This is a genomic window from Achromobacter sp. ACM02 (assembly GCF_014851605.1).
In the GTDB taxonomy this organism is placed as follows: domain Bacteria; phylum Pseudomonadota; class Gammaproteobacteria; order Burkholderiales; family Burkholderiaceae_B; genus Achromobacter; species Achromobacter aegrifaciens.
This window is the reverse complement of the sequence record NZ_JACUZY010000005.1, coordinates 1-113,032: the sequence shown is the minus strand read 5'-3', so window position 1 is coordinate 113,032 and position 113,032 is coordinate 1. Positions and strand designations below refer to the sequence as shown.

Annotated in this window: 105 protein-coding genes and 1 riboswitch (1 of these 106 cut by a window edge); of the genes, 50 read left to right on the top strand and 55 right to left on the bottom strand. The window is 64.7% G+C overall.

The window, feature by feature from the left end:
- On the bottom strand, positions 1-428 hold the 5' portion of the coding sequence (locus IB258_RS16455) for a M20 aminoacylase family protein (RefSeq protein WP_192352911.1). 748 nt of this gene lie to the left of the window's left edge; only the first 428 of its 1,176 coding nucleotides appear in the window; the start codon lies at positions 426-428; the stop codon falls past the left edge of the window.
- Between the two features lie 246 nt (positions 429-674).
- Here IB258_RS16455 and IB258_RS16450 point away from each other — a divergent pair, with 246 nt between their 5' ends.
- From IB258_RS16450 to IB258_RS16420, 7 genes are all read left to right on the top strand, one after another.
- Positions 675-1,853, top strand: a complete 1,179-nt coding sequence (locus IB258_RS16450) for an isovaleryl-CoA dehydrogenase (protein ID WP_192352910.1) — start codon at positions 675-677, stop codon at positions 1,851-1,853.
- An 11-nt stretch (positions 1,854-1,864) separates the two neighbouring features.
- Positions 1,865-3,721 (top strand): bifunctional isocitrate dehydrogenase kinase/phosphatase, encoded by a 1,857-nt coding sequence (gene aceK, locus IB258_RS16445; RefSeq protein WP_119449834.1) that lies wholly within the window; start codon positions 1,865-1,867, stop codon positions 3,719-3,721.
- Positions 3,722-3,756: 35 nt separating this feature from the next.
- Positions 3,757-4,938 carry an acetyl-CoA C-acetyltransferase gene (locus IB258_RS16440; RefSeq protein WP_192352909.1) on the top strand — a complete coding sequence of 394 codons (1,182 nt, stop codon included), beginning with the start codon at positions 3,757-3,759 and terminating at the stop codon, positions 4,936-4,938.
- 225 nt (positions 4,939-5,163) lie between these two features.
- Positions 5,164-6,771 (top strand): carboxyl transferase domain-containing protein, encoded by a 1,608-nt coding sequence (locus IB258_RS16435; RefSeq protein ID WP_054455628.1) that lies wholly within the window; start codon positions 5,164-5,166, stop codon positions 6,769-6,771.
- Positions 6,772-6,827: 56 nt separating this feature from the next.
- Positions 6,828-8,852, top strand: coding sequence for an acetyl/propionyl/methylcrotonyl-CoA carboxylase subunit alpha (locus tag IB258_RS16430; protein ID WP_192330659.1), 2,025 nt, complete (start codon positions 6,828-6,830; stop codon positions 8,850-8,852).
- 84 nt (positions 8,853-8,936) lie between these two features.
- A complete protein-coding gene (locus IB258_RS16425) occupies positions 8,937-9,356 on the top strand; it encodes a VOC family protein (protein ID WP_225589257.1) in 420 nt (139 codons plus the stop codon).
- Positions 9,357-9,463: 107 nt separating this feature from the next.
- Positions 9,464-10,684 carry an MFS transporter gene (locus IB258_RS16420; RefSeq protein WP_192352908.1) on the top strand — a complete coding sequence of 407 codons (1,221 nt, stop codon included), beginning with the start codon at positions 9,464-9,466 and terminating at the stop codon, positions 10,682-10,684.
- 31 nt (positions 10,685-10,715) lie between these two features.
- Here IB258_RS16420 and IB258_RS16415 read toward each other — a convergent pair whose 3' ends face one another.
- The 7 genes from IB258_RS16415 to IB258_RS30385 all read right to left on the bottom strand — a co-directional run bounded on the left by IB258_RS16415 (position 10,716) and on the right by IB258_RS30385 (position 16,745).
- On the bottom strand, positions 10,716-12,032 hold the full coding sequence (locus tag IB258_RS16415; protein ID WP_192352907.1) for an FAD-binding oxidoreductase: 1,317 nt from the start codon (positions 12,030-12,032) through the stop codon (positions 10,716-10,718).
- Between the two features lie 27 nt (positions 12,033-12,059).
- On the bottom strand, positions 12,060-12,830 hold the full coding sequence (locus IB258_RS16410) for an ABC transporter ATP-binding protein (protein WP_370539838.1): 771 nt from the start codon (positions 12,828-12,830) through the stop codon (positions 12,060-12,062).
- A 20-nt stretch (positions 12,831-12,850) separates the two neighbouring features.
- Positions 12,851-13,621 carry an ABC transporter permease gene (locus IB258_RS16405; protein ID WP_059376592.1) on the bottom strand — a complete coding sequence of 257 codons (771 nt, stop codon included), beginning with the start codon at positions 13,619-13,621 and terminating at the stop codon, positions 12,851-12,853.
- A gap of 72 nt (positions 13,622-13,693) precedes the next feature.
- Positions 13,694-14,695 carry an ABC transporter substrate-binding protein gene (locus IB258_RS16400; protein ID WP_192352906.1) on the bottom strand — a complete coding sequence of 334 codons (1,002 nt, stop codon included), beginning with the start codon at positions 14,693-14,695 and terminating at the stop codon, positions 13,694-13,696.
- 101 nt (positions 14,696-14,796) lie between these two features.
- Positions 14,797-15,768 carry a LysR family transcriptional regulator gene (locus IB258_RS16395; RefSeq protein ID WP_059376590.1) on the bottom strand — a complete coding sequence of 324 codons (972 nt, stop codon included), beginning with the start codon at positions 15,766-15,768 and terminating at the stop codon, positions 14,797-14,799.
- A 325-nt stretch (positions 15,769-16,093) separates the two neighbouring features.
- Complete coding sequence (locus tag IB258_RS16390) at positions 16,094-16,408, bottom strand: DNA-binding transcriptional regulator (protein ID WP_192352905.1); 315 nt, start codon at positions 16,406-16,408, stop codon at positions 16,094-16,096.
- A gap of 133 nt (positions 16,409-16,541) precedes the next feature.
- Positions 16,542-16,745: an addiction module toxin RelE gene (locus IB258_RS30385; protein ID WP_225589258.1), complete on the bottom strand. Its 204-nt coding sequence runs from the start codon at positions 16,743-16,745 to the stop codon at positions 16,542-16,544.
- A gap of 312 nt (positions 16,746-17,057) precedes the next feature.
- Between IB258_RS30385 and IB258_RS16380 the strand changes: the two genes are divergently transcribed.
- The 4 genes from IB258_RS16380 to IB258_RS16365 all read left to right on the top strand — a co-directional run bounded on the left by IB258_RS16380 (position 17,058) and on the right by IB258_RS16365 (position 22,332).
- Positions 17,058-17,603, top strand: a complete 546-nt coding sequence (locus tag IB258_RS16380) for an RNA polymerase sigma factor (RefSeq protein ID WP_054455634.1) — start codon at positions 17,058-17,060, stop codon at positions 17,601-17,603.
- Complete coding sequence (locus tag IB258_RS16375; RefSeq protein WP_192352904.1) at positions 17,600-18,616, top strand: FecR domain-containing protein; 1,017 nt, start codon at positions 17,600-17,602, stop codon at positions 18,614-18,616. Before IB258_RS16380 ends, IB258_RS16375 begins: the two co-directional genes overlap by 4 nt.
- A 100-nt stretch (positions 18,617-18,716) precedes the next feature.
- Positions 18,717-21,143: a TonB-dependent siderophore receptor gene (locus tag IB258_RS16370; RefSeq protein ID WP_054455637.1), complete on the top strand. Its 2,427-nt coding sequence runs from the start codon at positions 18,717-18,719 to the stop codon at positions 21,141-21,143.
- A 295-nt stretch (positions 21,144-21,438) separates the two neighbouring features.
- The gene (locus tag IB258_RS16365; RefSeq protein ID WP_192352903.1) at positions 21,439-22,332 is read left to right on the top strand and encodes a hypothetical protein; all 894 of its coding nucleotides are present in this window, start codon (positions 21,439-21,441) and stop codon (positions 22,330-22,332) included.
- A 72-nt stretch (positions 22,333-22,404) separates the two neighbouring features.
- On the opposite strand, the gene IB258_RS16360 is transcribed toward IB258_RS16365, so the two are convergent.
- Together IB258_RS16360 and IB258_RS16355 are read right to left on the bottom strand one after the other, a co-directional pair.
- Positions 22,405-23,157 (bottom strand): SDR family NAD(P)-dependent oxidoreductase, encoded by a 753-nt coding sequence (locus IB258_RS16360; protein ID WP_192352902.1) that lies wholly within the window; start codon positions 23,155-23,157, stop codon positions 22,405-22,407.
- Between the two features lie 90 nt (positions 23,158-23,247).
- Positions 23,248-24,126, bottom strand: a complete 879-nt coding sequence (locus IB258_RS16355) for a LysR substrate-binding domain-containing protein (protein ID WP_192330665.1) — start codon at positions 24,124-24,126, stop codon at positions 23,248-23,250.
- Between the two features lie 148 nt (positions 24,127-24,274).
- Between IB258_RS16355 and IB258_RS16350 the strand changes: the two genes are divergently transcribed.
- The 3 genes from IB258_RS16350 (at position 24,275) to IB258_RS16340 (ending at position 26,723) form a co-directional block, all read left to right on the top strand.
- Positions 24,275-25,399, top strand: coding sequence for an agmatine deiminase family protein (locus IB258_RS16350; RefSeq protein WP_192352901.1), 1,125 nt, complete (start codon positions 24,275-24,277; stop codon positions 25,397-25,399).
- A gap of 202 nt (positions 25,400-25,601) precedes the next feature.
- On the top strand, positions 25,602-26,177 hold the full coding sequence (locus IB258_RS16345) for an isochorismatase family cysteine hydrolase (protein WP_192330669.1): 576 nt from the start codon (positions 25,602-25,604) through the stop codon (positions 26,175-26,177).
- A 60-nt stretch (positions 26,178-26,237) separates the two neighbouring features.
- Positions 26,238-26,723 carry a hypothetical protein gene (locus IB258_RS16340; protein WP_225590424.1) on the top strand — a complete coding sequence of 162 codons (486 nt, stop codon included), beginning with the start codon at positions 26,238-26,240 and terminating at the stop codon, positions 26,721-26,723.
- 388 nt (positions 26,724-27,111) lie between these two features.
- On the opposite strand, the gene IB258_RS16335 is transcribed toward IB258_RS16340, so the two are convergent.
- A complete protein-coding gene (locus IB258_RS16335) occupies positions 27,112-27,657 on the bottom strand; it encodes a DUF2846 domain-containing protein (RefSeq protein ID WP_225590423.1) in 546 nt (181 codons plus the stop codon).
- Positions 27,658-27,783: 126 nt separating this feature from the next.
- On the opposite strand from IB258_RS16335, the gene IB258_RS16330 reads away from it, so the two are divergent.
- Positions 27,784-28,494 (top strand): hypothetical protein, encoded by a 711-nt coding sequence (locus IB258_RS16330; protein WP_192352900.1) that lies wholly within the window; start codon positions 27,784-27,786, stop codon positions 28,492-28,494.
- A gap of 29 nt (positions 28,495-28,523) precedes the next feature.
- Here the strand turns inward: IB258_RS16330 and IB258_RS16325 are convergent, their stop codons facing one another.
- The 3 genes from IB258_RS16325 to IB258_RS16315 all read right to left on the bottom strand — a co-directional run bounded on the left by IB258_RS16325 (position 28,524) and on the right by IB258_RS16315 (position 30,166).
- Entirely contained in the window at positions 28,524-28,919 is a 396-nt protein-coding gene (locus tag IB258_RS16325; RefSeq protein ID WP_192330673.1) for a YkvA family protein, read from the bottom strand.
- 80 nt (positions 28,920-28,999) lie between these two features.
- Positions 29,000-29,497, bottom strand: a complete 498-nt coding sequence (locus IB258_RS16320) for a hypothetical protein (RefSeq protein WP_125471036.1) — start codon at positions 29,495-29,497, stop codon at positions 29,000-29,002.
- A 6-nt stretch (positions 29,498-29,503) separates the two neighbouring features.
- Complete coding sequence (locus IB258_RS16315; RefSeq protein ID WP_175163057.1) at positions 29,504-30,166, bottom strand: hypothetical protein; 663 nt, start codon at positions 30,164-30,166, stop codon at positions 29,504-29,506.
- A 222-nt stretch (positions 30,167-30,388) separates the two neighbouring features.
- Between IB258_RS16315 and IB258_RS16310 the strand changes: the two genes are divergently transcribed.
- The 6 genes from IB258_RS16310 to IB258_RS16285 all read left to right on the top strand — a co-directional run bounded on the left by IB258_RS16310 (position 30,389) and on the right by IB258_RS16285 (position 35,920).
- The gene (locus IB258_RS16310) at positions 30,389-30,889 is read left to right on the top strand and encodes a sigma-70 family RNA polymerase sigma factor (protein WP_054455669.1); all 501 of its coding nucleotides are present in this window, start codon (positions 30,389-30,391) and stop codon (positions 30,887-30,889) included.
- Positions 30,886-31,830, top strand: a complete 945-nt coding sequence (locus tag IB258_RS16305; RefSeq protein ID WP_192352899.1) for a DUF4880 domain-containing protein — start codon at positions 30,886-30,888, stop codon at positions 31,828-31,830. Before IB258_RS16310 ends, IB258_RS16305 begins: the two co-directional genes overlap by 4 nt.
- An 83-nt stretch (positions 31,831-31,913) precedes the next feature.
- Positions 31,914-34,277, top strand: coding sequence for a TonB-dependent receptor (locus IB258_RS16300; protein WP_192352898.1), 2,364 nt, complete (start codon positions 31,914-31,916; stop codon positions 34,275-34,277).
- 157 nt (positions 34,278-34,434) lie between these two features.
- Positions 34,435-34,971 carry a DUF4189 domain-containing protein gene (locus IB258_RS16295; protein WP_119449818.1) on the top strand — a complete coding sequence of 179 codons (537 nt, stop codon included), beginning with the start codon at positions 34,435-34,437 and terminating at the stop codon, positions 34,969-34,971.
- 136 nt (positions 34,972-35,107) lie between these two features.
- The gene (locus IB258_RS16290) at positions 35,108-35,482 is read left to right on the top strand and encodes a glutaredoxin (RefSeq protein WP_013390852.1); all 375 of its coding nucleotides are present in this window, start codon (positions 35,108-35,110) and stop codon (positions 35,480-35,482) included.
- Between the two features lie 15 nt (positions 35,483-35,497).
- Complete coding sequence (locus tag IB258_RS16285) at positions 35,498-35,920, top strand: hypothetical protein (protein WP_119449926.1); 423 nt, start codon at positions 35,498-35,500, stop codon at positions 35,918-35,920.
- Between the two features lie 11 nt (positions 35,921-35,931).
- On the opposite strand, the gene IB258_RS16280 is transcribed toward IB258_RS16285, so the two are convergent.
- Positions 35,932-36,804 carry an alpha/beta fold hydrolase gene (locus IB258_RS16280; RefSeq protein WP_192352897.1) on the bottom strand — a complete coding sequence of 291 codons (873 nt, stop codon included), beginning with the start codon at positions 36,802-36,804 and terminating at the stop codon, positions 35,932-35,934.
- Between the two features lie 270 nt (positions 36,805-37,074).
- Between IB258_RS16280 and IB258_RS16275 the strand changes: the two genes are divergently transcribed.
- The gene (locus IB258_RS16275) at positions 37,075-37,632 is read left to right on the top strand and encodes a sugar O-acetyltransferase (RefSeq protein WP_059376551.1); all 558 of its coding nucleotides are present in this window, start codon (positions 37,075-37,077) and stop codon (positions 37,630-37,632) included.
- Positions 37,633-37,673: 41 nt separating this feature from the next.
- Here IB258_RS16275 and IB258_RS16270 read toward each other — a convergent pair whose 3' ends face one another.
- The 3 genes from IB258_RS16270 to dsr1 all read right to left on the bottom strand — a co-directional run bounded on the left by IB258_RS16270 (position 37,674) and on the right by dsr1 (position 43,030).
- Entirely contained in the window at positions 37,674-38,006 is a 333-nt protein-coding gene (locus IB258_RS16270) for a hypothetical protein (RefSeq protein WP_192352896.1), read from the bottom strand.
- 354 nt (positions 38,007-38,360) lie between these two features.
- Positions 38,361-38,981 carry a hypothetical protein gene (locus tag IB258_RS16265; protein ID WP_192352895.1) on the bottom strand — a complete coding sequence of 207 codons (621 nt, stop codon included), beginning with the start codon at positions 38,979-38,981 and terminating at the stop codon, positions 38,361-38,363.
- 227 nt (positions 38,982-39,208) lie between these two features.
- Positions 39,209-43,030: an anti-phage defense-associated sirtuin Dsr1 gene (gene dsr1 / locus IB258_RS16260; protein ID WP_192352894.1), complete on the bottom strand. Its 3,822-nt coding sequence runs from the start codon at positions 43,028-43,030 to the stop codon at positions 39,209-39,211.
- Positions 43,031-43,366: 336 nt separating this feature from the next.
- Here dsr1 and IB258_RS16255 point away from each other — a divergent pair, with 336 nt between their 5' ends.
- Positions 43,367-43,696 carry a hypothetical protein gene (locus tag IB258_RS16255; protein ID WP_192352893.1) on the top strand — a complete coding sequence of 110 codons (330 nt, stop codon included), beginning with the start codon at positions 43,367-43,369 and terminating at the stop codon, positions 43,694-43,696.
- 235 nt (positions 43,697-43,931) lie between these two features.
- Here IB258_RS16255 and IB258_RS16250 read toward each other — a convergent pair whose 3' ends face one another.
- A complete protein-coding gene (locus IB258_RS16250; RefSeq protein ID WP_192352892.1) occupies positions 43,932-44,810 on the bottom strand; it encodes a restriction endonuclease in 879 nt (292 codons plus the stop codon).
- A gap of 317 nt (positions 44,811-45,127) precedes the next feature.
- Between IB258_RS16250 and IB258_RS16245 the strand changes: the two genes are divergently transcribed.
- Positions 45,128-46,498 (top strand): Fic family protein, encoded by a 1,371-nt coding sequence (locus IB258_RS16245; protein WP_192352891.1) that lies wholly within the window; start codon positions 45,128-45,130, stop codon positions 46,496-46,498.
- Positions 46,499-46,572: 74 nt separating this feature from the next.
- Here the strand turns inward: IB258_RS16245 and IB258_RS16240 are convergent, their stop codons facing one another.
- On the bottom strand, positions 46,573-47,766 hold the full coding sequence (locus tag IB258_RS16240; RefSeq protein WP_192352890.1) for an acetylornithine transaminase: 1,194 nt from the start codon (positions 47,764-47,766) through the stop codon (positions 46,573-46,575).
- Between the two features lie 210 nt (positions 47,767-47,976).
- On the opposite strand from IB258_RS16240, the gene IB258_RS16235 reads away from it, so the two are divergent.
- On the top strand, positions 47,977-48,942 hold the full coding sequence (locus IB258_RS16235; RefSeq protein WP_192352889.1) for a tripartite tricarboxylate transporter substrate binding protein: 966 nt from the start codon (positions 47,977-47,979) through the stop codon (positions 48,940-48,942).
- Positions 48,943-49,029: 87 nt separating this feature from the next.
- Here IB258_RS16235 and IB258_RS16230 read toward each other — a convergent pair whose 3' ends face one another.
- Complete coding sequence (locus tag IB258_RS16230; RefSeq protein WP_054455691.1) at positions 49,030-49,281, bottom strand: hypothetical protein; 252 nt, start codon at positions 49,279-49,281, stop codon at positions 49,030-49,032.
- Positions 49,282-49,435: 154 nt separating this feature from the next.
- On the opposite strand from IB258_RS16230, the gene IB258_RS16225 reads away from it, so the two are divergent.
- From IB258_RS16225 to IB258_RS16215, 3 genes are all read left to right on the top strand, one after another.
- Entirely contained in the window at positions 49,436-50,977 is a 1,542-nt protein-coding gene (locus IB258_RS16225; RefSeq protein ID WP_192352888.1) for a helix-turn-helix transcriptional regulator, read from the top strand.
- 140 nt (positions 50,978-51,117) lie between these two features.
- Positions 51,118-51,303 carry a CsbD family protein gene (locus IB258_RS16220; RefSeq protein ID WP_013390838.1) on the top strand — a complete coding sequence of 62 codons (186 nt, stop codon included), beginning with the start codon at positions 51,118-51,120 and terminating at the stop codon, positions 51,301-51,303.
- A 56-nt stretch (positions 51,304-51,359) separates the two neighbouring features.
- Positions 51,360-51,488, top strand: a complete 129-nt coding sequence (locus tag IB258_RS16215) for an entericidin A/B family lipoprotein (RefSeq protein ID WP_013390837.1) — start codon at positions 51,360-51,362, stop codon at positions 51,486-51,488.
- Positions 51,489-51,564: 76 nt separating this feature from the next.
- Here the strand turns inward: IB258_RS16215 and IB258_RS16210 are convergent, their stop codons facing one another.
- Both IB258_RS16210 and IB258_RS16205 read right to left on the bottom strand, forming a co-directional pair.
- Positions 51,565-52,944, bottom strand: coding sequence for a hypothetical protein (locus tag IB258_RS16210; RefSeq protein ID WP_225590422.1), 1,380 nt, complete (start codon positions 52,942-52,944; stop codon positions 51,565-51,567).
- Positions 52,945-52,950: 6 nt separating this feature from the next.
- Entirely contained in the window at positions 52,951-54,090 is a 1,140-nt protein-coding gene (locus tag IB258_RS16205; RefSeq protein WP_192352886.1) for a DSD1 family PLP-dependent enzyme, read from the bottom strand.
- A 252-nt stretch (positions 54,091-54,342) separates the two neighbouring features.
- Here IB258_RS16205 and IB258_RS16200 point away from each other — a divergent pair, with 252 nt between their 5' ends.
- The 4 genes from IB258_RS16200 (at position 54,343) to gluQRS (ending at position 59,213) form a co-directional block, all read left to right on the top strand.
- The gene (locus IB258_RS16200; RefSeq protein WP_054455699.1) at positions 54,343-55,305 is read left to right on the top strand and encodes a TAXI family TRAP transporter solute-binding subunit; all 963 of its coding nucleotides are present in this window, start codon (positions 54,343-54,345) and stop codon (positions 55,303-55,305) included.
- Positions 55,306-55,527: 222 nt separating this feature from the next.
- Entirely contained in the window at positions 55,528-57,552 is a 2,025-nt protein-coding gene (locus IB258_RS16195; RefSeq protein WP_054455701.1) for a TRAP transporter permease, read from the top strand.
- Positions 57,553-57,791: 239 nt separating this feature from the next.
- Complete coding sequence (locus tag IB258_RS16190) at positions 57,792-58,250, top strand: DUF494 family protein (RefSeq protein ID WP_042795808.1); 459 nt, start codon at positions 57,792-57,794, stop codon at positions 58,248-58,250.
- A 66-nt stretch (positions 58,251-58,316) separates the two neighbouring features.
- Positions 58,317-59,213, top strand: a complete 897-nt coding sequence (gene gluQRS / locus IB258_RS16185) for a tRNA glutamyl-Q(34) synthetase GluQRS (RefSeq protein WP_119449799.1) — start codon at positions 58,317-58,319, stop codon at positions 59,211-59,213.
- On the opposite strand, the gene IB258_RS16180 is transcribed toward gluQRS, so the two are convergent.
- Positions 59,200-61,830 (bottom strand): GDYXXLXY domain-containing protein, encoded by a 2,631-nt coding sequence (locus IB258_RS16180; RefSeq protein ID WP_119449798.1) that lies wholly within the window; start codon positions 61,828-61,830, stop codon positions 59,200-59,202. The two genes, gluQRS and IB258_RS16180, sit on opposite strands and share 14 nt — an antisense overlap.
- A gap of 62 nt (positions 61,831-61,892) precedes the next feature.
- Here IB258_RS16180 and IB258_RS16175 point away from each other — a divergent pair, with 62 nt between their 5' ends.
- From IB258_RS16175 to IB258_RS16155, 5 genes are all read left to right on the top strand, one after another.
- Positions 61,893-64,517, top strand: a complete 2,625-nt coding sequence (locus tag IB258_RS16175) for a DNA topoisomerase III (RefSeq protein ID WP_119449797.1) — start codon at positions 61,893-61,895, stop codon at positions 64,515-64,517.
- Positions 64,518-64,659: 142 nt separating this feature from the next.
- Positions 64,660-65,718, top strand: coding sequence for an ABC transporter substrate-binding protein (locus IB258_RS16170; RefSeq protein WP_119449796.1), 1,059 nt, complete (start codon positions 64,660-64,662; stop codon positions 65,716-65,718).
- Positions 65,718-66,488, top strand: a complete 771-nt coding sequence (locus tag IB258_RS16165; RefSeq protein WP_192352885.1) for an ABC transporter ATP-binding protein — start codon at positions 65,718-65,720, stop codon at positions 66,486-66,488. The genes IB258_RS16170 and IB258_RS16165 overlap by 1 nt, the downstream gene beginning before the upstream one ends.
- 13 nt (positions 66,489-66,501) lie before the next feature.
- Positions 66,502-67,356, top strand: a complete 855-nt coding sequence (locus IB258_RS16160) for an ABC transporter permease (RefSeq protein ID WP_175160137.1) — start codon at positions 66,502-66,504, stop codon at positions 67,354-67,356.
- A gap of 110 nt (positions 67,357-67,466) precedes the next feature.
- Positions 67,467-68,246: an SDR family oxidoreductase gene (locus IB258_RS16155; protein WP_175160135.1), complete on the top strand. Its 780-nt coding sequence runs from the start codon at positions 67,467-67,469 to the stop codon at positions 68,244-68,246.
- 37 nt (positions 68,247-68,283) lie between these two features.
- On the opposite strand, the gene ilvB is transcribed toward IB258_RS16155, so the two are convergent.
- Positions 68,284-70,104 carry a biosynthetic-type acetolactate synthase large subunit gene (ilvB, locus tag IB258_RS16150; protein ID WP_125473681.1) on the bottom strand — a complete coding sequence of 607 codons (1,821 nt, stop codon included), beginning with the start codon at positions 70,102-70,104 and terminating at the stop codon, positions 68,284-68,286.
- A gap of 93 nt (positions 70,105-70,197) precedes the next feature.
- Here ilvB and IB258_RS16145 point away from each other — a divergent pair, with 93 nt between their 5' ends.
- Positions 70,198-70,668: an Lrp/AsnC family transcriptional regulator gene (locus IB258_RS16145; protein WP_013390823.1), complete on the top strand. Its 471-nt coding sequence runs from the start codon at positions 70,198-70,200 to the stop codon at positions 70,666-70,668.
- Between the two features lie 8 nt (positions 70,669-70,676).
- On the opposite strand, the gene IB258_RS16140 is transcribed toward IB258_RS16145, so the two are convergent.
- Complete coding sequence (locus IB258_RS16140) at positions 70,677-71,597, bottom strand: bestrophin family protein (protein WP_054455719.1); 921 nt, start codon at positions 71,595-71,597, stop codon at positions 70,677-70,679.
- Positions 71,598-71,701: 104 nt separating this feature from the next.
- Here IB258_RS16140 and IB258_RS16135 point away from each other — a divergent pair, with 104 nt between their 5' ends.
- Both IB258_RS16135 and ribB read left to right on the top strand, forming a co-directional pair.
- Positions 71,702-72,223 (top strand): SET domain-containing protein, encoded by a 522-nt coding sequence (locus tag IB258_RS16135; RefSeq protein WP_054455721.1) that lies wholly within the window; start codon positions 71,702-71,704, stop codon positions 72,221-72,223.
- Between the two features lie 111 nt (positions 72,224-72,334).
- Positions 72,335-72,489: riboswitch (FMN riboswitch) on the top strand.
- 111 nt (positions 72,490-72,600) lie between these two features.
- Complete coding sequence (ribB, locus tag IB258_RS16130) at positions 72,601-73,320, top strand: 3,4-dihydroxy-2-butanone-4-phosphate synthase (protein WP_013390820.1); 720 nt, start codon at positions 72,601-72,603, stop codon at positions 73,318-73,320.
- 38 nt (positions 73,321-73,358) lie between these two features.
- On the opposite strand, the gene IB258_RS16125 is transcribed toward ribB, so the two are convergent.
- The gene (locus IB258_RS16125; RefSeq protein WP_175181618.1) at positions 73,359-74,558 is read right to left on the bottom strand and encodes an arabinose transporter; all 1,200 of its coding nucleotides are present in this window, start codon (positions 74,556-74,558) and stop codon (positions 73,359-73,361) included.
- A gap of 149 nt (positions 74,559-74,707) precedes the next feature.
- Here IB258_RS16125 and IB258_RS16120 point away from each other — a divergent pair, with 149 nt between their 5' ends.
- A complete protein-coding gene (locus tag IB258_RS16120) occupies positions 74,708-75,385 on the top strand; it encodes a TetR/AcrR family transcriptional regulator (protein ID WP_125473684.1) in 678 nt (225 codons plus the stop codon).
- 21 nt (positions 75,386-75,406) lie between these two features.
- Here IB258_RS16120 and IB258_RS16115 read toward each other — a convergent pair whose 3' ends face one another.
- The 7 genes from IB258_RS16115 to IB258_RS16085 all read right to left on the bottom strand — a co-directional run bounded on the left by IB258_RS16115 (position 75,407) and on the right by IB258_RS16085 (position 80,653).
- Positions 75,407-75,916 carry a nucleoside 2-deoxyribosyltransferase gene (locus tag IB258_RS16115; RefSeq protein ID WP_192353049.1) on the bottom strand — a complete coding sequence of 170 codons (510 nt, stop codon included), beginning with the start codon at positions 75,914-75,916 and terminating at the stop codon, positions 75,407-75,409.
- Positions 75,917-75,921: 5 nt separating this feature from the next.
- On the bottom strand, positions 75,922-76,491 hold the full coding sequence (locus tag IB258_RS16110; protein WP_054455727.1) for a flavin reductase family protein: 570 nt from the start codon (positions 76,489-76,491) through the stop codon (positions 75,922-75,924).
- 10 nt (positions 76,492-76,501) lie between these two features.
- Positions 76,502-76,960: a nuclear transport factor 2 family protein gene (locus IB258_RS16105; protein WP_082401097.1), complete on the bottom strand. Its 459-nt coding sequence runs from the start codon at positions 76,958-76,960 to the stop codon at positions 76,502-76,504.
- A gap of 135 nt (positions 76,961-77,095) precedes the next feature.
- On the bottom strand, positions 77,096-77,707 hold the full coding sequence (locus tag IB258_RS16100) for an NAD(P)-dependent oxidoreductase (protein WP_054455731.1): 612 nt from the start codon (positions 77,705-77,707) through the stop codon (positions 77,096-77,098).
- Positions 77,708-77,969: 262 nt separating this feature from the next.
- On the bottom strand, positions 77,970-78,896 hold the full coding sequence (panE, locus tag IB258_RS16095) for a 2-dehydropantoate 2-reductase (protein WP_054455733.1): 927 nt from the start codon (positions 78,894-78,896) through the stop codon (positions 77,970-77,972).
- A gap of 51 nt (positions 78,897-78,947) precedes the next feature.
- Positions 78,948-79,877, bottom strand: coding sequence for a DedA family protein/thiosulfate sulfurtransferase GlpE (locus IB258_RS16090; protein ID WP_192352884.1), 930 nt, complete (start codon positions 79,875-79,877; stop codon positions 78,948-78,950).
- A gap of 134 nt (positions 79,878-80,011) precedes the next feature.
- A complete protein-coding gene (locus tag IB258_RS16085; protein WP_192352883.1) occupies positions 80,012-80,653 on the bottom strand; it encodes a hypothetical protein in 642 nt (213 codons plus the stop codon).
- A gap of 724 nt (positions 80,654-81,377) precedes the next feature.
- On the opposite strand from IB258_RS16085, the gene IB258_RS16080 reads away from it, so the two are divergent.
- From IB258_RS16080 to IB258_RS16060, 5 genes are all read left to right on the top strand, one after another.
- Entirely contained in the window at positions 81,378-82,409 is a 1,032-nt protein-coding gene (locus IB258_RS16080) for a BMP family protein (RefSeq protein ID WP_082401099.1), read from the top strand.
- Positions 82,406-83,935, top strand: a complete 1,530-nt coding sequence (locus tag IB258_RS16075; RefSeq protein WP_192352882.1) for an ABC transporter ATP-binding protein — start codon at positions 82,406-82,408, stop codon at positions 83,933-83,935. Before IB258_RS16080 ends, IB258_RS16075 begins: the two co-directional genes overlap by 4 nt.
- 49 nt (positions 83,936-83,984) lie before the next feature.
- The gene (locus tag IB258_RS16070; RefSeq protein ID WP_192352881.1) at positions 83,985-85,058 is read left to right on the top strand and encodes an ABC transporter permease; all 1,074 of its coding nucleotides are present in this window, start codon (positions 83,985-83,987) and stop codon (positions 85,056-85,058) included.
- Between the two features lie 10 nt (positions 85,059-85,068).
- Complete coding sequence (locus tag IB258_RS16065; protein WP_054455740.1) at positions 85,069-86,019, top strand: ABC transporter permease; 951 nt, start codon at positions 85,069-85,071, stop codon at positions 86,017-86,019.
- A gap of 150 nt (positions 86,020-86,169) precedes the next feature.
- Positions 86,170-87,450, top strand: a complete 1,281-nt coding sequence (locus IB258_RS16060; protein WP_192352880.1) for an amidohydrolase family protein — start codon at positions 86,170-86,172, stop codon at positions 87,448-87,450.
- A 33-nt stretch (positions 87,451-87,483) separates the two neighbouring features.
- On the opposite strand, the gene IB258_RS16055 is transcribed toward IB258_RS16060, so the two are convergent.
- The 4 genes from IB258_RS16055 to IB258_RS16040 all read right to left on the bottom strand — a co-directional run bounded on the left by IB258_RS16055 (position 87,484) and on the right by IB258_RS16040 (position 91,841).
- Positions 87,484-88,317 (bottom strand): GyrI-like domain-containing protein, encoded by an 834-nt coding sequence (locus tag IB258_RS16055; protein WP_119449788.1) that lies wholly within the window; start codon positions 88,315-88,317, stop codon positions 87,484-87,486.
- A 79-nt stretch (positions 88,318-88,396) separates the two neighbouring features.
- A complete protein-coding gene (locus IB258_RS16050) occupies positions 88,397-89,470 on the bottom strand; it encodes an extracellular solute-binding protein (protein WP_119449787.1) in 1,074 nt (357 codons plus the stop codon).
- Between the two features lie 105 nt (positions 89,471-89,575).
- Positions 89,576-90,739, bottom strand: coding sequence for an alpha-hydroxy acid oxidase (locus IB258_RS16045; RefSeq protein ID WP_054455749.1), 1,164 nt, complete (start codon positions 90,737-90,739; stop codon positions 89,576-89,578).
- Positions 90,740-90,944: 205 nt separating this feature from the next.
- A complete protein-coding gene (locus IB258_RS16040) occupies positions 90,945-91,841 on the bottom strand; it encodes a phytanoyl-CoA dioxygenase family protein (RefSeq protein WP_054455751.1) in 897 nt (298 codons plus the stop codon).
- Between the two features lie 160 nt (positions 91,842-92,001).
- On the opposite strand from IB258_RS16040, the gene IB258_RS16035 reads away from it, so the two are divergent.
- A complete protein-coding gene (locus tag IB258_RS16035; protein ID WP_054455753.1) occupies positions 92,002-92,298 on the top strand; it encodes an acylphosphatase in 297 nt (98 codons plus the stop codon).
- An 83-nt stretch (positions 92,299-92,381) separates the two neighbouring features.
- On the opposite strand, the gene IB258_RS16030 is transcribed toward IB258_RS16035, so the two are convergent.
- The 6 genes from IB258_RS16030 to IB258_RS16005 all read right to left on the bottom strand — a co-directional run bounded on the left by IB258_RS16030 (position 92,382) and on the right by IB258_RS16005 (position 97,633).
- Positions 92,382-93,287 carry an EamA family transporter gene (locus IB258_RS16030; RefSeq protein ID WP_054455755.1) on the bottom strand — a complete coding sequence of 302 codons (906 nt, stop codon included), beginning with the start codon at positions 93,285-93,287 and terminating at the stop codon, positions 92,382-92,384.
- A 42-nt stretch (positions 93,288-93,329) separates the two neighbouring features.
- Positions 93,330-94,385: a low specificity L-threonine aldolase gene (locus tag IB258_RS16025; protein WP_054455757.1), complete on the bottom strand. Its 1,056-nt coding sequence runs from the start codon at positions 94,383-94,385 to the stop codon at positions 93,330-93,332.
- 5 nt (positions 94,386-94,390) lie between these two features.
- On the bottom strand, positions 94,391-95,125 hold the full coding sequence (locus IB258_RS16020; protein WP_041652034.1) for an amino acid ABC transporter ATP-binding protein: 735 nt from the start codon (positions 95,123-95,125) through the stop codon (positions 94,391-94,393).
- A 57-nt stretch (positions 95,126-95,182) separates the two neighbouring features.
- A complete protein-coding gene (locus IB258_RS16015) occupies positions 95,183-95,872 on the bottom strand; it encodes an amino acid ABC transporter permease (RefSeq protein ID WP_192352879.1) in 690 nt (229 codons plus the stop codon).
- A gap of 9 nt (positions 95,873-95,881) precedes the next feature.
- On the bottom strand, positions 95,882-96,628 hold the full coding sequence (locus tag IB258_RS16010; RefSeq protein ID WP_054455762.1) for an amino acid ABC transporter permease: 747 nt from the start codon (positions 96,626-96,628) through the stop codon (positions 95,882-95,884).
- Positions 96,629-96,721: 93 nt separating this feature from the next.
- On the bottom strand, positions 96,722-97,633 hold the full coding sequence (locus tag IB258_RS16005) for an amino acid ABC transporter substrate-binding protein (protein ID WP_192352878.1): 912 nt from the start codon (positions 97,631-97,633) through the stop codon (positions 96,722-96,724).
- A 171-nt stretch (positions 97,634-97,804) separates the two neighbouring features.
- Here IB258_RS16005 and IB258_RS16000 point away from each other — a divergent pair, with 171 nt between their 5' ends.
- On the top strand, positions 97,805-98,737 hold the full coding sequence (locus IB258_RS16000; protein WP_082401101.1) for a LysR substrate-binding domain-containing protein: 933 nt from the start codon (positions 97,805-97,807) through the stop codon (positions 98,735-98,737).
- Between the two features lie 18 nt (positions 98,738-98,755).
- On the opposite strand, the gene IB258_RS15995 is transcribed toward IB258_RS16000, so the two are convergent.
- Both IB258_RS15995 and IB258_RS15990 read right to left on the bottom strand, forming a co-directional pair.
- Complete coding sequence (locus IB258_RS15995) at positions 98,756-99,430, bottom strand: flavin reductase family protein (protein ID WP_192352877.1); 675 nt, start codon at positions 99,428-99,430, stop codon at positions 98,756-98,758.
- 17 nt (positions 99,431-99,447) lie between these two features.
- Positions 99,448-99,930: a VOC family protein gene (locus tag IB258_RS15990; protein ID WP_054455770.1), complete on the bottom strand. Its 483-nt coding sequence runs from the start codon at positions 99,928-99,930 to the stop codon at positions 99,448-99,450.
- 165 nt (positions 99,931-100,095) lie between these two features.
- Between IB258_RS15990 and IB258_RS15985 the strand changes: the two genes are divergently transcribed.
- On the top strand, positions 100,096-101,019 hold the full coding sequence (locus IB258_RS15985) for a LysR family transcriptional regulator (protein WP_054455772.1): 924 nt from the start codon (positions 100,096-100,098) through the stop codon (positions 101,017-101,019).
- Here IB258_RS15985 and IB258_RS15980 read toward each other — a convergent pair.
- From IB258_RS15980 to IB258_RS15955, 6 genes are all read right to left on the bottom strand, one after another.
- The gene (locus IB258_RS15980) at positions 101,016-101,483 is read right to left on the bottom strand and encodes a DoxX family protein (protein ID WP_054455774.1); all 468 of its coding nucleotides are present in this window, start codon (positions 101,481-101,483) and stop codon (positions 101,016-101,018) included. The genes IB258_RS15985 and IB258_RS15980 overlap by 4 nt on opposite strands.
- An 11-nt stretch (positions 101,484-101,494) precedes the next feature.
- Positions 101,495-103,381: an amidohydrolase gene (locus IB258_RS15975; RefSeq protein WP_054455776.1), complete on the bottom strand. Its 1,887-nt coding sequence runs from the start codon at positions 103,379-103,381 to the stop codon at positions 101,495-101,497.
- Between the two features lie 127 nt (positions 103,382-103,508).
- Positions 103,509-103,772: a XapX domain-containing protein gene (locus IB258_RS15970; RefSeq protein ID WP_054455778.1), complete on the bottom strand. Its 264-nt coding sequence runs from the start codon at positions 103,770-103,772 to the stop codon at positions 103,509-103,511.
- Between the two features lie 39 nt (positions 103,773-103,811).
- Positions 103,812-104,516: a pirin family protein gene (locus tag IB258_RS15965; protein ID WP_119449783.1), complete on the bottom strand. Its 705-nt coding sequence runs from the start codon at positions 104,514-104,516 to the stop codon at positions 103,812-103,814.
- A gap of 81 nt (positions 104,517-104,597) precedes the next feature.
- The gene (locus tag IB258_RS15960; RefSeq protein WP_192352876.1) at positions 104,598-106,190 is read right to left on the bottom strand and encodes an MFS transporter; all 1,593 of its coding nucleotides are present in this window, start codon (positions 106,188-106,190) and stop codon (positions 104,598-104,600) included.
- A gap of 130 nt (positions 106,191-106,320) precedes the next feature.
- Positions 106,321-107,007: a hydrolase gene (locus tag IB258_RS15955; protein WP_054455784.1), complete on the bottom strand. Its 687-nt coding sequence runs from the start codon at positions 107,005-107,007 to the stop codon at positions 106,321-106,323.
- A 316-nt stretch (positions 107,008-107,323) separates the two neighbouring features.
- Here IB258_RS15955 and IB258_RS15950 point away from each other — a divergent pair, with 316 nt between their 5' ends.
- On the top strand, positions 107,324-108,247 hold the full coding sequence (locus tag IB258_RS15950) for a LysR family transcriptional regulator (RefSeq protein ID WP_119449782.1): 924 nt from the start codon (positions 107,324-107,326) through the stop codon (positions 108,245-108,247).
- Positions 108,248-108,667: 420 nt separating this feature from the next.
- Here IB258_RS15950 and IB258_RS15945 read toward each other — a convergent pair whose 3' ends face one another.
- The 3 genes from IB258_RS15945 to IB258_RS15935 form a co-directional block, all read right to left on the bottom strand.
- Positions 108,668-109,618 (bottom strand): toll/interleukin-1 receptor domain-containing protein, encoded by a 951-nt coding sequence (locus tag IB258_RS15945; RefSeq protein WP_192352875.1) that lies wholly within the window; start codon positions 109,616-109,618, stop codon positions 108,668-108,670.
- Between the two features lie 94 nt (positions 109,619-109,712).
- On the bottom strand, positions 109,713-110,417 hold the full coding sequence (locus IB258_RS30380) for a Wadjet anti-phage system protein JetD domain-containing protein (RefSeq protein WP_225590421.1): 705 nt from the start codon (positions 110,415-110,417) through the stop codon (positions 109,713-109,715).
- 437 nt (positions 110,418-110,854) lie between these two features.
- Entirely contained in the window at positions 110,855-112,870 is a 2,016-nt protein-coding gene (locus IB258_RS15935; RefSeq protein WP_370539837.1) for an SbcC/MukB-like Walker B domain-containing protein, read from the bottom strand.
- Positions 112,871-113,032: the final 162 nt, after the last annotated feature.

Below are 113,032 nucleotides of genomic sequence, written 5' to 3'. Positions count from 1 at the left end.
TCCTGGATCATGGCCCGGCCGCCCGCGCCGCCTTCCTCGGCCGGCTGGAAACACAGGTACACGGTGCCGTCGAAGCCGCCTTCGGCCTGCAGATGGCGCGCGGCGGCCAGCAGCATGGCGGTGTGGCCGTCGTGGCCGCAGCCGTGCATCTTGCCGTCGTGGCGCGAGCGGTGTTCGAACTGGTTCTCTTCCTGCATGGGCAGCGCGTCCATGTCGGCGCGCAGCATGATGGCGCGATCCGACGTGCCGCGCTTGATCACGCCGACCACGCCGGTCTTGGCGATGCCGGTGTGGGTCTCGATGCCCCAGCCGCGCAGCGTGTCCGCCACCACCTTAGCCGTGCGGTGCTCTTCGTAGCAAAGCTCCGGATGCATGTGGATGTCGCGCCGCAGCGCCACAATTTCGTCCAGGTTGGTTAGTTCGAGCACGGCAGACTCCATCGCAATGATTCAGGATTCAAGGATCGGCTGGCATCTTACTCAGCGCAACTCCCTGGGCAGGGCTGAATTACCTAGGGATAACCCGACTCCAATTTACGTTTACGTAAACGTAATATTTGCAGTGCATCATTGCGCGGCGATGGCCGATCGGCGCATCATGAGCCACGCGCGGCAAGCTGGCGCCGGACACGGGCGCCCACAAAATAGTAAGTACCTACTATCACGGAGACAGCGATGAACCTTCCCGGCCTGAACTTCGACCTGGGCGAAGATCTGGACATGCTGCGCGACGCGGTGCGTAATTTCGCACTGGCCGAGATCGCGCCGCGCGCCGCAGAAGTCGACCGCAGCGACCAGTTCCCCATGGACCTCTGGCGCAAATTCGGCGAACTCGGCGTGCTGGGCATGACGGCCGACGAGGAATATGGCGGCGCCAACATGGGCTATCTGGCCCATATGGTCGTGATGGAGGAAATCTCCCGCGCCAGCGCCTCCATCGGCCTGTCCTACGGCGCGCACTCCAATCTGTGCGTGAACCAGATCAACCGCAACGGCACCGCCGCCCAGAAAGCCAGGTACCTGCCCAAGCTGATTTCTGGCGAACACGTGGGCGCCCTGGCCATGAGCGAGCCGGGCGCCGGTTCCGACGTGGTCAGCATGAAGCTGCGCGCCGACAAGAAGGGCGACCGCTACGTGCTGAACGGCACCAAGATGTGGATCACCAACGGCCCCGACGCCGACACCCTGGTGGTCTACGCCAAGACCGATCCCGAAGCGCACCAGCGCGGCATCACCGCCTTCCTGGTGGAAAAGGGCTTCAAGGGCTTTTCCGTGGCGCAAAAGCTGGACAAGCTGGGCATGCGCGGCAGCCATACCGGCGAACTGGTGTTCCAGGACTGCGAAATCCCGGAAGAGAACGTGCTGGGCCAGATCAACGGCGGCGTCAAGGTGCTGATGAGCGGCCTGGACTACGAACGCGCGGTGCTGTCCGGTGGCCCGGTGGGCATCATGCAGGCCGTGATGGACGTGGTCGTCCCCTATATCCATGACCGCAAGCAGTTTGGCCAGGCCATCGGCGAATTCCAGCTGATCCAGGGCAAGGTCGCGGACCTGTACACCACGCTGCAGGCCAGCCGCGCCTTCTGCTACCAGGTCGGCAAGAACCTGGACCGCCTGGGCGCCGAGCACGTGCGCCAGGTGCGCAAGGACTGCGCCGCGCTGATCCTGTACACCGCCGAAAAAGCCACCTGGATGGCGGGCGAGGGCGTGCAGATCCTGGGCGGCAACGGCTACATCAACGAATACCCGGTGGGCCGCCTGTGGCGCGACGCCAAGCTGTACGAAATCGGCGCCGGCACCAGCGAAATCCGCCGCATGCTGATCGGCCGCGAACTGTTCAACGAAACCGCCTGAGCGACGCCGCCATGATCCGCATGTCCGACGTCCAGCACATCGAGCAGGCGCCCGCTCCGGGCCCCTCGCCGCTGGACGTCGCACGGCTGATCCTGGCGGGCTTCGACCGCCATTACGCGCTGTTCCGCTACAGCGCCCAGCGCGCCAAGGCGCTGTTCGAATCCGGCGACTGGCACGGCATCCAGCGCCTGTCGCGCGAGCGCATCGAGTACTACGACATGCGGGTGCGCGAATGCGCCACCCAACTGGAAGGCGTGCTGCGCGGCCGCCCCGAAGGCGCGGTGGGCGCCAACGGTAGCGCTGCACCCAACCTGAGCGACGAGCAGACCGCGTTCTGGCAGCAGATCAAGCAGGAATTCGTGGGCCTGCTGGGCGACCACCGCCAGCCCGAATGCGCCGAGACGTTTTTCAACTCGGTGTCCTGCCGCATCCTGCACCGCGATTATTTCCACAACGCCTTCCTGTTCGTCCGCCCGGCCATCGCCACCGACTACCTGGACAGCAGCATCCCCTCGTACCGGGTGTATTACCCCACCACCGACGGGCTGGAAAAAAGCCTGATCCGCATGGTGGCGGACTTCGGGCTGGCGCTGCCCTTCGAAGACCTGCCCCGCGACACCCGGCTGCTGGCGCGCGCCGCGGTCAAGCAGTTGCGCGCGATACTGCCGCGCCACGTCGGCCGCCGCATCGCCAGCGACTGCCAGATCCACGCGCTGGGCTCGCTGTTCTTCCGCAACAAGGGCGCCTACATCGTCGGCCGCCTGATCAACCAGGGCACGGTGTATCCCTTTGCGGTGGCGCTGATGCGCAACCCGGCGGGCCAGGTCGTGCTGGACGCGCTGCTGCTGGGAGCCGACGACCTGAGCACGCTGTTCAGCTTCACTCGCGCCTATTTCCTGGTGGACATGGAAACGCCGGCCGCGGTGGTGAATTTCCTGTCCAGCCTGCTGCCACGCAAGCCCAAGGCCGAGCTCTACACCATGATCGGCCTGCAGAAGCAGGGCAAGACGCTGTTCTACCGCGACTTCCTGCACCACCTGGCCCATTCGCGCGACGCCTTCGACATCGCCCCCGGCATCAAGGGCATGGTGATGTGCGTGTTCACGCTGCCGTCCTATCCCTACGTGTTCAAGCTCATCAAGGACCGCATCGACAAGGACGGCATGGACCATGCCACCGTGCGCCGCAAGTACCAGATGGTGAAGCTGCACGATCGCGTCGGCCGCATGGCCGACACCTGGGAATACTCACAGGTGGCGCTGCCGCGCGCACGCTTTGCACCCGCGCTGCTGGAAGAATTGCGCCGGCTGGTGCCCAGCCTGATAGAGGAAACCGGCGACACGGTGGTCATCCGCCATGTCTACATCGAACGGCGCATGACCCCGCTGAACATCTACCTGCGCCAGGCGTCGGATGCGCTGCTGGACCCGGCCGTGCGCGAATACGGGGACGCCATCCGCCAACTGGCGGCGGCCAATATTTTCCCCGGGGACATGCTTTACAAGAACTTCGGCGTCACGCGCCTGGGCCGGGTCGTTTTCTACGATTACGACGAAATCCAGCGCATGACAGAAATGAATTTCCGGCGCATTCCGCCCGCCCCCAACGAAGAGGCGGAGCTGGCGTCCGAACCCTGGTATGCCATCGGTCCGAATGATGTCTTTCCCGAAGAATTCGGACGCTTTCTGCTAGGCGACCCGCGCGTGCGCGGCGCCTTCATGCGTCACCATTCCGACCTGCTGGAACCGGAGTGGTGGCAGGCCTGCCGCGCCCATGTGGCGCAGGGCCGGATTGAAGAATTTTTCCCTTACGATACGGACAGACGCCTGCGTCCGGAACGCCCTACGGGCGAACCCGCGGCCTCGTAACCCCAGAGCTGTCCCGACCCTCACAGGAGCTAGCCATGTCAGATCCCATCGTCATCGTTTCCGTCGCCCGCACGCCCATGGGCGGCATGCTGGGCGCCTTGTCCGGCCTGGCCGCGCACGAGCTGGGCTCGATCGCCATCAAGGCCGCCGTCGAACGCGCCGGCATCAAGCCCGAGCAAGTCGAAGAAGTCATCATGGGCAACGTGCTGCAGGCCGGCCAGGGCCAGGCCCCGGCGCGCCAGGCAGCGCTGGGCGCCGGCCTGCCGCTGGGCGTGGCTTGCACCACCATCCACAAGGTCTGCGGTTCGGGCCTGAAGGCCGCCATGTTCGGCCATGATCTGCTGGCCGCGGGCAGCGCCAACATCGTCGTCGCCGGCGGCCAGGAAAGCATGAGCAACGCGCCCTACCTGCTGCTCAAGGGCCGCCAGGGCTACCGCTACGGCCACAACACCGTGTATGACCACATGGCGCTGGACGGCCTGGAAGACGCCTACGACAAGGGCAAGGCCATGGGCGTGTTCGCCGAGGACTGCGCCGCCAAGTATTCCTTCACCCGCGAACAGCAGGACGCGTTCTCGCTGGAATCGCTGCGCCGCGCCCGCGCCGCGTCGGAAGACGGCAGCTTCAAGTGGGAAATCGCCCCCGTGACCGTGGTCGGCCGCAAGGGCGACACCGTGATCGACACCGACGAAGCCCCCACCAAGGCCATGCCGGAAAAGATCCCCACGCTCAAGCCCGCCTTCAAGAAGGACGGCACCGTCACCGCCGCCAACTCCTCGTCGATCTCCGACGGCGCCGCCGCCATGGTGCTGATGCGTGCCTCCACCGCGGAAAAGCTGGGCGTCAAGCCCCTGGCCCGCATCGTCGCCCACAGCCAGCACTCGCAAGAGCCGAACTGGTTCACCACCGCCCCCGTGGGCGCGCTGAAGAACCTGTTCGCCAAGACCGGCTGGAAGGCCGAGGACGTGGACCTCTACGAAATCAACGAAGCCTTCGCGGTGGTCACCATGGCTGCCATGGCCGACTTCAAGCTGCCGCATGACAAGGTCAACGTCCACGGCGGCGCCACCGCCCTGGGCCACCCGATCGGCGCGTCCGGCGCCCGCCTGATGGCCACCCTGGTCGGCGCGCTGCGCAAGACCGGCGGCAAGCGCGGCGTAGCCACGCTGTGCATCGGCGGCGGCGAAGCCGTCGCCATGGCGATCGAGATGGTCTGACGCAACGCCGGGAGGCTTCGGCCTCCCGGCTTTCGATGGATTCCGCTGCGCCTTTCTTGCATGGCGTCGTAGCGCGACGGGTCGGTCGCGCGCCGTACAGGAAAGGCGCAACGAAATCCCTCTTCGGTGCCCCTAACCGACAAGAATGCCCGGCCCACCGGGCAGCGAGACAAACCGCTCCACGAGCGCCTTCAAATTTCCAACAAGCAGGACGGGTGGAACCCCATGCCCATCATCGAATCCCGCATCAATCCGCGGTCGCAGGACTACACCGACAATGCGCAGGCCATGCAGGCGCAGCTGGACGATCTGAATCAGCAACTGGCCCATACCGCGCTGGGCGGCAGCGAAGCCGCTCGCGCCAAGCACGTGGCGCGCGGCAAGCTGCTGCCGCGCGACCGCGTCGAGCATCTGATCGATCCGGGCACGCCGTTCCTGGAACTGTCGCCGATGGCGGCTCACGGCATGTACGGTGGTGAAGCCCCCGGCGCCGGCGTCATCACCGGCATCGGCCGCGTGGCCGGCACGGAATGCGTGATCGTTTGCAACGACGCCACGGTCAAGGGCGGAACCTACTACCCGATGACGGTCAAGAAGCATCTGCGCGCGCAGGAAATCGCCGCGCAGAACCATCTGCCCTGCGTCTACCTGGTGGATTCGGGCGGCGCCAACCTGCCGCAGCAGGACGAGGTCTTCCCCGACCGCGAACACTTCGGCCGCATCTTCTACAACCAGGCGCAGATGTCCGCGCAGGGCATTTCGCAGATCGCCGTGGTGATGGGCTCCTGCACCGCCGGCGGCGCCTACGTGCCCGCCATGAGCGACGAGTCCATCATCGTCAAGAACCAGGGCACCATCTTCCTGGGCGGCCCGCCGCTGGTGAAGGCCGCCACGGGCGAAGAAGTCAGCGCCGAGGACCTGGGCGGCGGCGACGTGCACACGCGCCTGTCCGGCGTGGTCGACCACCTGGCCGCCAACGACATGCATGCGTTGCAACTGGCGCGCAACGCCGTCGCGCGCCTGAACCGCAAGAAGCCGCAGCCGCTGGCGACCATCCCCGTGCGCGAGCCGCGCTACGACCCCAGCGAACTGAACGGCATCATTCCCGCCGACACGCGCAAGCCCTATGACGTGCGCGAAGTCATCGCGCGCATCGTGGACGGCTCCGAGTTCGACGAGTTCAAGGCGCGCTTCGGCCCCACGCTGGTCACCGGCTTTGCGCACATCCACGGCATGCCTGTCGGCATCGTGGCCAACAACGGCATCCTGTTCTCGGAGTCCGCGCAGAAGGGCGCGCACTTCATCGAACTGTGCGCGCAGCGCAAGATCCCGCTGGTGTTCCTGCAGAACATCACCGGCTTCATGGTCGGCCGCAAGTACGAAAACGAAGGCATCGCCCGCCACGGCGCCAAGATGGTGACGGCGGTGGCCACCGCCAACGTCCCCAAGTTCACCGTGCTGATCGGCGGTTCGTTCGGCGCCGGCAACTACGGCATGTGCGGCCGCGCCTATTCGCCGCGCATGCTGTTCATGTGGCCCAACGCCCGCATCTCGGTCATGGGCGGCGAACAGGCCGCGAGCGTCTTGGCCACGGTCAAGCGCGACGGCATCGAGGCCCGCGGCGGTCAGTGGTCGGCAGATGAGGAAACCGCCTTCAAGGCGCCGATCCGCGAACAGTACGAACGCGAAGGCCATCCCTACTACGCCACCGCGCGGCTGTGGGACGACGGCATCATCGCCCCGGCCGACACGCGCCGCGTGCTGGGCCTGGCCTTGTCGGCGGCCTTGAACGCGCCCATCGAGGACACCAAGTTCGGCGTGTTCCGCATGTAGGACGGCATGGCCGCCCCCATTGCAGCCCAAGAATAATTTCAGCCTGGATGACATCCATGTTCGACACTTTGCTGATTGCCAACCGCGGTGAAATCGCCTGCCGCGTGGCCGCCACCGCCCGCCGCATGGGCATCCGCACCGTCGCGGTGTATTCCGACGCCGACGCCAACGCCCGCCACGTCGCCGCCTGCGACCAGGCCGTGTACATCGGCGGCTCCGAGCCGCGCGCCAGCTACCTGCGCGCCGACGCCATCCTGCAAGCCGCGCGCGATACCGGCGCGGGCGCCATCCACCCCGGCTACGGCTTCCTCTCCGAGAACGAAGCCTTTGCCGAAGCCGCCGAAAAAGCCGGCATCGCCTTTGTCGGCCCGCCGGCCTCCGCCATCGCCGCCATGGGCAGCAAATCCGCCGCCAAGTCGTTGATGGAAAAGGCCGGCGTGCCGCTGGTGCCTGGCTACCACGGCGACAACCAGGACCCGCAATTCCTCAAGACCCAGGCCGACGCCATCGGTTACCCCGTGCTGATCAAGGCCAGCGCCGGCGGCGGCGGCAAGGGCATGCGCGTGGTCGAATCGTCGGGCGCGTTCCTCGACGCCCTGGCCTCCTGCCAGCGCGAGGCCGCCTCCAGCTTCGGCGACGACCGCGTGCTGATCGAACGCTATCTGCAGAAGCCGCGCCACATCGAAATCCAGGTGTTCGCCGACACGCATGGCAACTGCGTCTACCTGTTCGAGCGCGATTGCTCGGTTCAGCGCCGCCACCAGAAGGTGATCGAGGAAGCGCCCGCGCCCGGCATGACCGAAGAGCGCCGCCGCGCCATGGGCGAAGCCGCCGTGGCCGCCGCGCGCGCCGTGGGCTACGTGGGTGCGGGCACGGTGGAGTTCATCGCCGAACCCGACGGCCGGTTCTACTTCATGGAAATGAACACGCGCCTGCAGGTCGAGCACCCGGTCACCGAAATGATCACGGGCCACGACCTGGTCGAATGGCAACTGCGCGTGGCCGCCGGCCAGCCGCTGCCCGCGCGCCAGGAAGACCTGCGCATCCAGGGCCACGCCATCGAGGCCCGCATCTACGCCGAGAATCCGGAAAAGGGCTTCCTGCCATCCATCGGCACGCTGGCCTACCTGGGGCTGCCGGCGCACACCGCGTTCGCCAACGGCGACATCCGGGTCGACGGCGGCGTGCGCATGGGCGACACCATCACGCCGTTCTACGACCCCATGATCGCCAAGCTGATCGTGCACGGCGCCGACCGCGACCAGGCCCGCGCCCGCATGCTGCAGGCCCTGGCCCAGACGCAGGCCGTGGGCGTGCAGACCAACGTGGCCTTCCTGTCGCGCCTGATGCAGGACAGCGCCTTCGCCGCCGCGGACCTGGACACCGGCCTGATCGAACGCCAGCGCGCCACGCTGCTGCCCGAACCCCAAGCCGCCAGTCCCGCCACGCTGGCGCTGGCCTGCGCCGCCGTGCTGGTGCGCCAGGGCCTGGCGCAGCCGGGCGCCGCCGGCGGCAAGCAGCCTGCTGATCCCTGGGACGCGCGCGACGGCTGGCGCCTGGGCGGCCGCTACCAGCGCCAGCTGCAATGGGTGGACAACGGCGAGACCCGCCACGTCACCGTCGCCCGCCAGGGTGGCGCCTGGACCCTGGACAGCGGCTCGGGCCCGCAAGCCTTCCTGTGGCGCGCCCACGCCAGCGCCAACCCCAATCTGGCCTATGGCCTGCGCATCACGCTGGACGGCCATGAAAGCGCCGGCACCGTCGTGCTGCACGCCGAAAAAGCCCACGTCTTCGGCGAAGGCGGCGTGCACGTGCTGGACCTCTACGATCCCCTGGCGCATTCGCAGGACACCCAGGGCGAACACGGCGGCGGCCTTACGGCTCCCATGCCCGGCAAGATCATCTCGATCTCGGTCAAGGCTGGCGACACCGTGGAAAAGGGCCAGCCGCTGCTGGTGATGGAAGCCATGAAGATGGAGCACACCATTTCCGCGCCCGCCGACGGCAAGGTCTCGGAAGTGTTCTACGGCGTGGGCGATCAGGTGGCGGAAGGAGCCGAGCTGGTCGCCATCGGCGAGTAGCCAGGCGCGCAGTAACAAAATCGTCATCCTCCGCGCCGCCCGCGGGTGCATCATGGGCGCTCCTGCTTATCCACGGGAGTACCCATGATGAGTGCCAAGTCACCCGAATCGGCGGCGCCCCGCCTGTTTCCGACCCTGCGCTGCCGCGACGCAGATGCGATGATCCGCTGGCTGACCGGCGTGCTGGGGTTCACCGAGCACGCCGTCTACCGCGACGACGGCGCCGTGCAACATGCGGAATTGGCCTATGGCAGTTCCATGCTGATGCTGGGCCCGGACCGCGACGACGCCCACGGCAAGCTGGTGGGCGACCTGCAAGGACGCCGCACCGACGCGCTGTATCTGGCCGTGGACGATCCCGACGCCCTGCACACGCAAGTCCAGGCCAGCGGCGCCACCATCGAAACCCCGCCCTACGACACCGCCTACGGCAGCCGCGAGTTCGCTTGCCGCGATCCGGAAGGCAATTTGTGGAGCTTTGGGACGTATTGGCCCAAGGCGTGACGGCGGGCCCCGCCGGGGACACATGAGCCGCTCTTAGTTTCCCGTCAGCGACTTGTCCCTAGAATGCGAGGTCCGGCGCCCGTCGCGCGCCCATCGCGCCATCCTCCATGCCTGCCCCCGACTCTCCCAGTCCGCTTCAACGCCCCGCCTTCCTGCATTACCTGTTCGCGCGCATCGGCGCGTCGCTGGCCTTTCAGATCGTTTCGGTCGCGGTGGGTTGGCAGATCTATGCGCTGAGCGGCAGCGCGCTGGACCTGGGGCTGATCGGCCTGGCGCAGTTCCTGCCCATGGCGGTCCTGACCCTGGTGGTGGGCCATGTGGCCGACCGCTATGACCGCCGCAAGATCGTGGCGGTGTGCATGGCGCTGGAAGCGCTGGCCACGCTGGTGCTGGCGATCGCGGCCCTGCATGGCGTGGGCGGCAAGACGCTGATCTACGCCACCATCATCATCATGAGTTCGGCCCGCGCCTTTGAGGCACCGACCCTGGCCACGCTGATCCCGGCGGTGGTGCCGCGCGAGTGGTTGCCGCGCGCGACCGCGCTAGCGTCCTCCGGCGGCCAGATCGCGCAGATCGCGGGTCCTTCGCTGGGCGGCGTCGGCTACGGGCTGGGGGCAGGGTGGATCTATTGCGTGGCAGCGGCCCTGTACCTGTCGGCCTTCGCGTCCATCGCCACGCTCGTCATCGAACGTGCGCCGCCGCGCAAGGAACCGACCACCTGGCGCACGCTGTTCGCCGGCATCACCTTCATCTTCCAGCGTCGCCTGCTGCTGGGCACCTTGTCGCTGGACCTGTTCGCCGTGCTGCTGGGCGGGGCCACGGCCTTGCTACCCATCTTCGCCAAGGACATCCTCAACGCCGGTCCCTGGGCGCTGGGCGCGCTGCGCGCCGCCCCCGCCTGCGGCGCCGCGCTGATGTCATTGACGCTGGCGCGCCTGAGCCTGGGCGAGCACGTGGGCCGGCTGCTGTTCGGCGCGTTGATCCTGTTCGGACTGGCTACCACGGTATTCGGCCTGTCGACCTCGATCCCGCTGTCCATCGGCGCGCTGGTGGTGCTGGGCGCGGCGGACGCGGTCAGCGTGGTGGTGCGTTCGTCCCTGGTGCAGCTGAATACGCCCGACCATATGCTGGGCCGCGTGAGCGCGGTGAACACGCTATTCATCGGCGCCTCGAACCAGCTGGGCGAATTCGAATCCGGCGTCATGGCCGCGGCGTTCGGCGCGGTGCCGGCGGTGGTGATCGGCGGGGTAGGCACCATGGCGGTGGCAGGATTGTGGATGCGGTGGTTCCCCGAACTGCGCAAGTTGAAAACCATCCACGCGTCCTGACGCGGCGCGTCCGCGCCGTGCATCGGCCAGCTCAGCGCTCCAGCCCTGCCTTCTTCGCCTGGCTGGCGATCGCGATCATCACGCCGATCCGCCGCAGCGGATCGGGCGGCAGCCAGTTCGGCCGTTCGAACGCTTCCAGGTCGTCGAGCATCGGGCTGCGCCTGCCCGCGATCTGCTCGGCCAGCAGTTTGCCGTAGATGGTGCCCTTGATCACGCCCGCGCCGTTGCAACCGACCGAGGCGTACAGGCCCGGCCGCACCTGCCCCACAAAGGACGCGCCATTGCCCGTCAGCGCCGTGGATCCGCTCCAGACGTACTCGAAGTCATGCGATGCCAGTTCGGGATAGCGGCGCTGGAACGAATCGCGCAGCAACTGCTCCATGCGATCCAGGGGCTGCTCGGCTTCATAGGAATAGGCGCTGCGCACCATGAAGCGGCCGCCGCGGATGCGACGCAGCGTGGTGCCCAGGCGATTGGCCGGGATGACGCCCCACTGGTCGCGCTGGCCCAGCAGCGCCTGCTGCGTCGGACTCAGCACGGGCGTGACGCCAGCGTAGGTAAAGATGGTGACGAGGCGGCTGCGCAGGAAACCCAGCTTGCGCGCGAAGGCATTGTTGGCCAGGACCACGTTGTCGGCAATGAACTCGCCGCCGCGCGTGCGCACCGTGTAGGGGCCTGCGCCGCCGACCGCCAGCACAGGATTGTTCTCCATGAGCCAGACGTTTTCAGGGAGCGTGTCGGCCAGACCTCGTATCAGCGCGGCTGGCTGCACGAAGACGTTGTTCATCGAGTGGTATCCGAACTCGTAATAGCTGGTGCCCAGTTGTTCTCGCAAGGCGTCCCGATCCAATTCGGTGTACGCGACGCCCCAATCGCGGTACTGCGCCAGCGACGCGTTCAGCGTGCTGCGGCCAAGCTGCGTGGCCGCAGCGTGGTACTTGCCCGCGACATCCCAGCCGCAGTCGAATCCGCCCCGTTCCGCCAATTCCGCCAGCCAGTCCAGTCCGGACTGGTACATCGCGATCTGCTTGCGCGCGACCTGCAGCGGACTGTGGTGGCCGCTCATGCGGGTGTTGTGCGGCAGGTTGATCAGAAAGCCGGAATTGCGCCCTGCGGAGCCTTCGCCGGCTGCGGTGGCGTCCAGCACCAGGATGCGCTCCTGGGGCTGCAATTCGGCCAGCCGGCGCGCAGCCGCCAGGCCGGTGTAGCCGGCGCCGATGATCACGTGCTTGAAGCGCGCATGCGGCGGCGCAGCGGCGCGTGGCGCGCGCTTGGGCAGCATGGCGTTCCAGCCCGAGCCGCTCTGGTATTGAGGATAAGTCTGCGGTTGCCCTGATGGGTGAGACATGATGGGTTCAGTGTTGCGGTTGGCGGATCATTGGTCTGCGCGCGCCTGCAGGCTGCGCATGACTTCGTTCTGCACGATGCCCCAGATCTGCGACTTGAGCTCGATGTAGCGCGGCGAAAGCTGCGCGTCGGCATTGCGCGGATAGGGGAGATCGTTGGGGATGTCGCAGGCGACGCGGCCCGGCCGCGCGCTCATGATGACCATGCGGTTGGACAGCAGCAGAGCCTCGTCGATGGAGTGGGTGATGAAGATGATGGTCTTGCCGCTGCGTTCGTAAATGCGGGTCAACTCTTCCTGCAGCACCTGGCGGGTCATGGCGTCCAGCGCGGCAAAGGGTTCGTCCAGCAAGATGACGTCGGGATCGTTGGCCAGCACCCGGGCGATGGACACGCGCTGGCGCATGCCGCCGGACAGGGCCTTGGGATAGGCGTCCTCGAAGCCCTTCAGCCCCACCATCTCGATGAACTTCTGCGCCGTCGCGCGACGTTCCGAAGCGGGAACGCCCTTGAGCTTCAGGCCAAAGGCCACGTTCTCGGCCACGGTCAGCCATGGGAACAAGGCGTACTGCTGGAACACCATGCCGCAGTGCGGATCCACGTCGCGCACTTCGCGGCCATTGACCACGATGCGTCCGGCGCTGGGTTTTTCGAATCCGGTGATCAGGTTGAGCAGCGTGGACTTGCCGCAACCCGACGCGCCCAACACCACCAGGAACTCGCCGCGCTTGACCTGCAGGTCCACGCCCTGCAAGGCGTGAAAGGAACCGAACGACTTGGAAATGCCTTCGATCGATATCATCGTATTGTTTGCTTCGTGGTTTATCGCGACCATGCCAACACCCTGTTTTCAATGACTCGGAAGACCACGTCGGTCACCAGCACGGTGACGCTGATGAGCGCCATGCCCAGCACCACGGTGTCGGTCTGGAAGAACTCCTTGCCGTTCATGATGAGAAAGCCCAGGCCTTCCTTCGCGGCAACCAGTTCGGCGGAAATGACGCAGGTCCACGACAGGCCCAGGATCACCTTGAAGCCGCTGAAGATCTGCGGCAGGCTGGCCGGCAGGATCACCATGCGCATCACTTGCGGACCGCTGGCGCCCAGGTTGCGAGCGGCGCGGATCAGCAGTGGGTCGATGTTGCGCGTGGCTTCGATCACGTACAACAGCGCCGGCGCGAAGGTGCCCATGAACACGATGCTGTACTTCTGCGTTTCGGTAATACCGAACCACAGCAGCGACAGCGGAATCCAGCTCATCGAGGGCAGCGGCCGCAGGAAGGACAGGATGGGGTCGAAGGCGGCACGGGCGCGCAGCGAGGTGCCCAGGAAAATTCCCAGCGGAATCGCCAGCGCCGTGGCGGCGGCAAAGCCCACCATGACCCGGCGCGCGGACGCCAGGATGTGGCCCATTAGCGCGCCTTGCTCCCACATGCCGGCCAGGCGGGCGAAGACGGACGAGGGCGGCGGCAGGAATAGCGGATCCACCCATTGCAGGCGGCAGACGCCTTCCCAGAACAGCAGCAGCACGATCACGGACACGCTGCTGATCAGCAGCAGGTCCGGACGACGCTGACGGTTTGATGCATTCATCGTTCAATTCCTGACAGAAAGAAGGGCGGGCGGCATGCGCCCGCAGGCGTATCGGTGTGGACGCCTTCGCAGTTACAGGTAGGCGGGATCAACCCAATCGCGTACAGCTGGTGCCTTGTCGATCTGTCCGTAGCGCACCATCATTTCCGCCAGCTTCTGCAAGCCATCGATGTACTTGCTGCCCGGCGCCAGCAACGGCCCTTGTTCCGACGCGGCATACCAATCGGCGCCCTTGACCATTTCCAGCTGATCGGCAGCGGTAAGTTTGGTCAGTTCCGTCAAGGCGGCCACCGTGCTGTCCGGCTGCGCGCGCAACTGCTCGTTGGCGCGGAAATACGCCTTGAGGAAGCGCTTGACGGCTTCGGGGTGCTTGTCCAGGAATGCGCGGCGCGCAACCAGCACGTCCGGCCCCGGCGTGACGCCGTATTCCTTGTAGAGCGAGAACTGCGTATCGTCGGCCAGCATGCGCGCGCCCGGCATGGCGCGAATGGCGTTGAACTGCGGCGTCCATGCCGCTGCCGCGTCGATCTGGCCTGCCTTGAAGGCCGCCGGCATTTCCGGCGCGGGCACATTCAGCACGGTGACGTCCTTGTCCGCCTTCAGGCCCGCCTGGTCCAGCAGATTGAGCACCAGCAGGTGCGCGCTGGAGGCGAACGTGACGCCGACCTTCTTGCCCTTCAGGTCTTGCATGCTTTGCACGCCGTCGCGCACGATCAACCCTTCGACCCGGCCGAAGTTCTCAGGCACGCCGATGATGGCGAAATGGCGCGAACCCCGCGCCATCACCGCCAGCGCAGCGGGTGCGGCGGTGACCGCCATGTCGATATTGCCCGACAGCAGGGCGCTGACGCGTGCCGAGGTCGTGCCGAAAGACTCCCAGCCTACGTCCAGCCCTTCATTCTTGAAGTAGCCGGCCTGGATGGCCAGCCAGGCTGGGTAGTGGCCCAGCCACGCCGAGCCGCCATAGCGTACGGCCTGCGCTTGCGCGGCCCAGGCCCGTCCTGCCATCGGCAGCGCCAAGACTGCGGCGCTCAGGGCGGCGCCTTGGATGAATCTGCGTCTAGTCTCCTGCATGTCCTTCTCCTTTTTGTCGTCGGGCTATCCTGCGGCGAAAAACCGGCTGCGCGCGGCGCCTCGCGAAAGCGTGGCGTCTTGCCCAGGCGTTTCCCGCCGGGTCAACAAAGCCGCATCTGCCGCCCGAGCCAGGGCAAATGCGCGCTTACCTGCGGGAAGATTTCCGTCTCCAGCGCCTTGCGGCTGATCTGCCAGAACATGTCGGCCATCTCCTCGAATTCGTCCTGCCGCGACACCTGGTGCAGCGTGCGCGCCAGGCCCGGTCCCGGCAGCGGCAACACCGCCACCTGATCCAGCCACGAACGTCCCTGCAACAAGCACAGCGGCGTCATCAGCGCCCAGCCCAGATTGGCCGCGATCATCGCCATGACCACGTCGCTGGTGTCGATCTCCAGGAACGGCGGCGCGGTCACGCTGCAGCGGCGCAGATGACGTTCGATCATGGCGCCGAAGTGCGAGCGGCCGCTGAAGCGTATGAAGGGCGCGGCCTGGGCCACTTGGCGCAGGTCCATGCGCGCAAACTCGTCGGCGCGCGCCGCCGGCACCACCAGCGCAAAGGGCTCGGTCAGGATGGCGCGCCGCGCCAACCCGTCCACGTCGTCCAAGGCGTCGGTGGTGACGATGATGTCGACCTGCCGGTTCAGCAGCGCCTGCGCGTGGCCGTAGGCCAGCCCGGACCACACCAGCACCTGGCTGGCGCTCTGCGTCAGCCGCTTGACGATGGCTGGACCGGTGGTCGCGGCGAAGGAATCAATCATGCCGATCCGGATGGCCGGCCGGTTCATCAGGTCCGCCTCGCGCACCTGCGAAATCAGCCGATCCACGTCATCCACGATCTGCCGCGACTGGCGGTGCAAGGTCACCCCCGCCGGCGTCAGCCGGTATGGCCTGCGCGACCGATCCAGCACGCGCATGCCCAGCGTGCTCTCGATCTGAGAGATCGTCTGCGACACGGCCGACTGCGTGATGTTCAAGGCTTGCGCCGCCGCCGACAAACTATCGGCCGCCGCCACCGCCGCGAAGATGCGCAGCATGCGGATGTCCAGGCTGGAATCGTTTTTTAGTGCGCCCATGGTGTCTCCTATCAGTGATGCTAAGAATGCCGGATTGACGGGTCAAAAAATACGGGCAACTTAAGCAAATCTAATAGTCGACATTAGGAAGCGTGAAACAACGGTGGTTGTGGAAACGCGGACGCCCATCGGGAAGACGGGTGCACGGCCGACGCAGATGGCACGGCGACGCTGCACCCGGAGACAGGGCGCTTTCAATGCGAGGGAAGATCCCGGGGCCGCAGGCCGCCGGGTGCGGACGGACGTGTCCTTAAACCGCCACGCGCGGATTGCTACATCAGAGAGCCGGCAGATCCGCTTTCATGCAGGGCAAGACAAAGGACGCTCACACAGCCGCAAGCCGCTCCACGGTGTCTGGATACTTCTCGACCAGGCGAATCAATAGCGCGGCCTGCGCGTTCGGCTTGGCTCGGCCTTGCTCCCAGTTTTCGAGCGTTCGGGGATTGGTCCGCAAGTAACGAGCGAACACCTGGCGAGACAAATGCAGGCGCTCGCGCAGCGCCAGCAGCTCTTCGGCGGTCACATCCGGTGCAGGCTTGAACTCTACTTCGTGGGTGCGCAAGGTGTGCTTGCCCGCGCGCGCATTCGACATCGCATCGAAACCCTCGGCGATCTCTCCGTATAGATTGCGCTTCTTCATCGTCTCGCCTCCAGTTCCGCTTTCAGCATGGCCCTGAGTGCCAGCTTTTCCTTGGCGCTCAAATCAACTGCCTCGTTCTTGTCGTACAAAGTAAACAGCCAGAACTGCAGGCCCCCATCCCACCAGTAGTAGATCACCCGCAGGCCGCCGCGCTTGCCTTTTCCTCTGCGCGGATCGCCGTAGCGCAGCTTGCCTGCAGACCGCCCGCGCCTTCGAGCACGTCTCCAGCGTCCGGGTTCTGCATCATGGTTTCCTGCAAGCCGCGAAATCCGTCGTCGTCCAGATAGTCGGACCGGTAGCGAAGAAACGCCGGCAACTCAATGAATAGGGCCTTCATGGCATGCGCACCAAATTATACGCAATTAACGTATAGAAGCAACGCAGGTTACTGGACTATCCGGCCCGAAGTTCAACGTTCGCCGTGGGCCGCTCGCCTAAGGCAAATCGCTCTATTCTGGAGGTGTCCCCCCGCCCCGTCATGCTTGCAACTTTTCCTGAATTACCCGAGCTATCTCTTGCAGGAGGTGTCCATGGCACCTCGGCACACCGTCCGATATTGTTGATACAATAAGAATCATTATCATTTAATTGAAGCCATGCCTAAGCGCCAGCTTCACAGAGCGCGCAGCGGACATAGCCTAGGGGCATCATGGGGGAGCGGTTCTTCGGCGTGATCGCCGAGGCGTACAAGGCGTGGAACGCGGAGCTGGTCGGTTTCCTGAACCGCCAGCTCAAGCGTTCGCCCGAGGCCGCCCAGGACCTGGCGCAGGAGACCTTCGCCAAATGGCTGGCGGCGCATGACGGCGCCACGCCGCCGGAGAAGCCGCGCGCCTATCTGTACGAGATCGCCCGCAACCTGCTGCGCGACCATTGGCGCCGCGAGAGCGTGCGCGATGAACATGTGGTGGCCAGCCTGGACGACCAGGGTTTCGAGCCCACGGCAGTCGGCCTGGCCGCCCCCGCCGGCCTGCAGCCCGAGGCGCGCGCCGACGCCAGCCAGCGCCTGCGCCTGCTGCAGGCCGCCATCGACGAGATGCCGCCGCGCCAGCGCGAGGCCTTCCTGCTTTATCGGTATGATGAGCTCCGTTGCGAGGACATCGCCGACCACATGGGCATCAGCGTGCGAGCGGTCGAGAAGCACCTGCAACTGGCGCTGGCGCACTGCAAGCGCCGTGTCCACGGCGAAACGCCATGACCCGATCCCTACCTTTGTCCGCTGTCGAAGAGGCCGCGAGCGCATGGTTCATGCGCCGCCGGGAGCGCGCGTCCGACGCCGGCGCCGAACAAGCTTTCCAGTCCTGGCTGCAAGCTTCGGCCGAGCATCGGCGAGAGTACGAGCGGCTCGAGCTGGTGTGGGAGGACATGGCGGCGCTGCCGCGCCCGGACTCCGCGCGGGTGCACTCGCAGCCGGCCAGCCACACGCAGAACCCGTCGCGCAGCCGGCCGCAGTCCCCGCCCCGCGCGTGGTCAGCGCCGACGCGGCGCCCCGCCTTCCTGCGCTGGGGCGGTGCGCTGGCCGCGATGCTGCTGATCGCGGCCGCCGCCTACCAGTACGTGCCCATCAGCTACGAATCCGTGGTCAACGCGTCCACCCAGACCCGCAACCTGGACCTGCCCGACGGCACCCGGCTGCATGCCAACGTCGGCACCCGCGTGACCGTGCGCTACACGATGGCCGAACGCCATATCCGCGTCGAGGGCGGCGAGGTCTACATCGATGCCGCCCCCGACCGCCGGCCGCTGATCGTGGCCGCGGGCGACGCGGAACTGCGCGACATCGGCACCGAGTTCAACGTGCTGCTGCTGCCCGACGTGCTGCAGGTCGGCGTGCGCAGCGGCGAAGTCAGACTGAACGCCCAAGGCGCCAACGCGCCCGCCGCGCAGACGCTTCAGGCCGGCGACACGGTGCTGCTGTCGCGCGCCGACGCGCGGCTGTTGCGCCGCCAGCAGGTGCCCGCCAGCGAGATCGGCGCCTGGCAGGGCGGCGTGGCGGTGATGCACGACGCCACCTTGCAGCAGCTGGCCGGCTATCTGGCCCTGTACCGCGACACGCCGCTGCGCTTCGCCGACGAGCGCGCCCGGGGCTTGCGCCTGTCCGGCACGCTGGATCTGCGCCAGCCGGACGCCGTCCTGGACATGCTGCCCGGCCTGTTGCCGGTGACGGTAAACCGGCGGCCGGACGGCGCCGCGGTGATCGGCAGCCGCTGAAGACAAGAATTAAGAATTATTTTTAATTAGACAGGTTCGGGTTTTGGCGGCTGGCGCGTCTTCCCCAGTTGAAGATCCACTTCCAGACTGGGGAAAGTCCATGGCGCAACGCCATTTTCATCGTCGGCTGAGCGCCGGCCGTTACGCGCTGCTGTGCGCGCTGTCCATGAGCGCCGCGCTGGCGGTCCAGGCGCTGGCGCCATCCGCGGCCCATGCGCAAAGCGCCGTCGCGCAAAGCTTCGACCTGCCCGCCGGCAGCCTGGCCGACGCGCTGGTGGCGTTGGGCCGGCAGGCGCAGCTGCAGGTGCTGTTCAGCCCCGACGTGGTGGCCGGCCTGAACGCCCCCGCCGTATCCGGCTCCATGACCCCGCAGGTCGCGTTGAACCGCCTGCTGGCGCGCAGCGGCCTGGTGGCCGTGCAGAGCGGCTCGGGCTTCGTGGTGCGGCGGCCGGCCGACGCATCCACCGGCGATGCCACCACCCTGGCGCCCGTGACGGTCACCGGCCGCGACCTCACCGTCACCGAAGGCACGGGGTCCTACACCGCCCCCGCCGTCACCATCGGCAAGAACGCGCAAAGCCTGCGCGAGATCCCGCAATCGGTCTCGGTGGTGACGCGCCAGCTGCTGGACGACCAGAACCTGACCACGCTGGACGACGCCATGCGCACCGTCACCGGCATCACGGTGGAAGCGGGCAGCATCGGCGGCAACCATGGCAACTTCTACTCACGCGGCTATGCGCTGGACACGATCCAGGTCGACGGCGTGAACACGCCGGCCAGCACCGGCAACGACCTGTCCTCGGGCTTCGGACTGGCCATCTACGACCACATCGAAGTGCTGCGCGGACCTTCGGGTCTGTACCAGGGCGCGGGCGATCCCGGCGGTACCGTGAACCTGGTGCGCAAGCGCGCGCAGAAGGAATTCGCCTTCAGCGGCCAGGTCATGACGGGCTCCTGGGACCGCTATTACACCGAGGCCGACATCACCGGCCCTTTGGACAGCGACGGGCGCCTGCGCGGCCGCCTGGTGGCGTCCTATGACGACCGCAAATCCTTCGTCGACGGCGTGTACACCGAGAAGCCGCTGTTCTACGGCACCCTGAGCTTCGACCTGACGCCCGACACCGTCCTGACCGCCGGCGCCACCTACCAGCAATACAAGGGCCGCCCCTTCTTCGGCCTGCCCGGCTACACCGACGGCCGCTTGCTGGACGTGCGCCGTTCCACCAACCTGGACCCCAGCTGGAACCACATCACCGAGGAAGTCACCGAGTACTTCGCCGACGTGGACCACCGCCTGGCCAATGGCGGACGCATCAAGGTCAGCGGCATCTACCGCGAACAGGACGAGCCCAGCCGCGAGTTCGGCTGGTCCGACTGCGCAGTGGACCCGATCACCGGCGACACCTGCCTCGTCAGCTGGAAGTACCGCAGCAACTGGAAGACCTATGGCCTGGACGCCTTCGTCGCCACGCCCTTTGAAGCCTTCGGCCGCCAGCACGAGCTCACCGTGGGCGCCGACTACCGCAACGTCCACAAGAACTTCCGCTACGGCGGCGGCGACAACGCCGACACCAACCTTTACCACCCCAACAACAACATCCCCAAGCCGGACTACCAGTTCACCAACGGCAACGACAGCAAGACCGATCAGTACGGCCTGTATGCGCGCACCAATCTGCGCGTGACCGACGCGGCCACCATCATCGCTGGCGGCCGCTTCACCTGGTGGGAAAACCGCACGCAGAACCGCAACGCCTACTTCAACCAGTTCACCAACACCAGCGACAAGATCAACGGCAAGTTCACGCCCTATCTGGGCCTGGTGGTGGACCTGAACGAGCAGTTGTCGGCCTACGCCAGCTACACCAGCATCTTCACGCCGCAGACCGTCACCGACGTCAACGGCCAGCTGCTGGACCCGCGCACCGGCAAGCAGTTCGAGATCGGCCTGAAGGGCGAATTCCTGGACAAGCGCCTGAACGGCCACGCCGCGCTGTTCCGCATGGAAGACGAGAACCGCTCGATGACGGACCCGAATAATCCGCTGTTCTCCATGGCTGCGGGCAAGATGCGCAGCCAGGGCTTCGAGGCAGAAATCAGCGGCAGCCCGGCGCCCGGCTGGGACATCACCGCCGGCTATGCCTACACCACCACCAAGACCCTGAAGGGCACGGAAGAACAGAAGTCGCAGCAGTACGCCTTCATCACGCCGCGCCACACCTTCAACCTGTGGACCAAGTACACCTTCGCCACCGGCACGCTCGAAGGCCTGTCGCTGGGAGCTGGCGTGCGCAGCGTCAGCAGCATGTACCGCCTGAACGGTCCGGTGAAGTTCGAGCAGCGCCCGTACACCACCGTGTCCGCGCAAGCCGGCTACCGCTTCAACAAGCACCTGGAAGGCACGCTGACGGTGAACAACCTGTTCGACAAGGTCTATTACCAGCGCGTGTGGGCCGCCTACGGTTCGAACTACTACGGCGAGCCGCGCAGCGTGATGCTGAACCTGCGGGCGACGTACTGAGGGAAAACGCCGCGCGAAACCCATCCCCATCCCGTAACGGGCGATGGGTTTCACGCATTGCAGGACAGTTCTGTCCGCCACGTCTTTCTTGCGCCACACCCATCCTACGATCCCCGAGCAAAACGCCGATTCCGTGGCAGACTAGCCAGGGGCGCTCCATGCATTGCAGTCCGACACAATTGGCAAATTGTTGTCCGACGCGGATTGCAACGGGCGATTAGGATGGCGCCGCACAGACAGAGACAGGCGATCACAAGGCTTTCCCGCCTGAGGCCGACAAGAAGATGTCCGACACATGAAAACCATTCAGAAAACCCGCCCCCCTGGCCGTTTGCTCCGCACCGCCATGGCCGGCCTGCTGGCGTCCACCCTGGCCGCGCTGTTCAGCCCCGCCGCAACCGCCGCTGAATCCGCCGGCGCCGCGGCGCTGCCGCCCACCGCCCAGGCCGCCGCCATTGCACCGCCCGATGTGCCCACGGTGATGTATTCCATCTACCAGATCGACGGCAAGGGCGCCGATTCCTACGAAGTCGCCAACGGCAGCATCGCCACCTTCTGGTTCGGCCATGCCTTCGAACTGGGCGGCACGCGCTACTACACCGGCTTCACCTGGGACACGCGCGAACGCTACGGCAAGCCGGGCGAAGACGAGGTCGGGCCCGGCACTCAGGTCAACTTGGCCGAAGCCACGTACACGCTGACCGGCGCCACGCCCGAACGTCCCTGGAAGTTCCGCGGCATGAAGCACTCGGTCGGCGAGTTCGGCGCCTACGAAAAACCGGAAGACGTGGACACCCGCCGCAAGTCGGTGGAATACCGCACTCCCGCTGGCAAGCTGCTGCTGGCCGTGCCCACCGAAGGCTTCGACAACGGCATCAGCTTCAGCGGCTACGCGCTGCTGGTCTTCAATCCGGCGGGTCCGGACGAAGGCGCGGGCTGGGCCTATGTAGGCAGCATCAATACCGGCGAAGACAATAGCGCGGCCTGCGCCGAAGGCGACGTCATGCCTTGCGTGGCCAGCTCGGGCGAACTGGTCTTCTCCGCGCATGGCGGCAGCGACATGCCGCGCGTGACCGTCAAACGCAGCGGCACGGAAATCTCCGGGCCGGACAAGACCCGCCAGCTGGGCGCGGGCGATGCCGTCGTCTACGCCTACGACACAGCCAGCAAGAAGTACGCGGAGAAGTAAGGCCGGCATCGATGCCGGCAGGGCGCGCAAGCCGGCTTCCCAACGGCTGCGATGCCCGCGCGGCTTGTGCTGCTACGTGAGATTCAAGCCACCATCGGACAGCAGGATCTCGCCGGTCAGATAGTCCGACGCGGCCAGCATGGCGACCGCCTGCGCGATATCCTCCGGACTGGCCGCCCGGCGCATCGGCGCCTTGTCGCGCCACAGCGCCTGGGCCTGCGTCCAATCAGCCGTCATCGGCGTGTCCACCAGGCCCGGCGCAACCGCATTCACGCGGATATGCGGCGCCAGCGAAAGTGCGAGCAAGCGCGTCACATGGTTGAGCGCCGCCTTGGTCGCCGCATAGGGAATGGAAGCGCCTTTGGGCCGGATACCCGCGTGCGAACTCACGTTGATCACGCAAGCCGGCCGGCCATGCGCCGCCGCCGCTTGCAACGCGGCCTGCGCTTCGGCCACCAGGCGAAACGGCGCCACCACGTTGACCTCATGCAATGCATGCCAGATGTCCGGCGTGGCCGCGGCCAGGTCCGCATGGGGAATGACTTGGCTGATTCCAGCGTTGTTGACCAGCAAGTCCAACCGCCCCCATGCCCCGACGGCTTCCCGGACCAGCCGGACCCGGTCGGCATCGTTCGCCAGATCCGCCTGCACGTAGACAGCATCGCCCAGCTCGCGCGCCAAGGCATGGCCGGCTTCAGCCGAACGGCGTGAATGCACGACCACCGCATAACCGTCCCTCGACAGGCGGCGGGCAATGGCCTCGCCTATGCCGGAGGTAGAGCCCGTGACCAGCGCGACGGGACGCGTAGATTGCAAATGGAACATCGAGGAATCTCTTGCTCAGGAATGCGCCGCATGTGGCGATGGGTCTACAACTTAACACCGTGATGAAAATCGCAACCTGAGAGACAAGGCCTAGGCTGCCGCGCCGCCGTCCTCGCGCGACGCGTCCAGTTCTTCGGACACCCACTCGCAGAACGCGCGCGTCAGCGGATCGTCCTCGCTGTCCCGATGCACCAGCAACGCCCATTTCGGACCGCGCACGGTCTGCTCCGTCAACGCCGCCAGCGAGCCATCGCGGCGCGAGCGGTCGGCCAGCAAGCTGCTGACCAGCGCCATGCCCAGGCCCTCGCGCGCCGCATCCAGCAACAGGCCAGGGTCGGAAAAATTCATGCCCTGGCCGCGCTGGCCCACGTCGGCGCCGCCTTGCGTTTCCCAATGGCTCCAATCCATCTCGCGTTCGCCATGCAGCGTGGCGCGCGTCTCGGCCGCCAACAGGCGAGGGTGGCAGGCTGGATACATGCGGTCCTCGACCAGCACGCGGAACGCGCAATCGGCCTGTGGGCCCAGGTCGTCGCGCAGCGCGATGTCTATGGTCTGTTTGGCCATGTCCGGCGCGGCATCGCTGGTGTACAGCCACAGGTCCGCCTCGGGATGCAGGGTGCGGAAGGCTTCCAGCCTGGGCAGCAGCCAGTGCCGCGAAAACGCCGGACTGGTGTTCACGATCAGCTGGTTCGGCTTGCGGTACTGGTCCAGCCTGCGGATGCCGGCTGCCAACTGCTGCAGCATGGCCTGCGTCGTGCCCAGCAGATCCCAGCCCGCATCCGTCAACGACACCGCGCGCCCCTGGCGGAAAAACAGCGGCTGGCCCAGATAGTCCTCCAGGCTGCGCACCTGCTGGCTGATCGCCGACTGCGTCAGGTGCAGCTCGTCGGCCGCCTTATGGAAACTGCCCAGGCGGGCGGCCGCCTCGAAGCCGCGCAGCACGTTCAGGGGAGGCCATTGCTTGAGCATATCAATAAGCCCTGCTAATCAGAATTCCACTAAATATATCGCTAGTCCGCGCGGCCAGGCGGGAAATACACTGCAATTCAAGAGGTGCGCACCTTTGACTCAAACATAACCATTTTTTATCGATCTTCCAGAATCCCAGGAGCCCGACGTGCCCACCCGCCGCCAACTCATCCAACACACCGCCACGCTCATGGGCGTCCAGGCCGCCGCCTCGCTGGGCCTGGGTCTGCTCGCCCCCGGCGCACGGGCGGCGCCAGCGCCCCGGTGGCACATGCCCGACGAAGGCGCGCCCCAGGCCCGCGCCTTCATCGCCTTCGGCGCCCAGGACGCCATCTGGGAAGACTTCACCGCCGACGTCCAGGCCGCGCTCGGCCGCATCGCCCGCGCCATCGCCGCCCACCAGCCCCTCACCGTGTTCTGCCGCGCCCGCGAACGCAGCCTGGCCGAACGCCATTGCGGCGCCGACAACGTCAGCTTCGTCGAAACCCGCCTGGATGACATCTGGATGCGCGACATCGGCGCCAACTTCGTGCTCGACGGGCGGGGCGCGGCCACCGGCGTGGACTTCAACTTCAACGGCTGGGGCAACAAGCAGCGCCACACCGCCGACGCCAAGATCGCCGCTGAAACCACCGAGGTCACCGACACCGAATACCTGCAAAGCGAACTGGTCGGCGAAGGCGGCGGCATCGAAGTCGACGGCCGCGGCACCGGCATCATGACCGAAAGCAGCTGGATCAATTCCAACCGCAACCCCGGCTGGAGCAAGGCGGAAGTCGAAGAGGAACTGAAGCGCTGCCTGGGCCTGCGCAAGATCATCTGGCTGCCCGGCATCAAGGGTAAGGACATCACCGACGCCCATGTCGATTTCTACGCCCGCTTCGCCCGGCCCGGCGTCGTCGTCGCCAACCTCGACATGGACCCCGAGTCCTACGACTACGCGCTGACCCGCAAGCATCTGGAGATCCTCCGGCGCGCAACGGATGCCGACGGCAAGCCGCTGGAAATCCACACCATGAGCCCGCCGCTCAAGCCCCGGCGCAGCAAGTTCCTGCGCGACAACTCCGACTTCGCGGCCGGCTACATCAACTACTTCGTCATCAATGGCGCCGTCATCGCGCCGGAATTCGGCGATGCGGAAGCGGACGCGAAGGCGCGCGACCTGCTGGCGCGTTTGTATCCGGGGCGCAAGGTGGTGCAACTGGATATCGACGCCATTGCGTCAGGCGGCGGCGGGATTCATTGCGTGACGAATCAGTTGCCGGTGGCGTAATGCCCGGGCTCGCGCGAGGGATCGCGCGGCGCCAGAACCTCCACCCGCTTTCCATGCGCAGTTGTGCCATGGCCGCCGTGGTAGAGTCGTTCGTCCTTCCTGTCGCACCCCATCACCTCGCCAAGCGTCACACCATTGCGGGCCGCCCAGGCAGCAGGCCGACCCGCAAGGCGCGCATGGCAAACCCTTTGCGGAGCGGAGCATGAACACCCAGACCCCGGCCATCATTCCGGCGCGTACCGCCTTGCTGGTCATGCACTACCAGACCGACATCATGGAACTGTTTCCGTCGGTCGCCCCCGCCTTGCTCAGCAACACGCGGCAACTCTGCGACGCCGCGCGGCGCGCCGGCGTCAGCGTCTATTTCGCCAAGATCCATTTCAGCCCTGGCTATCCTGAAGTCAGCCCCTTGAACAAGAACGGGCAGGGCATCAAGCAACTGGGCCGCTTCGTCCACGACCGCATCTCGCCGGAACTCGACCGCCGCGAAGACGAGCCCATCATCATCGCCCACCGCGCCAGCGTGTTCTTCGGCACCGACCTGCAAGTGCGGCTTTCCGCGCAGAGCATAGACACGCTGATCATGGCCGGCGTCGCGTCCACCGGCGTGATGCTGTCATCGATTGCGCATGCCAGCGACGCGGACTACCGCCTGCTGACGGTCAAGGACTGCTGCTACGACCCGGACCCGATCGTGCATGAGCATTTGTTTGCGACGGCGTTTGAATCGCGCACCACCGTGCTGTCGCTGGACGATGCCTTGTCCTTGCTGGGCTAGCGGACTGCTGGAAGAATACCTGCCTCCATGACCCCGACGGGTTCACCCTCGCTGCCCATCATGTCTTTCCAAACGATTCCTGCAGAACCTTACGCACCGCGCCGCATGGCGTTCATCGAACAATGGCGCGAAGACGGCCTGGCCATCAAGGCCTACGCGATACAACGCAATCCCGATCCAGCCGTTGCGCTGCTGTCCGCTGAAGTGGCCGCAGCCGCGCGCAAGACCGCAATGGCCGCGTTGCGAGACGCCGCCAGCGATCCGCGCGCCACGGGCTTGGGCTTCTGCATCGTGCACGTGGGCGAAGAAGCGGTCTGGCTGCTGGCTGACTGGTGGATATCCGGCGGCATCCTGTGCCAACAGATGTACTCCGCGCCGCTGGATCGGCCCGAACAGTTTCAACCCGTGCAGGGACCGTTCATTGCCTGCGTGTGGGAGCTGGAAGTGACCGCGCATGAGCGCGGCGCGTGGATGCGGCATGCGCTGCGAGAGACGCCGGATATCAGCGCGTATTTGGCGGACGTGCTGCTTGCGGGCAGCTATTGAGACTGCCTCAAGCAGCGCGGCGCTTACTTCCTGAGATAGGACTTCTTTCCGCTATCGGTGTAGCAGAACGTTCCGCCCCGCGGCCCGGTGCAGTATTGGCCATCACGGCAGCTGCATGCGCCATTCGAGCCGGAAGCCGAGGGCTTGGAAACAAGTGGCTGTGCGCTGGAATCCGGACTTGAGCACACGCGTTTCGATGCGCTGATCGAACCGTCGCGACACAAGAACTGTTCTCCGACGCAACGTTCCACGCCGCCCTTCTTTCCGGAGCAAGGATAGTTCGCCGAATGGGCCGTCGCGGCAAACAGCAAGGCCGCCAACAACAGACCAAGACGCATCGTCATTTCCATTGCAAGTAGGCAAGAACAGCGGCGGGAGCGGACCGCGATCAGCCCGTGCAACGGCCTTCGGCCGCCAGGTTCACTTCGGACTTGGAGATCACCCGCTGACCTTCCTCTTCCGTTACCTGCTCCACGCCGGCGCCACCCACAAATACGCCCATTTTGATGAATTGGCGCACGAAGTAATTCTTGCCCGCCTCCATCATCACCATCAGGTCGTTCGGCGAAAACTCCGACTCGGTGGAGACTTTGTGCTGCTCGTTGCCGGCGACCTGCGTGTAGAAGAACACGCGGTCGGCGGTTTCACCCAGGCACTTGCCGTTGACGTACACGTCCTTCTTCAACGCCTTGCCCACAAAGCTATCCCGGTAGACATACAGGCCGGACTTTCCTTCGTCCGGCGCCGGGAACGATTTGGCCTGCTTGTTTTGTTCCGCTGGCGCCATCGGCACATTGGCGCATCCCGCGACCGTCATTACGCAAGCGGCAGCGGCCGCCAACTTCAACATCTTTTTATTCATGTGATTCATCTTCTTCAGCTTAGTTATCTGCCGCTTCCTGCCCTCCGCAGGGGAACGGGTAAATGTATCCAAGAGATTCTAATAATGTCACATGAATACCAAATAAGCTATCTGACAGTAGGAAATGCTGCTGTTCCGGGATTAGAAATGGCAGACTATGACTCCCCGGCGACATCGCAGCCTGACATCTCCTCGTCCATGAACAAAACCGAAGGCGCTACCTTCCTGATGGCGTATGACAAGGGCAACTCGCACTTCAGCGATCTGCACTTCCACGACTGCACCTTCGACAACGGCGCCCTTTCCATGGTCAAGACCCCACAGCGCATGTCGCGCGTGCAGAACGTGCGCGTTTCCAAATGCCGCGCGGTCAACTCGATGATCCACCCCTGCATGTTTGAAGACGTGCTGATCGAGGACTTGTCCACCAACCCCATCCTGCTGGTGTGGGCCTCGTTCTTTCGCCGGGTCAAACTGGCGGGCAAGATCGGCAAGCTCAATCTAAACCTGACGCCCACCGCGTTCTGCAAGGACGAGCGCATCCTCGATCAGTTCGCAACCGCGCGCGCCGCCTTCTACGCCGAGACGGATTGGGCCTTGGATATCAGCGAAGCCAAGCTGTTGGGCCTGCGCTGCGAAGGCGTGCCGCTGCACCTGATCCGGCGCGATCCGCAGACGCAGGTCATCGTGGACAAGCAGGGGCGTTATCCGGGGTATGACGCGCTGGGAGCGGATTTCGTCCAGGCGTTCCCGGGCATCGCCAGCGTGCTGCATGGCTTTGATAGCTCGCCCGCCCGGTCCATGCTGCTGACCGCCTCGCTGGCCGCGCCCAAGGCGCGACGGGACGAGGAAAAGGGCGCGATCGCGGAACTCAGGACCTTGGGGTTCGTGGAAGAAGGTTCGGCGTAGTTCTGCGCGCAAGCCCGCCGGTGCGGGCGCTACCGAAAATACGGCGCAAGCCAGAACCACGCCGCAAGACTTATCCCCAGCCATAGCGCCACGATCATCACCGCGCCCGCCACACTACGCGGCTTCTTGCCCTGCGACTGCATCCAGGCGTCCGCCTGAACCCTGCATTCCTGCAGCACGTCGGCCGGCAACAGCTTGATGGCCAGCCAGATCAGGCCGGGCAACAACAGCACGTCGTCGATGTAACCCAGCACGGGGATGAAGTCGGGGATCAGGTCGATGGGGCTGAGCGCGTATGCCACAACGAATACACCGAGCGCCTTGGCGTACCAGGGCGTGCGGGCGTGCTTGCCGGCAAACCATAGCGTCAGGCCATCGCGCTTGATGCGCTTGGCCCAGGCTTTCAGGCGGTCGCTGAGGGTCATGCGGAAAGCGGGTGCTCGCACCCAATAGCCGTGAATGGACGTAGTCTGACACACCTTTTCCGCTCATACGGCGCGCTGCTTCAGGGCTTGCGGTCGATGACAATCCGATTGCCATCCCGGCTGCACGTCAACGTATCCCGATACGCCGTGCACAGCTTGTCCACCAGCGCGGACCAGCAGGCGCCGCTGACCGGTTGAGAGATCACCACGGTCTCGGCTCCTCCCTTCAACAGGATATCGGCGCTGGAGTTCCGGCGTAACCCTTCGGCGATGGAACCGAGTGTGCGAGGCGCCCCTGAGAATTCTTCCGCGTTGGCGGGGAACCTGTTGTTCAACTGCCAGTAAAGCCCTCCAACCAAGGCGATGGAGAGAAGTATCAAGAACACGCCGGCAGGCCCTTTCAAACCATATTTGTCGATGGTCGTTTCCACCTCATGCTTGGTGTTTGGCGTAGGGGAGGGTCTGGGTCGAAGCAACAAGTAGATCCCCAGCACGAACAAGATCAGGGCCACCACGACGGCAACAAGCAGCACGGCCCAATCCAATCCGGGAAGTTCTCGCATGCAGGTGAGATCCATGGCCGATCACCTCTTCGCATCAGAGAAGAAAAGCACCAGCAATTGCGACGCTTGCTTGTAGTCCATCAGCACATAGCCTCGCCCGATCTCAAACTGAAAGCCTTCCGTCCACGTCACCGAAAGCGGCGGCCTTTTTCCTTGGAATACTTCCGCTATGACGTTGCTGTATTTCCTGGAGAAAACAACGATCTCGTTGTCGATCTGTTTGACGGGCAACTCCGCGATGACGACGGCCTGTCGAAACAAGCTGCCTCGCGCCAGGACCGGCAGGGCGCTCTCGATAAAACCGCTCTCGCTCAAGGCCGACGTGTCTCCCGACTGCGCAAACGCCAGATAGCGGGGGAAGATCTGCGCCGCGGATTGCAACTGCGCTTGGTACGCGTCCTGTCCAAGGATGGAAGTAAGAACCGCCGGATTGGCCCCGATACCCGAGAAGCCGTATTCGCACTTGCGTCCGCCGGCATAGCGCTGGACGGTGCAGGTCCCGTTGACGCTATAGGCCTCGTATTGCCCGGATGAGAAGCGGCATTCGCAGTATTTCGCCGGCGCAAGCGGCGCGGTGGTTGGAACGTTCTGGCCGGTGCCTTGCGCTTGGGCTGTGGCGCCCAGCGCGATGAACGAAGCTCCAATGGCAGCCAGAGCATGCTGGATGAATCGAGAGTGTGGCATGGGTACACCTCGCTTTATTCAACCACCTGAACGGGATAGTGAAGCTTGCCGCACATTTAATAACGATCCCGCGCGGTCTGAACGAGGATTAATCCATCAGGAGAGATCCAAAATGGGCTCTGCCGGTGGAGCGGGTGACGATGAAGTCTCCATCCCCTTTGGCTTTCCCGAACCCATCATGCCATAATTGATAACGATTCCCATTTATTCACAGCACAAGCCGTGGACTCAACGCGTGACACCTGCTTTTCCACCATCTACAAGAGCGACCATCCCTGGCTGGAGCGCCGCCTCCAGAACGGCCTGCGCAATCGCGAGGATGCCGAGGATGTCGCAGGCGAGACCTTCACCCAGTTGCTCTGCCTTCCTGCGCTGGAGCAATTGAATGAACCCCGCGCGATGCTCATCACCATCGCGCGGCGCATCACATGGCGGCTGTGGCGCCGGCGTGAACTCGAGCAAGCGTGGCTGGAGATGCTGCGCCTGCAGCCGGAACCCCTGGAGCCCTCGGCCGAAGAGCGGGTACAGACCCTGCAGTCCTTGCAGGCGCTCGACACGGCGCTGGACGGTCTTTCTTCCAAGGCCAGGATGGCTTTTCTCTACAGCCAGCTCGACGGCATGACGCATGTGGAAATCGCCGCACGGCTGAAGGTTTCTCCCACCATGGTGCGCAAGTACATCGTCCAGGCCCTGCGCCGCTGCTGCGAGGTGTTTGGCGTATGACGCCCCTGGATATACGCAGCCGCGAAGCGGCTATCGAATGGCAGGTCTGTCTGTCCAGCGGTCAGGCCAGCGATGCCGACCGCAAGGCCTTCGACCGGTGGTTGGCCGAAAGCCCGAGCCACGGCGCGGCCTGGCAGCGGCTGAACTCGGCATTGGACGGCACGCTGCATCGCCTGCGGCCCGGACTGCTGGCCGACGGCAACCCGCTGCGGCGTTCGCTGGTCGGGCCGCAACTCGCGCAGCGCCGCAGGCTGGGCAAGCTCGTCCTGGCGGGCGGGACCGTGCTGCTCGGCGCCGGTGTCGCGGACCGCTATGTGCCGCTGCGGCATCTGACGGCGGGCTATGTGACCCACACCGGTGAACGCCGGCGCGTGGCCTTGCCTGACGGCAACATGATGGAACTGGACGCGCGCAGCGCCGCAACGCTGGACGGGCAGCACGGCGTACACGTGTCTTCTGGTGCCGCCATCTTTGAGGTGGCGGCAGGCCAGGGGCTGCAAGTACGTCTGCCCCATGGCGAAGTCCGCCTCGCCCAAGGCCGCGCCATGGTGCGCTGCGCGTCCGAACGCAGCTTCTGCCTGGCACTGCGCGGAGCGGCGGAGGTCTCCACACTTGCAGGTATCCGCCGGCAATTGGCGCCTGGCCAGAGCGTCTGGTTCGACGCGCAGCAGATCGATGCGGTGCAGGACAACCAAGAGTACGCCGCCGCCTGGAGCAACGGCGAGCTTGAAGTCCATGACGAACCCTTGCAGACCGTGGTCGATGCCCTGGCCCGGTATCGACCGGGTTGGCTGCGGGCCTCACCCCAGGCGTCCCGCCTGCGCGTCACCGGCCTGTTCCCGCTGGACGATAGCGACCGCGCCCTGGCGGCGCTCACGCATACCCTGCCCATCCGGCTGCAACGGCTGAGCAGTTGGTACGTCATGATCGACCTCGCCTGAAAATTTTTTCTGCGCCAGGTGTTTTTTTGCCGGCGCCGATGCACATACATGGAACGCGTGCTCACGCATCCACGGAGTGTTCCATGCTTTCCCTCAGGTTTCCGGCTGCCTGCGTCATCGCAGCCGCCGCCAGCACCGCCCATGCCCAGGCGCTGCGCCAGTATGATTTGCCCGCGGGCCAGCTGGATGTCGCGCTGACACAGATCGCGCGCATCGCGGGCGCGGTCATCTCGTTTCGCGCCGAACTGGTAGCAGGCAAATCCGCGCCGGCCATCTCCGGCCGGTTGACCGTCGACGAAGCCACCGCGCGCGCGCTGACCGGAAGCGGGCTGGAACTCCGGCGTACACCGGACGGCAGCCTGACCGTGGCGCCATCAGGCACCACGACACTCTCGCCGGTGACCGTCGAGGCGGCCACGCTGGGTGTGACCGAGGGCACGCATTCATACACCACGCCGGTGATGGCCACGGCCACCAAGTTCGCGCTTTCGCCGCGCGAGACGCCGCAATCGGTCAGCGTGGTGACCCGCCAGCAGATCGAGGACCGAGGCTTCCAGTCGCTGGACGATGTGGCCCGCGACACCACCGGCCTGACCACGCGCCAGATTGGCGGCGGCGAGCGCACGCAGTTCTTCTCACGCGGATTCGAGATCAGTTCGTTCCTGGCCGACGGCGTGCCGCTGGCCTACGACTACGACACCCAGGGCGTGGCGACGCTGGCCATGTACGATCACATCGAAGTGCTACGCGGCGCGGCCGGCATGATGACCGGCGCAGGCAATCCCTCGGGCACCATCAATCTGGTGCGCAAGCGCGCGACGGCGGTGCCGCAGTTTTCGGTGACCGCCAGCGCCGGCAGCTGGGACAACTATCGCGGCGAAGTCGACGGGTCGGGCGCATTGAACGAAAGCGGCACCCTGCGCGCACGCGGCGTCGTGGCCTATCAGGACTCGGATACCTTCAAGAAAGCCTACGAGCATCAGCGCCAGCTCTATTACGGCACCATCGAAGCCGACCTCACGGCAAACACCACGCTCAGCATCGGCGGCTACTACAACCGCGAAGACAATCCCGGCGCGGATTGGAACGGCCTGCCGACCCGCCGCGATGGCAGCTTCTACGACTTCAAGCGGTCGACCCGCCTGTCGCCGGATTGGGCCTATTGGAACAAGGAAAACACCAGCTTCTTCGCCGAACTCGATCATCGCTTCGACAACGGCTGGTCCGGCAAGCTGACTGCCCGCACGCTGCGCGCCAGGATGAACATGCTGGGCAGCTACCTCTATCCCCTGGAGAACTCGACGTTCTTCGGACAAGGCTTGGGCCAGTACAACTACGACAAGACCCAGTACAGCGTCGACGGCTACCTGAGCGGCCCGTTCACGCTGCTGGGGCGCACGCATGAACTGGTGCTGGGCGGCAGCTTCATGAAGAACAAGGACGACGACGGTCCTGGCGGATGGCCGCTAGGCTATGACATGACGGTCGATCCCGAACACTGGGACTCCAGCGCCGTCGAAAAGCCCGCATTCATCTACCCCTGGTCGCGCAAAGGATTCCAGCGTCAGATGAGCGGCTATGCCACTACCCGCCTGAGCCTCGCGGACCCGCTGACGCTGATGCTGGGCGCCAGGCTGGACTGGTATGAATACGACATGACGCTGAAGTCCGGCGACTACGTCAGCCCGCCCGCGGCCTACAAGGTCAACCACGAACTGACACCGTACGCGGGCCTGATCTACGACCTGGACCGCCACCATTCCGTCTACACCAGCTGGACCAGCGTTTTCCAGCCGCAAAACTACCAATCAGCCAGCGGCGCACCGCTGGATCCCGTCATCGGCACCAATCTGGAAGCAGGGATCAAGGGCGAGTACTTCGACGGCCGCCTCAACGCCAGCGCGGCGGTATTCCAGATCCGCCAACGCAACCGTCCGGTCGCCCTGACCACGTCCGCGTGCGGCCCAGGGGTGATCGAATGCTATGCGCCATCCGGCAAGGTGGAAAGCCGAGGCGTCGAATTCGAAGTGGCAGGCGCAATCACGCCGGGCTGGCAGGTGTCCGCCGGCTATACCTACAACCAATCCAAGTATCTGGAGGATTCGGGCAACCTCCGGGCTGGCGCAGCGTATGACACGCAAACCCCGCGCCATCTGTTCAAGCTCTCGACCATGTACACCCTGCCTGGCTCCTTGAATGCCTGGCGCGTGGGCGGGGCAATGCGCGTGCAAAGCGCGATCAGCTTGCCCGCCTACAACGTGCGCCAACCCGGCTACAGCATATGGGATGCCGTGGTGGCTTATCGGGCCAGCCCGAATCTGGATCTGCGGCTGAACGTCTACAACCTGTTCGACAAGTACTACTACCAAGCGATTGGCAGCAACCAGGACAACAACCACTTCGGCGCGCCGCGGTCGTTTTTGTTGACGGCGAAGTACACGTTTTAAGGTTGGGGCGTGGCTGGGAGAATCGTTCGTAGAAAGAATTTCGGACTACACTTTCCGGGGCAATTTCACAGCCTGACACCTTGCCTCGGACTCTCTGCCTGCCCGGCCTTGACCCACGGCATCCGGCTTGAAGAACACGACAACTGCGAGACGACACATGCGTGCTTTAAAAGCGGCTTTCCTGCTGGCGATACTGTACCTCGGCGTCGCTGTCTCGGCGCAGGCCGAACAAGGTTGCCCGGACGGCTTTATGCCCAACGCCGCCGGCACGCCGGGCCAGCAGTGCGTGCCGATCCCAGGCCTGTCGCGGCCACAAGGCGGCACCGGCGCGCAAACCGCGCCTGACCAACCGCGCTGGACCACCCGCTGGGGCGCAATCGCATACGACCCGCCCTCGGGCTCCGTCGGCATCGCCGCCGACAAGACCAGCAAGGTCAAGGCCGAACAGGCCGCGCTGGAGCATTGCGCGTCCAAGGGCGGCAAGGGTTGCAAGACCAACATCACCTACTACAACCAATGCGTGGCGGTGGTGTACGGCCCTTCCCCCAAAGGCGAGGGCGTCTTGATGAATTCCGCCAGCGCCGAGACCAAGGAACAGGCAGAAGCATTGGGCATGGAAACGTGCAATAAAGCCACGCAGACCTCCTGCAAGACCTTCTATACGGGCTGCAGCTACCCGGTGCGGTTTCAATAACGCGCGGGCTTCAACTACCGACCCATGACGTGACACGGGATGACCACGGGCCTGCGCAGCTGACGGCACTCGCAAGACCGGAATACGCTGCACAGAGTAGACTGGCCGCCTGTCCATCCGTATCGAGTCCTACTCCATGCTAGTCAAAGCCCTACGTGTCGGCCTGGGTCAAATCATCGTATTGGGCGACGCCCTCACGCGCCCGCGGCCGCAACAGCGCTCCGCGCAAGGCCAGGCCACGGTCAACACCGAAGCGGCCAAGCTGTCGCTCTACCAATTCCACGCCTGCCCGTTCTGCGTCAAGACGCGGCGCGCCATCCACAAGCTCAACGCGCCCATCGCGCTGCGCGACGCCAAGGGCGATCCCGAAGCGCGCGCGCAACTGCAGGCAGGCGGCGGCAAAGTGAAGGTGCCGTGCCTGCGCATCGACGACGCCGCGGGCACGCGCTGGATGTACGAGTCCAGCGACATCATCGCCTACCTCGAACAACGCTTCGCCAACGTAGCCTGACAAGGGTTCATGGGCATGATGCGCCTGGCTCGCCTGTTCCTCATCGCCTTGGCCACCGCGAGCACGCTGGCCGGCTGCGATGCCGCGCTGGAGCCCGCGCCGCCCGGGTCGAAACTCAACGCTGAAGCCATCGCCACGCGCGACACGCCTCCGGAGCATCAGTTCAAGGGCGTGCTGGCCGGGAAGCCCGTGCATCTGCTGATGCATAAATGCAAGGTGTACATGGTCGAGCCGGCCGAAGGTGAAAACCTGAAGTGGACGCTGGTGCTGGAAGGCGACCTGTATCCGCTGCCGACCAGCTGCATCCGTCAATCGCTGACCGAGAGCAAGGGCGTGGTGACCGCGTTCATCGGGCGGCAGGCGTTTGGGGCGGGCGGGTGTTGCACGGGGACGCCGGAGTATCGGTCCAGGGATGGGGTGAATTGGAAGCCGCGCTGAGCGCAGCGATATCAGGCCGCCAGCACCCTTTGCAGAAATCCCCGCATCAGCGCAGCCACCTCGTCCAGATGCGTCTCCAACAACCAATGACCGCCACCCTCCAACAGGTGCAGTTCAGCATCCGGCAAATCCCGCAGATAGGCGCGGGCTGAGGCTTCCGGCATGTAGTGATCCTGCGGCCCCCATACGATCAGCGTAGGCGGCTGGTGATCCCTCAGATACTGCCGGTGCTCCGCAAACCATGCACGGTTCGGCTTCAGCCCGGCAATCAAATCGATAGCGACCTCCTTGCGGCGCGGCGTCATCAGCGACCAATGCAGCTTCCATAGATCCGGGGAAATGCGGTCGACAACCTTCGGCCCGACATGGTTCAGGAATTCCTCCTGGAAGCTTGCTTCAGTAATGCTGTCGCCTATGGCGTGGCGCATCTCCGCGGGCGACAACGCCCAGGTGGCTTCGATGTCCGCATACTTGGGCCCCAAGGCATCCTCGTAGGGAACGTCGCCATTCTGGATGATCAGCGCCGTCACCCGATGAGGCGCACGGATCGCCAGCCGCGCCCCGATGGGCGAGCCGAAGTCGTGCAGGTAGAGCGCATAGCGGTCCAGGCCCAGCGCCAGGGCAAAGCGATCCAGAAAGGCCGCATAGCCGTCGAAGCTGTAATCGAAGTCCTCGGGCGTGGCGCTGTAGCCGGCGCCGGGATAGTCGGGCGCGATCAGGCGCCAGCGATCGGCCAGGCGAGGCATCAGGTTGCGGAACTCGTAGGAAGAACAGGGGTAGCCGTGAGGCAGCAGGAGGGCAGACGCGTCGGAAGGGCCCGCGATGCGGTAGAAGGTGTCGATGTTGTCGACGGGGATGCGGCGGTGCTCGACAGGGGCGGTCATGGGAGGCTCCTTGGGTTGCGGACGACGGGTGGGTGTAGATGGCCGTCAGTCGTCAGCAACCACAGTGCCTGGGCATGGTTCGCCCCAGGGGGAATGTCCCGAGGCAAACGCGTCCGGCCCTGCGCGTGACGCCGTAAGCGCCTCTGCCCAATCTTGGTTTTCCGGATTATGGGAAAGTCGTCGGGAATGAAGGCGTCAGGCTACGATTTCACAACATACGGTTGACCAGCCAATCGTCCGCTACGCCGTATCCCAAAAGGAAAGCCGCAGATGGCAAATGACGACCGCAGTCTGATCATTCCCAGAAGAACGCCCGAATCAGCGGCCATGACGGCCAACATCAAACGCGCGATGACGATCACCGCCGCCCTCAACCGCCTGACCTTCAACGACGCTGCGGAAGTCCGCGCCTTGTTCAGCGAACTGATAGGTAAGACGGTCGATGAGAGCTTCCTATTGATTCCGCCGTTCTATACGACCGGCGGCCCCGACATCAGCGTCGGGCGCAATGTCTTCGTCAATCAGAACTGCACGTTCTATGACCTGGGTGGGTTGAGCATTGCAGATGATGTGATGATCGGGCCGAACGTCAGTCTCATCACGTCTGGACATCCCATCGAACCTTCGCGGCGGCGCGACTTCGTCACTGCGAAGCCCATTGTGATCGAGAGGAATGTCTGGATTGCGGCGGGTGCGACCGTAATTGGTGGCGTGACTGTGGGCGAGAACTCGGTGGTCGCGGCGGGTTCGGTGGTCACCAAAGATGTGCCTGCGAATACGCTGGTGGGTGGGAATCCGGCCAGGGTGATTCGGTCGATTGCTGAATAGGGCGGGCGCGTAAGCGCCGCACCTCTGGTCGCTAAGTTTGACTACTGGATCGACGACGGCGCGCCGTGCGTGACGTCCCCGAGATCCGCATCCACTTCGCAAAAGCGCGCCTGCGTCAGCATGGCATCGGTCAAGGTGCCCAGGTGATCGCACAAGCCTTCCACTCCACCCATCAACGCCGCCACCGTCCAGGCGTCCAACGGCTGCCCGCCGGTTGCGTCGGGCTCGGATGCGCTGTTGCCGACCATGCGGGCAATGGCCTCGATGGCGTGGCGGGCGCGGTCTATGTGGTGGAGATGGGAGAGGGGGACTGGGCCGAGTTCGGGGTCGGACTCGACGGACCAAGGGCTTTGGGTGAGGGGGTGGGATTGCATGGACTTCCTCCGACGATATGGGAAATCCCGCTGCCCCACTTCCAAATGAGGCGGGCGGGCACAGGACAAGGTTGGAAGACCGGATCGTCGGAACCGGCGTGCGGCTAGCGCACCCCTGCCAAGGCCCGCCCATTGGGACGTGCGAAGGCGTGCGGACGGGAGGTCCGCACCGACGAATTTACCGGCTTCCATTCCGGGCTACCGGTGGTTGCGGTAGCGAAGGAAGTATACGGCGATGGCAACCATCCTTCTTTGAGTAGCAGGATAATTTGGACACAGGAGTCACGGAGATGTCGTCGCTCTTCGCCCACGACCACGCTTCAGAGGCCTAGACAAAGGGGCAACGGGGACCTATCAGTAGACCCGTATCTCCCCTTTCTCAACAACCCAGAGTCCCAAAGCGTTAAGTATCGGTTGCACTACCAACTCATATACTGCAATGGCCACCAGCTGGGCCAGTTCAGCCTGCGTACTATTTACAGACGCTCCCTGATGGATAATTTTATTACGCAGCATTTGTTGCTGCGTGCATTCGTCTAGCAGCGGCTTCACCGCAAGCGGGCGACGGACGGTAGCAATTTCTAAGTCAACCAGATCAACGAATAATTTCTTTAGTAGATTTACGTATCGATCAAATCCGGACTGTCCCAGCGCTTGTTGAACGATTACCTCGGCCAACCCCTCGTTGTGAACCAGTCCGTGCACTACCGGCTTTAGTAGGGTAGCCTTAAGAAGAATCTCAACCGCTGTGACGAAAAACACCACGGCAGCGCTGTAATGGCCATTGGATCGAAGCTTCCTTCCTTCTTGAATGGCATCAACTGCCGGCCTCATAACCCATGGATTTGCGATGTAAAAGGACTGAAGCCGACTTGTAGTGAACTCGGTGATCGCCCGGGCCTTGTGATCTGGGTATAGCTCACGGGAAATTTGCTCGTACATTTGATCGCGAGCGTCATCGTATTCATCATTCATTTCTTTGAGTCGGAGAGAGCTTTAAAGGAATAGAATGCGCGATAGAAGGTGCGAGAATTTCTATTCTATGAATATTTTCGACTAAATAATGGTGTCAGACTACAGTTTTTCCGGCCATATGCAGCGAAATTGGTGCCTGACACAATTACTTCATCCCAGTACAGATACACAGCAGGCAGCGGTTTGGAGAAGGCCCCGCCAACAGCATCGTTCTGCGGTCATATACTTCATCTTCGCGAATTCTCTCGGAGCCTTAGGTAGCGAGCGTCCTGTAAGAGGGTTGGATCAGCACGCACGATTTCCTCTAGACACTGACTTAGCTCCTGCTGAGTCCATTGTTGATTGGCCACCACCGCATTTAGCAACATCAACGTATCGAGGGGGAACCGTGTGCACAAGCCAGATTCCTTCAGCAGATGTACAACATAGTGCGGACTTCCTATCGGCTGCAACCAATCCCGTACCGCAGTCAGAGCCGCCGGGAATTCGCCTCGTGCTGCGATGGCGACTCGGGCCAAAGACTCGCCGATTCGCGGGGTAGCCAAGTCACGAGACTTCGGCCAGATCTGTTGCCAAAATGGTTGCACCCGGTTTTTCCAATACTGCTCACGCTGGTCACCCGCTCCTTCAAGCGCCTGGAAGAGCGCTTGAGCGGAGCTCTCCAAACCTTCTTGCGGGAGCGTAATAATCGCCGACCGAAGCTCATCAATGGTGTAGCCCTCAATTCGGTTTAATGCTACGTAGGTCAGAAATGCCGCGAACTGGTGGCGGTGCTCACCAAGATCGGCATAGTGGCTCGCGCACTCCAAGAATTCAGACTTTAAGGTCATTAGCAGAGGCTGATATAAACGGGGAGACCATAAAAATCCCTCCCACGCCGACCGTGCTTCAGCCAGATTTCTCCAATTAAAGAGCGGCAGGAGATACTGTTCGGTCCAAGGGCGATCCACACGAAAAAATGCAATTAATCGCGAGCCCAGCAATACCCGACCATGACGAAATCGATCCACTTGCATGTCGCAAAGCGCAGTGAACATGGGTTTGATATTGGCTGGCAATAGGTCATTGTCCTCCGGATCCTGTTGAAACCAGAGATTGATTAGAGCCTGCGTTACATGCCCGACGGGGTGGTTAATTGCCTCCGTGACCGGTTGACCAAGTGGCTCACCGTTGCGCCTCATTCCCAGGTCTGCATCAATCGACAGCCCCAGTATGCGGTGACATAGGTCCAGTAGTATTCTTTCGTGCCGATTTATAGACTTGGATGCTACATTCATCCACCACGTCACACTGTGCATAGTCTCCTGAAGAATGGCATCGGGCATGGTTAGCACCACTGGTGCCGCGTATCGCCATGAGCGCAACACCATGTCTTCTTCGGCCCAAACCTGCAGAGCCTCGCGCCACCGACTCGCGGGCCACTTGCCATCACCTGCCAGATTGCGTAGTGCAAACAAACTGTGAAAGAAGCGCGTGCGGCAAACGTCACGCCAAGTATCCTCGTACCGTGGCCGCTGCCCGGGCATTGGTTGTATAAGCCATTGCTCTAACTCCTGCCGCTTGCGAGGCGCAATAGTGACATCCCGGTTGTCCTCGTAATCCGGATCCCCTGTGCCGCTCATCCAGTGCGAAAATTCGTCACGTTCATTGGAAGCCAATCGCCATTGCGGATTGGCATTTGATATTTCCTCTAAGCGTGCTGCAGCCAGTGCTCCGAGAGTGAGACCCGATTCGCTCAGCTTTGATAGATGCAACCAGACAGAGTGGACTACCAAGCTATTCCATTGATCTTCCTCTAGATCATTTCGGAACATCTCCCGCAGCGGCCCCTCTAAAATGGCCGCTTCCAGGCGTTCTTTTGCGATTCCTGTCAGTTGCGCCCCTTGCAGAACGAGCAATCTAAATACCTCACGCGCGGTATCCGTAGACCACAACCACCACGCGCCTTCAGCTAGTAGCCAATTCACCCATTGATCGGCTGGAAGGCAACCATCCTGGCTGGCGGCAAATAAGGCCAGACGTTTAAAGGTGGAATACGGTAGCTCGAACCAACTCTGTGCAATTCGCGTCGCACGTGCATTGTTATTTGCACGAACTGCTAGCCATGAATCGCGCAACAATTCGATCAGGACTACCCAGTCGCGGAATCCTCGGTTCTGCCAGTGAGGCGTAATGGAGGGCAGATCCCAGTGCGACCGGTCGCTACGATCATCAGCCTCCCCCAGCTCGCGCAATAGATCTAGCGCATCACGCAATAGCTGTTGAACATCTTCCAGTAAAAGCGGCAGGACCGATGTCCTGTGCGTATCGACCAGGTCTCGCAGGGCCGAACTAGCATGATCGGCGGCCAGCACCAGTTCCCAATCCACCAGCTGCTTGATCCGTGTCGGCTCTTCATCATTTGAACCGTCATCGTCCCAGCGAAATGGCATCTTCAGGTCAATTTGAGGGGCTAGCAGGTCGCGTAACTCCATGCGCAATGCAGTTGTTAGCCCTTCTCGATTCAACACTCCCATCCAGCGATAGAGGTCAGAATTATTCTGAGCCGATCTCACTCGACCACTTAGTAGCAAGCGCCAGAGCTTTCGCATCAAGATGTTGGGGATAGCCATAGGTGCGTGCGAGCGGATCTCCTCGAGCTCTGCAAGCTTACCGCCCTGTTCCAGGGAACCATAACGGTCCAATTCGTGTTCAATAAGCCAATGCCAGCGGTTGTGGATTTGACCTCCGCATTGTGCAACCCAGAGGATAAGTTGTGGATCTCCCAGATGGCGTGTAAGCCAACGAGCCAAATGAAACATCGAATCGTCCCACTGGCTGTTTGTCAGACCGCCAGAAACCAGGAGCATTAATGGCGCACGGTCGTAAGAAGTAGGCCGGCGGACAAGACTAAAGCGTAGCTTGGCGTCAACGGCCTCACGAGCAGGCACATCAAAGCGTGCTAGGTCGCTGTGCCCAAAATCTTCTCGCGAAAACGCCGCTGATAGCCAGTCTAGGGACGGGACGGGGTTGAAATCGGCAAACCGCTTAGCTGGCAGTCCCGTCTTGTCGGATAAAGCCCACAAGACTCGGCCAACGAAATTGTCTTGCTTCGTACTATGCTGCGGTTGAGTTAAAGCATGCTTGACAACAATAGCCTCTTTACCACCCACCCCATCGCGGTAGGTCTCCGCCCATGAGCGCAAAGTAAGGTGTAACGCTGAATGGTCACGACTGCCAGTGGGTACTTCGTAGAGTATGGGCGTTACTCCCTTTGCCTCCCACTCTATGGTCTTGCGTTGCTCGTTCCCAGGCGCGCAATCGCCCAATGCCCATGCTTGCGGCGTAACTTCGCCTAGCATCCGGTCGGCGGCAAGCGCGTCCATCATGTAACGCAGCACAGGGTCGTTGATGCTGTACCCCACGAAGCAAACCACGTAATTGCGGAACAGCTCGCTTACAAACCGAGCAGCCCAGCGCTCCGTCAGATAAGCCAAGCCAAAATCGCCGCTAGTGACCACCAGACGGTTCAGAGTCGTATCTTCCGCCCGTTCTGGCAGCATGCCGTGCAGGTAGACCAGCCCATTCCATCGACTGTTCTTAGGGATAGGCAGCATTGGAGCCGCGTAAGCTTGAAAAGTTTGGCCAGTACGTTTTGCCGCCACGTGAAAAACACGGTCGAAGTTTGTAGTAACCAATCGCAGCGCACCCTCACGGCTGCGCGCCAGTCGTAGTAACGCAGCATGTGTATCGGTAGCTCCTTTGCGGCGAATATTTGGTTTCAGAGCTTGCGCTAACTTGCTTCGAACAGCTATTCGTTGGCCGGGAAGACGCCGCTCCAGCAAATCAAGCGTGGCATCGAACTGTCCGATCGCGAAAGCCTCTTGCTCGATATCTGAATCCGAAGGCTTGGTGCCGTTCAACTCGTAAATTTTCTCCACCAAACCCTTAAAGCCAGGCAGACCGGCGGGATAGGAAATGCCCGCTCCACAGAAAAAAACTACACGCCCTTCTTCATGTGCTTGCAAAAGAGCGTCAGGAATGTCCGGACCATTTGATATGAACTGCATATTCTCTCTGTGATTGGCGGAAGTTATAAAACTAAAATTCCAGACTGCGCCTCGCCGCTGGACTTTTTAAATAATAGCGTCAGATTACAATTCCGCATCATATCGCCGGCGAAGTTGTTGTCCGGAACCATTATTTACTCGGCGCATTCTTCAAAACTCTTCCATGACAGCCGACCAGCGCTAAGAGATTTGCAGCTTTCCCAAACGATGTCGCAACCAGCATCGCGCAAAAATAACGGTGTCAAAATAACGGTATCAGACTACAATTTCGCTACCTAGACGCTGCGATGTGCAATATTCCTGTGAATTCAAAGGTTATATTTCATAATTACCACCTTGCAAGATTTTGAGGAAGGAACGACATTTGAGCTCTACGTGCTCGAAAAATTGCACCCTGCAATCGAACAAGATGATGGCGCCTGCATTGACCTTCGTGGAGGCGCAACGACCGCGACCGTCAATCTCACTCTTAGCGATAACTTGTGTGCAAGCGCGGTAAATCAACTAATAGACGAACTAGCACCTTTGCTGTTTGGAGCCGCTTGGAAGATTCTGGATCTTCTTCTGGAGTTTGCATTGAACCGCACTGGTGTTCGCTCTACACGCCGTGATTGGTCAATCACCGAAAAGCAGCAACATGCCCTGGACGCAAGCGGCGACTCTTAATAATGGTGTCAGACTACAATTTTCCGCCAGCTCGCTAAATGCTTGGCTCATGGGCGGAACGATGCACGCATAGCGCTCAGCTTGCCCGCATACAACGTGCTCCACCACCGCTACAGCAATTGGGACGCCGTCGTGGCGTATAAAATAATGGTATCAGACTACAATTTCGTAGCATATAGCCGGCAAAATTGTAGTCTGACGCCATTATTGATATTTACAAATTACGGACCGATGTCTACAAAGACCCGAGGTGATGAGAGTATCCATAATTGAGAGCCTTGATTTTCTTAGAATAGGTATCGGCAAGATCCGGCAATTGCTCTTTGTCAAAATCCTTTATTTGTGCAATTTTTAACATTTCGAGCAACCTCTCCGAATCAATTAGACTCAGCTTAATCCCTTGCAACTCCGCTTTTTGACATACTGACTTTGCCCCGGCAGTGAAGCCCGACGTCGTCACAAACATTCCCTGCGGAAGACCATGCAAAACCAGCGCACCAACGAAAGAACGTAGCTGCTCAATTTCGATGACGCCACGATAACGCTTCACTTGAACCCCAAACGCTTCGCCCGACCCATCGATTCCGATTACGTCCAACCCACCGTCGTTCGAGCGGCTCGTTATTTGCACATCGAGCCTGTAAGACTTCAAGATGCTCGTCACGATTTTTTCAAATTGGTATGGCTCTATTGAAAAGCGGTCGCTATATCTGGCACAAAGATAGTTCCTTAGCTCCTCAACCGGGCTATCAATCGGCGATGGCAACACTGAAGTGAGCGCTCCGGCAGCCCACTGGTACGCAGAATACCCCTTAGCAGGCGTCTCATATTGAAGCTCTCGGATAATGCACCACCATCCGCAAACAGGGCAGCAATGAAAGGCCGTCCCGACGACTTCAGGTACCGACATAATGGGGCGATGCAATAAAAAAGAGCTATCCACATAGATTGCGTTCTGCCTAACTTGCAGACCATGCTCTTTTCGAATCGCGTCTTCGTTCAAGTCCCATAAATTATCAGCCGGGCAGGAGAGCATATCCGCATTACAAAATATGCACTCTGGCCGGGGAAAGAGAATTTCGGCGGCCTGTGTAGTTGCCAGGTGATGCCACATAGCTTTTCGACACCTCGAGAAAATATGGTGTCAGACTACAATTTACCCAGAGAAATTGCAGCCTGGCACCATATTTTTCCAACCGCCACGGCTAAATCGCGTCGCGCTATCGCGACAGTCAGACGAACGTCGTGCCGGGCGCGACCCCTGCGGTCGCGCACGGCCGGAAGACGTTGGTACAGCCGCCTTCTCCGGGATGATTGAATCTCCAATCAGCTCAAAATCAGACCATTTGAGCTCATTTAAGCCCAAAACCGGCTTATCCAATGAGCTGATTACTACTAAATTGAGCCGATTCGATCTGCCACGAGCACGCCATGCCCGTCCGCGAAGACATACTCCAGATACTCCATACTCAACAGCGGGAAGCGCGTCCGCGGCTGAGTTCCAGTGAGCTTGCCAGCAGCATCGATACCAGTTGGTCCACCGTGAAACGCCAGCTGGATGTCCCGCTAGAAGCAGGCTTGGTGTTATGCGAGGGAAGTGGCCGGGTCACGCGCTACCGAGTCGTGGACCAGACGCCCGGCTGGGCATATGCCACGACCAATATCGCCACCCGGCTGGCGGAACCGGCGCCCGATACCAACGCAATGATCTGGTCCGAACACGGGCTGGCACTCCTCGCCCACCTCCGGCAACCGCTAGCATCGCGCGCACCGGTGGGCCATCAGCGCAGCTTCGTGGACGACTACGTTCCAAATCAGAGTTCCCTGTTGCCTCCCGCCCTGGCCCAGACCTTGGCCGACGAAGGCCGCATGCAGGGTCAGCAGCCTGCCGGCACATACGCGCGTCGCGTGCTGGAACCGCTGTTGCTGGACTTGTCCTGGTCGTCTTCGCGGCTGGAAGGCAATCGGTATTCACTGTTGGCCGCGCAAGAACTCTTCAAGCCCTGTGCGGCAGGCACTGATCTGGACGCGATCATGCTGCTCAACCACAAAGCCGCCATCGAGTTCATGATTGATGCGGTGCCCATGCACGGCCTGACGTCCGCAATCATCGGCAACCTCCACGCGCTCCTGATGCAGCACCTGTTGCCTAACACCAAAGGCTTGGGTCATATCCGCCAGACCGTGGTCAATATCAGCGGCACGACCTACCTGCCCATCCAGGCGCCCGCGCTGCTGCAGGAGATTTTCGATCACATCCTGAAGAAGGCGCGGCTGATCAAGAATCCCGTGGAAGCGGCATTCTTTCTCTGGGTGAACCTTGCCTATCTGCAGCCCTTCGAGGACGGCAACAAGCGCACCAGCCGCTTGTCAGCCAACATTCCGTTGATACTCTACAACTCCGCGCCGCTGTCCTTCCTGGATGTGGAGGCACAAGACTATGCCTACGCCATGATGGGCGTCTACGAACGCGGCGACGTGGCGCTGGCGGTGGATCTGTTCACCTGGTCCTATCGGCGTTCGATCCGCAAATACGCCATTCAGCTCGATGCGGCAGGGGTGCCGGATCCCGTTCGCCTGCAATTCCGAGAAAAGCTGAACGAAGCGATCAGCCGGGTGGTGCGTACGCGGCAAACCGCCGACGCAGCGATGGCGGCGCTGGCCTTGTCGGAGGACGATGTGCACGTGTTCCGGCCGATGTTGGTGGAAGAACTGCTCGTGCTGGATCTGTACAACTGTGCGCGATATCGCTTGCCGATGGAACTGGTGCAGGAGTGGGTCGAGGCGGGACGGCCGCAGTAGCGGGATCTCGCAGCCAAAAAGTACAAGTGCCGCGAACGCGGCCCTTGTCGTCACTGCTTAACGTATCGCTTCGATTACGCCTTACGCACCTGAGCAATCAGCCCATCCAACTGCGCCAGCATCGTATCGATTTCCTCAGCCGTCACATTCAACGCCGGCATGAAGCGCAGCAGATTCCCACGCGGCGCATTCAGCAGCAGACCATTAGGCGCCAGATTACGCGCAGCCTCAACGATCGCAGGACCATCGTCACGATCCATCACCAGCGCACGCAGCAGACCCATCCCACGCTCACCCTTCATGCCCCACTTGGCCGACAGAGCCAGCAGGCCTTCGGACAGCTGCTTGGCGCGAGCATTGACCGACTCCATGAACCCCGGCGCAGCCAGCGCATCAAACACAGCAACGCCAACAGCAGCCATCAGTGGGTTGCCGTTGTAGGTACCACCCTGGTCACCATGCGAGAACACGCAAACTTCCTGGCGAGCCAGCAGCGCAGCCAGCGGCACACCACCGCCAATACCCTTGGCCAGCGTCATGATGTCCGGCACGACATCCGATTGCTGGTAGGCGAACATGGTGCCCGTACGGCCCATGCCGGTCTGCACTTCATCAACGATGAACAGCAGCTTGTGCTCGTCGGCCAGCTTGCGCAGGCCTTGCATGAATTCCTTGCTGGCGGGGATGACGCCGGCTTCGCCCTGGACGGGTTCGAGCATGATGGCGACGGTCTGGTCGTCGATCAGCTTGCGCACGGATTCCAGGTCGTTGATTTCGGCCTTGGGGAAGCCTTCGACCTGCGGGGCAAACATCTTGTCCCAGCCCGGCTTGCCGGACGCGGACATGGTGGCCAGCGTGCGGCCGTGGAAGCCGTGGTTCATGGTGATGATCTTGTAGGCGCCGTTCTTGTTCACCTGGCCCCATTTGCGCGCCAGCTTGATGGCGCCTTCATTGGCTTCGCCGCCGCTGTTGGCGAAGAAGACGCGGTCGAAGACCGAGGCGCCGGTCAGGCGCTCGGCCAGTTCGATGGAGGGCAGGTTGTAGAACGCCGGCGAGGGGTTCATCAGCAGCTTGGACTGGTCCAGCAGGGCCTTCTGCATTTCCGGGGCGCAGTGGCCCAGGGTGTTGACGGCCCAGCCCTGGACGAAGTCCAGGTATCGCTTGCCCGCGTGATCCTCCAGCCAGGATCCCTGGCCGCGCACGAACACGAGGTCCGGGCGGGAGGTGATCTCCATGAGGGCGTTGGTCTTGAACTGGCTGAATTCCATGGCGGTTCCTGCGGAATGAGAGAACAGGGATTAAAAGTGATTGGACGATGCCAATAGGCGAATTTAGCACCGACGGGGGGATGCTATTGTGACGTACCCCCAGCCGATCCGCCCCGGGCCGCCTCAAAAGGGCAGACAACGCGGGCGCTCTATTTTATGCAACAGGCGCGACCCCGCGCGCAGCCCTTTGTCGCTTTTTACTGACCAATCATGAAACGTATTCTTTCCAGTCTTGCCGCCGGCCTGGCGCTGGCGGCGGCCACGGCGACCGCGCATGCCGATTTTCCCGAGCGCCCCATCCGCCTGATCGTGCCGTTCCCGCCCGGGCAGGCGACCGATATCTTTGCGCGCGCGCTGGCCGAAAAGCTGGGCGCGGCCGTGAAGCAGCCCATCGTGGTGGAAAACCGCGCGGGCGCGGGCAGCAATATCGGGATGGAACAGGCGGCGCGCGCGACGCCGGACGGCTACACGCTGGTGATCGCGGGCTCTGCCGCGGCAGTTAACCAGACGCTGTACAAGACCATCAATTACAGCCTGACCAAGGATTTCGCGCCGGTGTCGGGCGTGTTCTCGGTGCCGCTGATGTTCCTGGCGACGCCGGCTTCGGGCATTACGTCGCTCAAGCAGCTGGTGACGCAGGCGCGCGCCAATCCGGGCGAGCTGGCCTATGCCAGCGCGGGTATCGGCGGCACGCAGCATTTGTCGGCCGAGATGTTCAAGGCGGCGGCGAACATCGACATCCGCCACATTCCGTACAAGGGCAGCGGCCCGGCGCAGGCGGATTTCCTGGGGCATCAGGTGCCGTTGATGGTGGACTCGGTGACTGCCGGCCTGCCGCATGTGCAGAGCAAGAAGGCGGTGGCGCTGGCGGTGACGACGGCCAAGCGCCTGCCGCAGCTGCCGGACGTGCCGACCGTGGCGGAATCGGGTTATCCGGGTTTCGAGGCCATCGGCTGGGCGGCGGTGCTGGCGCCGCGCGACACGCCGGCCGAGGTGACGGGCTATCTGAGCAAGCAGATCGGCCAGGTGCTGAATTCCCCGGACATGCAGAAGTTCTTCCGCGACCGCGGTGCAGAGCCGATGCCGTTGACGCCTGACGCGACCGGCACTTTCATTGCCGGCGAAGTGAAGAAGTGGGGCGAGGCGGTGAAGCAGTCGGGCGCTCAGGTCGACTGACGGACGCGCAAGACGTCATGACCCCAGCAAACCGCCCCGCATCGCCGGGGCGGTTTGCATGAGAGGCTGAGGTAAAGCTATGGCGGCTTAGGCCGGATCACCCGGCTGGCCCGGCCGTCCGGGCTCGCCAGGCTGCCTGGGCTTTTCTGCGGGCTGTCCGGGGTTGCCGGGCACTTCCGGCGGCATGCGGCCCGGATCAGTATCATCGGGGCCGGGCTGGCCCGGCACCTGGCCGGGAGCCTGCTTTTCGGGCGCATCGCCCGGCTCCTGTCCGGGACGCTGGGACGGATCGATGCCGGTCTGGTTGGCGGGATCGCCGGGCTTCTGGTTCGTGTTCATGGATGTCTCCTGAAGATTCACGTGTAGCGCTCACGCGCAGCGGCACGCGTATCGTGCAAGTCCACGATAGAAGCCAGGTTTGCGCTCGCCCAGATCACGCAGGACGACTTTATCTAGTACTTTCTTCTTATCTCTTGCTCAACCAGGAGCCGGAATGAAGAAGACTGCCACGGCGTTCACCACGGAGCGCCGCCATCTGCTGGAAATCATCGACGGCCTGATCGAAGGCATCATCCTGCTGGACCAGGACCGGCGCATCGTCTGGGCCAACGACACTGCGTTGGCCATGCATGGCGTGACGGATCTGGCCGCGCTGGGCGGCACCGCTGCCGGCTACCGCAAGGCGTTTTCGCTGCGCTACCGCAATCACCGCGCGCTGCGCGCGGCGCAGTATCCGCTGGACCGCGCGCTGGCGGGCGAGACCTACAAGGACGTGGTGGTGGAAGTGACCAGCCGCCGCGATCCGGACTTCAGCCGCATGCATCAGGTACGAAATCTGGAGCTGCGCGATGCGCAGGGCGCTGCCGAAGGCATGGTGCTGGTGCTGCTGGACGTGACCGAACGCTATAGCGCGGAAGAGCGTTTCGAACGCACCTTCAACGCCAACCCCGCGCCGGCCGTGATCTGCTCGCTGGCGGATCTGCGGCACATCAAGGTCAATGACGGTTTTCTGGCGATGACGGGCTACACGCGCGAACAGGTGCTGGGCAAGACGCTGCGCCAGCTGGACGTGCTGGGCGATACGCCGCAACGCGAGGATGCGCTGCACCGGCTGGCGGAAGGCACGACCATTCCGCAGACGGAAACCATCATCGCGGTGCAGGGCGGCGGCAGCAAGCTGGTGATCGTGGCGGGTCAGCCCATCGAAGTCGCGGAGCAGCCCTGCATGCTGTTCACCTTCAACGACCTGGAGCCGCGCCGCAAGGCCGAGACGGCGCTGCGGGATAGCGAACAGCGATTTGCCACGGCGTTCCGGCTGGCGCCCGTGCCCATGACGCTGAGCACAACGGAAGGCAAGCTGCTGGAGGTCAACGATGCCTTCGTCGCGACCACCGGCTACGACGCCAGGACCTTGGCGCGCGACGAGGATGCGCTGGCGCAACTATGGACGGACCCGCAGGCCTATGACCGCGCCATGGCCTCGCTTGAGCAGGGCGCCAGCGTGCGCAGCCAGGAAATGGCGCTGCGCACGCGCGACGGCGCATTGCTGGACTGCCTGGTGTCGGCCGCGCCGGTGTCGATCCAGGACCAGCCCTGCGTGCTGGCCGCGATCCAGGACATCACCGAGCGCAAGCGCAACGAGGTCGAGCTGATGGAGGCGATCGAGACGGTGATGCAGGACACCTCGTGGTTCAGCCGCACCGTCATCGAGAAACTGGCGCAGATCCGCACGCCCCAGGGCGCGCCGCAGGGGCAAGGCGAACTGGCCGACCTGACGCCGCGCGAACGCGAGATCCTGGGCCTGATGTGCCAGGGCCACACGGATCCGGAGATTGCCGCCAGCCTGCACTTGTCGCGCAACACGGTGCGCAATCATGTGGCGGCGCTGTACAGCAAGCTGGACGTGCACCGGCGCAGCGCCGCCATCATCTGGGCGCGGCAGCGCGGCATCGTGGGATATGAAAAGCCGGCGCGCAAGCAGGCGCAGAAGCCGCCTGGCAAGCAGGCTCAAAAACGGGTCCACAAGATTCGGTAGAAAAGTACCAGTCGATCTGATGCGCGCGCTTCTTACGCGCGTGCCATGCGCTTCCTATAGTGGGTTCGTCCGCAGCCGGAGCCAGGCTTCGCAGGCCTCTCCAGCGCGGTTTCACGCAAGCTGGAATTAGGAGCGACAACATGGATAACGACCGCATCAAGGGCGCAGCCAAGGAAGTCAAAGGCTCGATCAAGGAAACGGCAGGCAAGCTGACCGGCAACCGCGAGACCGAAGCCGAAGGGAAAGCGGAGAAAACCGTGGGCAAGGTGCAGCGCAACGTGGGCGAAGCCAAGGATCAGGCACGGGACTTGCTGAACAAGAAATAGCGCGGCTGCCTGTCGGCATGACCCGCTACGCCCATGAACGCCGAAAGGAGAAAAAAATGACGCATCGAATCTGGCTTGCGCTGCTGCTGGCAATCACCGCCATCACGGCCGGTTGCAACACGATGGAAGGCGCCGGCAAGGACATCGAACGTGGCGGGGAGAAGATCCAGCAGAAAGCCCAGTAAGTCCTGAACCGGTAGCCTGCCTGGACGGCTGGCGCGCTGAAGGCGCGCCGGCCTTTTTGCGCTTATGCGTTGCGTCCTATGGCGCTTTTGCGTCCAGGCGGCCCAGCAGGGCGTCGAAACGGCCTAGCCGCGCGTAGCGCGTCTGACCGCCCGCCACGACCTCGCCGCCTGGCAGGCCGATCCATTGTTGTATCCCGCTATCCAGGTCCAGCGCACCATGGCGGATTCGAAGCAACTGGCCCGACGCCGGATGCCAGAGCTGGCCCAGGTCCATGCTTCGATGCGGCGCATGCCAGTGGCCCAGCAACAGCCAGCCGCCCTGCAGCGCTTGCAGCGTCATGCCGCCGGAAGGCAAATGCCCCACTTCGTGTTGATGAACGACGCCGGCATCCAGGCCTGCATGGCAAAGCATGTCGCCCTCCAGCCACGCAATGGCACTGTCGCCCAAGGCCACGGGATGCGAGATGTCGCCCAACAATGGCACGGCATAAGACAGCGGCAAGGGATGCAGCCGCCCTTCGCGAAACTCCAGCAGTTGGCCGCGGCACAGCACGCAGGTACGGCCGCCGGGCGTAAGAATGACGGCGGACCTGTCACTGACGGGACGGCGTTGCGCGGGCGCCGTGTGCAGCAGCGTCGGCTCCGCGGTGGAGTCCCCTTCCTGGCGCCCGTAGGCGGGATAAAGAAAGACCATGCCACGGTCCACCAGCAGCAGATCGTCGCCCGCAAACCCCAGGCTGAATTCCGGCGTCCGGCGTTGCACTTGCGCGGCGCGCGGCGGCAGGGGCATGCCGGGCCGGTTTGAAGAAGGCAGCTCGACCTGGCCGGAATGCAGCAGACGCGCATAAGGCGTGCTGGACAGTCCGTCCGGCCCCTGTTCGATCCAGGCATGTACCCCGCTGAGGCTTACGCAGGAAGCGAGCAGCCCGCGCCGCGCCGGAAACTTGCCAGCGATCGCGCGCAATGCCGGCCATGCACGCAGGTCGGTGAGCATCGGGCCTTCCCAGTCCTCCATTGCGGCGCAGGCCCATCCCGGAGCCACCGCTACGGCGTAGGGAATGTCCAGATAGTCCTCGGGGCCGCACAACGGACCCGAAGCCGGCTTGGGCAGGGCCGCCTGGGCGCCAGCCGCGGCCCCTTCCTGGCGATGTGCGACGGCCTCCCAACCCCGCGCCTGTATGTGCGTCTTGAGATTGTTTGCCTCGGCCTGCGGCACGATCCGCAGACGAATCGCGTCATCCTCTTCGCGCTGCTCGATGAGCGCCAGCCCCAACGACTCCAGCTCCTGGCCCAGCGCCGGCAGGAAGTCGTCGGCCCGGTCGTCGCTCATGACGGACCGAAGCAGGTCCAGGCGCGCGGATGCAAGCGCCGGGTGGCGGGTCGAATAGATTTGCCTGAGCGTGTCCAGCACGTCGGACAGGGGAATCTTCCAATCGAAGGAGACGGGCTGCTGCATCACGATTCAGCGCGAGAAACCGCGCGCGGAGATTTCCCAGATGTCCTGCACCACGCCATCCTTGAACACCACCAGGCCGTCGTGCAGGTTGAAGGTGGGGTCCACGTGCGCGGGCACCAGGCGCAGCACGCTGCCCAGCGCGGGCGCCGTGGCGCCGGGTTCGACGCGCACCACGCTGTGCTCGTCGTTGATGGCGGTGCAGGTCAGGCCGGATTCGCCATAGACGACGGGCGGGCCGCATTCGGCGGAGGCCGATTTGAGGCCTGCGTCCAGCACCACGCGGTCAGGCGTGGGCGTGCTCATCACGGTGGACAGCAGGAACAGGCTGTTCTGGAAATTGAGCGGGCCACCCCATTCGTTGGCGCCGTAGTCGCCGTCCATGAAGGCATAGGAGCCGGCCTGAAGTTCTGTATAGACGCCGCTGGCGGCGTCGAACTCCGCGCTGCCGGTGCCGCCGCCGGTGATGGTGTCGCAGGCGATGCCGCTTTCGCGCAGCAGCTGCGCGTAGGACGCGGCGATGCGCGCGGCCTGGCGGGAGACGGTGGCGCGTTCTTCGCGGGTGCGGTAGTGCTGCACCGACCCGTGATAGGCCTGCAGGCCCGCGAAATTCAGGCCTGGCAGCGCGCGCGCCTGCTGCGCCAGCGCCAATACGGTGGCGTCGTCGGATACGCCGCAGCGGCCCTGGCCCACGTCCACTTCCACCAGCACGTCGATCTGGGCGCCGGCCTGCACCATGGCGGCGGACAGCTGCGCCAGGTTCTGGGCGTTGTCGACGCAGACGCTGATCTTGGCCGCGCGCGCCAGCTGGCCCAGCAACGCCATCTTGGCCGGGCCGACGACTTCGTTGCTGATGTGGACGTCGCGGATGCCGGCGGCCACGAAGGGCAGGGCTTCGCTGACCTTCTGGCAGCAGATGCCACGCGCGCCCAATGCCACCTGCCGCAGCGCGATCTGCGGGCACTTGTGGGCCTTGGCGTGCGGCCGCAGGGCGACTTCGTGGCGGTCGGCCCAGGCCTGCATGGCGCGCAGGTTGGCTTCGAAGGCGGTCAGGTCCAGCGCCAGGCTGGGGGTATCGACGCGGGCGAGGGGATCGCCCGGCTGGGCGGCGGGGGGCAGCGCAATGCCGCGTATGACTTCCTGGGACATCTTGGAAACTCCGTTATCAGCACTGCTGGGATGTAAGCGCACACCATAACCAAAGCGGGACCGCCCATAACCTTGGGCGATGCGACCCCCTGGAAAACCATAGCCCTGTAATCATTGGCTACAGGGGACGGGCATGACAGAATTTCATCATAAAGAAAGCCCCCGAGGGGAGGCAGATTTTGCCGGGGGAATTCGCCCATCGGCAGAAATCACATTACTGATACCCGTCAGCAAGAATTCGGAGAAGCTCGCATGAAACTCAAGACCTGGATCACCGCCCTGACCATCGCGGCCGCCGCCGTCGGCGCCGCCGGCACCGCGCAAGCGCAACAATTCTTCCGCATCGGCACGGGTGGCACGGCCGGCACCTACTACCCCATCGGCGGCATCATCGCCAACGCGGTGTCCCAACCCGGCAAGCTGGTCGCCACGGCGGTCGCCTCCAACGGGTCGGTGGCCAACATCAATGGCATTCTGGGCGGTTCCTTCGAAGCGGGCTTCACGCAGTCCGACGTCGCTTTCTGGGCCTATAGCGGCACCGGCACCTTCGAAGGCAAGCCCAAGGCGCAAGACCTGCGCCTGATCGCCACGCTGTACCCGGAAAGCATCCACCTGGTGGCCCGCAAGGGCGCAGGCATCAAGAGCGTGGCTGACCTGAAGGGCAAGCGCGTGTCGATGGATGAGCCGGGTTCCGGCACCCTGGTGGACGTGCGTCTGATCCTGGGCGCCTACGGCATGACCGACAAGGACATCAAGGCCGAATACCTGAAGCCCAACCAAGCCGGCGACAAGCTCAAGGATGGCGGGCTGGATGCCTTCTTCTTCGTGGGCGGCGCCCCCGCAGGCGCCATCGCGGAACTGGCGTCCAGCGGCGCCGGCATCGAGATCGTGCCCTTGGTTGGCCCGGAGATCGACGCGCTGCGCGCCAAGCAGGAATTCTTCACGCCGGACACCATCGCCGCCAACACCTACCAGAACGTGGGTGAAGTGAAGACCATTTCGGTCAACGCCCAGATGGTCACCTCGGCCAAGCTGCCGGAGCAGGTGGTGTACGACGTCACCAAGGCGCTGTACAGCGACGCCACCCGCAAGACCCTGGACAACGGCCACGCCAAGGGCAAGCTCATCACCCGCGACAACGCGGTCAAGGGCGCCGGCATTCCGTTCCACCCGGGCGCTGAAAAGTTCTACAAGGAAATCGGGCTGCTGAAGTAGGCCCCCCCGAGCGCCTTCGGCGCTTCCCCCAGGGGCGCCGCAGTGGACCGGCGGAGCCGGATCCACGCGGCCCCGATCAGTGGCGACGAGGTCATGCGACTAGCGTGCCGCGCGGCCAGGGGGCGCAGGGATGGCAGTGCATGTCCGCGGCGCAACGCGCCGCGCTTGAGTAGGGCCGCCACGAGCGGCCCTGCTTGCTGAATCACCCAGAGAATTACTGCGATGGAAATTGATCACGAAAAAACCCAGCAGCTGGCGGAGAAGTACGATTCGGAAATCCGCTTCCGGCCGCTGGACAAGACGGCGACCTGGATCGTCTCCGGCCTGCTGGTTACGCTCTCCATCTTCCACTACTACACGGCCGGCTTCGGCCTGCTGCGCGAAGCCACGCACCGCGGGGTGCATCTGGCTTTCGTGCTCAGCCTGATCTTCCTGGTGTTCGGCTTTTCCAAGTCGCACTACACGCGCGAGCCCAAGTCCACCTGGTACGCGCCCGGCGGCATTCCGCTGTACGACTGGATCATCGCGATCGCACTGGCCCTGTCGGTGCTGTACATCCCCTATATCTTCGAGGACCTGGCCTTCCGCGTGGGCAATCCGCTGCCCATAGACGTGTTCATGGGCTCGATCCTGCTGATCGGCCTGTTGGAAGCCACGCGGCGCGCCATGGGCTGGCCGCTGCCCATCATCGCGCTGGTGTTCATGGCCTACGCCATGTTCGGTCCGTATTTCCCCGGACTGCTGCAACACGCGGGCAACACCTGGCCCCAGATCGTCAACCACATGTACCTGACCAGCCAGGGCGTGTACGGCGTGGCGGTGGGCGTGGTGGCGACCTATGTGTTCCACTTCGTGCTGTTCGGCGTGCTGGCCACCCGTATCGGCCTGGGCCAGCTGTTCCTGGACGTCGCTTCCACCATCGCCGGCCGCTACGCCGGCGGGCCGGCCAAGGTGTCGGTGTTCGGCTCGGCCATGTTCGGCATGCTGTCGGGTTCCTCGGTCGCCAATGCGGTGACGGTGGGTTCGCTGACCATCCCGGCCATGATCCGCATCGGCTACCCGCGGCACTTCGCGGCCGGTGTGGAAGCCGCCAGCAGCACGGGCGGGCAGATCACGCCGCCCATCATGGGCGCGGCGGCCTTCCTGATGATCGAATTCCTGGGCATTCCGTACCAGCAGATCGCGATCGCGGGCATTTTCCCGGCTTTCCTGTATTTCTTCGGCATGTTCATGCAGGTGCACTTCGAGGCCAAGCGCGAAGGTCTGCGCGGGCTGACCGAAGCAGAAATGCCCAAGCTCAAGCAGTCGTTCAAGATGCGCTGGCCCACCCTGATCCCGCTGATCCTGCTGATCGGCGTGCTGGCCAGCGGCCGCACGCCTTACCTGGCGGCGTTCGCGGGCATTACCGGCTGCATCATTGTGGGCCTGCTGAATCCATTCCAGCGGCTGCGCCTGCGCGACCTGTACGAAGCCTTCGAGACCGGCGCCAAGTACGCGCTGGCAGTGGGCGCCGCGGCGGGTACCGTGGGTATCGTGATCGGCGTGGTCACGCTGACAGGCGTGGGCTTCAAGATCTCGTACATCGTCATCTCGGCGGCCCAGGCGATCGCCGGCGGCGCGGCAACGGTCATCCCCGATGCCATCGCCAATACCCAGACGCTCACGCTGATCGCGGCGCTCATCATGACCGGCCTGGTTTGCATCCTGATGGGCTGCGGCATCCCCACCACGGCGAACTACCTGATCATGGTGGCGGTGGCCGCCCCCACGCTGGTGCAGCTGGGCGTGCAGCCCATCGCGGCGCACTTCTTCGTGTTCTATTTCGGCATCCTGGCGGACATTACACCGCCCGTGGCGCTGGCGGCCTATGCGGCGGCGGGCATGGCGGGCAGCGATCCATTCAAGACCGGCAACACCGCCTTCAGGCTGGGCATCACCAAGCTCATCGTGCCCTTCGTGTTCGTGTTCTCGCCGTCGCTGCTGATCTCGGTGCAGGGCTTCACCTGGTATGACTTCTTCGTGACGCTGTTCGGCTGCATGGTCGGCCTGGTACTGCTGTCGGCGGCGTTCTCGCGTTACATGCTGGTGGGCATGAAGAGCTGGGAGCGCTGGCTGTGCACCATCGGCGCCTTGCTGACCATCCTGCCGGGCCTGACCAGCGGCCTGATCGGGCTGGCAATCTGCATCCCGGTGTTCATGCGCCAGATCGCTCAGCTCAAGCTGGAAAACGCGCCCAAAGCGGCCTGATCAGCCACCCGAAAACAAAAAGGGGCGGACCGATAAGGTCCGCCCCTTTTTGCCTCGAATCATGAATATTGGCAGCATTTAGGGTAAAAATGTGCGCGTTTTGAGGCAAGGTGACTTCATACAACATTCCACCCTCCGGCCGGTTGCCCACCCCTATAAATCAGCGTAAAGTAAAATTCATGTTTGCTGGTCTGCCGATATGCGGGCCGACTGTGCAAACAGGCACAAAACTGCGCCATATGTTCGATATCCTGGTTTATCTGTACGAGAATTACTACACGCCGCAAGCCTGTCCTGCGGCGGACGTGCTCGCAAAGCGGCTTGCCGCCGCCGGTTTCGAGCACGAAGACATCGACGACGCCCTGGGCTGGCTGTACGGCCTGGCCGAAACCACCGAACGCTGCGTCGATCTCGCCCAGGCCCCCGCCACCGGCACCCGGATCTACACCGACAACGAATACCAGCAGCTCGGTACCGAATCCATCGGCTTCATCGCCTTCCTGGAATCGGCTGGCGTGCTGCCCGCGCCGCTGCGCGAAATCGTCATCGACCGGGGCCTGGCGTCGCCGGAAACGCCCGTGCCGCTGTCCAAGATCAAGATCATCGCCCTCATGGTTCTCTGGAGCCAGGAGGCCGAGATCGACAACCTGGTCCTGGAAGAGCTGCTGGACGAAGACGGCACGCGCTTGCTGCATTGAACGGCATCCGCGTCGCTTGATGCCGTTACTCCTTACCCGCGCGCATGGCCGCGCGGGCGTCCCATCGTGAATTACGTCGGCCGCTTCGCCCCCAGTCCCAGCGGCCCGCTGCATGCGGGCTCGCTGGTTGCCGCGCTGGCCAGCTGGCTGGACGCGCGTGCCCATGGCGGGCGCTGGCTGCTGCGCATCGAAGACGTGGACACGCCGCGCACGGTGCCCGGCGCTGCCGAGGTCATCATGGGCCAATTGAGCGCGCTGGGCCTGGATTGGGACGGCGACATCATGTGGCAGTCGCGCCGCGGCGACGCCTATCAAGCCGCCTTCGACTCGCTGGCCGCGCGCGGCCTGATCTACGGCTGCGGCTGCACGCGACGCGAAATCGCCGATTCGGCGCTGCGCGGCCAGACCGCGCCCGGGGCCGACGGCGAACGGCCGTATCCCGGCACCTGCCGCCACGGCTTGCCACCAGGCCGCGAGGCCCGAGCCTGGCGCGTGGTCATGCCGGAAGGCGTGGAACATTTCGTTGACCGTTGGCTGGGGCCGCAGGAACAGAACGTGGCGCAAGCCGTGGGCGACATCGCCCTGCGGCGGGCCGACGGCCTGTGGGCCTACCAATTGGCGGTGGTGGTGGACGACGCCGCGCAAGGCGTGACCGATGTGGTGCGTGGCGCGGACCTGCTCAGTTCCACCGCGCGCCAGCGCGTGCTGGGCCGGCTGCTTGGGCTGCCGCCCGTGCGCTACCTGCACGTACCGCTGATCCTGGACGCTTCCAGCGGCCTGAAACTGTCCAAGCAGAACGGCGCCCCGCCCATCGATACCGGCGCGCCCCTGGCGGCGCTGATGGCCGCCTGGCGCGCCTTGGGCTTCGATCCTGTCGATGCCGCGGACCGCGGCCATTTCCTGCGGGAAGCCACCGCGCAATGGGCGCGGCGTTTCCCGCTGCCCGCCGCTACAGCGGCTTGAGGTCCTGGTCCAGCATCCGGACGAGCAGGGCCTCGCCGTTTTCCGCCACGCGCAGCTCGCCGTACTTGGCGACCTGATAGCGCTCGGCCTGGCCTTCCGGGAAGAAATAGGCGTTGGTCACGATGCGCACGCTGTTGTCGCGGATACGGTAGCGCAGCGGCACTTCGGCATCGGTATGCGGGTGCGTGTCGGGCTGGATGCGTAGCGGCTGCCCGACGCCGCGCGCGTCGGTCTGCAGCATTACATAGCCGTCCGGCTCGTAACCCATGACGGAGTCCTCGGCTTCGGGACGCTCGCCGCCCAGCCGCAGGCGCGTGACTTCCCGGCTGGCCGCGAAGTTCAGCGCCATGTAGTCGCCCTGCATGAGCGAACGGGGATCCACCGGCGCCAGTTCCAGGATGACCACCTTGCCCGACGCCAGCAGTTTTTCACGCTGCCAGATGCCGCCGTTGGTGACCGCCAGCACCAGCACCAGGCCGCCCAGGATGGCCAGCGTGCGCCAGCGCAAGGGCGCCGATACCGGCGGCAGAGCCCCGCGCTGCTTGGGCGCAATGGTTCGCATCAGGCGCGGCACCAGCCAGACCAGGGCGCGCAGCACGAACAGCAGCAGCGCGGCGCCGCCCAGCCACAAGGCTTTTTGCAGCAGCGGCACGTCCAATTGGTAGTAATAGACGCCCAGATACGCCAACAGGCTGATCACGCCGAACACCACCACGCGCGACTGGTTCAAGCCGAAGCCCAGCAGCAGCCAGGCCAGCGCGAAGCCCACGCCGGGGCTGGGCAGCCAGAACAGCGCCAGGATCAGCAGGCCGATGGGCACGCCCCAGGTGACGCCCGCCGTCAGCATGTGGCGGCGCGGCCAGAGCACCGCGAAGGCCGCCGCCACGGGCAGCAGCGCGCCGGCCGCGACCAGCACGGCCGTATGCGGATTCAGCTGCCACATGGCGGGCAACTGCTTGATGGAGATGCCGCTGGCCAGCCACACCATGCCTTGCACCGACAGCAGGAAGGCCCAGCCCAGCGGCTGCAGGGCATGGGCGCGCTTGCCGCCCAGGCGATGGCTGACGGTAAAGATGACGGCCGTGGCCCAGGCCCCGGTCACGGCAATGGGCAGCCACAGGAAAGTGGCGCGCAGGGCGTCGAACGCCATCCAGGCGTCCAGCAGGTCCTCTTGCCCCAGGTCGGGCGACAACACGCGCCAGATCAGGCCCGCGCCCGCCGCCGCGATCAGCAGGCCGCTGAGAAAACGCAGGATGACGTCGGGCCCCACCGCGTAGACCGTGGCCGCCATCAGCAGCACGAAGACGCAGGCGCTGGCGAACGAGGTCGAACTGGACAGCCCGAAGATGATCAGGATCTGCCCGGCGAAAGCCATGGCCGTGCCGCACTGGCGCCAGAACGGACCGGCGTCGCTGCGCAGCACCGCCACGCCGGCCGCGCACAGCACCAGCCCGGCCACCAGTGCGCCGCCTTCCGTGGTGATGAAGCCCGAGAAGGCAATGAACACCAGTAGCAGCAAGGTCGCCAACCAGGCGCTCAGGCCCAGCAGGCACTGCACGTACCAGGGCGGATCCGACTGAGGCGCCGGAGCGGCCGCCAGCTGCGCCACGGGCGCCCCGCTGTCCGCCGGGTCCACCGAGTTGCCGGCCGAGGCGGCGGCCGGCTCCGCGTCCGCGCTCGCCGCGACGGCCGCCTGCGGATCGCCCGCCAGGCGCCGCAGCCAGCGCGCGGCCCAGACGGCCTCGGCCATGAGCAGCGCCGCCAGCGGCAGCGCGGCCCAGACGCCGGGCTCCAGGCGCAGCAGCCATTCGCCCGCCACCCGCAACGACACGCAAATGACACCGGCCGCCAACATGGCCAGGATGATCAGGTCGCGCCGGCCCTTCTGATAATAGAAGCCCAGGCCCAGGGTCACCGCGACCCAGGCGATGCCGTTATAGAGGCCCAGGCCGCGGCCCAGGAAGTCGCCAAGCATCTGGGTCAGCACCAGCACGCTGATCGCCAGGGCAGCCAGGACCCGCGGACCGACCAGGGTGCTGGCGCGCCAGCGGCGGGCAGCCAGCTCCCAGCCCAGCAGCAGCAGCAGGTTCAGGCCGGCCATCATCAGGCCGGGCACGCCCGGGCCGCCCAATATCAGCATCCAGGAAAACACCCGCTCGCCCAGCCACAAGGCCACGGCCACGTTCAGCACCAGCGCCCACAGCAGCCAGACGGCCTGGCTGCCGGCGGCCAGCGCCCAGGGCAGCAGCAGCAGCGCCCACCAGGCGAACAGTTCCCAGGTATCGGCGCCAGTCTGGTAAGTTTGGCCTAGTAATGCGAGCAGCGCTCCCAGGAGGATGCCAGCCAGGGCGAGCAGGGCGCCCGGTATGGTGCGCCGCACCCCTGGACTGGCCCGCAGGCGCAATCCGGTCCAGGCAGCGGCCAGCGCGCAAACCGCCAAAAGGCCCTGAACGCCGGCGAAGCGCTGCACTTTTGTCATGTCCTGCCAATTGGCGGCGACCCAGCAAACCGCGGCGCTGCCCAGCAGCAAAACACCTAGCCAGAGGGTGCTGCGCGCCAGAAATTGACGCCAGGCGTGTAGTTCGGATCCCGCTTGTCTTTCAGTGCCGACTTGCATCTGGCGAATCTCCGATCTTATTATCCGCGCTACTACGGCGGGACTGCCGCCACTGGATACACATGAATAAAACGCTGATTATTGCCGAGAAGCCCTCGGTAGCCCTCGATATATCACGCGCCTTGGGAGGCTTTGCGCGCGAGGGCGACTATTTTGAAAGCGAACGTTACGTACTCGCGTCGAGCATCGGCCACTTGCTCAGCTTGGTCGCGCCCAACGATCCGGTCAAGGGAAAGTGGAGCTTTACGCACCTGCCCGTGATTCCGCCCGAATTCGAACTGGGCCCCACCGACAAGAAATCGGCCGAACGGCTCAAGCTGCTGGTCCGCCTGGCCAAGCGCAAGGACGTCGATGCCATCATCAACGCCTGTGACGCCGGGCGCGAAGGCGAACTGATCTTCCGCTACATCATTCAGTACGCGGGCGTGAAGAAGCCGATCCAGCGCCTCTGGCTGCAGTCGATGACCCAGGCCGCCATCCGCGAAGCCTTCGCCAACCTGCGCGACGACGTCCAGCTCAAGCCGCTGGAAGCGGCCGCGCGCTCGCGCGCCGAAGCCGACTGGCTGGTGGGCATCAACGGCACCCGCGCCATGACCGCCTTCAACAGCAAGGACGGCGGCTTCTTCAAGACCCCGGTCGGCCGGGTGCAGACGCCCACGCTGGCCATCGTGGCCGAACGCGAGGAGCGTATCCGCCGCTTCGTGCCGCGCGACTACTGGGAGGTGCGCGCCACCTTCGTGGCGGCCGCCGGCCTGTACGAAGGCCGCTGGATCGACCCGGAATTCAAGAAAGACGACCGCGACCCCGAAAAGCGCGAATCGCGCCTGTGGTCGCAGGCCGCCGCCCAGAGCGTGGTGGCCGCCTGCCGCGAACAGCCCGGCAGCGTCACGGAAGAGTCCAAGCCGTCGACCCAGATGTCGCCGGCCCTGTATGACCTGACTTCGCTGCAGCGCGAGGCCAACGGCCGTTTCGGCTTTTCGGCCAAGACCACGCTGGCGCTGGCGCAGACCCTGTACGAACGCCACAAGGCGCTGACCTACCCGCGTACCGACTCGCGCTACCTGCCCGAGGACTACATCAACACCGTCAAGGAGACGATGCGCGCATTGGCGCAGGGCGGCTCCAACGCGGTGGGCGGCCTGGCCCGCCACGCCGGCACGGTGGTCAGCGAGAACTGGGTCAAGCCCAATCGCCGCATCTTCGACAACAAGAAGGTGTCGGATCACTTTGCCATCATCCCCACGCTGCAGATCCCGCACGACCTGAGCGAGGCCGAGGCCAAGCTGTACGACCTGGTGCTCAAGCGCTTCCTGGCGGTGTTCTTCCCCGCCGCGGAATACCGCGTCACCACCCGCATGACCGAAGTGCAGGGGCATCGCTTCCGCACCGACGGCAAGGTGCTGGTCAGCCCGGGATGGCTGGCCGTCTACGGCAAGGAAGCCCAAGGCGAAGACGCCAACCTGGTGCCCGTGGCGGACGGCGAGACCGTGCGCACCGAGGACGTGGAAGCCGTTGGCCTGACCACCAAACCGCCGGCGCGCTTTAACGAAGGCACGCTGCTGTCGGCCATGGAAGGCGCGGGCAAGCTGGTGGACGACGAGGAACTGCGCGAAGCGATGTCCGAGCGCGGCCTGGGCACGCCGGCCACGCGCGCCGCCATCATCGAAGGCCTGCTCAACGAAAGCTACCTGCGCCGCGAAGGCCGCGACCTGGTGCCCACCGCCAAGGCGCGCCAGCTGATGACGCTCTTGTCCGGCCTGGACGTGACCGAACTGACCTCGCCAGAACTCACCGGCGAATGGGAGCACAAGCTCAAGCAGATCGAGCAGGGCGGACTGGGCCGCGAGGCCTTCATGCGCGAGATCGCGCAGATGACGCAGGTCATCGTCAAGCGCGCCAAGGAATACGAGCGCGACACGGTGCCGGGCGACTACGCCACGCTGCAGACGCCGTGCCCCAAGTGCGGCGCCGTGGTGAAGGAAAACTATCGCCGCTTTGCCTGCACCGCCTGCGACTTTTCCATCGGCAAGCATCCGGGCGGCCGCACCTTCGAACTGCCCGAAGTGGAAGAGCTGCTGGCCAAGCGCGAAATCGGTCCGCTGCAAGGCTTCATCAGCAAGATGGGCCGTCCGTTCGCCGCCATCCTGCGCATCAGCGACGAGTACAAGCTGGAATTCGACTTCGGCCAGAACGACGAGGACGACTCCGAGGCCGTGGACTTCTCCGGCCACACACCGGTGGGCTCCTGCCCCAAGTGCCAGTCGCGCGTGTTCGAGCACGGCATGAGCTACGTCTGCGAGAAATCCGTCGGCCCCGAAAAGAGCTGCGATTTCCGTTCGGGCAAGGTCATCCTGCAGCAGGAGATCTCGCGCGAGCAGATGGAAAAGCTGCTGACCAACGGCCGCACCGACCTGCTCGACGGCTTCGTCTCCAGCCGCACCAACCGCAAGTTCAAGGCCTTCCTCGTCCGCCAGCCGGACGGCAAGATCGGCTTCGAGTTCGAGCCGCGTCCTGAAAAGCCCGGCCGCGCACCGGCCAAGACGGCCGCCAAGACCGCGACCAAGACCGCCGCAAAGAAAGCGCCGGCCAAGAAGGCCGCGGTAAAGAAGACCGCCACCAAGACGGCCACGAAAACGGCCGCCAAGAAAGCGGTGAAGAAGGCTGCGCCGAAAAAAACCGCCGCGTAAAACGGGCGCGGCGCCTGGCGCCGCCGCCTCCCGACCATCGCGCACGACGCCCGGGCAACCGGGCGTTTTCCATTGTTGGACGCCAGTTGCTGGGGTATTGTCTACGCCAAACCGCTGCAACCAGACCTATTCCGAGGACGACATGAGCAACAGCCCCGACTTCACCACCCGCCGCCGCGTGCTGGCCGCCGCAGGCGCGTTGGCCAGCATCAGCCTGGTCAATGGCCGCGTCGCGTTCGCCCAGCCCAAGCTGGGCCGCGTCGTCTACGGCCAGGGCAGCATCGACCCGTTCTTTGCCGCGGGTTATGTGGCGCTGAAAAAGGGCTACTTCGGCGAAGGCGGGCTGGAAGTCGAATACCTGAATTCGCAAAGCGGCCCGCGCACCAACCAGCTGCTGGCCGCAGGCCAGATCGCGTTCGGCGCCACCGCCGCCACGGCCGCCCCCGCGCTCACCTTGGCCGGCAAGCCCGCCACGCTGGTGTTCGGCTTTGACCGCAAGCTCACCTACGCCAACGTCATCGTGCGCCGCGAGGACTTTGAAAGCGGCAAGATCAAATCGCTGAAGGACCTGGCCGGCAAGCGCGTGGGCGCGACCCAGCCGCAGTCCAGCACCTGGCTGATGGCGCTGTACCTGATGCAGAAGGCCGGCGTGGCCGACAAGGTTGACATCCGCCCGCTGGGCGACCTGGCCACCATGCTGGGCGCGCTCAAGACCGGCTCCGTGTCCGCCAGCATGGCCACCATGTCGATGATGGAACAGGCGCAACAGGAAGGCTGGGGCGTGCCCATCTTCGACGCCACGACCGAGAGTTCGTGGAACGAATTCATGGGCGGCGACGTGCCCGGCATCGCGGCCCTGACCCTGCAGGACACCATCCAGAAGCGCCCGGAAGTGGTGCAGGCCTTCGTGACCGCCCTGGTCCGTGCGCAGGACTTCATCAGCGCCAACAGCGCCGCCGCCGTCACCGACGCGATCTACGACGATTACCTGAACGCCTTTCCGCGCGCCGCCATCGAGAAGACGCTGGGCGTCTACAAGGAAACGGTGTTCCTGAAGGACAACATCATCACCCAGGACGCCTATGACCGCATGACGGCCATCATGGGCGACGGCCGCCAGTTCTCCAATGACGAGATCAAGACCGTGCCCTACGACCGTTGCGTGAACATGAGCTTCGTGCGCCGCGCCCGGGGCCTCTGATGATCACGCTGGACAAGGTGGGCAAGGCCTACCAGACGCGCCAGGCCACCACGCATGCAGTGGGCGAGGTCAGCCTGACGATCCCGGAAGGCGAGTTCGTCTCCATCGTCGGGCCGTCCGGCTGCGGCAAGAGCACCTTGCTGAACATGATCGCGGGTTTCCTGCGCCCGACCACCGGCACGATCCACGTGGACGGGCGGATCGTGGACGGGCAGGTGCCGCCGGCCCTGGGCTACATCTTCCAGAAGGACACGCTGCTGCCCTGGTTCAGCGTGAGGAAGAACGTGGCGCTGGGACTGAAGTTCCAGGGCGTGGCCGCCGACAAGATCGAGCGCCGCGTGGCGGAACTACTGGAAATGGGCCACCTGAGCCAGTTCGCCGACGCCTTTCCGCACCAGTTGTCGGGCGGCATGCGGCGGCGCGTGGCGCTCTTGATGAGCCTGGCGGTCGAACCGCGCATCCTGCTGCTGGACGAGCCCTTCGGCGCGCTGGACACGCACACCAAGACCCACCTGCATCGCGAACTGATCGAGATCTGGCGCAAGCTGGGCCAGACCATCGTCATGGTCACGCACGACCTGGACGAAGCCATCCTGCTGTCCGATCGCGTGGTGGTGCTGTCCGGCCCGCCCAGCCACGTGCTGCTGGACGAGCGCATCGAGATCCCGCATCCGCGCGATGTCTTCACGCTGCGCGAAACACCGCAGTTCGTGACTCATGTGCAAAGCCTCTGGAGTGTGCTGGGACAGCAGTTCCGCGCCGCCGCCTGAATCCCTACGCGTCATGACCACCTCTTACTCCGCCGATTCCCTGCAGGACCAGCTGCGGCTGGACCGCCGCGCCAGCATCGCGCGCCGGCTGCGCATCACCCTGTGGCAGGTGCTGATACTTGCCGTCATCCTGGGCTCCTGGGAGATACTCACGCGCATCCCCTGGTTCGCCCAGAACACACTGTTCGATCCCTTCTTCATCAGCCAGCCCTCGCGCGTGGCCGTGCGCCTGTGGGAATGGCTGCAGCCCGGCCCGCGTTCGGTCTGGCCGCACCTGTGGCTGACCTTGCAGGCCACCATGGTGGGACTGCTGGTGGGCGTGGGCAGCGGCTTCGTGGTGGGCATGACGCTCAGCCGCAGCCGCTTCCTGGCCGACGTGTTCAATCCCTTCATCGTGGCCTTCAACTCGATGCCGCGCATCGCCTTCGTGCCGCTCATCACCATGTTCTTCGGCCTGGGCCTTGCCTCCAAGGTGGTGACGTCATGGTTCGTGGTGTTCTTCCTGGTGTTCTTCAACACCTACAAGGGCGGACGCGCAGTAGAACGCGAACTGGTGGATTTCTGCCGCACGCTGGGCGGCTCGCCGCGCCAGATCCTGTGGCGCGTGCGCATCCCGACCGCGGCCGCGTGGACCTTCGCGGCCTTGCCGAATGCCATCAGCTTTGCGCTGATCGGCGTGGTGCTGGCGGAGTTCGTCGGCTCCACCACGGGCATGGGCTATCTGATGATCACCGCGCTGGCGACGCTGAACGCCACCGACATGTTCGCGGCGGTGACGCTGCTGTCCATCGTCGGGATCGCGCTGGTTTATTGTGTGACCTGGCTGGAACGGCGGCTGCTGCATTGGGCGCCGGAATTCCGAGAATAGATAAATCCCCCCCGCAGCGCTGCGCGCTTCCCCCCAGGGGGCGCCGCTGCGGACCGGCGGAGCCGGATCCGCGCGGCCCTGATTGAGATAGAGCACTTTGGACGACTGACATGAACACGCTGCCGTATCTGCGCAACTTCGACCTGACGGGACAAGTCGCCCTGGTGACCGGCTCGGCCCGCGGGCTGGGCTTCTGTATCGCGCGCGCATTGGCCGGCTGCGGCGCGCGCGTACTGATCAATGGCCGCAACGCCGAGGCCGTCGCGGCCGCGGCAGCTGAATTGACCGCCGCCGGCCTGGATGCGCATGCGCTGCCTTTTGACATCAGCGACGACGCCGCCATGGAACGCGCTTTCCAGGACATAGACCGCGACCACCACCGCCTGGACATCCTGGTGAACAACGTCGGCGCGCGCAACCGCAAGACGCTGCGCGACACCAGTCCCGCCGAGATCCGCGAACTCATCGACACCGACATGGTCGCTGGCATGCTGCTGGCCAAGTTTGCCGCCGAGCGCATGGTGCGCCAGGGCAGCGGCCGCCTGATCGCCATCACCTCGGTGGTGGGCGAGCTGGCGCGCTCGGGCGATGCGGTCTATCCCGCGGCCAAGCAGGGGTTGACGGGCATGGTGCGCGCGCTGGCGGCAGAGTTCGGCGGCCACGGCATCACCAGCAACGCCATCGCGCCCGGCACCTTCGCCACCGAGACCAATGCCGCCATGGTGGCGGACCCCGATGTGGGCCCGCGCATCGCCACGCGCAATCCCATGGGACGCTGGGGCGAACCGGAAGAAATCGCGGGCGCCGCCGTATTCCTGGCGTCGCCCGCGGCGTCATATGTCAACGGGCACGTGCTGGTGGTGGACGGCGGCTTGTCGATCCAGTTCTGAAGCAGGGCGCTGGGCTGCGCATGCAGCCCAGCGGCGATCAGGTCGTCTCGTCCTGATACCAGACGCCTTCGGCCAGCATCATCTTCTGATGCCCGTGCCCGGCAGGCATCATCGGGAAGCAGTTCTCCTGCGCCGCGACCGCCACGTCCAGGAAGTAGGGGCCGTCATGCGCCAGGCAGTCGGCGAGCGCGGCATCCAGCTTTGCCGGATCGTCCACGCGGGCCGCGCCCCAGCCGAAGGCGCGGGCCAACGCCACGAAGTCGGGCAGCGAGGCGTTGTAGCTGTGGCTGTAGCGCCCGCCGTGGATCAGCTCCTGCCATTGCCGCACCATGCCCATGTAGCCGTTGTTGCACAGCACGACCTTGACGGGCGTCTGGTGCTGCATGGCGGTGGACAGTTCCTGGATGTTCATCAGCACCGACGCGTCGCCGCTGACGCAGACCACGGTCTTGTCCGGATGGGCGACCTGCGCGCCGATGGCGGCGGGCACGCCATAGCCCATGGTGCCGGCGCCGCCGGAGGTCAGCCAGCGGTTGGGCTTGTCGAAGCGCAGGTACTGCGCGGCCCACATCTGGTGTTGGCCCACGTCGGTGGAAACGATGGCATCGCGGTCGGACAGCGCGTCGTTCAGGCGCGCCATCAGATGCTGCGGCAGGATCGCGTCGGCCGCCGGGGTATAGCCCAGGCAGTCCTGGGCGCGCCAGGCGTCGATACGCTTGTACCAGGGCGCCAGCCGCGCCGCGTCCATGGGTTCCTCGCCGAGTTCGGCGCGCAGCGCGCGCACCAGCGGCAGGCAGTCGCCCACCAGCGCCACGTCCACGCGCACCACCTTGTTGATGGAAGCCGGGTCGATGTCGATGTGGATCTTGCGCGCATGCGGGCAGAACTCCGACAGCTTGCCTGTGATGCGGTCGTCGAAGCGGGCGCCGATGCAGACCACCAGGTCGGCGTTATGCATGGCCAGGTTGGCCTCGACCGTGCCGTGCATGCCCAGCATGCCGACGAACTGCGCGTCGGATGCGGGGAATGCGCCCAGGCCCATGAGGGTCAGGGTGCAGGGCGCGCCGGTGTGGCGCACCAGGTCGGTAAAGGCCTCGCAGGCCTCGGGGCCGGCGTTCACCAGCCCGCCGCCGCCGTAGAAGATGGGGCGCTTGGCCTGCGCGATCAAGGCGGCGGCGCGGCGCACGGCCGACTGCGGCAGCTTGGGCGCCAGCTTGCCCGCCTGGCGGCGTGCGCGCAGCGCGGCCAGCTTCTGTTGCGAGGGCACGGCATCATCGTCCGCGTCGCGAGGCACGGCCAGCTGCACGTCCTTGGGGAAGTCCAGCAGCACCGGGCCGGGGCGGCCCTGGCGGGTCAGTTCAAAAGCGCGGGCCGTCACCGCTGCCACGTCGTCCACCGAACGGACCTGCGTATTCCATTTGGTCACGGAGCGCGAGATGCCGATGGCGTCGCACTCCTGGAAGGCGTCCGTGCCGATGGCGGCCGTGGCAACCTGGCCGCTGATACAGAGCACCGGGATCGAATCGCACATGGCATCCAGCAGGCCGGACGTGGTGTTGGCCATGCCCGGACCGGAAGTGACGAAGACCACGCCGGTGCGGCCGGTGCTGCGAGCATAGCCTTCGGCAGCATGCACGGCGGCCTGTTCGTGGCGTACCAGCACGTGGCGCAGGCGCGGCTCGGCGTACAGGGCGTCGTACAGCGGCAGCACCGCGCCGCCGGGGTACCCGAAAATGGTATCCACGCCACACGCGATCAGCGTATCGAGCAGAATTTTCGCCCCGTTGTCAGCGGGGCGTTCAGTGGCGGCAAGCGCGGCGGCGGCGGTGGGGTGCAGGCGATCGTTCATGCTATCTATCTTATTCGTAGATCGGAAGAATATTTATCTTCTTTTCCACGGATAACCGCTGAACGGAGTAAATTTATCTTTGATTTTAAGGAATCAAAGAAAATGAACCTGGACAAATTTGATCTCGCCATACTCAAGGTGCTGCAGGACAACGCGCGCGCCAGCCTGAACGACATCGGCGCGGCGGTGGGCCTGTCGTCCACGCCGTGCTGGAACCGCATCAAGCGCATGGAAAGCGCAGGCGTCATCCGCGGCTATACGGTGGACATCGATCCGGCCAGCCTGGGTTTCATGGACACGGTCATTGTCCACGTCACCCTGGAGAGCCACAGCGAGGAAACGCTGTACGAGTTCGGCCGGGCGCTGGCGCAGATACCCGAGGTCCTGGAAGCCTTCCTGGTCTCGGGCGACTACGACTATTACATCCGCATCGCCGTGCGCGACACCCGCGACTACGAACGGCTGCTGCGCGAACAGCTCTACCGCATCCCGGGCATCCGGCACAGCAAATCCTGCTTCGTGCTGCGCCGGTTGAAGGAAACCAAGCTGCCGTTGACGGGATTGGCGGAATAGGCTCCGCCCTAGCGCAGCACGAAATCCACCGGCACGGCGGGCTCGGGCAGAGGCCGCACGCCCAGGCCTTCCAGGAGGTCGATCTCGATCACCCGGGCCAGCGCCGACAGCGGCAGGTCGTTCTCGTCGGAGCCGAAGGGGTCTTCCAGTTCATCACCCACCGCGTCCAGGCCGAAGAAGGTGTAGGCCACGATGGTGACGGCCGCCGGCATCATGTATTCCAGCGTGCCCACCAGGCCGAAGGGCAGCAACAGGCAGAACAGCCAGGCCGTGCGATGCAGCAGCAGCGAATAGGCGAAGGGCGAGGGCGTGAACTTGATGCGCTCGCAAGCCGCCTGGATGGCGGCGCAGGCGGCCACGCGCTGGGTCAGGGCCTGGTACAGGATGTCGCTCAGCTCCCCGCGCCGCAGACAGGCCGCCAGGTCGCGGTTGATGGCCATGAGCAGGGCGTCGGGCACGTTGCGGCAGCCGTTGAGGGTCTCGGCCTCGTCCTGCTGCACCCAGGGGCGCGCGGCAGAAGCCATGTCTTCCTGACGCAGCCGCGCCGCCAGCGCGTAGCCGAAGCCGATGCAACGGCGCACGATGCGTTCCTGCACCGGGTTGGCGGTGCTGGCCGCCAGCAGCACCGCGCTTTCGCGCGCCAGGCTGCGCGCCTGCACGATCAGTTCGCCCCATTGCTTGCGCGCTTCCCACCAGCGGTCGTAGCAGACGTTGTTGCGAAAGCCCATGAACACGGACAGGGCCAGGCCGAACAGCGAGAACGGCACCGCCGACAGATGGGCGGGCGAGAACCATGCCTGGTGGTACATCCACACCACGAAGCAGGACAGCGCCGTGATGACGAGGATGCGGCTGAGGATCCGCGGGATGATGGACCCGCGCAAGACAAAGAACAAAGCCAGCGCGGAAGGACGCGGACGGACAATCATGGTGCTAACCGGAGGAACAAGGCGGCGCACACTATACGCCCATCAAGCTGTCAAAAACGCGCCGATATAATTCTGTTTCGTCTCACCGCCACTTCCATCGAGCAATGACCAACGAAGACACCCCGATCAAGCCCTGGTATGCCGTCCGCCGCTCCAAGCTGCACGGCAACGGCGTCTTCGCCGCGCGCAAGATTCCCGCGGGCACGCGCATTATCGAGTACGGCGGCGAACGCATCAGCGCCAAGGAAGCCGACCGCCGTCATCCGACCAATCCGGACGATCCCTTCCACACTTTCTTCTTCGCACTGAGCTCCGGCCGCGTGATCGACGGCGGCGACCAGGGCAATGATGCGCGCTGGATCAACCATTCCTGCCAGCCCAACTGCGAAGCCCAGGAAGGCAAGCACGGCAAGCGCGTCTACATCGTCGCGCTGCAGGACATTCCGCGCGGCACCGAGCTGTCGTATGACTACGGCCTGGTGCTGGACGGCCGCATCACCAAGAAACTGAAGGAAGGCTACCGCTGCCTCTGCGGCACGCCGCCGTGCCGCGGTACCATGCTGGCGCTGCCGGCCAAGAAGAAAAAGAAAGCCGACGAGCCCGAGGCCGTCGAAGCCGGCGCCTGAGCATCGGCGGGGTCCGACCCCGCCCCGCCGAAGACCCCAGGCGCAGCAAGCGTATTCCGGCCCCAGCCCCGGACAGGCGTACAATCCGCAAGGTCGTTAACACGACATGCAGTACGTCTTCAGGGCGGGGTGTAATTCCCCACCGGCGGTATGCCATGCAATATGGCGAGCCCGCGAGCGCCCGGCGTCCTTCACGGACACCGGGGTCAGCAGATCTGGTGAGATGCCAGGGCCGACGGTCATAGTCCGGATGAGAGAAGATGTGCCGGCACAACGGTAGCACCGGGCGCACCCGCGCCCGGACTGCCGTATTGCGTTCGGCTGTCGAGTAGCCCTGAAACGTTTTTCGCCCCTTTCAACTTGCGAGAGCGTTTCAAATGTCCAACGTTACCCTTACCCCGCAGTCCCCCATCCCCAGCCTGGCTTCGCAGCCTTTTGCCGCCCGCTTGCAGCGCGCCCTGCATCATCTGCGCCTGGGCCGTCCCGTCATCCTCATGGACGATTTCGACCGCGAGAACGAAGCCGACCTGATCGTGGCCGCCGACAAGCTGACCGTGCCTGTGATGGCGCAGCTGATTCGCGACGGCAGCGGCATCGTCTGCCTGTGCCTCCCCGGCGAAACCCTGGACCGGCTTGAATTGCCCCCCATGGTCCAGCGCAACCAGAGCCGCTTTGCCACCGCCTTCACCGTTTCCATCGAAGCGCGCGAAGGAGTCAGCACCGGCGTGTCGGCCGTGGACCGCGTCACCACCATCCGCGCCGCCATTTCGCCGTCGGCGCAAAGCGATGACATCGTCAGCCCGGGCCATGTGTTCCCGCTGCGCGCCCAGCCGGGCGGCGTGCTGACCCGCCGCGGCCACACCGAAGGCTCGGTGGACCTGGCCGTGCTGGCCGGCCTGCGCCCGGCCGGCGTACTGTGCGAACTGATGAATGCCGACGGCACGATGATGCGCGGCGCCGCGCTTGAGCGCTATGCCGCGCAGCACGGACTGGTGGCGCTGACCATCGCGGAACTGGCCGACCATCTGCAACAGCTGAAGGACGGCCAGGCCGAGGCGATCGACGACGAAGTGCTGGAGATGGCCGCGACGGTCTGATCTTGAGCAGGCGGCGCCGGAACCGGCGGCCGCCTTTTTTACCTACGCGTCCTGAGCGCCATGGCGACGACCATCGCCGCCAGCGCGCACGCGCCGCCCATCGCATACACCGCGCCATAGCCTTGCTCGCCGGCCAGCCAGCCCGCCGCCGGGCTGCTCAGTCCCAAAGCCACGTCCAGGAAGGCCACATACGCCCCCATGGCAGCGCCCCGGCTGGCCGCCGGCACGCGGCGCACGGCTTCCACGCCAAAAGCGGGGAATGCCAGCGAATAGCCCGCGCCCGTCAGCAGCGCGCCGGCATAGGCCCATGCCGGCGTGGTTCCGGTCCAGATCAGCCACTGCCCCGCCGCTTCAATCAGCACGCACACCAGCGCCACGCGCGCGCCGCCCAGCTTGTCCGGCAGGCCGGCAAAGAACACCCGCGCCAGGATGAAGCCCACGCCGAACGCAGTGAACATCCACGCTGCGCCATCCCAACCACGCTGCGAAAACAGCAGGCTGACGAACGCAGTGATCACGCCGAAGCCGACGCTGGCCAGCGCCAGGCCCGCGCCGGGCAGCAGCACCAGACCCAGCACTTGGTAGAAAGGCGTACGCACGCCGCCTGCCGCACGCACCCCGCGCAAAGGCAGCACCAGCGCCAGGGCCGCCAGGGGAATCAGCGCCGTGGCCCAGGCGATACCCGCAAAGCCCGTGACGCCGTAGAGCCGCATGCCGGCGGGCGCGCCCAGCGCATAGGCGGCGTAGATCGCCACGCCGACCCAGGCCATCACGCGGCCCGCGTTCTGCGGCCCCACGCGGCCCACGCCCCAACTCAGGGCGCCGGTGACGATCAGGCTTTCGGCGCAGCCCATCAGCGCGCGTCCGGCCAAGAGCGCGGCCAGCGCCGCCTGCGGCCGCGCCGACAGGTCATCGGCCAGCAGATAGAACAGGCCCGCGATGGAGCCCAGCACAAAACCGCCCACCACCGCGCGCTTGGCGCCGCGGCGGTCGGCAAGCGAGCCCGCATAGGCGCGCGACAACAGGGCGGCGGCGAACTGCAGGCCGGCCACCACCCCGACCACCAGCGCGCCCAGCGCCAGCGTGCCGTCCACATACAGAGGCAGCACCGGCATGGGCAGGCCAATCATGAAGAACCCGACGAATACCGCCAGCGCGAGCGGCAGCACTTGCGCGAAGACAGAGCGCACGGGCCCCTGGGCCGCGGGCATGGCCCCGGCCGTCGATGAATGCGACATTGAATTTCCTTAAGTGAGAGATGCGCAAACCGGAACCAGTTTGAAAACCGCCGATGGCATAATCCCCGTGTGCGGGCGATGAACCGGATTGCCTGCTGGAAATTTTATGAGCCATTGCTCATATTCGATACTCGCCTTTCACAGTACCCATGACCGCCATTCCACAGCCCCGGAAATCGCCGCGCCAGCTCAGATCCCAGCACACCGTAGAGACGATTTTGCAAGCCACGGCTCGCGTTCTGGCCACCCACGGCTATGCGGGCACCAATACCAATCTGATCGCGGAAACTGCCGGCGTCAGCGTCGGCTCGCTGTATCAGTACTTCCCCAACAAGAACGCCCTGATCGCGGCGCTGCACAACCGCCACGACAACCAGATGCTGGACGTCATCGACTCGGTCCTGGACAGCAATCCCGCGGCCACGCTGCGCGAGCGCGTCGCGGCCATCGTCGAGGCGATGCTGCACGCCCACCTGCTGGAACCCGCGCTGCACCGCGTTCTGGAAAGGGAGTTTCCGCTGTTCGACCAGCCGCACGAACACAGCCGCGCGGACCAGGATATCCACAGGCGCATGCGCCATCTTCTGGAACTGCATCGCGCCGAAATCGCGCAGCAGGACCGGGATCTGGCGACCTATGTGGTGTTGCGCATCATGGAGTCACTGGTGCATGCCGCGGCGCTGGAACCGCCCGCGGGATTCTCGACGCAGCAGTTGGAACAGGCCGTGGTCAACGCGGTGATGGGATACCTGGGCGAACCCGCCGCGCGCCGCGCGCCGCCGAAGGCAGCGAAGGCAGCAAAGGCAGCGAAAACGGCGCGCAGCTAGCCGCGCCATGGTTCGGGACGGTCAGCGTCCCGGTTCGCGGGCCATCTGCGCCAGGCAGTCGGCGGCGCTGCCCGTGACGATGCGGGCGCTGCACGCCAGCATCAGATTCAGGTTCAGGCCGAAGTCTTCCACGGTGTAGCCCTCGGCATCGACCATGCGCGATGCGCCGTCGTCTGCCGCAGCCCCCACCGCCACCTGATCGATCAACGAGCCTGCCTGGCCGGTGTAAGCCCATACCGGCTTGCCGCAGGCGCTGGCGTAGCCGACTTCAAATGCCGTGCCCGAATCGGGTTCGGCGCCGCGAAACGGATTGAGGTTCGCCATCACCATGTCCGCGCGCCGGATGAGCGCGACGTTCTCGCGATAGATCCATTGGGCCAGCGCCTGGCCGGACAAGCCCTGCGGCGCTTCATTGTCCAGCGGAAACAGGCCGTCGAAACCGTAGGTGGCGCACAGCGCCTTCAAGCGTTTGCCGTGCGCCGCCGCATCAGGCAGGAACACGTCGAAACCCGCCAGATATACGCTGCGCATCATGGTTACTCCGGATCGGAAACGTTGAAGGCTTCGCCGGTGGCGAAGAAGGAGCCGCCCGCCACGTAATGGACCGAACGGCGCTCGTCGTCGGGGAAATGCCAGCGATTGCCGGAAAACACTTCAGGCGCGGCCCACGCGGCCACGACTTCGCCGATGAAGAGGTCGTAGGCCTGCTGGTTGTGCGGTTCGGGCACGACGCGGCATTCCAGCCAGCCCAGGCAACCGCTGATGAGCGGCGCGCCGATCTTGCTGGCGGGGAAGGTCGTCAGGCCGCTGGCCTGGAATTTGTCTTCGTCGCGCCCGGAATCGGTGCCCACCCGCAGCGTGGCGCGGGCCTGCGCGCGCGACGGGATGCACAGCGCGAATTCGCCCGACGCCTCGATCAGGCCGCGCGTGTAGGTGTTCTTGTCCACCACCACCAGCATCTTGGGCGGACTGAAGTCCAGGGGCATGGCCCAGGCGGCCGCCATGACGTTGCGCGCATCGCCATGGGCGCTGGTCACCAGCACCGTGGGGCCGTGGTTCAGCAGCAGATAGGCGCGGGACAGGTCTACGGGTTCGATGCTGGACATGCGGCGCTTCCTAGAACATGCCGTTCTTGTTGGCGGGGTTCTCGGGGATTTCCTGGCTCACGTCCCAGTGTTCCACGATCTTGCCGTCTTCCACGCGGAAGATGTCCATTACGGCCTGACCCCGGTCTTCCGGCGAATCGCGCCACAGGTTGTGGATCAGCACCAGGTCGCCCTCGGCGATCACGCGCTTGATTTCAACGATGGACTGCGGATGCTGCTCGAAATAGGCGGGAAAGAAATCCACCAGCGGACCAACGCCATCCTGCATGTAGGGGTTGTGCTGGACGTAGTTCGGGCTGACGTACAGGCGCACCGCCTCGTCGACGTCGCGGTCCTGGAACATCATGCGAAAGAACGCCACCACGAGGTCCTTGTTGGACTGGGGTGCGGCCGCGCTAGCCGGCGCGGCTGCCAGACAGGTGGCGGCAACCAGCAGACATAGGGCCAACGATTTCAACTTCATACGCATACGGGGCAAACTCAGGTGTCGGAACGCCGGCTGGCGGTGCGCCAGTTTACAAACAAAAACATGGATTCCGGGCCTAGGCCCCCAATGGAAAAGGGCCTCTTGCCGAGGCCCTTCGTGATCCGCGGACGGCCAGGATCAGTAGCCGACGGTATAGCGGCGGCGCGAATGCTTGGGCGTTTCGAGTTCATCGACCAGCGCAATGGCATAGTCTTCCATCGAGATCCAGCTCTTGCCTTCGTCATCGGCCAGCAGGGTGTCATCGCCCAAACGGAACTGGCCGGTGCGCTCGCCCGGCTCGAACAGCGCCGAAGGCGACAGGAAGGTCCAGTTCAGCACTTTTTCATGGCGCAGCGTGTCCAGGAACACCACGCCGGCGCGCGCCTCGGGCTTGTAGGCATCGGGGAATTCGGGGGTGTCGATCAGCATCTTGCCTGGGGCGACCAGCAGGCTGCCCGCGCCGCCGACCACCAGCAGGCGCGGCACGCCCGCGTCCTTCACGGCGCTCAGGAGCGGCTTGGCGTCCGACGATACGAAGCGCGACGCGCTGATCACGGCGTCGTGGCCCTTCAGCAACGAGGTCAGCGCTTCGGGATCGGTGGCGTCGCCCTGCTTGATGGTCAGGCCGAGCTGCGGATTCACGTCGGACAGGTTGCGGGCGATGCCCGTGACCTGGTGGCCGCGCTTGAGCAATTCGTCCGCCACGCGCGAACCCACGCGGCCGGTGATTCCGATCAATGCAACTTTCATGGTCTTGCTCCTTGGGTAGGGGAGCCAGGGCCGCCGCAACTTGCGGCGCTACGCTCCGGCTCAGGCAAAGCCATACTATTCGTACAAATCCGATCAAAAAACCCGTAAAACCGGATGAGTTTTTTGCAATTTATGCACCAATACCTGGCAAACCCGCCCGGAACGAACCGAAGAGGCAGCCCTGCCGGCGTCTTCGCCGCCGTCAGGCCAGTGTGCTCCCGGCGGCCCCGCTTGAACAGGGGGCCGCCAGACAGGGCGGCGTTCAGGCCGCGGCGCGCTGCGCCTGATAGACCTGCAGATGCGCGTAAGCCGTGCGCAGGTAGGTCGCGTCCACGCCCAGGGTGCGGGCGCGCCGCACCATGTCGCCGACGATGTGGTCGGCCTCCACCGGCAGTCCCTGGCTCAGGTCGCGGAACATCGACGCGGTGACGGGCTGGGTACGGTCGGTAATCAGCTTGCGCGCCGAGGCGTCAGCCTCCGGCCGCACGGCGTGGCCCGACGCCGCGGCAACGGCCTGCGATTCCTGCAGCAGCCCGCTCATGATGTCGATGCCGTCGTCGGTAGAGGCAATCTGCCCGACCGAGCCGCGCATCAGGCAGGTGGCTGCGGCCAGCGTGGTCAGGAACACGTATTTTTCCCAGATGTCCTGGTAGATGTCGGTGCTCAGGCGGCTGACGTATTCGCCGCCGGCCAGGGCCTGTTCCAGCGCGACGCAGCGTTCGCTGCGGGCGGGGCCGGCGCGCTCGCCGAAGACGATGTTGGCGTACTTGCCCAGATGCACCACTTCGCCCTCGGGGCCCAGGGTGGCGTTGATCTGGCACAGTCCGCCCAGCACACGATGCGGTTCGAATTCGCGGTCCAGCACGTCGTACTGCAGCACGCCGTTCATGATGGGCAGCACGGCGGTATCGGGCCCGACCGCGGGACGGATGGCCTCGATGGCGCTGGCCAGGTCATAGGCCTTGCAGCTCAGCACCACCACGTCGTAGCTGCCTTGCAGGGTCTGTTGCGTGACCAGCTGCGGCTGCAGCGTGGCATCGCCCAGCGGGCTCTTGATGCGCAGGCCCTGTTCGCGGATCCGCGCGGCGCGCGGCTCGCGCACCAGGAAGGTCACGTCCGCGCCCGCCTGGGCCGCCCGTCCGCCAAAGTAGCCGCCGGTGCCGCCGGCGCCCAAGAACAAAATCCGCATGCCTGTCTCTCCTTGTAGGCCGCCCGCCGTCTGCGCGGGCTCATGGCGGAATTATGCGCCTTGCGGGGGGAGCGGGTGTTCGTGCTCCTGCCAGGCTTGGTAACCGCCGCGCAAGGCCCAGGTCTTGGGGTAGCCCGCGGCGCGCAGCCGCGACGCCAACAGCGCGGCCGACACCTCGTTGGGGCAGGCGCAGTACACGACGATGTCGGATTCCAGCGCCTGGGCATCCAGCCGGGGCAAGGGCGCTTTCAGGTCCACGGCGATGGCGCCGGGGATGCGCTGCTCTTCGCGCACCGCCTCGGGGCGCACGTCGAACACCAGCACATTGCGGCCGTCCTGGCGCCACTGCATCAGCTCGTCCACTGACAGGCGCGGAATCACGCGCAGGCTGCGCAGCAGGATCCGGCGCCGCAGGAAGCGCGCCAGGATGTACAGCGCCAGCACCGCCGCCAGCACGCCCAGCCCCATCGCACCGTAGGTGCCTAGGATTTCCAGCACATCGTTGACCACGTTGTGGAACAGGCCGCCCAGCAGCAGGGCCGAACCCGACCAGATCAGGGAGCCCACGATGTCGTAGCCCAGGAAACGACGGTAGGGCGTACCCGTCAGGCCTGCCATCACGGTGGACAGCGCCCCCGCGCCAGGCAGGAACTTGCACACCAGCAGCGCGCGCACGCCGATGCGCAGGTACAGGCGCTGCGTCTGCCGGATGCAGGAGTCCTGCGACAGCGACATCTTGCAGATCACGCCCAACAGGCGCGAGCCGTAGCGCTGGCCGGCCACGTACCACAGGCTGTCGGCCAGCAGGCAGGCGACCGTAGCCGCCATCCAGGGCACGAGCCACCCACCCGCGCCGGCCAGCGCGCCGGCGGCAATCAGCATGGGATAGGCGGGCACCGGCAGGCCGGCCTGCTCGACCAGCACGTTGGCGAACACCAGCCACCCGCCGTACTGTTCCAGCAGCAGTTGTATATCTTGCATGGGTCTTCCAGCTTGCCGCGCCACGCGCGCGGCTCATGCCTGGGATTTTAGGCGCGCGGGCCCTGGATCGGGGTGTGGGCAGCCGCAACGGCCCGTTCCATGCATCGAATTTCGTTCAGTCTGGGCTGGACGGTTCAAATCGCCGCGCATTCAGCCCATCTCGCTGGCAAGGAGTCGTGATGGACGAGCCAGCGGTTGATGCCCGGATCGATCCAATCCAGGACCTCCTGGATATCGCCATGGATATCCTTCACCGAAGGCTCTACCCACAGCAGCGGTTCATGGTGCATGAACCGGTTGCGCAAATCCCGAATGCGGTTCAGGGACGAACTGATCGGGCCACGTCGGCGCTTGGCTTTCGGACAGGTGGGAAAGGCCAGGAGGAGGCGCCCCCATAACGTGCGCCCATGCTGGGCATTGAACAGCCGCGTCCACGATCCAAAAGTCAATTCGGCAACGATCTTGTCAGTAGTGACGCGTTCCCGGCGTCGCCGGATCTTGATCCCCGCGTCTCCCACCGCCACGTGCAGCCACTCGAACTCAGGGGAGGGCAGACCATTCCACCAGTCGGCGCTTCCCATCGACCTGCTCAGGCTTCGATGGACGGCGTTGCGAAGAACGATCTCCATTGTCTGCAAGGCGGGCATCAGCGCCTGCGCCAACCGGACATTGTGATCGTAGGCAACGGCCGCCCGCAACGCGTCTCCGCCATAGCTGTTCAGATAGCGCCCCATTCGCGGGGCGGAGAACACCGTTTCCCGCAGTTTCCATTCCATTAGTCCTATTCTCCCCTTCCAAGCAGGGCGCTCCTGCACCATCGCCGAAAGCTTGGTTGAAAGTCATGCTCAAAAACGGTACAGTCAACGCGCTGCCCTAGAAAAGCCACTCCCAGATGTGAATGCTGGTGATGCAACTAGGTCCGAACGATGGCCCCACTTCGGTGGGGCCTCCCTATTTGTGCGACCGATACGTCAAGTCGGCCCGCACCGCCGCCACTCTCTCAGACTGGCGTGTACCTGCCCGCTCTGTTTCCTTCGCCAGTGTGCAAACAGAGTTCAAGGCCCAATAATGAAGCGTCGCCAGGATTCTTGCCCCCTGCCCAGATGAAATTTCAGACTCCCTGAACTTTGACCTGGTTACGCACTCTGTCCACCCCTTGGCAGACACGCACCGCTCTGGTGCCACCAATCCCCGCCAGGGTGCCTATAATCCTGCCCGGCCATCAGGTTTCCCCGACTTGTCGCGGGAATGCCCCATGGCATACAACTTGCTTCGCCAGGGCTGGCTGCGAACCCGACCATTCGGATGGGGCGCGTCGCCTGGCGCTCCCCATCCGATGACCGATCCCACGCCCTCGTTTCCGTACGCTAGTCCCGGCACGCCTGCCGGCGGCGGCCATATGGAACGGGGCCGCGGCCGCGCGCGCGCCAGCCGCGCGCGGGCCAGCGCCCATCGCCTCCAATACCCATCCCTTTCCCTCCCTTCGCAGGAGTCACCCGCATGAAAGCCTCTTCCACCCCGTCCGTCGCCGGCATCGCCCGCCGCGGCCTGCTCAAGCTGGCCGCGGCCGCCGCCGGCGCGCTGATGTTCTCGGGCGCCGCCCTGGCCCAGGCGCCCGCCAAGACCAAGGTCGCCGCCATCTACACGGTGCCGGTCGAACAGCAATGGGTGTCGCGCATCCACAAGGCGCTGGTCGCGGCCCGCGATCGCGGCGAGATCGAATACACGTTCTCGGAAAACGTCACCAACGCCGACTACGAGCGCGTGATGCGCCAGTACGCGGAACAAGGCAACAAGCTGGTGGTGGGCGAGGCCTTCGCCGTGGAAGCCGCCGCCCGCAAGGTGGCCAAGGACTATCCGCAGACCGCTTTCCTGATGGGCTCCTCGGGCAAGCCGCAGCAGCCCAACTTCTCGGTGTTCGACAACTACATCCAGGAACCCGCCTACCTGACCGGCATGATCGCCGGCGGCATGAGCAAGACGGGCAAGATCGGCCTGGTGGGCGGCTACCCCATTCCTGAAGTGAACCGCCTGATGCACGCCTTCATCGAAGGCGCCAAGGAAGTGAACCCGCAGGCCGAATTCACCGTGACCTTCATCGGTTCCTGGTTCGATCCCCCGAAGGCCAAGGAAGCCGCCTTCGCCATGATCGACAAGGGCGCGGACGTGCTCTACGCCGAGCGCTTCGGCGTGTCGGACGCCGCCAAGGAACGCGGCAAGCTGGCCATCGGCAACGTCATCGACACGCAACAGCAGTATCCGGAGACCGTGGTCGCCTCGGCGCTGTGGAGCATGGAACCCACCATCGAGGAAGCGCTCAAGCAGGTGCGCGCCGGCACGTTCAAGGCCGACGACTACGGCCAGTATTCTCTGATGAAGCACAAGGGTTCCTCGCTGGCGCCGCTGGGCACCTTCGAAAGCAAGATTCCCGCCGACCTGATGGCCAAGGTCCAGGCCAAGCAGAAGGCCATCCTGGACGGCAGCTTCAGCGTCAAGGTCAACGACAAAGAACCCAAGTCCTCGGCACGATGAACCACGCGCCTCTCGCCCTGCAACTGACGGGGATCACCAAACGCTTTGGCAGCCTCACGGCCAACGACGACATATCGCTCACGCTGCGCCAGGGCGAAGTGTTGGCCTTGCTGGGCGAGAACGGCGCCGGCAAATCGACCCTGGTGTCGATCCTGTTCGGCCATTACGTGGCCGACGCCGGCAACATCGAAGTCTTCGGCCAGGCCTTGCCGGCCGGCCGGCCCGACGCCGCGCTGGCGGCCGGGGTCGGCATGGTGCATCAGCACTTCACGCTGGCCGACAACCTGACCGTGCTGGACAACATCATGGTCGGCACGGAATCGCTGTGGAAGCTGGCGTCCGGCCGCGGCAAGGCGCGCCAGCGCCTGGTTGAACTCGGCCAACGCTTCGGCCTGGGCGTGGACCCGGACGCGCGCGTCGGCACGCTGTCGGTCGGCGAGAAGCAGCGAGTCGAGATCCTGAAGGCGCTGTACCGCGGCGCGCGCGTCCTGATCCTGGACGAGCCGACCGCGGTGCTCACGCCGCAGGAAGTGCAGGACCTCTTTGCCACCCTGCGCGGCTTCGTCGATGAAGGCCTGGCCGTGATCTTCATCTCGCACAAGCTCGACGAAGTCATGGCGGTGTCGGGCCGCGTGGCGGTGCTGCGCCAGGGCAAGCTGGTGGCCGAGCGGGAAACCGCCAGCACCAGCCCGGCCGAATTGGCCGAGCTGATGGTGGGCCGCAAGGTCGTCATGCCGCACGCCGAAGCCGTGGCCGCGACCGAGCAGGCCGCGCCCGTAGTGACCTTGTCGCAGGTGACGGTGCGCGACGGTCGCGACGGCGCGACGCGCCTGGACAGCCTCGACCTGGTTGTCCACAAGCACGAGATCGTGGCGATCGCGGGCGTGGCCGGCAACGGCCAGCAGGCGCTGGTGTCGGTGCTGACCGGCCTGCGCCAACCCACCGACGGCACCATCCGCCTGGGTCCCGAACATGCGGCGGCGCCCACCACGCCGGCCGGCTGGACCGCGGCCCACGTCGGCCGCATTCCCGAAGACCGCCACGGCGAAGGCGTGATCGGCGACAGCCCCTTGTGGGAAAACGCCATTGTCGAAGACCTGAAGGACCCGCGCTTCGCGCGCTGGGGCCTGATCCGGGCGGGCGCGGGCAAAGCCTATGCCCAGGCCCTGGCCAAGCAGTTCGACGTGCGCGCCGCGTCGCTGGACGTGCGTACCCGCAGCCTGTCCGGCGGCAATATGCAGAAGCTGATCCTGGGCCGCACGCTGGCGCGCGAACCGCGCTTCATCGTGGCCGACCAGCCCACCTGGGGCCTGGACATCGGCGCGGTCGCCTATGTGCGTGAGCAGTTATTGGCGGCGCGCACCCGTGGCGCAGGCGTCCTGCTGGTATCCGAGGACCTGGAAGAGATCTTCGCGCTGGCCGACCGCATCGCCGTGCTGTGCGGCGGCAAGCTGATCGCCGTGAAGCCGGTGTCCGAATGGACGCCCGCCACGGTGGGCCTGGCCATGACGGGCACGCAGGGATGAAAACCCGCTGCGTCCCGCGCGTCTCCACTACCTATCGAGCATTACTCGCATGAAACTGATCCTGGAACGCCGCCCGGAGCCCAGCCGCCTGGCGCTGGCCCTGGCGCCCTTCGCGGCCATCGCCTTCACGCTGGCGGTCTGCACCCTGCTGGTGGCCTGGGCTGGCGCCCCCGTGGGCCGCACCTATGCCTTGCTGTTCGAAGGCGCGTTCGGCTCGCGCTTTGCGCTGTCCGAAACGCTGACCCGCGCCACTCCGCTGATGCTGACCGGCCTGGCCTGTGCAGTGGCATTCCGCGCGCGCTTCTACAACATCGGCGCCGAGGGCCAGCTATATCTGGGCGCACTGGCCGCGGTGGCGGTGGGCGGCCTGCATGACGGCACCGGCTTCGACCTGCCCGTGCCCGCGCTGTTTGCCGGCATGATGCTGGCGGCAGCCCTGGTCGGCGCCTTGCTGCTGCTGATCCCCGCCATTCTCAAGACCCGGCTGGGCGTGGATGAAGTGGTGACCACGCTGCTGGGCAACTTCATCGTGCTGCTGTTCGTGTCGATGATGCTGGACGGCCCCATGAAGGACCCCATGGCCATGGGCTGGCCGCAGTCCGTGGCGCTCAACGGCGACCTGGAGCTCGGCAAGCTGATCGAGCGCACCCGCGCCCATACCGGCCTCTTGTGGGCGGCCGGCCTGGCGCTGGGGCTGTGGCTGCTGAATCGCTATACCGTGTTCGGCTTCCAGATGCGCGCGGTCGGCGCCAACGCGCACGCCTCGCGCTTCCTGGGCTTGCCGGTGAACCGTGTGATGCTGGGCACCGCCATGCTGTCGGGCGCGCTGGCCGGCCTGGCCGGCGCGATCGAAGTAGCGGGCCGCACCGGCTACGTCACGCTCGACATGTCGCCGGGCTATGGCTACACCGGCGTGGTGGTCGCCATGCTGGCCGGCCTGCATCCGCTGGGCGTGATCCTGGCCAGCCTGTTCGTGGCCGGCATGCTGGTGGGCGCGGACAGCATGAGCCGCGCCATCGCGGTGCCGAACTACATCGCCGACGTCATCGTCGCCACTTCGTTGCTCGCCATGCTGGTCGCGACGCTATTTGCGCAGTACCGCCTGCGCCGCAACCGGGCCTGAGGAGCGCGCCATGGAATGGATGGATCTGATGAGCTCGTCGGCGTTCTGGGTGGCGGTGCTGCGCCTGGCAACGCCGCTGATACTGGGCACGCTGGGCGTGCTGCTGTGCGAGCGCGCGGGCGTGCTGAACCTGGGCATCGAAGGCATCATGGCCGCCGGCGCCTTCACCGGCTGGCTGGTGGTGTACCTGGGCGCGCCGCTCTACGTGGGCGTGCTTGCAGCCGCGTTTGCGGGCGCCGTGTTCGGCCTGCTGCACGCCGTGCTGACCGTGCCGCTGGGCCTGTCGCAGCACGTGTCCGGCCTGGGCGTGACGCTGCTGGCCACCAGCCTGAGCTACTTCGCGTACCGCGTCACGTTTCCCAGCGTGAACACGCCGCCCACGATCACGCCGTTTGCGGAAATGAAGTTCCTGGACGGCATTCCGCTCATCGGGCCGGTGCTGGCGGGGCAGACGCCCATGACCTTGCTGGCCCTGGCCGCAGTGCCGATACTGGCCTGGGTGCTGAACCGCACGCCCGTCGGCCTGGCGATCCGCATGGTGGGCGAAAACCCGGCCGCGGCCGAAGGGCAGGGCCTGTCGGTGACGCGCCTGCGCATGGGCGCCATCGTGGCAGGCTCCGCACTGATGGGCGTGGCCGGCAGCTTCCTGACGCTGGCGGCGTTCAACGCCTTCTTCTTCAACATGGTCAACGGCCGCGGCTGGGTTTGCGTGGCGCTGGTGGTGTTCGCGTCGTGGCGGCCCGGCAAGGCACTGCTGGGCGCGCTGATCTTCGCCTTCTTCGACGCGCTGCAATTGCGCATGCAGCAAGGCGGCGCAGCGCTGCCCGGCCTGCCGGAGTTGCCGTACCAGGTCTACCTGATGCTGCCCTACGTCCTGTCCATCCTCGCCCTGGTGGTAATGGCGCGCCGCGCCGCCTACCCGCAAGCGCTGATGAAGCCGTACCGCAAGGGAGAAAGGTAGAGAGCCCCCCCCGAGCGCTGCGCGCTTCCCCCAGGGGCGTCGCTACGGACCGGCAAAGCCGGCTCCATGCGACCCGGATAGAGACACGCCAGCCTAATGCGGCGAGGGGCGCAGTACCATGAACAACAGAAACCTTCCGCAAGGACTTCCATGCTCGATCTGATTCTTAGACATTGCACGCTGCCCGATGGCCGCCAGAACATCGACATCGGCATCGCCGGCGGCCGCATCGTGGCGCTGGAGCCGGCGCTGAAGGCCGAGGCCGCGCAGACCGTGGACGCGGCGGGCCAGCTGGTGGCGCCGCCTTTCGTCGACGCGCACTTCCATATGGACTCCACGCTGTCCTTCGGACTGCCGCGCGTGAATCAGTCCGGCACGCTGCTGGAAGGCATCGCGCTGTGGGGCGAGCTCAAGCCGCTGTTGACGCAGGAAGCGCTGGTCGAGCGCGCGCTGGCCTATTGCGACTGGGCCGTGGCGCGCGGCCTGCTGGCCATCCGCTCGCATGTGGACGTGTGCGATCCGCGCCTCCTGGCCACGGAAGCGTTGCTGCACGTGCGCGAGAAGGTCAAACCCTACCTGGACCTGCAACTGGTCGCGTTCCCGCAGGACGGCGTGTTGCGCGCCCCCGGCGCCCTGGACAACCTCAAGCGCGCGCTGGACATGGGCGTGGACGTGGTGGGCGGCATTCCGCACTTCGAACGCACCATGCAGGACGGCGCGGAATCGGTGCGCATCCTGTGCGAACTGGCGGCCGAACGCGGCCTGCGCGTGGACATGCACTGCGATGAAAGCGACGACCCGCTGTCGCGCCACATCGAGACGCTGGCGTACCACACGCAGCGCCTGGGCCTGCAAGGCCGCGTGACGGGTTCGCACCTGACGTCCATGCACTCCATGGACAACTACTACGTCTCCAAGCTGATTCCGCTGATGCGCGAAGCCGGCGTGTCCGCCATCGCCAACCCGCTGATCAACATCACGCTGCAAGGCCGCCACGACACCTATCCGAAGCGCCGCGGCATGACGCGCGTGCCCGAGCTGCTGGCCGCTGGCGTGCCCGTGGCTTTCGGCCATGACTGCGTGATGGACCCCTGGTACAGCCTGGGTTCGGGCGACATGCTGGAAGTGGCGCACATGGGCCTGCACGTGGCCCAGATGACGGGCCAGGACGCCATGCGCGCCTGTTTCGAAGCCGTCACCTCCACGCCGGCCAGGATCCTGGGCCTGGACGAGACCGGCCTGGCCGTCGGCAAGCGCGCCGATCTGGTGCTGCTGCAGGCGCGCGACGCCGTCGAGGCGCTGCGCCTGCGCGCCACCCGCCTGATGGTGCTGCGCGCGGGGCAGGTAGTGGCGACCACGCCGCCCGCCACCGCCACCCTGAACCTGCCAGGCCGTCCGAGCCAGGTCAGCTTCCAGACGCCGGCCCGCTGAGCGCGTCGGGCGCGGCGCTCACACCGCCGCGCCTTACTTCAGCGGCATGCAGATACGCGTCTGCAATTGCGCCGGCGGCGTGGTGCGCGGGTCGTTCAGGTACTGCTCGAACATGGGAAAGTCCGCCGGCACCTCGCCGCTGGCCGGCAGCCATTGCGAGAACATCCAGTTGTAGGCCTTGTCCATCTCGTTATAGGGCCCGGTGTACGTCAGGATGGCGCAACGGCCTTCCGGAATCTCGAAGCGCTCCAGCTCGCCGCCCAGGTCTGCGTCCGGCGCCACCGACATGCCGGCCATGGACCGCAGCTGACTCGCAGGTACCTGCTCGGGGTCGTCGAAATACACGCCGTAGCCGATGGACTCCGGCTGCGCGATGCCGCGGCTGACGGCCAGCATGAAGGCGCGCGTGAACAGCGGGCCGATTTCCTGATAGCTGCCGCGATGCGACAGGACCGCCAGCGTCGCGCCCGGAAAGGTTTCGATCTTGATGGGATACATGCCTAGCTCCTGTGGGTCGAAGGGACGGGAGCGGACAGCCCGGTAGCGCCCCGGCGATATGCCGAAGGTCGCGCCGAATGCCCGGTTGAACGCTGCGTCTGACTCATAGCCGGCGCGCTGCGCCACCTCGCGCAAGGAAGCCTCGGAATTCCCCAACGCCACCGCCGCGCGGTGCATGCGGATGCGCTGCACGGTGGCGTTCACCGTCTCTCCCATCATGGCGCGGTAGACGCGATGGAAGTGGTACGGCGACAGGCAGGCCAGCTCGGCCAGCCGGTACAGGTCCGGATCGGCGTCGGGGTGGCTCGCCAGCCAGCGCAGGACGGGTTCCAGGCGCTGGCCATAGTGGTTCAGGGTTGCAGGCTTCATGCGGTCTCCTTGGAGAGCAATGTAGCGGGCCGGCCTTTGCAGATTTTGCGCTTTTTGCCCGCCCCCGGGCAGGAGGCCGTCAGCGCCCGATCTCCCGGTTCCAGCGCGCGTTGAACGCGGGCCGGGTCTCGTTGATCTGATCCCAGTTCGGTATCTTGGCGTTCGACATATAACCCTGGAATCGCTGCAGCGCGTCCGCGTGGCCCGCTGGCGCCAGCACATTGCGGTTGGACGGGAAATGCCCGCCCATCTCCAGCGCCTTCGCTTGCGCCTGCTCGGACAGCAGGTAGAGCGCCAGCTTCTGCGACAGCTCCGGTTCGCTATTGCCGGCGACCACGCACTCGCCCACCATCAGGATCATCGAGCCCTCCCTGGGCTGCGCATATTCCACATGCACGCCGCGCTTCTTCAGGCGGGTGATGGCCGTGGGTGTCCAGGGAAACAGCACCGCCTCGTCGGCCTGCACCATGTCGGCCAGGCGCGCCGAATCCGGCAGGTATGCACGCACGTTCGGGCCGACCACAGCCGGCCAGTGCGCGAAGCCCGGTCCATAGTTCTGATCGTCGCCGCCCAGGATGCGGTTGATCATCAGGAACGCGTGCAGACCGAAGGTGCTGCTCGAAGCCGACTGGACCACGACCTGGCCCCGGTACTTCGGATCGGCGAGGTCCATCCACGACGTCGGCGGCGCCCAGCCCCGCTCGGCGAACACCTTGGTGTTGTAGCCCAGGCCAGTCATGCCGATGTCGATGCCCGCGGCCATGCGGTCCTTCTTCAGGGCGGTGGGGTACAGCTCCTTCAGCACCGGATCTTCGTTGAGCTGCGTGCACAATCCCATGGAAATCGCGCGCGCCATGACGCCGTCGTCCAGGAACATGAGATGCAGCCGCGGCTTGCCCTTGTCGGCCTGGGCGCGCGCCAGCACCTCGGTCGACATGCCCGGCACCACCACGATCCTGACGTTGTGGGCGCGCTCGAAATCCGGAAATACGTACTGCGAGAACGCGCGCGCCATGTCGCCGCCGTTCATGCCCACGTACAGCGTGGTCTGCTGCGCCGCCGCCCCGGCCGACAACAGCACCGCCAGAGCCGCGCCCAGCAGCCGCCTGCCTGCGCCCAGGCGGCGCTGCCCATCTTGTTTGTTACGCGTCATAGAGTCTCCTGCATGGGCTCATGCGACCTCGCCAACCGGCGCGCCAACGAAAAAAGCCTGGCACGCTACCGTATCCAGGCTTTTTCTCATGGGCCGCCGAACCGTTCAGTTCGGGTAGGTTCCGGGCAGCAGGATGCTGCGGTCGCCGGGCTCGATCGAGCGACGGCCGCACAGCGCCATCGTCGTATCCATTTCCTTGTACAGGATCTCCAGCACGCGGGTCACGCCGGCCTGGCCATAGGCCCCCAGGCCGTAAAGGAAGGCGCGGCCGATCATGGCGCCGCGCGCGCCCAGCGCCACGGCCTTCAGGATGTCCTGGCCGGAACGCACGCCGCCGTCCATCCACACTTCGATCTTCGAACCCACGGCGTCGGCGATCGAAGGCAGGGCGGCGATGGACGACATGGCGCCGTCAAGCTGGCGCCCGCCGTGGTTGCTGACGATGAGCGCGTCGGCGCCGCTATTGGCGGCCAGCTGCGCGTCCTCGACATCCAGGATGCCCTTGATGATGAGCTTGCCGCCCCAACGCTGCTTGATCCATTCGACGTCGTCCCAGCTCAGGCGCGGGTCGAATTGTTCGGCCGTCCATGCCGACAGCGAGGACAGGTCGCTCACGCCCTTGGCGTGGCCGACGATGTTGCCGAAGGTGCGGCGCTTGGTGCCCAGCATGCCCATGCACCAGCGCGGCTTGGTGGCCAGGTTGATGAGATTGCGCAGGGTGGGCTTGGGCGGAGTGGACAGGCCGTTCTTGATGTCCTTGTGGCGCTGGCCCAGGATCTGCAGGTCCAGCGTCAGCACCAGCGCCGAGCAGCCGGCGGCCTTGGCGCGGTCGATCAGGTTGGCGACGAACTCGCGGTCGCGCATCACATAGAGCTGGAACCAGAAGGGTTTCTTGGTGGCCGCGGCCACGTCTTCCAGCGAACAGATGCTCATGGTGGACAGCGTGAAGGGCACGCCGAAGTCCGCCGCCGCCTTGGCCGCCAGGATTTCGCCGTCCGCATGCTGCATGCCGGTCAGGCCCGTGGGCGAGATCGCCAGCGGCATGGTCACGTCGTGGCCCACCATGGTGGTGCGCAGCGACCGGCCTTCCATGTTCACCGCCACGCGCTGGCGCAGCTTGATCTTCTGGAAATCGCTTTCGTTGGCACGGTAGGTGCCTTCGGTCCAGGCGCCGGAATCCGCGTAGTCGTAGAACATGCGCGGCACGCGCTTCTGCGCGATGGCGCGCAGATCTTCGATGCAGGTGATCGTAGAAAGGTTAGCGGTCATGGAGTGGTCTATGGAGTGTTGGGGCGCCAGCTGCGGCTAGTTATTCTTGGACGCCGGGCCGCCAGCTGCGGGCAGCTCCAGCGATTGCGCGGGCCTCCCAGGCCTCGCAACGCCGCCCAGTATACGCGCCGAGGCCGGCAAGCGTTGCTTGCCGGCCTCGTTCGCCCCCCTTATCGCAGGGACTCTTGCGGCCCCTGCGCCCCCGTTATCGCGGCCAGACTTTGGACACGGCCCGGATCGTGGCCCAGGCCACCCAGCGTGGGCTGGTCAGCCGCGCGCCGGGCAGACGGCGCATCACGTCCACGGCCAGCCCGCCGCGCTTGTGCCACTGCTTCTTGCGGGTCTGGCTGTCGGTCCAGCGGCCCTCCAGCCACGGGAACTCGCGGCGGCCCGGCTTGTAGACCGGCGGCGTGTTGTAGATCAGGATGTAAGCCAGCCGCGGCGCCTGCGAGGTATTCGGCCCGGTGAAGTGCAGCGTGCGGGCGTCGTGCACCGTGATGCCGCCCGGGTCCAGGGGCTCCGGCACCGCCTGGTCGCGCGGAAAATCGCCGCAGCATTCCAGCGGATGCAGAGTCTTGTCGCCGCCCGGCGAACGGTGCTCCAGCACATCCCATTTGTTGGAACCCGGAATGAACTGCATGCAGCCGTTTTCCGTGGTGGCCGGCTGCAGCGCCAGCCAGATGCTGAGTTCGTTGTAGATGAAGTCCGGCGAGCGGAAAGCCTCGTCCTGGTGCCACGGCGTTTCCGGTCCGTGCGGCCCAGGCTTGAGCAGGGCGTGCTCGCCATACAGGGCGGCCTCGGGGCCCAGCAGCTGGCGCGCCAGCTCCAGGGTGCGCTCGTGGTACTCGGTCTTCAAGAGGCCCGGGGCATAATGGCGTGGATCGTGCAGGCTGGGAAACTTGGCGGGTTTGGACGGGTCGTCACGGCTCACAAAGTCATACTGCGCACCCTCGTTGTAGCCGGTCTTGTTCGCGAACAGGTCGAGCAGCGTCCTGCGGATGTAACCCACCTCGTCCTGCGGGCACATGTCCTTCAGGGCCAGGTAACCCTGTTCCCTGTAGCGCGCTGTCTCAGCTTCCGACAACAAACTGGTCTCTTCCATAATGGCTTCTCCAAGCTCTGGTAACGGGTGTTCCCGCTGGCACGTTTTGACATGAGCTCTAACGTATCGCCAGGCGTCCCCCCGGCCTATAGATCATCCGCCGTAGTCACTAACGTCTACGTACATCGCCGAGCGCGGCGCCTCATCCAAGAGAGAATCGATGCAAGACCCTAAAGCCGATACCCATATCGAGACCGTGCACGTCACGATCACCGGCACCGTGCAGGGCGTGGGCTACCGCCACGCCACGGTCCGGCGCGCCCACATGCTGGGCGCCAAGGGCTGGGTGCAGAACCTGCCGAACGGCACGGTCGAAGCCATGGTGCAAGGCACCGCCGACCAGGTCGACCACATGCTGGAATGGCTGCGGCGCGGCCCCCCGGGCGCCAGCGTGCAGGAAATCACCACCCGCCGGGAGTACACCGATAAGCGTTACATCCGTTTCGAGCAGCTGTGAGGCCGTCGCCTCTGCTCGCCGTTATGGGCTAGTCTGGTCGGCCGATACGGACGCGAAAGGGAAAAAAGCGCCTGCCGGAAGGCTCAGCGCGTGCGCAGCCAGCGCCCGCCCAGCTGGTTGAAGAGCAGGCCGGCCAGCACGCAGGCCACGCCTACCCATTGCAGCGTCTCCAGGCGTTCGCCGAAGGCCACGGAAGCGGCCCATAGCCCCACCACGGGCACCAGCAGCGAGAACGGTGCGATCTTGGCGGCGGCGTGGCGCGTGAGCAACTGCGTCCACAACGTGTAGGCCACCAAAGTGGCCAGCACCGCCAGGTACAACACCGACAGGATCTCTCCCCAGCCTATGTTCACGATCATGCCGACCACCGGCTGCCAGCCGTCGATCAGCACCGCCAGCAGCAGGAAAGGCAGCACCGGCGCGGCGCTGCTCCAGGCGATGAAGGCAAACGGGTCGTAGCCGGGCGACTTGCGGCTGGCCAGGCGCACGATGATGTTGGACACGGCCCACATGAACGCGCCGCCCAGCGTCAGCACGAAGCCCGCCATGGTCATCTGGCCCGGCCCTTCGCCGCGGCCGCCGGCGATGACCGCCAGCCCCAGCGCCGCCACGCCCAGCCCGATCCAGTGGTGGCGCTGCGCGCGCTCATGCAGGATGGGCGCGGCCAGCAGCAGCGTGAAGAAGGCCTGCGTCTGGATCACCAGCGAAGCCATGCCGGCCGGCATGCCGAACTTCAAGGCGGTGAACAGCAGTCCGAACTGGCCCAGGCCCTGGACCAATCCATACGCCGCGACCCAGCGCCACGGCAGCCTGGGCGCACGCACAAAGAGAATCAGGGGAAAGGCCGCCAGCGCGAATCTCAGGGCGCCCAGCAGCATGGGGGAGAGGCCCCGCATGCCGACTTTCATGGCGACGAAGTTGGTGCCCCAGATGACCACGACCGCCAGTGCGCAGAAATAGTCTTTTCGGGAAAGATGGGTCGTGGTCATGCGGCATTATCGCATCGCGACACCGCTGCTGAACGGAGCAGATCAGCCTGCGTTCAGCACCGTTTCGAAGGCCTGCACAGCCGCGTCGATGTCGGCGTCGCCGATGTGGCGATGAGTCACGCAGCGCAGCCGCGTGCGGCCCCAAGGACGCACCAGCAAGCCCGCCGCCTGCAGGGCAGCCACCCACTCCGTGTTGCTCCTGCCCGTGTCGGCGGTTTCCACCTGCACGATGTTGGTCTGCGGTTCGGTGGCCGAAAGAGCCGGTCCCAGGCGGTTCACGCCCGCGCTCAGGCGGCGGGCGCGGACGTGGTCCTCCGCCAGCCGCCCGGTCATGGTCTGAACGCCTTCCAGGCCGGCCGCGGCCATGATGCCCGACTGGCGCTGCGTGCCGCCCAGCATGCGGCGCAGCACGCGCGCGCGGGCCATGACCGACTGGCTGCCGGCCAACACAGCGCCCACCGGCGCGCTCAGTCCCTTGGACAGGCACAGGGACACGGTATCGGCATGGCAGGCGATCTCGCCCGCCGCCACGCCCAGGGCCACGGCCGCGTTGTAAAGCCGCGCGCCATCCAGGTGCACCGGCACGCCTGCGGCACGCGCCAGGCCATGGACCGCCTGCATGTGATCAAGCGGCAGCACCGCGCCGGCCGCATTGTTGTGCGAGGTCTCCATCGTCACCAGCGCCGTCTTCAACCGGTGGCCGCCAGCCAGCAAAGCGTCCTCCAGGCGGTTCAGGTCCATGGCGCCATCAGAACCGGGCAGACCCAGGTAGAACGAGCCGGTGAACGTGGCCGCGCCGCGTTCGGACGTGTACATGTGGGCGGCCGACTCCAGCACCACCTGCTCATTGCGCTGCGTCTGCGCCAGCACCGCCAGCAGGTTGGCCATGGTGCAGCTGGGCACGAACAGCCCGCCTTCTTTGCCCAACTGCGCGGCCACATACGCCTCGAGCTCGCGCACGGTAGGGTCGCCATCCAGGCCGTCATCGCCGATGGGTGCGGTGCGCATGCGTTCATACATGGCCGCGGTGGGATGGGTGACCGTGTCGCTGCGCAGGTCGACGGGTGCGCGGGCGGCGGCGGAGGAGGTCTGGGTCATGGCTGTCAGTGCTGCAGGATTTTGGAAAGAAACTGGCGCGTGCGCGGCGCACGCTCCTCTACATCGCCGAAGAACTGCTCCTTGTCGCAGTCTTCCACGATCTTGCCGCCGTCCATGAAGATCACACGGTCGGCGACGCGGCGGGCGAATCCCATTTCGTGGGTCACCACCATCATCGTCATGCCTTCGGCGGCCAGGTCGGTCATCACGTCCAGCACTTCGTTGACCATCTCCGGATCCAGCGCCGAAGTCGGCTCGTCGAACAGCATCACCACCGGGTCCATCGACAGCGCGCGCGCGATCGCCACGCGCTGCTGCTGGCCGCCCGACAGCTCGCCGGGGTGCTTGTCCTTGTGCGCCGACAGGCCCACGCGCTCCAGCAGGGCCAGCGCGCGCTGGCGGGCTTCGTCCTTGCCGCGCTTGAGCACCTTGAGCTGGCCCAGGCACAGGTTCTCCGTCACCGACAGGTGCGGGAACAGCTCGAAATGCTGGAACACCATGCCGGCCACCGCGCGCAGCTTGGGCAGGTTGGTACGCGGATCGCCCACCGAAATGCCGTTGACCTGGATCTCGCCCTTCTGGAAGGGCTCCAGCGCGTTCACGGTCTTGATCAGCGTGGACTTGCCCGAACCCGACGGCCCGCACACCACCACGACTTCGCCGCGGCCCACGGTGGTCGAGCAATCGTCCAGCACCTGGAAGTCGCCATACCACTTGCTGACCTGCTTGATCGCTATCATCGGGGGCTTGGAAGAGAGTTGCATTGTTGAAACCTGTGGATAACTGGAAGCGCTGCGCTAGCGCAGCACCCGCGTGCGCTTTTCCAGCAACTTGACCAGGCGGGACGCCGTGAAGCAGATCACGAAATACACCACCGCCACGAATAGATAGAGCTCCACCAGACGGCCGTCGCGCTGACCGATCTTGGCCGCCGCGCCGAGGAAGTCGGTGAGAGACAGGACATACACCAGCGAGGTGTCCTGGAACAGGATGATGATGCGGGTCAAAAGCGCGGGCAGCATGTTGCGGAACGCCTGCGGCAACACCACGTAGCGCATGCCCTGCCAGTGGTTCAGCCCCAGCGCCATGCTGGCCGACACCTGGCCGCGCGCGATGGACTGGATGCCCGCGCGCATGATTTCGCAGAAGTACGCGGCCTCGAACAAGGTGAAGGTGATCACCGCCGAATTGAACGCCCCCACGCGCAGCGGCGTGGGCGACCCCACCACCCAGGCGGCAATGTAGGGCATCAGGAAGTAGAACCAGAAGATCACCAGCAGAAGCGGGACCGAGCGCATCACGTTCACGTAGATGCCCGCCGGCACCGACAGGATCTTGAAGCGCGACAGCCGCATCATGGCCAACAGCGTGCCCAGCGCCAGGCCCATCACGCCCGCCAGCGCGGTCAGCGTGAGCGTGAAGGTCATGCCCGTCTTGAACAGATAGGGCAGCGCCGCCCAGATCACGTCGAAATCGAATTTGCCCATGGTGTCGTCCTAGGGCCTTTTCGCCGAACCGATCAGTCCGGGCACCGCAACATGGCGTTCGAGCAGGCGCATGCCCAGCACCACCACGCCGTTGATGATCAGGTAGATCACCGTGGCGGCGGAAAACGCCTCGAAGATGTGGAAGCTGAATTCCGCCATCGAGCGCGCCTGGCCGGTCAGCTCCAAGAGCCCTATCGTCAGCGCCACCGACGAATACTTGATGGTGCCCATGAACTCGGAGGTCAGGGGTGGCAGCACGATGCGGAAGGCTTCCGGCAGGATGATGTAGCGGTACACCTGCGCCTCGGTCAGGCCCAGCGCCGTGCCCGCCTGGAACTGGCCGCGCGGCAGCGACTGTATGCCCGCGCGCAGTTGCTCGGCCACGCGCGCCGATCCATAGAACCCCAGGCACAGCACCGCGGGAACGAACTGGCCCCAGGGTTGCGGCATCTGCTTCATGGCCAGGCCCCAGGCATGCGGCAGCAATTCGGGCAACACGAAGTACCACAGGAACATCTGCACCAGCAGCGGGATGTTGCGGAACACCTCCACATAGGTCGCGCCCAGCGCATTCATCAGGCGGGAGCTGGCGGTGCGCATCACGCCCAGCACTGATCCCAGCAATAGCGAGAACACCCACGCCGTCAGGGCCAGCGCCAAGGTCCAGCCCACGCCGATGAAGATCGTCTCCAGAAAGGTATGCACGCCGTCCGGCGACATATCCAGGAAGACGCTCCAGCTCCAGTTGTAATTCATGCCCCGTCCCTTGATGGCGATGCCCGCCGCGCCTGGCGGCCGGCGTCCTTGCTAGCAAGCCGCGGGACGCCAGGCGTCCCGCGCACAGCCTGCTTACTCGTACGCCTTGGGATCGCCGGAATCGGTCGGATTGGCCAGCGCGCGCTTGAGCGCATCGCTCATCGGGTACTTCAGGTTGATCTGCTTGGGCGGGATCGGCGCATTGAAATACTTGTCGTAGATCGCGGCCACCTTGCCCGTCTTGATCAGGTCGCGCACGGCATCGTCCACCACCTTCTTGAAGGCCGGGTCATCCTTGGGTTCCATGATGCCGTAGGGCGCCATTTCCAGGCCCTTGGTGCCGATCACGAAGGCGTCGGGATTCTTCGATGAAGCCACCGCGCCATAAGCGATGCCGTCGTCGTTGGCCGAGCCCGCGGCGCGGCCCGATTCCACCATCAAAATGGTTTCGGCGGTGTCCTTAGTCGGCGCCATGGTGATACCCAGGTTGCCCTTGGCGTTCAGCTGCGAGATCAGCCGGAAGGTCTGGCCGCCGGCCTGCGCAGCAATGGATTTACCGCGGAAGGATTCCAGGTTGTTGGGATCCACGCCGCCGTCCTTGCGCGCCACCAGCACCACCTGCGCCACGAAGGTCGTAGGCGCGAACGACACCAGCTTATGGCGTTCGATGTTATTGGTGGTGTTGCCGCATTCCAGGTCGATGGTGCCATTGGCCAGCAACGGAATGCGCGTGGCGGAAGTCGTCGGGTTGTAGCGCACTTCCAGCTTGGGCAGCTTCAGGGCGGCCTTCACGTACTGGGCGACTTCCTGGCAGATCTCCACTGTGTAACCGATCGGCTTCTGGTTGCCGTCCAGATAGGCGAATGGGACCGAGGTCTCCGGATGGCCCAGCGTGATCACGCCGGTTTCCTTGATCTTGTCCAGGCGGCTGGGGCCTTCGGCGTGGGCGGTTGCGGCGCTGCCCAGGAAGGCCGCGGCGACGGAGATCGCAGCAAGTGCTTTCATCTGATTCCCTTGGCGCCGTTCGAGCGGCGCATGTTTATGTTCACGATCGACGGCGCCAGCCAGGCTGACAGCCGCCTCGTCCCGCGATGAGCCCCGCGGCTGGCGAAAAGTATCAACTAGCGGTATGGTTTTATCCAGTTCCAATCGAGTATTCCTCTATACGGATTTGACATGGCCATTCCACGGATGGGCTTGAGACACATCGAGGCGTTCCGCGCCGTGATGATGACCGGCTCCATGACCGCCGCCGCACGGCGCGTGCACACCTCGCAGCCGCACGTTAGCCGCTTAATTGCGCAATTGGAAGCCATTACCCAGTTCGCCTTGTTCGACCGCAATGGCAGCCGCCTGACCCCGACGCAGGACGGGTCGCGCTTCTTCCAGGAAGTGGAAAAGACCTTCATCGGCCTGGCCGGCCTGGAATCGGCGGCGGCCAGCATCCGCTCGTTCAGCGCCAGCCGCCTGAGCGTGGCCGCCATGCCGCGGCTGGCAGGCGGGCTGCTGGCGCGCATCGTCGCGGCCTTCAAGACGGAATACCCGGACGTGATGGTGTCCATCCATTCCGGCAACGCCAGCACGGTGCACAACTGGATCAGTTCGGGGTTCTGCGACACGGGCCTGGCCATGCTGTCGGGAGATTCCCCCGGCATCCAGGTCGAACCGGTATTGACCATGAGCTGCGTCGCGGTGGTACCCAAGGGCCATCGCCTGACCAAGCTGAAAAAGCTCAAGCCCGCGGACTTCGCCGGCGAGCCTTTCGTGGCCTTCACCAGCGGCACGCCGCTGCGCGAGAAAATCGACGCCGTGTTCAGGACAGCCAAGGTCGAACGCCAGACCGTCGCCGAGGCCGGCCTGGGTTCGTCGATCTGCGCCCTGGTCGGCGCAGGATTGGGCGTGGCGCTCATCAACCCGCTGGCCGCGCGCGAGGAATACGCCGCCCACAACGTCGAAATCCGCCCCTTCAGCCCCGCCGTGCCGGTGACGGTGGCGCTGCTGTACCCGCCGTACCATACGCGCACACGGCTGGTCAGCGTGTTTTCACGTTATGCGCACCAGCTCATGCAGGAAGAGATGGGGGATCTGAAGGCGCGGCCGGGGCGGTGACGCCGCGCGCTGGTGCCATCAGCGCTCTGCGGCCCCTTGCTCCAGATAGCGTTGGGCCTCGCCCGACTGCTTCAGCGCCTCCCACTGCGCCAGCGTCAACTGCGGCATCTGGAAAGCCGCCTGCGGCCGGCAATACCAGCCGGGGTTATGCAGCCGCGCCAGCAGGTCCATCGCGGGGCCATCCAGATACAGATGCTCCCGGTCCGCCACCACGTCATCGCGCACGTGCATGGCCGCGACTTGCGCCACGATCAGGCTGCGGCGGTCGATGCGCATCAGTTCATGCACGCGGCACTCGAACGCCACGGGCGACTGCGCCACCCAGGGCACTTCGATGCGCCGCGACGGCGACAGCTGCAGGCCAGCCTCCCGGGACTCGTCCACGTCCGCCGGAAAATCCACCGCCGTCACGTTCATCCGGCCAGCCTGCGGGGCGGATACCAGACTCACGGTGAACTCGCCGCGTTCGGCGATGTTGCGCGCGGTGTCCTTGGGCGCGTCGCCGCGCACGCCGATGCCGACGCAGATCAGCGGCGGATCGCCCGACATCAGGTTAAAAAACGAGAACGGCGCCACGTTCGTCGTCCCTGCGGCGTCGCGCGACACGATCCAGGCGATGGGCCGCGGCACGATCGCCGCGGTCAGCAGCTTGTAGCGCGCCGGGCCCGCCAGGTCATTCAGATCGATGAACATGGCTTATCCCCAGCCCCTCAGTCCCGGCCCTGCGACGGCGCAGCGCCTTGCGCGGCCTTCGCGTCGGCAAAGGCGCGGTCGCTGCGCTTGCAGCGGCAGCGGCCGATCTGGTGCAGCTCGATCAGGTTGCCCACCGGGTCGCGCAGGAACAGCTGCATGAGCTCGGGCGCGGCCACGTTGTCCAGCTTCCAATAGTCCACCGCAAGGCGCTGCAGTTCCGTCTCGGCCGCCGCGATATCGCGCACGGCCAGCGCCACGTGGTTTTCCACAGGATCACAGCCCGGACCTTGGGAATAGGGCGAGGGGCCGTCGCTGCCCAGCAGGTGGATCTGGCAGTCGTTGCCCATGTCCAGGAAGTACCCGGCGATGCCCGGAATCTCCCAGCGGCCACGGTCCGTGTCCAGTCCCAGCACGTCTCCGTAGAACGCGCCCATGGCCGCGACCTTGTCCAGCGACATGCGCACGGCGTGATGATGCAGTTCCAGAACTTCCAGCGCCATTTGTCTCTCCTCGTTTCTCATACGGCCTGCGCCCACGCGCGGCCACGGCTCGAATGTTGGTCCCGGACGAGATGCCGGGGAATGCCGTCTGGCGCAATCCAGAAGTGCAGCAGACGCAACCCTGAAACGCCCGCCCGGTTTGCCCGCCGCGCTATGCTTGGTCACATGAAACCGCTAGACCTGAATCTGCTATTGACCCTGGACGTTCTGATCCAGGAAGGCAGCGTCGTCGGCGCGGCGCGCCGGCTGAACCTGAGCACTCCCGCCATGAGCCGCAGCCTGGCGCGCATCCGCGAAGCCGTCGGCGACCCCGTGCTGGTACGCTCCGGCCGCGGCCTCGCGCCCACGCCTCGGGCGCTGGCCCTGCACGCGCAGGTGCGCCATGTGATCGAACAGGCGCAGGCCGTCTTCACGGCCTTCGGCGAGGACGTCAATCTGGCGACCCTGACGCGCGTCTTTACCTTGCGCGCCAACGATGTGTTCGTGGGCGGCTACGGCGGCCGGCTGCGCGAGCACCTGCGCCGCTACGCGCCCCGCGCCGTGCTGCGCTTCGTCTCCGAAGGCAATCACGACGCCGACGCGCTCAGCGGCGATGCCGACCTCTATATCGGTTCTTCCCAGAAGTTCGGCGCCGACATCAAGGTGCAGACCCTGTTCACCACCGCCTTCTGCGGACTGGCGCGCAAGGAACACCCGATCTTCAAGGCGCCCATCACCCCGCAGCGCTTCTGCGCCTACGACCACGTCAGCGTCTCGCGCCGGGGACGTGCGCACGGACCGATAGACGACACCCTGGAAGAACTGGGACTGGCGCGCCACGTCACGCTGATCACGCCCACCTTCCACGCCGCGATCTTCGCGCTGGCCGATTCCGACCTGGTGCTGCCGTCCATGCCCCAGAACCTGATGCCCGGCGTCGAACGCCTGGGCCTGAAGCTGAGCGCCTTCGAGGTGCCGGTGCCCATGCGCCCGGTCACCGTGGTGCAGGCCTGGCCGCCGCGGCTGGACAGCGACCCCGCCCACCGCTGGCTAAGGCAGACGATCAAGCAGGTTTGCGGCACGCCGCCGGATGCGGCGGCCGCCGCTTAGCAGCCGCTCAGGCTCCGGGCGCTGGCGGGCTTCGATTCCCGCAAATCCAGCCACGCCACCAGCAACAACCCGCCGGCCAACCCCAGGTGTTCAAAGAACGAGTTGGCCGCCATGAAGCGTTCCTGCCCCACCGGCATCTCCCAGAATCTCAGCGCGATCCCGGTCGCCACCAGTGTGAAGGCGGCCAGTGCCAGCGCACCCAGCCATCGCAACCGGCCCGTCAGGATCATGAGCGAAGCGACCAGTTCCAGCGCAATCACCAGCACCGCGAACAAAGGCTCAGGCGACAGCCCGAAATGCGCCATTTCGCGCAGCGCCCCCGGAAAATCGAAGAGCTTCACCAGCCCGCCCTGCAGGTAGGCGGCGCATAGCCCCAGATAGGCCAGGAACCGCAGCGCCGAGGCGCCGAACAGCGGGCGGGCCAAGCCGGCCAGCCGACGTTCCCATTGGAAAGCAGCGTTCATGGCCAACCTCCTCAGACAGCCCAGCAGGAGCAGCCCAGCGCGCCGAAGAAGCCCTGCAGATCGGAGCTGGGCGCATTGGATGCCCATGCGCGGGCATGGTCGTGTCCATGCAGGCCGCAAGAGCTGGCGCACGCGCAGGCCGCCATGTTGCGGTAGCCCAGCGAATTACGGCCGGCGCCGTCAGGATCGCCCCAGGCGCCATAGCCGCCGAACAGCCGGGTAGGCGACCAGTCGGGCATGGCGGGCGGCAGCGGGTTGTCGTCCAGCGGCGCGAACTCTCCCGCGCCGTAGACCACGCGCCCGCCCACCACGGTCAGGTCCGAGGTCAGGAAGGAGATCTCGTCCTCGGTGCAGCTGAAGTAGTCCTTGTCCGGCACGATGAAGTCGGCCAACTGGCCGGGTTCGATGCGGCCGCGCTTGCCTTCCTCGTTGGAGAACCAGGCCACGTTCTCGGTCCACATGCGCAGCGCGGTCTCGCGGTCCAGGCAGTTGCGCGCAGGGTAGAGGCGGGTGCCGCCCACGGTCTTGCCGGTGACCATCCAGGACAAGGACACCCAGGGGTTGTAGGACGCGACGCGGGTCGCATCGGTGCCGGCCGAGACCTTCACGCCACGCTGCAGGATCTTGGCGACAGGCGGCGTGGCTTCGGCGGCCTTTGCGCCGTAGCGTTCGATGAAGTACTCGCCCTGGTAGGCCATGCGGTGCTGCACGGCAATGCCGCCGCCCAGCGCCGCGATGCGGTCGATCGATTTGTCGGAGATGGTTTCGGCGTGGTCGAAGAACCAGTTCAGCCCGGTCAGCGGCGTATCGCGATGCACTTTCTCGAACACGTCCAGCGCGCGCGAGATGGTCTCGTCGTAGGTGGCGTGCAAGCGCCATGGCCACTTGTTCTGCACCAGCACGCGCACGACCTCTTCCAGTTCGCCTTCCATCTCGGGCGGCATGTCCGGACGCTCGACGCGAAAGTCCTCGAAGTCGGCTGCCGAGAACACCAGCATTTCGCCCGCGCCGTTGTGGCGGAAGTAGTCGCTGCCCTGCTTGTACTTCACGCTCGACGTCCAGTTAAGAAAGTCCTCCTTTTCCTGCTTGGGCTTTTGCGTGAAGAGGTTATAGGCCAAACGCACCGTCATCTGATTCTCGTCGGCCAGCTTCTGGATCACGGCGTAGTCGTCCGGATAGTTCTGGAAGCCGCCGCCCGCATCGATCACGCCGGTCACGCCCAGCCGGTTCAGCTCGCGCATGAAGTGGCGCGTGGAGTTGACCTGGTAGTCGAAGGGCAGCTTGGGACCCTTGGCCAGCGTGGCGTACAGGATGGTCGCGTTGGGTTTGGCCAGCAGCAGCCCCGTGGGATTGCCCTGGCCATCGCGCATGATCTCGCCACCCGGCGGATTGGGCGTGGTCTTGGTATAGCCCACCGCGCGCAGCGCAGCGCCGTTGAGCAGCGCGCGGTCATACAGGTGCAGAATGAACACCGGAGTGTCGGGCGCGATGGCGTTGATCTCTTCGATCGTGGGCAGGCGCTTCTCGGCGAACTGATGCTCGGTGAAGCCGCCCACCACGCGCACCCATTGCGGCGCGGGCGTGATCGCGACCTGGCGCTTCAACATGGCCATGGCGTCGGCCAGCGAGCGCACGCCGTCCCAGCGCAGCTCCATGTTGTAGTTCAGGCCGCCACGCACCACGTGGGTGTGATTGTCGAACAGGCCAGGCAAGGCCGCGCGGCGCTTCAGGTCGACGACCCGCGTGCCGGCGCCGGCCAGCGCCATGACTTCGGCATCGGAACCAACAGCCACGAAACGGCCGTTCTTGATCGCGACGGCGCTGGCCTGTGGCTTGCTGCGGTCCAGCGTGGTGATGCGGCCATTGTGGAAAATGACGTCCGGCGTGGCGTTGGACATGTTGGGGTCTCCTTTGGAACTGGCGATGGCGGGGCGTCCCAACATACCGTTGAGCGCCAGGGCGGAAGCTACACCGATAAGGTCGCGGCGGGTAGGCATGCAATATCTCCTGGATGCGGGAACCGGCTCAGCCGTGTTCCTTGTCTTGGGCCTGATGGCGGCCGGGCAATTGCCCGAGCACGTGGCTGACGGCTTTTTCCTTGTCGCAGGCGGCGACAAAGGCGGTACCGTTCAGCAGTTGCCTGCCCACCGGAATGACCTGTTCACCGACCAATATGCCCAGCAGGCCGATCAGCGCCACCAGCGGCGGGGCGGGCGAGCGGACCTGCAAAAGGCTGTAGACCACGCCGACCAGCAGTCCGGCGCCCAGGGAAAGCAGATAGATCTTCATGTGCGTCCTCGCGTTGTGTAGGGGTTATGAGCACGCCGCTCATGCGTGCGTATCGGCCAGGAGCACTTCGGCGTCGTCCAGGGCCATAAGGCGCACATCGGTTTCGTCCCGGATGGCGGCGCCGTCGCCTGAGCCGATCTCCACCCCGTTGACTTGCAATCTGCCCTTGGAGGCGACCAGATAGCCGCGGCGGCGGCCGCGCGCGAAGCGGTAGGTGGCGGCTTCGCCTGCTTTGAGCGCCACCGCAAGCACGCGCGCGTCGCTGCGGATGGGCAGCGCGTCTTCATCGCCGTCGATACCGCTGGCAAGCGTGATGAACTGGCCCTTGCAGGCTTCGCGGGTAAAGGACTTCCGGCCCCAGCTGGGCGGCGCGCCGCGGCGGTCGGGTTCGATCCAGATCTGGAACACATGCGCGGGACCACCTTCCATATTGAATTCGGCATGCGTCACGCCACTGCCTGCGCTCACGACCTGCACCTCGCCAGCGCTGGTGCGGCCGCGATTGCCCAGATCGTCTTCATGGGTGAGCGCGCCTTCCCGCACGCAGGTGATGATTTCCACGTCCGAGTGCAACAAGGGCGGAAACCCTGCGCCCGGTGCGATGGTTTCGTCGTTCCAAGCGCGCAGCGCGCCCCAGTTCATGCGTGCGGGGTCCTGGTAGGCCGCGAAGGAAAAGTGGTGCTTGGCATCGAGCCAGCCGCGGCGTTCGTGGCCCAGGCTCGCAAGCGGACGGCGCTCAATCATGGTGCGCCTCCGTCGCCGGGTTATCGCCGATCATGGCGGCATGCTTCATGTGGTTCATGGACGTGTTCCCGATGCTGCCCGTCAGCGCTTCAAGGCCAGGAAGTGATGCACTTCGGGCTTGTCCGGCCCCATGTGAAAGCGCAGCGCTTCCGCTTGCAGATCGGCATCGGCATGCGACACCCGGTGATGCTGGCGCAGATGTTCGGCCCAGGATTCGACGAAGAACCATTCGACCACCCGCTGCGGGTCATTGGTGTGCTCGACCACGCCCCAGGCATAGGCGCCGTCGCGCAGTCGCTCTTGCGACAGGCGTTGCATCGCATCCAGAAAGGCAGGGCGGTCTTCCTGGCGGATGCGGTACTCCACCTGCACCAGCACCGGACCGCGATCGTGGGCCACAGGTTCAGCAAGCAGCGGCTCCGGCCAGTGATTCGACGCCTGCAGATCCGCCTCGCCGACCGGCAGGCTGGCGCGGTGAAACAACAGCGCAACCGCGACCAGCCCGGCAGCGCTGACTGCCAGTGCATAGGGCACGCCGATCTCGCGCGCCACCAGGCCCCAGCCCAGGCTGCCGGCGGCCATCGCGCCGTTGAAGACCATCAGGTACACCGCCAGCCCGCGGCCGCGCACCCAGTTGGGCAGCACGGCCTGGGCCACGCCATTGAACGTGGTGAGCGCGGTGATCCAGCCCATGCCCAGCACTACCAGCATCAGCACGGCCAGCCATTGCGGCGGCGCGAACACCAGCACGGCCATGACCGCCGCGCTGGCCACCGACGCCAGCAGCACCAGCCCGTCGGCATTCAGGCGGGCGCCCAGCCTGGGCAGCAACAGGGCGCCGATGATGGCTCCTGCGCCCACCGCGCCCAGCAACACGCCATAAAAGCCCGAGGAGCCGCCCAGCATCTGCCGCGCCACCAGCGGCAGCAAGGCCCACACCGCGCTGGCGAACAGGAAGAAGACGGCGGCGCGCAGCAGCACGCGGTGCAGCTCCTTGCTGGCCCGCGTGTAGCGCAGGCCGGCGCGGAATGCGCCGAAGAAGTTCTCCGACAGCGAGCTATCGACGGCCGCGGGACGCTTCCACCACAGCAGTGCGGCAATGACGAACACGTAGCTCAGCACGTCCAGCCCGTAGGTGACCGCCGCGCCGAAGCTGGCGAGGATCAGGCCGCCCGCCGCCGGACCGATGGCGCGCGCGATATTGATGCCCAGCGAGTTCAGCGCCACCGCGCCCTTGAGTTCTTCGCGCGGCACGAGTTCCGGGACGATGGATTGCCAGGTCGGCCCCATCAAGGCCGCGCCGATGCCGCCGACGAAGGTCAGGGCAATCAGGTAATCGACCGTCAGCGCGCCGAAATGCGACAGGAGCAGCAGCGTGCCGCTGACAGAGGCCAGCAGCAGCTGCACGAAGATCAGGAAGCGGCGCCGGTCCAGGATGTCGGACAGCACGCCGGCGGGAATCGCCAGCAGGAAGATGGGCAGGGTCGCAGCGGTCTGGATCAGCGCCACCGCGGCCGGGCTGGCCGACAGATCGGTCACCAGCCAGGAACTGGCCACGTCCCGCATGAAGCTGCCCACGTTGCCCAGCACGGTCGCGGCCCACAGCACGGCGAATACGGACTGGCGCAAGGGCGCGAAAGTGCCGCGCGCGGCGGGATTCTTCTGGTCTGGCATGGGACTCTCCTGGATCGCGCCAGGCGGCATTCGGACCCGCAAGTCCCGCCGCCCGCCGTGTTCAAAACGCCGTGTTCAAAGACAAGGCGCCGGACCGGCCAGACGCTGTCTGGACGATCCGGCTTGCGGTTTACTTGGCGGGGTTGGGGCCGATTCGTTCACCGTGCTGCACGCGCTCTGCCAGCTTGTGCACGTGCGTGACGGCGTAGTCGATGCCCATGCCGTAGGCGCCGGAGTGTTCCTTGACGATGCCGGTGACGGCGTCATAGGTCTCCTTGCGGGCCCAGTCGCGCTGCCATTCCAGCATCACCTGCAACCAGGTCATCGGCACGGCGCCAGCCTGCACCATGCGGTCCATGGCGTACTTGTGCGCGTCCACCGAGGTGCCGCCCGAAGCATCAGCCACCATGTAGATTTCGTACTCGCCTTCCAGCATGGCGCATAGCGCGAAGGTGGTGTTGCAGACCTCGGTCCACAGGCCGGCGACGATGACCTTCTTGCGGCCATTGGCGGCCAGCGCGTCGCGCACGTTCTGGTCGTCCCAGGAATTCATGGAGGTGCGCTCCAGGATCTTGTTCTCGGGGAACACAGCCAGCAGTTCGGGGTAGGTATTGCCGGAGAAGCTGTCGGTTTCGACGGTGGTGATGGTGGTGGGGATATTGAAGGCGCGTGCGGCCTTGGCCAGGCCCACCACGTTGTTCTTCAGGGTCTGGCGGTCGATGGATTGCACGCCGAAGGCCATCTGCGGCTGCTGGTCGATGAAGATGATCTGGCTGTTCTGCGGGGTCAGGACTTCGAGGTATTTGTTGGCGGACATGGCGGATCTCTCTTTAAGGAAAACTATCAAATAGGGCGGCAGCAAAGAATTCGGTGTAGCTGGCAAACCATTCCGGTCTGCCCCGTTGCGACGATGGCGGGGTGCCGCTGGAAGGTCCCGTGCATCTCGTCTGTCGGTGTATGCATAGTAGGGAGAGGCCGCTTTCCTGAGAACCCGCAGCATGGAATTCCATCCTTTCCATTTTTTGCATGATGACCATGGCGTGACAGTCTCTGCTGCACTGCGTTCAACACCATTCTTGTCCATGCCATAGGCAGGGGCTATCATCGGCGCGGGCATTTCCCGAGAACACAAGATGAGCAAGCTGCCGGATTTAGAGGGTTGGGCGATCTTCGCCAAGGTCGCCGATACAGGGTCGTTCGCCAAGGCGGCGGCCGAGTTCGGCTTGGCGCAGGCCACGGTTTCCAAGACCATCAGCCGTCTGGAAGCGCGCATGAAGACCACGCTGTTTCATCGCACCTCCCGCAGCATGACCTTGACCGAATCCGGCTACGCGGCGCTGGAACGCGCAGCGCGCATATTGGAGGAAGGCGAGGCCGTCGAATCCGAGGTGACGGAAAAGTCGAGCAGCCTGCGCGGCAAGATCAGGCTGTCCGCGCCCATGTCCTTTGGGGTCACGCATCTGGCGCCGATGCTGCCGCCATTCATGCAGGCCAATCCCGACGTGGCCCTGGAAATCGAATTCAGCGACAAGCAGGCCGACCTGGTCTCGGAACGCTTCGACCTGGCGCTGCGCATCTCCAACCTGGTGGACTCGACGCTGCTGGCGCGGCGGCTCTGCTCGGTGCGCATCCTGCTGGTGGGCGCGCCCAGCTACTTCAAGCGCGCGGGACGCCCCAAGCATCCAAAGGACCTGGCGCAGCACACGGCGCTGCAATACATGTATGCGCGCAACGGCGCGAGCTGGCGCTTCCGCCATGAAAAACACGGCGAGTTTTCGCAGTCGCTGCCGGTGCACCTGAACGTGAACAACGCCGAAGCCCTGACGCCGGCGCTGCAGGCGGGCATGGGTCTGGCCCTGCAGCCCGAGTTCCTGGCGTGGAAGGATTTGCAATCGGGCGCGCTGGAAACCGTGATGGACGACTGGCAGGTGGATCCCATCGCCCTGCACATCGTCACCCCGCCTGGCCGCCGCCGGCCGGCCCGGGTGCAGGCGTTCATTGAATATCTGGCCGAGCGCTTGACGGCCGAGCCTTGGGCGAATGATGTGCAGGTGTAGAAGGATTGCGTTGTCCGGGCCGCGCCGGACTGGCGCATGAAAAAGGGGCTGCGCAAGGCAGCCCCTTTTCTATGGCGTCCAGGATCTCTGCCGAGATCCTGCGTGTAGGCAAACGCATAACCTGAGAAACCTTGTCCTTTTCAAACAAGGCCTTACAGTCGGCGTGACCGCATAAGATGAGACAACAGGATGCGTAAATTGAGAATTTATGCTCGTTGCCGCTCCAGGAAAGACCGCTGAAGCATTGGGAAATCAGGTTCTCCCATCAGCAAACGCGGTCACCATCTACGAATGGCAATGTCAAAAAAACTGCCTGTTTGCAGGGCGATTTTAGCCTGCTTTCCCTTGCAAAGGTGGTCGATTTGTGGCGGTTACGCGGATGCATGGTTAGGCATGCATCCGCCCTTGCTAGCAACGACCTTAGGACTGCGCCTGCTTGATAAATAGTTCCCATAGGAGCTCCGCGGCCCCCTCTTGGGACAGGTGCTTGTCACGACCACTACCCCAAGCCATCCCCATTGCCTTGAGATGCTGCGACTGGTCACCAGCCACTGGAGTAAGCATCTCGTTGTAGGAACCATGTGAGGCGGACGAATCGTACGAGAACGCGACTCCATTGCTGCGCCCGAGCGAATCAAGCCGCACCGAACACTCCGCAATTTTCTTCCCGCTGCGGTAGAGGATGGCCGCCATGCGCCGCGAGTCAATACGGTCGAACGTACCGGAGACGTCTGGGTTGCGCTCACCAATGGCTTGGACGGAACCCTCGAAGAATCTACATATGTAGTCGAAGCTTGAACGCACGAAATTGTCCGCATCCTGCTCCGTGAACTCCTGCTTGAGGCGTAGATTGCTCGACCGAGGAAGGCTAGATTCGCCAACAACTTCCCCTGATGCTGCGAATTTGGCTTTCGCAGGCTTCGAGACCACCCCGCCTCTTCTCTCAACAGCCTGACGAACCTGCTTTGCCACATCGGCAAGCGCTTCATCACGGTCGGGCCAGGAGGCGATGGGCCGACCGTCTCGAGGGACAGCCAAGAGCTGCCCAAAGGGAGCCCTGTGCCAGTCGCAATGGCGCAAGATGACCGGAATAACTCGCGCCTGCCCGGCATGATGACGCTCCATGGCCCGCGCCATCTCTCGAGAGTAGCAGTAGGGAGAATTGATGAAGTCCGAACTGACGAGCAACAAGATAACGTCGGCCGCCTCGAGTTGGCTAAAAATAGCATCGTCGACCATGTCCCCGGCAACGATGCGACGGTCATGCCACGCTTCGACTAGACCCTCGTGCTTAAGCAAAGCGAGGTGGGCTTCGAGTTCGTTACGAAAAACCTCGTCCTTGTGGCTGTACGAGAAGAAGATAGTTGTCATACGTTTGCCAATCCAGCGATGGATACCTTGTGTTAGATGAGCCCGTGGAGTCGAGCGATAAGTCCCACCGCGTTGACGTGGGGGAGGCCCTGCCCTATAGGTTGATTGTCTCCTGGTCGACAAACCTTCCGTACGATTGCAGTGCGGGTATCAGATGAGCATCTGCGTAGGCACAACCGGAGGTGCCCAGCACTTTCTGTCCCTGTTTATCGGCAGAGTCCGGCGAATGCCCCTTGCCTTCTATGAGAGCGGCCAGCATCTGAGAGTAGCCCGGCTCCCAAGCCGTGAGGCCGGGAAAACTTGTGCGCATAGCAGACAGGATGCGCATGCCGGACCAATCCAGGTCACCCCAGAAGAAAGCCTGAAGGGCATCCTTGCCAAAGAGCCAGGACTCAAAGCCATCTCGAAGGTTTTGACTGAGGCTGCCACGCGCCGCATAGAAAAGAGAGCAACCATCCGGTGTGCGCAACCGCTGAGCACTTCCCTTGAAGCCTGACGCGTAGACCAGTGCGAGCCCGCCAAACGCCGAGCTCGTCGAACGAATTGCGCGCTCGAAGCTCATGAGGTTTTCGATGAAAAGCACGCCTTGACAGTCCGCCGGCGGCAGGAACACCTGCAACTGAATCGGAGATTCCGGAAACGGGCATTCATCGACTCCCAAGACTGCGGCGACGAGTCCCTGCCGCTTGTCCAGGACCTTCGACATGCCCCAGAACAGCTGTGAGGAAACTTCGCGGAGCAGCAACGGCTTGTCGGCAAGCGCGGGGAGTTTGTTCAGCCGTTCGACAACCTCTGCCATAGTGTGGTCCGGCATGTCGATGCAGAAATCGGAGACAGCGGCCCTAACCTCAGCGGCCCCCTGAAGCCCGTCACGGACAGCCTCGCGCCAGCGTTCAACCGCAGATTTGACGCGCTGTGCGCGACCAACCGCCCGCCTCACCTCGACCTCGTTGGCGGCCGTGACACGTGGCGAGTCAGCGTAGCCAGAGCGGGAGCGGATAGCGCTGGTTGGCTTGACCGTGAGCCAACCACAACGCGCCAACTCGACAGCATGTCCCCAAAGCTCTTCTTTTTCCGACTCCCGCTGAGCTTCGTAGAGAGCCGGCCAAGTTTGCTCCGAGAGAGCGACTGACCGTGCACGAGCACTTCCCCTTTGCTCGGCCGAATCCATTCGGTCCACGAGTAGGTTGAGCAGTTGCTGAACTGGCGAGGACTGAAGCCACAGCGGTTGCTCTGTCACTTCGTAGCTCCTGTGAACTCTTCAGCCTCTGCCGCATCAAAGAGCAGCTTGGCTTGTTCGCGAATCGCTTGACGCTGGGCCTCCCAAACCTCACGCATGCGGTCCTTTTTGAAGATGCGCTCGTCGCACTCGGAGACGAAGTCAATTTCACCGTTGTCTGGTACGTTCATGCGGCTGAAGCTGAACTCGCGGTCGAACTCAGGGCGCAGCGCGCCAGCGTGCTTGGTCGGCATGGCGCTGACCAATTGCAGGCCCATACTATCTCGCAGATACCGCAAGACAGCACGTGCACGCGACTCGTCCATGCGAGAGAAGGACTCGTCGCTGACAAGCAACTTCAAGCTGGCACCTTTTTCGAAGAGGCGCAGGCGGTTGGTCACAACTGCAGCGCGAACGATGTACGCAGGCGTCTCCAACTGACCACCCGAACCCGTTCCCCACGTCGACAGGGCAATACGGCCGCCGCTGTCCGAATCGTTCCAGATTTCGTAGCGTCGGTAGTTGCGGTAGTCAGCGATTCGTAGCAGCTCGCGCCCCGCCCGGTCCTGGTCTTGGTCCAGGAGTAGCTTGACCAGGCGGTCACGGACCTCGATGTGCTTAGGCGAAAGCTCCGTCTCCCCGAACAGGTCCACCGATTCCGGCGAGTCGGCCAGTTCCGCAACGGCTGAGAAGAAGCTGTAATACTCCTGGAACTCGGGCTCCCACTTAGACCAGTCAATGTTGAAGCGGTCGGTGCCGAACTTCAGCTTTTCGAGTTCGACATTCAACTGACTTAACATCCGAACGCCTTCGTCGACCTTGCTTTTTATTTCAACGCAGAACTGCTTGGTGAAGACGTCGTGGAAGGAGCGTTCCGCTTCCTCAACCTTCGCGCGGTTGTTGTACAGTCCGATGCTCTCCAGCTCGTTGTGAAGCGTGCTGACCAGACGCCCAAGGAGGACCAGAGGGCCGTAGTAGGGGTCGAAGGACCGTGCATCCGTCAGGTGCGGCAGTGCAGCCTGAAAACGTTCTTCGGCCCGAACGGCGGCGTTGTACTCGGCCAGCATTTCGCGCACGTCCCCCAGATGTTTTTCGGGTTGAGTGCGTAGGTTACTGAGCCGCGCATGAACGGCTGGAATTTCGTATGTATGCGAGGTGATGTAGTCGTCGACCTCTTGGGCCATTACCGTGTACGTCTTCTCTGAGTTTGCTTCGCAGAGGTGCTTCAGGCGCCGAATCTGGTTTTCACGCTCCAGGAACCGAGCATCCAGGCCTGCGTTGATGCGTTCGATGACGCCTTGCGCGACCGTGATGCGCTGCTTTGCGAGCGTCACTTCCTCCTTAGCCGACTCAATAGCCGAATCGTGTGCTCGAATGACCTTTTCCAGTCGGTCCAGCTCCGCTTGCAGCTGTTCGACCTCGGTCAAGTTGATTTGCGACAGCGACCAACGCGTGGTGTCGAGGTCGCTGGCGAATTGGACCAAGGGCCGGGCATCGAACGTCGGCTCCTTCAGTGCGGTAAGCAACTTCCGAAAACTCTCCAGGGTGCCCTGAGAGCGCTCCAGCTCACTGATACCCTTGTCGGCGGCCTCTAGCATTTCAGTGGTGCGCTGCAACGCCCGCTCACGAGCCTTGCGACCGAGCACAAAATCTCGGCGCTCGCAGATGAACATCGTCATCGAGCCGCTCCCCTTACCGTCCTTGGTCAGGCCGCGCGGGGTACGCCGCAGCTCTTCGGCGTCCGCCACTTTCACCACATATCCGAACTGTTCGATGAGGTAAGCCTGCGCGATAGGGTGGTCGGTGCGCAGCTCATGGATAATGGATGTGCCCGGTACTCGCAACGGGTCGGCGCGGTCCAGACATCGTTTCCCTTGAACGACCTTCGAGCGCGAATCCCAGGACTGCAGGAAATTAATCGTGCGGGCCTCCCAGTCCGGCTTGACGATGAGGTTGAAGCGCGCGCCGTCCATGTAGGCCTCGATGGCGCCTTGCCACTCTTCGGAGACCGGCTCGACTAGGTCGCACAGCACCTGGACACCTGAATCGGGCAGCTTTTCCCGAATTCGTGTTGGTTTGCACTGAAAACTGACCCAGCGTTTGCATCGAAAACTGACCCAGCCCTAATTTGATTGGGAAAGGGTTGCCACAGATTTGGCTGTTTTACGCTCCTTTTTGGGCTGTGTGCTGCTGTT

Excerpts from the sequence above, each read along its gene's own strand:
- IB258_RS16450 (WP_192352910.1), top strand. The coding sequence starts at position 675 with ATGAACCTTCCCGGCCTGAACTTCGACCTGGGCGAAGATCTGGACATG.
- aceK (WP_119449834.1), top strand. The coding sequence starts at position 1,865 with ATGATCCGCATGTCCGACGTCCAGCACATCGAGCAGGCGCCCGCTCCG.
- IB258_RS16440 (WP_192352909.1), top strand. The coding sequence starts at position 3,757 with ATGTCAGATCCCATCGTCATCGTTTCCGTCGCCCGCACGCCCATGGGC.
- IB258_RS16435 (WP_054455628.1), top strand. The coding sequence starts at position 5,164 with ATGCCCATCATCGAATCCCGCATCAATCCGCGGTCGCAGGACTACACC.
- IB258_RS16430 (WP_192330659.1), top strand. The coding sequence starts at position 6,828 with ATGTTCGACACTTTGCTGATTGCCAACCGCGGTGAAATCGCCTGCCGC.
- IB258_RS16425 (WP_225589257.1), top strand. The coding sequence starts at position 8,937 with ATGATGAGTGCCAAGTCACCCGAATCGGCGGCGCCCCGCCTGTTTCCG.
- IB258_RS16420 (WP_192352908.1), top strand. The coding sequence starts at position 9,464 with ATGCCTGCCCCCGACTCTCCCAGTCCGCTTCAACGCCCCGCCTTCCTG.
- IB258_RS16415 (WP_192352907.1), bottom strand. The coding sequence starts at position 12,032 with ATGTCTCACCCATCAGGGCAACCGCAGACTTATCCTCAATACCAGAGC.
- IB258_RS16410 (WP_370539838.1), bottom strand. The coding sequence starts at position 12,830 with ATGATATCGATCGAAGGCATTTCCAAGTCGTTCGGTTCCTTTCACGCC.
- IB258_RS16405 (WP_059376592.1), bottom strand. The coding sequence starts at position 13,621 with ATGAATGCATCAAACCGTCAGCGTCGTCCGGACCTGCTGCTGATCAGC.
- IB258_RS16400 (WP_192352906.1), bottom strand. The coding sequence starts at position 14,695 with ATGCAGGAGACTAGACGCAGATTCATCCAAGGCGCCGCCCTGAGCGCC.
- IB258_RS16395 (WP_059376590.1), bottom strand. The coding sequence starts at position 15,768 with ATGGGCGCACTAAAAAACGATTCCAGCCTGGACATCCGCATGCTGCGC.
- IB258_RS16390 (WP_192352905.1), bottom strand. The coding sequence starts at position 16,408 with ATGAAGAAGCGCAATCTATACGGAGAGATCGCCGAGGGTTTCGATGCG.
- IB258_RS30385 (WP_225589258.1), bottom strand. The coding sequence starts at position 16,745 with ATGAAGGCCCTATTCATTGAGTTGCCGGCGTTTCTTCGCTACCGGTCC.
- IB258_RS16380 (WP_054455634.1), top strand. The coding sequence starts at position 17,058 with ATGGGGGAGCGGTTCTTCGGCGTGATCGCCGAGGCGTACAAGGCGTGG.
- IB258_RS16375 (WP_192352904.1), top strand. The coding sequence starts at position 17,600 with ATGACCCGATCCCTACCTTTGTCCGCTGTCGAAGAGGCCGCGAGCGCA.
- IB258_RS16370 (WP_054455637.1), top strand. The coding sequence starts at position 18,717 with ATGGCGCAACGCCATTTTCATCGTCGGCTGAGCGCCGGCCGTTACGCG.
- IB258_RS16365 (WP_192352903.1), top strand. The coding sequence starts at position 21,439 with ATGAAAACCATTCAGAAAACCCGCCCCCCTGGCCGTTTGCTCCGCACC.
- IB258_RS16360 (WP_192352902.1), bottom strand. The coding sequence starts at position 23,157 with ATGTTCCATTTGCAATCTACGCGTCCCGTCGCGCTGGTCACGGGCTCT.
- IB258_RS16355 (WP_192330665.1), bottom strand. The coding sequence starts at position 24,126 with ATGCTCAAGCAATGGCCTCCCCTGAACGTGCTGCGCGGCTTCGAGGCG.
- IB258_RS16345 (WP_192330669.1), top strand. The coding sequence starts at position 25,602 with ATGAACACCCAGACCCCGGCCATCATTCCGGCGCGTACCGCCTTGCTG.
- IB258_RS16340 (WP_225590424.1), top strand. The coding sequence starts at position 26,238 with ATGTCTTTCCAAACGATTCCTGCAGAACCTTACGCACCGCGCCGCATG.
- IB258_RS16330 (WP_192352900.1), top strand. The coding sequence starts at position 27,784 with ATGAACAAAACCGAAGGCGCTACCTTCCTGATGGCGTATGACAAGGGC.
- IB258_RS16325 (WP_192330673.1), bottom strand. The coding sequence starts at position 28,919 with ATGACCCTCAGCGACCGCCTGAAAGCCTGGGCCAAGCGCATCAAGCGC.
- IB258_RS16320 (WP_125471036.1), bottom strand. The coding sequence starts at position 29,497 with ATGGATCTCACCTGCATGCGAGAACTTCCCGGATTGGATTGGGCCGTG.
- IB258_RS16315 (WP_175163057.1), bottom strand. The coding sequence starts at position 30,166 with ATGCCACACTCTCGATTCATCCAGCATGCTCTGGCTGCCATTGGAGCT.
- IB258_RS16305 (WP_192352899.1), top strand. The coding sequence starts at position 30,886 with ATGACGCCCCTGGATATACGCAGCCGCGAAGCGGCTATCGAATGGCAG.
- IB258_RS16300 (WP_192352898.1), top strand. The coding sequence starts at position 31,914 with ATGCTTTCCCTCAGGTTTCCGGCTGCCTGCGTCATCGCAGCCGCCGCC.
- IB258_RS16295 (WP_119449818.1), top strand. The coding sequence starts at position 34,435 with ATGCGTGCTTTAAAAGCGGCTTTCCTGCTGGCGATACTGTACCTCGGC.
- IB258_RS16290 (WP_013390852.1), top strand. The coding sequence starts at position 35,108 with ATGCTAGTCAAAGCCCTACGTGTCGGCCTGGGTCAAATCATCGTATTG.
- IB258_RS16285 (WP_119449926.1), top strand. The coding sequence starts at position 35,498 with ATGATGCGCCTGGCTCGCCTGTTCCTCATCGCCTTGGCCACCGCGAGC.
- IB258_RS16280 (WP_192352897.1), bottom strand. The coding sequence starts at position 36,804 with ATGACCGCCCCTGTCGAGCACCGCCGCATCCCCGTCGACAACATCGAC.
- IB258_RS16275 (WP_059376551.1), top strand. The coding sequence starts at position 37,075 with ATGGCAAATGACGACCGCAGTCTGATCATTCCCAGAAGAACGCCCGAA.
- IB258_RS16270 (WP_192352896.1), bottom strand. The coding sequence starts at position 38,006 with ATGCAATCCCACCCCCTCACCCAAAGCCCTTGGTCCGTCGAGTCCGAC.
- IB258_RS16265 (WP_192352895.1), bottom strand. The coding sequence starts at position 38,981 with ATGAATGATGAATACGATGACGCTCGCGATCAAATGTACGAGCAAATT.
- dsr1 (WP_192352894.1), bottom strand. The coding sequence starts at position 43,030 with ATGCAGTTCATATCAAATGGTCCGGACATTCCTGACGCTCTTTTGCAA.
- IB258_RS16250 (WP_192352892.1), bottom strand. The coding sequence starts at position 44,810 with ATGTGGCATCACCTGGCAACTACACAGGCCGCCGAAATTCTCTTTCCC.
- IB258_RS16245 (WP_192352891.1), top strand. The coding sequence starts at position 45,128 with ATGCCCGTCCGCGAAGACATACTCCAGATACTCCATACTCAACAGCGG.
- IB258_RS16240 (WP_192352890.1), bottom strand. The coding sequence starts at position 47,766 with ATGGAATTCAGCCAGTTCAAGACCAACGCCCTCATGGAGATCACCTCC.
- IB258_RS16235 (WP_192352889.1), top strand. The coding sequence starts at position 47,977 with ATGAAACGTATTCTTTCCAGTCTTGCCGCCGGCCTGGCGCTGGCGGCG.
- IB258_RS16230 (WP_054455691.1), bottom strand. The coding sequence starts at position 49,281 with ATGAACACGAACCAGAAGCCCGGCGATCCCGCCAACCAGACCGGCATC.
- IB258_RS16225 (WP_192352888.1), top strand. The coding sequence starts at position 49,436 with ATGAAGAAGACTGCCACGGCGTTCACCACGGAGCGCCGCCATCTGCTG.
- IB258_RS16220 (WP_013390838.1), top strand. The coding sequence starts at position 51,118 with ATGGATAACGACCGCATCAAGGGCGCAGCCAAGGAAGTCAAAGGCTCG.
- IB258_RS16215 (WP_013390837.1), top strand. The coding sequence starts at position 51,360 with ATGACGCATCGAATCTGGCTTGCGCTGCTGCTGGCAATCACCGCCATC.
- IB258_RS16210 (WP_225590422.1), bottom strand. The coding sequence starts at position 52,944 with ATGCAGCAGCCCGTCTCCTTCGATTGGAAGATTCCCCTGTCCGACGTG.
- IB258_RS16205 (WP_192352886.1), bottom strand. The coding sequence starts at position 54,090 with ATGTCCCAGGAAGTCATACGCGGCATTGCGCTGCCCCCCGCCGCCCAG.
- IB258_RS16200 (WP_054455699.1), top strand. The coding sequence starts at position 54,343 with ATGAAACTCAAGACCTGGATCACCGCCCTGACCATCGCGGCCGCCGCC.
- IB258_RS16195 (WP_054455701.1), top strand. The coding sequence starts at position 55,528 with ATGGAAATTGATCACGAAAAAACCCAGCAGCTGGCGGAGAAGTACGAT.
- IB258_RS16190 (WP_042795808.1), top strand. The coding sequence starts at position 57,792 with ATGTTCGATATCCTGGTTTATCTGTACGAGAATTACTACACGCCGCAA.
- IB258_RS16180 (WP_119449798.1), bottom strand. The coding sequence starts at position 61,830 with ATGCAAGTCGGCACTGAAAGACAAGCGGGATCCGAACTACACGCCTGG.
- IB258_RS16175 (WP_119449797.1), top strand. The coding sequence starts at position 61,893 with ATGAATAAAACGCTGATTATTGCCGAGAAGCCCTCGGTAGCCCTCGAT.
- IB258_RS16170 (WP_119449796.1), top strand. The coding sequence starts at position 64,660 with ATGAGCAACAGCCCCGACTTCACCACCCGCCGCCGCGTGCTGGCCGCC.
- IB258_RS16165 (WP_192352885.1), top strand. The coding sequence starts at position 65,718 with ATGATCACGCTGGACAAGGTGGGCAAGGCCTACCAGACGCGCCAGGCC.
- IB258_RS16160 (WP_175160137.1), top strand. The coding sequence starts at position 66,502 with ATGACCACCTCTTACTCCGCCGATTCCCTGCAGGACCAGCTGCGGCTG.
- IB258_RS16155 (WP_175160135.1), top strand. The coding sequence starts at position 67,467 with ATGAACACGCTGCCGTATCTGCGCAACTTCGACCTGACGGGACAAGTC.
- IB258_RS16145 (WP_013390823.1), top strand. The coding sequence starts at position 70,198 with ATGAACCTGGACAAATTTGATCTCGCCATACTCAAGGTGCTGCAGGAC.
- IB258_RS16140 (WP_054455719.1), bottom strand. The coding sequence starts at position 71,597 with ATGATTGTCCGTCCGCGTCCTTCCGCGCTGGCTTTGTTCTTTGTCTTG.
- IB258_RS16135 (WP_054455721.1), top strand. The coding sequence starts at position 71,702 with ATGACCAACGAAGACACCCCGATCAAGCCCTGGTATGCCGTCCGCCGC.
- ribB (WP_013390820.1), top strand. The coding sequence starts at position 72,601 with ATGTCCAACGTTACCCTTACCCCGCAGTCCCCCATCCCCAGCCTGGCT.
- IB258_RS16125 (WP_175181618.1), bottom strand. The coding sequence starts at position 74,558 with ATGTCGCATTCATCGACGGCCGGGGCCATGCCCGCGGCCCAGGGGCCC.
- IB258_RS16120 (WP_125473684.1), top strand. The coding sequence starts at position 74,708 with ATGACCGCCATTCCACAGCCCCGGAAATCGCCGCGCCAGCTCAGATCC.
- IB258_RS16115 (WP_192353049.1), bottom strand. The coding sequence starts at position 75,916 with ATGCGCAGCGTATATCTGGCGGGTTTCGACGTGTTCCTGCCTGATGCG.
- IB258_RS16110 (WP_054455727.1), bottom strand. The coding sequence starts at position 76,491 with ATGTCCAGCATCGAACCCGTAGACCTGTCCCGCGCCTATCTGCTGCTG.
- IB258_RS16105 (WP_082401097.1), bottom strand. The coding sequence starts at position 76,960 with ATGCGTATGAAGTTGAAATCGTTGGCCCTATGTCTGCTGGTTGCCGCC.
- IB258_RS16100 (WP_054455731.1), bottom strand. The coding sequence starts at position 77,707 with ATGAAAGTTGCATTGATCGGAATCACCGGCCGCGTGGGTTCGCGCGTG.
- panE (WP_054455733.1), bottom strand. The coding sequence starts at position 78,896 with ATGCGGATTTTGTTCTTGGGCGCCGGCGGCACCGGCGGCTACTTTGGC.
- IB258_RS16090 (WP_192352884.1), bottom strand. The coding sequence starts at position 79,877 with ATGCAAGATATACAACTGCTGCTGGAACAGTACGGCGGGTGGCTGGTG.
- IB258_RS16085 (WP_192352883.1), bottom strand. The coding sequence starts at position 80,653 with ATGGAATGGAAACTGCGGGAAACGGTGTTCTCCGCCCCGCGAATGGGG.
- IB258_RS16080 (WP_082401099.1), top strand. The coding sequence starts at position 81,378 with ATGAAAGCCTCTTCCACCCCGTCCGTCGCCGGCATCGCCCGCCGCGGC.
- IB258_RS16075 (WP_192352882.1), top strand. The coding sequence starts at position 82,406 with ATGAACCACGCGCCTCTCGCCCTGCAACTGACGGGGATCACCAAACGC.
- IB258_RS16070 (WP_192352881.1), top strand. The coding sequence starts at position 83,985 with ATGAAACTGATCCTGGAACGCCGCCCGGAGCCCAGCCGCCTGGCGCTG.
- IB258_RS16065 (WP_054455740.1), top strand. The coding sequence starts at position 85,069 with ATGGAATGGATGGATCTGATGAGCTCGTCGGCGTTCTGGGTGGCGGTG.
- IB258_RS16060 (WP_192352880.1), top strand. The coding sequence starts at position 86,170 with ATGCTCGATCTGATTCTTAGACATTGCACGCTGCCCGATGGCCGCCAG.
- IB258_RS16055 (WP_119449788.1), bottom strand. The coding sequence starts at position 88,317 with ATGAAGCCTGCAACCCTGAACCACTATGGCCAGCGCCTGGAACCCGTC.
- IB258_RS16050 (WP_119449787.1), bottom strand. The coding sequence starts at position 89,470 with ATGACGCGTAACAAACAAGATGGGCAGCGCCGCCTGGGCGCAGGCAGG.
- IB258_RS16045 (WP_054455749.1), bottom strand. The coding sequence starts at position 90,739 with ATGACCGCTAACCTTTCTACGATCACCTGCATCGAAGATCTGCGCGCC.
- IB258_RS16040 (WP_054455751.1), bottom strand. The coding sequence starts at position 91,841 with ATGGAAGAGACCAGTTTGTTGTCGGAAGCTGAGACAGCGCGCTACAGG.
- IB258_RS16035 (WP_054455753.1), top strand. The coding sequence starts at position 92,002 with ATGCAAGACCCTAAAGCCGATACCCATATCGAGACCGTGCACGTCACG.
- IB258_RS16030 (WP_054455755.1), bottom strand. The coding sequence starts at position 93,287 with ATGACCACGACCCATCTTTCCCGAAAAGACTATTTCTGCGCACTGGCG.
- IB258_RS16025 (WP_054455757.1), bottom strand. The coding sequence starts at position 94,385 with ATGACCCAGACCTCCTCCGCCGCCGCCCGCGCACCCGTCGACCTGCGC.
- IB258_RS16020 (WP_041652034.1), bottom strand. The coding sequence starts at position 95,125 with ATGATAGCGATCAAGCAGGTCAGCAAGTGGTATGGCGACTTCCAGGTG.
- IB258_RS16015 (WP_192352879.1), bottom strand. The coding sequence starts at position 95,872 with ATGGGCAAATTCGATTTCGACGTGATCTGGGCGGCGCTGCCCTATCTG.
- IB258_RS16010 (WP_054455762.1), bottom strand. The coding sequence starts at position 96,628 with ATGAATTACAACTGGAGCTGGAGCGTCTTCCTGGATATGTCGCCGGAC.
- IB258_RS16005 (WP_192352878.1), bottom strand. The coding sequence starts at position 97,633 with ATGAAAGCACTTGCTGCGATCTCCGTCGCCGCGGCCTTCCTGGGCAGC.
- IB258_RS16000 (WP_082401101.1), top strand. The coding sequence starts at position 97,805 with ATGGCCATTCCACGGATGGGCTTGAGACACATCGAGGCGTTCCGCGCC.
- IB258_RS15995 (WP_192352877.1), bottom strand. The coding sequence starts at position 99,430 with ATGTTCATCGATCTGAATGACCTGGCGGGCCCGGCGCGCTACAAGCTG.
- IB258_RS15990 (WP_054455770.1), bottom strand. The coding sequence starts at position 99,930 with ATGGCGCTGGAAGTTCTGGAACTGCATCATCACGCCGTGCGCATGTCG.
- IB258_RS15985 (WP_054455772.1), top strand. The coding sequence starts at position 100,096 with ATGAAACCGCTAGACCTGAATCTGCTATTGACCCTGGACGTTCTGATC.
- IB258_RS15980 (WP_054455774.1), bottom strand. The coding sequence starts at position 101,483 with ATGAACGCTGCTTTCCAATGGGAACGTCGGCTGGCCGGCTTGGCCCGC.
- IB258_RS15975 (WP_054455776.1), bottom strand. The coding sequence starts at position 103,381 with ATGTCCAACGCCACGCCGGACGTCATTTTCCACAATGGCCGCATCACC.
- IB258_RS15970 (WP_054455778.1), bottom strand. The coding sequence starts at position 103,772 with ATGAAGATCTATCTGCTTTCCCTGGGCGCCGGACTGCTGGTCGGCGTG.
- IB258_RS15965 (WP_119449783.1), bottom strand. The coding sequence starts at position 104,516 with ATGATTGAGCGCCGTCCGCTTGCGAGCCTGGGCCACGAACGCCGCGGC.
- IB258_RS15960 (WP_192352876.1), bottom strand. The coding sequence starts at position 106,190 with ATGCCAGACCAGAAGAATCCCGCCGCGCGCGGCACTTTCGCGCCCTTG.
- IB258_RS15955 (WP_054455784.1), bottom strand. The coding sequence starts at position 107,007 with ATGTCCGCCAACAAATACCTCGAAGTCCTGACCCCGCAGAACAGCCAG.
- IB258_RS15950 (WP_119449782.1), top strand. The coding sequence starts at position 107,324 with ATGAGCAAGCTGCCGGATTTAGAGGGTTGGGCGATCTTCGCCAAGGTC.
- IB258_RS15945 (WP_192352875.1), bottom strand. The coding sequence starts at position 109,618 with ATGACAACTATCTTCTTCTCGTACAGCCACAAGGACGAGGTTTTTCGT.
- IB258_RS30380 (WP_225590421.1), bottom strand. The coding sequence starts at position 110,417 with ATGGCAGAGGTTGTCGAACGGCTGAACAAACTCCCCGCGCTTGCCGAC.